The following is a 112134-nucleotide window of genomic DNA, read 5'->3' on the forward strand; positions in this document are numbered from 1 at the left end:
ACGGCTGGTTCAGCTGACCAAGACGGAACTGTGGACGGTGATGAATGCAAGTTGCGCGCCGACGGACAGACGCGGGGAGCTCCGCACCGGTGGCGATCATGGCTAGATGGAGTGGATGCGTGATTTCTTCATGCGGCGAGCGACGGACCATCTCGACCGGGCAGGCCCATCTGGCAAGCCGAACCGGTTCGGCCATGCGAAGCGTGACGTGACATGCGCATCTGCATCGTTCAATCCTGCTACATTCCGTGGAAGGGCTTCTTCGATCTGATCGGCCAGTGCGACGAATACGTCGTGTTCGACAGTGCGCAATTCACCAAGCGGCACTGGCACAACCGCAATCGCATCAAGACCGCCAACGGGCTCACCTGGCTCACCATCCCGGTCGTCACCAAGGGACGTTTCGACCAGCCGATCGAAGACGTCGAGATCGAAAAACCATGGGCGGAGAAGCACTGGCGCGCGATCGAGCTCGCCTACCGCCCCGCCCCGTTCTTCGACCAGTTTGCGCCGACGGTGCGGTCCTGGTACGAGCGCGCCGACGGCGAGACCCGGCTCACCGGCGTCAACGAGCTGTTCCTGCGCGAACTCGCCGGATTGCTCGGCCTCGGCACCCGCATCGTCAGGGACAGCGCCTATCCCGCCGAGGGGGCCAAGACCACCCGGCTGCTCAACATCGCCAGGGCAGCCGGCGCCGACCGCTACCTCAGCGGCCCCGCCGCACGGGTCTATCTCGATGAAGCTCAGCTGGCGGCCGCGGGAATCGCCACCGAGTGGATGAGCTACCAGGGCTACAGGCAATATCCCCAGTTGCATGGCGAGTTCGAACATGCCGTCAGCGTGCTCGATCTTCTCTTCAATACCGGCCCGGAAGCAGCGCGCTTCCTCAAGCGCGAGGTCGCCGATTGAGAGCGCCGCCGGCCCTGCAACCTTCCCCGCAACGCGATGAACCCGGGCGCGAGCGCCCGGGGTTCTGCCCATTGCGGGACGAGTCAATCGCTATTGCTGAGCGGCCGTGCTGAACGCACCGGTCGCCGCGTTGCCGACCAAGCGGTTGGTTCCGAAGCTCGTCGGCGTGGCGGCAAACGCGGTGGTCGTGTTGTAATTGATGTCGGAATCCGAGACGCGGATACCGCCACCGTTCAGACCCGTCGCATTGCTGTTGATCGCGCTGCTGTTGACGGAAATCTGTGCGCCGGGATCGGCCGTGACTCCGGTGCTGTTGCTGGAGAAGTCCGAGCGCTTGACTGTGACATTGTTGCCGGTTGCAGCGGCGAGCCCGAAGGCGTTGTTGTAGGAACGCACGCCGTCGAGGGTCGCGTTGTTGGTCGTCGCTCCGGCCACGGAGATTCCAGACCCCGCATTGTGCGTAAGCATGGTGTCCTTGACCAGCAATTTGCCGCCCGCGTTGGTGCGCTGGTCGAGGATGCCCTGCTGGCTGAACTGGGTGATGACGCAGTCCTCAATCGACACCGATCCGGCTTGCAATATCTTCACGCCCACGAGGCCCGCAGAGGCGCCGGCCGGACCGAAGCCCTGAATCTGAAGATTCCGGAGAGTTACCCTGTCACCCACGCCGGCGTTGATGATGACGCCGTTGGAGCCGGCCGCCAGGATCGAGCCGAAGGCGTCATGGCAGTTGATGGTGATCGCCTTGGTGATGGTCACGACGCCGAAACCACCGGGATCGATGCAGTTGATCTCCCCCTGTGCGGCAGTCTTCGAGATCGCGCCGGCGAACGTCTTGCAGGGCGCGGTTCGGCTGCATGGGTTGGCGTCATCGCCGACACCGGAGACCCAGGTACGGGTCGCCTGAGCGTGAGCCGGAACGGAAGCGAGAAGTGGAAGGAACAGGCCAGCGGCCAGCGTAAGCAAGGCTAAACGGCGCATAATGGATTTCTCCTCCTGAAATTGAACGCGGTATTCATCCGTCCCAAAACCCGCTCCCGGCGTCGTAAGGCCCGTACTGCAAGACCGAACAATAGGCATTGCGGCCGGTAACTGAACTCTAAGTTTCGGGAGTCAACTGGACCAAGGCACTCGCGGGAAGACGAACCCAGCCCAGCTAAGCAGTAAGTCCGGCGAGTGCCGGAATGGTTCAATGAGATCGGACATCGCGACGGGCCGCCGCAACGTTAGATTGCGGACGCGGTCCAACCCAGGAATACACCCTCCGCGTGCGACAGTTTCGTAACGGCATGATGACTGCGAGCGGCCCTCCGGCACCCTGCTCCGAGTGCGCGCGGCCGGCTGCGATGCCTCAACCGCATGCACCCAGGCAAGCCGCCAACGCCTTGCTCGCGGGTGCCGATCTCAATAAAATCAGAGCTCTAGTTCCGATTTGGGGCTGTGAGCCGGCCCAGTTCACCCAGGACATCATGGTCAAAGTCTCCATCGTGACGACGCTTTATCGATCCGCCCCCACGATCGAGGCGTTCTATCGCCGAATGATGCAGGCGGCCGACGCGATCTTCGGCGACGTCGAGATGGTGATCGTCAATGACGGATCGCCCGACAACAGCCTCGACATCGCCCTCGACCTGCATCGCCAGGATCCGCGGGTGGTGGTGATCGATCTCGCGCGCAATTTCGGGCACTACAAGGCCATGATGACCGGCCTCGCCCAGGCCCGTGGCGAGCTGATTTTCCTGATCGACAGCGACCTTGAGGAAAACCCGGAGGACATCGCCCTGTTCTACCAGCGGTTTCAGCGCGGTGACAGCGATGTCGTCTACGGCGTGCAGGAGACCAAGCATGGCGGCCGGCTGGCGCGCGCCGGCCGGAGCCTGTTCTTCTTTCTGATGGATGCGCTCGGCGACCGGCCGCTGCCGCGGAACCTGGTGACCGCCCGGCTGATGACGGCCGACTATGTCAAGGCGCTGGTCCGGCACCGCGACCGGGAGTTTGTCATCTCCGACCTCTGGCAAACCACCGGCTTCCGGCAGAACCAGATCCAGATCGAGAAGCTGTCACGCTCGCCGTCGACCTATTCGGTCTGGAAGCGGATCGATATCGCCGTGAAGCACCTGACGACGTCCTCGACGCGTCTGCTCTATTTGATCTTCTATCTCGGCCTGTTCATTTTCGTTGCCTCGATCGGGTTGATCATCTTTTACCTCGTGCGCTATGCGACATCGGGCATCGGCGTCGGCGGCTATACCTCGCAGATCATCTCGATCTGGTTCCTCGGGGGCTTGATCACGCTCATTCTGGGCGTGCTGGGAATCTACATGGCCAACATCCTCGCCGAGACCAAGCGGCGGCCTTACAGCGTGATCCGCCGCATCCATCGCAGCGCCGCACCGCCGGTGCGCGAGCCGGCGGGGATCGGCGCCGCCCTCCACGCCAGCGCGGATCGTCACCGTGACTGAGCCGACTCACGCACAGCTGCTGTCCGAAGTTGCGCAATATTATTCCGCCAAGCTCGAGGAGCATGGCGCCACGCCGCGCGGCGTCGACTGGAACGGGCCGGAATCGCATCAGCTCCGGCATCGCCAGTTCCTGCGGCTGATCGCCGATGCGCCTGATGCGTCCGTGCTCGATCTCGGCTGCGGCTTTGGCGACTTCCTGGGCTTCCTGCGCAGCAGCGGCTTCCGGGGTCATTTCACCGGCTATGACGTCGCTCCCGCCATGATCGATAAGGCGCGCGAGCTTCACGGCGGGACCGGCGCGCGCTGGTGCGTCGGAGCAGTGCCCGAGGGCATGTTCGATTTCGCGATCGCGAGCGGCATCTTCAATGTCAGGGGAGATACGCCAGACGCGGCCTGGGCCGACTACATCGATCAAACGCTGGATATTCTCGCGCAATCCAGCCGCCATGGCTTCGGGTTCAACATCCTCAGCCTGTCGAGCGATCCGGACAAGCGGCGGCCGCATCTCTATTACGCCGATCCGGTGCGTATGCTCGGCCATTGCCTGTCGCGCTACGGCCGGTCGGTCGCGCTGCTGCAGGACTATGGCCTGTATGAGTTCACGGTGCTGGTCCGGCATGGGCCGGCCGCACCGCCGCCAAGGCCGCAACCGTGACGCAGACGCGCTGTCCGATCTGCGCCGGCGAGGCTGCCGGCCTTGCGTGGCCGCATCCCGGTCAATCGATGCTGAGCGATGGACGGATCGTTCAGCGACCGCTGGCGAAACTGTCATGCCTCGGCTGCGGAGCAGGCTTTCACGCATCCGGCATCTCCGGTGCCGAGGTTCGAACCATCTACGACGATGACTATGCGCTGGCGCGGTCGTCGCCGAAGTCCGATGCGCAACGCGCGCGCGCCTACTGCAACTGGATCCGCGCCGAAGCTGCGGCGCCGCTGAACATATTGGAGGTCGGCTGCGGTTCGGGCGCACTGCTCCGCGAGCTGCTGCAAGTCTGGCCCGGGGCGTGCGGCTTCGGTCTCGATCCTGCATTGCCGGCAGCCGGGCCATCCGACGGCAGGCTTCGCCTCGCGCGCGGCTTCGTGGCGGACATTCCCGAGCATGCCGGGCCATTCGACCTCGTAATCGCGGTCAATGTGATCGAGCACACCGAAGCGCCCCAGACCTTCCTCAAAGCGCTCCGGTCGCGCCTGGCACCGAACGGGCGAATCGTTATCGTCTGCCCCGAGGCGCGTTCGCCCAATCTCGAGCTGCTGTTCTTCGACCATCTCTACAGCCTGACGCAAGCGGCCCTGCTCGCCGCGAGCGCATCGGCTTCACTTGCCGCGAGCAGACACGTCTCGGCACCGCGCGAGATCGGCGACTTCCAGATGGTGGTCCTCGAGGCGAACGCCTCGAGGCCGACCGCCTCGCCTGCAAGCCCGCCGCAGGAGCTTCTTGCCGAGCGGAACGATTATCTCGGCCGCTGGGCGCGCCTCGATCAGATCCTGCTCGAGCGGAGCGCATCTGCCGCGCGCCTGGTGGCATTTGGTGGCGGCCAGACGGCCGCCCTGCTCCGGGCCTATGCGCCGAGAACCTGGTCACGTGTCGACGCGATCACCGTCGACGACCCAAGCGAGGCTTGGACGCTGGGCCCGGCGGTTGTACCCTATCGAGATGTCTTGCAGCAGTCCGGCTGCGGCGTGCTGGTTGCAACATCGCCCCACGTGCAGGCCGTGCTTGCCGAACGGCTGAGCCGCGACGGTTTGCAGCCGATCACATGGAATGACTTGATCCCCCATTGAGCCCCGAGCGCGATGCAGCACAATCCACCCCGACGTTACGGCGTCAGCCAGCAGACAACTTCCGAAACCGATGTCGAGCGGACCTGCGAACAGATCCGCCAGCTCGGCTATGGCGTGATCGACGGCGGTTACGACGCCGCATGGCTGAGCTCGCTGTCGGAGGCATTCGACCGCGCGCAGGACCGTCACGCTCGCGAACATGGCGGCGTCGAGGCGCTGAAGGCGATCGACGAGCACAATACGATCCGCCTGCCGCTGGCCTATGAGCGCCTGTTCCTCGAGCTCGCCACCAACAGCAAGATCCAGGAGATCTGCCGCAGCCTGATCGCCGGCTATGCGATTCTCAATCAGCAGAACGGCATCATCAATCCGCCGAACGGGATGCGCTACAATCAAGGCGCCTGGCATCGCGACCTGCCCTATCAGCATTTCGTGTCGTCGCGCCCGCTCGCCATCAACGCACTGTTCTGCCTCGACGCGTTCACGATCGAGAACGGCGCAACCATGGTGCTGCCGGCATCGCATCGCATGGAAGCGTTTCCGTCGGACCATTTCGTCGGCACACAGGCGCTGAACGTCACGGCGCCCGCGGGCTCGTTCATCGTGCTCGATTGCATGGTGTTCCACAGCGGCGGCGTCAACGTCTCGCCGAAGGCCCGGCGCGCGGTCAACCACGTCTATTCGATCCCGCTGCTGCGCCAGCAGATCAATCTGCCGTCAGCGCTCGGGAATGACTTCGCCGCCAGTCCTGAGGTCAGGCGGCTGCTGGGCTACGACGTTCCGCAGCCGAGGTCCGTCACCGAATATCTCGCCGGCCGCGCGGCAAAACCCTGACCAAGCGCTAAAGCGCGGTGAGGTTCGGTTGAATCGTCATCGCGCTTTAGCTCTTTGTTTGAGCATGATCTTTTCGGAAACTGCTTCGCACTTTTCCGGATCATGCTCTAGAACTTAAGCTCGCCGTCCCAGACCGCAAAGCCGATACCGGTTTGCCCGTAGCCGTTGCCGTTATAGGCGAGCCACAGCCGCTCGCGATGCCAGAACAGCGCCGGGTAGCAGGTCATCTCGCTCTCCCAGCTCTGGCCCGACGGGCCAATCCCCATCGCCGCATCGAGCCGCCGCCAGTTGACGCCGTCATCGCTCACGGCGGCGCCGATCCGGTAGTGCGGGCCACGGCAGGCAAAGCACATCAGAAATTTGCCGCCGGCGGAGACCACCGTCGGGCGCGCCAGCGCGTATTCGTCAGCCGCTGCAAATCCGACGACCGGTTCGGCCGACCGCGTCCAGCGAACGCCATCCTGCGACCGCGCATACTTGATCGCGTGCCGCAAGTCCGTGCCGCTCACGGAGGGGACAAGGTTGGAGCCGTACCACATCCGCCAGTCCTGCGGGCCCAGCCGCAGCACCCAGGGATAGGAGAGCGTGTAGGGGTCTTCCGGCGAGCGGTCGACGATCGGGCCGGGTGAGTACCGCCCGAATGGCGCGTCGAGTGTCTGCGACTGCGCCAGGCCGATCGCGTTGCGCCACGCCGAGCGGACGCCGAGATTCCAGCCCATGTAATAGAGCGAATGTCCTCCATCCGACGCGACCACGCAGCCGATCCCGATTCCGCTGTCGTCGAACGAGCCGTCCGGTCCGGGCGCGATAACCGGCTGTGATGACACGCCTTGGACCCGCGGCGTCTCGGAGAGTTCGACGTCCGTCCACCCGACATGCGAGCGCGCCTCGGCATCGCGGGCGCTGTAGAAGGTCCGGAACAGGTCGCCACCGAGGTGAACCGGCGTCGGCAATGCCGCGTGACTGCGCGCCCACGGCTGATCCCCGGTCGGAGAGAACACCAATCCGAGACGGCGCCAGGCCATTCAGCGCCTCACAGCTTTCGCAGCCGCGTGCTCGGGACCGGGGAGCGTTCGGTGCCGCGCGGCGCCAGCACGGAGAAGTCGGGCTGGTCCTCGAGCACCAGCGCGCCGGCCCCCAGTACGCACTTCTGGCCGATCGTCACGTGATCACGGATCGTGACGTTGACGCCGACAAAACTTCCCTGCCCGATCCGCACGCCCCCGGACACCACGACATGCGAGGCCAGGAACACGTCGTCCTCGATCACCGAGTGGTGGCCGATATGGTTGCCGCTCCACAGCGTGACGTTGGCGCCGACCTGCGCGAACGGCTGGATGGTGTTGTCCTCGAGGATGAAGCAGTTCTCTCCCGGCGTGAAACCGGGAAACACGGTGGCGCGGCTGCTCAGATAGGTTGCGAGCCGGTATCCCTTGGCGCGCGCGGCGGCGACCTTCTCGGCGCGAATGGCATTGATCTTCGCGTAGCTCACCGCGACGAACATGCCGAACTGATCGGGTCCGTATCTCGCGACGACATCCTCGAACGCGACGACCGGCCGGCCGCGGAATTCGCTCTGCTTCAGAAAGGCGCCGTCAACGGTGAAGCCTGCGACCTCGTAGCGGGAGTCATGGGTGAAATAGAAATCGGCCAACTCGGCAATCTCGCCGGTCCCGAAAACGATGATCTTCTGCTTCTGCAATGGGTTTCGAGCTCCCCCGCTGTCGATTCCATATATCGATTTGGGGGTGTGTCCGCAACAAACGGCCGGGCGCCGCGCCGCCAGCAGCACCGGTCTCGCCGCCGACGGGATCGCCGCCCGGCAGGCGGGCCCGCCGCCGGCATAGCCGCGGCGAAAGTCGGATCAGCGCGATCGCCCTGCTGCAGCAAGGCACCCGTCAAACGATGTGCCAGCCTGCCGCGTTCCCGCTTCCGAGCGCGGCAACCGTGTGAGCCGTGCCGGGCTGGCCGTCGTCCCAGACGATCGCCGTGCCGCTGCTGTCATACCAGAGGATGTCGGAGCGGCCGGTTCCGTTGAAATCACCGATGGCTGCAATCTGTTGCGAACTCGGAACCGCGCCGGCACTGGAAATGAAGTGAGCCTTGCTGATCTGCCCGTCATCCCAAAGCGACACGGCACCGTTGTTGTTCTGCCAGAGGATATCGCTCTTGCCGTTGCCATCGAAATTGCCGGTGCCGACAAAATGCCAGCCGCTCGAGAGCGTTCCGGGCGGGGCGATGATATGAGCGCCGCTGACCTGGCCATTGTCCCAGATCGAAGCCTTGCCGTTGTCATTGACCCACAGGATATCGTCGTGATTGTTGCCGTCGAAGTCGCCGGTGCCGGCGAAATGCCAGCCGCCAGCGATCGTGCCGGCCGGGGCGATGATATGGGCGCCGGCGAGCTGGCCGTTGTCCCAGATCGAAACCTTGCCGTTGTCATTGACCCACAGGATGTCGCTTCGGCCATTGCCGTCGAAGTCGCCGGTGCCCGCGAAGTGCCAGTCGCTCGAGATGGTGCCGGCAGGGGCAATGATGTGGGCAGCGCTGACCTGGCTATCGTCCCAGATCGAGACCTTGCCGTTGTCATTGACCCACAGGATATCGCTTCGGCCGTTGTCGTTGAAGTCCCCGAGCCCGGCGAAGTGCCAGCCGTTCGCGATCGTGCCGGCAGGAGCGATCCAGTGCGCGCCAGAGAGCTGCCCGTCGTTCCAGACCGACACGACACCGCTGTCGTTGACCCAGAGCAGATCGTCATGCCCGTTGCCGTCAAAGTCGCTTTCGGAGTGGCCGATCGCAACGATCTGACGCGTCAGCCCGATCAGATCGCGGTCGGTGATCGCGACATTGCCCGACAGATCGATGGCGAAATCCGCACTGGCGTCGCCATTGACGTCACCCTGGAGTGTCGTCACGCCGAGTGCGCTATTGTAGCTGTAACCGACTTCGTGGCCGTTGCCGTCCAATGATGACGAGCCGATGAAGTGGAAGGTGCCGAGACCGCTGAGATCGATATAGTCCACACCCGACGCGAAGTCGGTGATTAGATCGTGCGTTGCGCCCACCGGGGTCACTTCCCCGGTTGCAAACACGAAAGTATCCGCACCGCCATTGCCGGTCATGACATCGGTGCCGGAGCCGGCGAACAGCCGGTCGGCGCCGGCACCGCCAATCATGGTATCGTGGCCAGCACCGCCCACGAGGGTGCTGCCATAGTCGCTTGCGATCAGCGTGTCGTTGCCGCTCCCGGCAATCGCCCTCTCGATGACGGTGTTGGTCGCGATCCCGACGTTGTTGACCAGTCCGCCCACGGACGAGAAGGCGCCCGGGTGCAGATCGATCGTCTGCGCATCGGAATATCCCGAAACGTCGAGCGTGTCGCTGCCGCCGCTGTCGTAGATGGTCAGCCCGGGCCCGTCGGGAAAGTTGGTGAAGTCGTAGACCCCGCCCAAGGCGCTGTTGAAGCCGTAAACGGTGTTGCCGGTTCGCGTCGTCGTTGCCGCGCCGTAGATCAGGCCTACAGCGTAGATGTCGGCCATCTGCGGCGTGAGGACATAGCGATACGAACTTCCGGAATAGTTGTCTTCCGCGAAGTACGACATGATCGAATATTGCCAGGTATCGTTGGCGTAGATCGCATCAGTCGAATAGTCGCCGTCGCCGTTGTACGGCCCCTGATGGCCGAGGCCCAGCGCATGACCGATCTCGTGGATGTAGGTCTGGTAGGCGTAGCTGTCGATACCGGACTGGCCATCGTAGGTGCCGCCATCGGTCGTGACCCAGTCGGTGCTGATGTGAACCGTCGCCGAGATCATATTGCCCGCGCCGTTCCAGCTGGCATCGGTCATGGCCGTCATCGTGCCGGTATGCACGAACGTGATGTTGGCGGCGCCGCTGGTCCGGGTGAAGCTGACGTTGGCAACATCGTGCCAGGCCGCGAACGCCGCAAGTGCGAGTGCCTGCTCGTCGGCATTCAGGCCATCGATGTTGAAGGAGATGGTATTGGAGGCCCAATGGTGGGCGAGCTCGCCATTGTAGGACCAGAAGCCGTTGATCAGATAGTCGGCAAGCTGCGCGGTCGTTGCCACCGGCTTCGTGGAGTTGGCGCTGGCGGTGGTCTGCGTAAGCGCCGTCCCCGCGGCAAGCGGATATGGATCGCCCGGGTCAACAAAAATCGACGGCCCCTCCGCTACGCCGGCGGATGGGGACGATGGTGCCGCCAACGCCGTGTCGTCCCAAGGACCGAAAGCGATCGTTTCGGGGTCATCGGAGAACCCATAGCCTTTTCGCATCAAATCAACCGTATCTGGAGATGATTTCCTGAAAGAATCGCCTTCGAACGGGCACAACCTAACATGGCCGAACGACAGATCTTTGGCCGCGATCCTGCGCGAGCGTTCGTTGGCAAACAATTAAGGCGCCTGCAAGATGCCGGTTTCGGTCTGGGCAGACCCGGTCCAGGCAGGGGTCGACCCTTCGGCGGATCTGCGTATCGTACAGGGGGTGCCACGTTCCGATTCCGGAACCGGCGTCCGGGCAACCCATCGTGTCCCAATTCCCTCGGTTGGAATGGCCCGCCAAATTGTCTAAGCCACACCGGCCAGAGTCCGGAGCGGCCCCAACAAGAGGTGTTCGAATGCCCTTTCCCCGCGCGTCCCAAGCCCTGTCCCGTTTCACCGTGCTGGATCTGACCCGCGTCCGTTCGGGACCGACCTGCGTACGGCAGCTGGCCGACTGGGGCGCCAACGTCATCAAGATCGACGCGCTGCTCGAGGACGGCGGCGGCGAGCAGCCCGGCGGTCCCCGCGGCGGCTCCGACTTCCAGAACCTGCACCGCAACAAGCGCGCCATGACGCTGAACCTGAAGGACCCGAAGGGGCTCGAGGTGTTCAAGCGGCTGGCCGAGCAGGCCGACGTCATCGTCGAGAACTTCCGGCCGGACGTGAAGGGCAAGCTCGGCATCGACTATGAGAGCGTCCGCAAGATCAATCCGCGGATCGTCTATGGCAGCATCTCCGGCTTCGGACAGGACGGCCCCTATCACAAGCGCCCCGGGTTCGATCAGATCGCCCAGGGCATGGGCGGGCTGATGTCGGTGACCGGCGCGCCCGGCCAGGGGCCGATGCGGGTCGGCATTCCCGTGGCCGATCTCACCGCCGGCCTGTTCTGCGCGCTCGGCATCCTCACCGCGCTGTTGGAGCGCGACGTCTCCGGGGAAGGCCAGTGGGTGCAGACCTCGCTGCTGCAGGCCCAGATCTTCATGCTGGACTTCCAGGCCGCGCGCTGGCTGATGGAAAAGGAAGTCGCCAAACAGGCAGGCAACAATCACCCAACCTCGATTCCGACCGGCGTATTCAAGACCTCCGACGGCTACATCAACATCGCCACCACCGGTGGACGGATCTGGGAGCGCTGCGCGCAGGCAATCGGCGCACCCGAGCTGATCACCGACCCTGATTACGCGACCGCGCCGGCACGTTCGAAGAACCGCGACGCGCTGAATGCGAAGATCAACGCACTGACCGAGAAGAAATCGACCGAGACCTGGGTGCAGGAGCTCAATGCCGCCGGCGTGCCGTGCGGGCCGATCTATTCGATCGACCAGATGTTCGAGGATGCGCAAGTCAAGCATCTCGGCATGGCGCAGCACGTGCCCAACGACGAGAACCGGCACATCCAGCTGGTCGGGCAGCCGGTGACGCTGTCGCGCACCCCGAGCAAGATGGCGGCCCGTCCGCCGGAGTTCGGCGAGCAGACCGACGAGGTGCTGGCCGAGTTCGGCTTCGGCAAGGACGAGATCGCCGAGCTCCGCGAGCGCAAGGTGGTCTAAGGCATGATCCGGAAAAGTGCGAAGCGGTTTTCCGAAAAGATCATGCTCAAACAAGGAGCTAAAGCGCGATGAGGATTCAGCCAAATCTCATCATGCTTTAGAACCTCACGCCTTTGCCGGCTTCAGCATGCGTGTGAAGCCGGTCAGCGCCTTGTCGATGACGGGCCAGAACAGCAGCACGATCGCCACCGTCGTGATGGTTCCGACGAGGCCGTTCGACCAGAACACCTTCATGTCGCCACCCGATCCGATCATCGACAGGCGGAACGCGTCCTCGGCGCGGTTGCCGAGCACGAGGGCAAGCGTGAACGGCGCCAGCGGAATGCCGACCTTCTTGAAGACGTAGCCGACGACGCCGAAGCCCAGCATCAGCCAGATGTCGAACATCGCATTCTGGATCGCATAGGCACCGATCGCGCAGGACACCACGATCATCGGCGCCACGGCCGCGAACGGCACGCGCAGGATCGAGGCGAAGATCGGAACCGTCGTGAGCACCAGCACGAGGCCGACGACATTGCCGAGATACATCGAGGCGATCAGGCCCCAGACGAAATCCTTGTGCTCGACGAACAGCAGCGGGCCCGGGTTGAGGCCCCACACCATCAGGCCGCCGAGCAGGATCGCCGCGGTTCCGGAGCCGGGAATGCCGAGCGCGAGCATCGGCAGCAGCGCCGATGTACCGGACGCATGCGCCGCAGTTTCCGGCGCGAACACGCCCTCGATGCGGCCCTTGCCAAAACTCTCCTGATCCTTGGAGAAGCGCTTCGCCAGATTGTAGCCCATGAAGGAGGCGGCGATCGCGCCGCCCGGCGTGATGCCGAGCCAGCAGCCGATCACCGACGAGCGCAGCAGCGTCACCCAGTATTTCGGCAGGTCCTTCCACACCGAGAGCACGACGCGCAGGCTGATGCCGGCGGCGTGGCCGCGCAGCGCCAGGCGCTCCTCCATCGTGAGCAGGATCTCGCTGATGCCGAACAAGCCGATCACGGCGACCAGGAAGTTGATGCCGCGCAGCAACTCCGCGGAGCCGAACGTCATGCGCAATTGCCCCGACACCGTGTCCATGCCGACGCCGGCGAGCAATAGGCCGAGCGCCATCGAGATCACCGTCTTGTGCTTGGCTTCGCGGCCGAGACCGACGAAGGAGCAGAAGGTCAGCAGATAGACCGCGAAGAATTCCGGCGGCCCGAACTTCAGCGCGAACGACGAAATCATCGGCGCCAGGAAGGTGATCAGCAGCACGGCGACCAGTGAACCGATGAAGGACGAGGTGAACGCGGCGGTGAGCGCTTCCGCCGCCCGGCCCTGCTGCGCCATTGGATAGCCGTCGAACGTGGTCGCGACCGACCAGGCTTCGCCGGGGATGTTGAACAGGATCGAGGTGATGGCGCCGCCGAACAGCGCCCCCCAGTAGATGCAGGACAGCATCACGATGGCCGAGGTCGGATCCATGGTGAAGGTCAAGGGCAGCAGGATCGCGACCCCGTTCGGGCCGCCAAGTCCGGGCAGCACGCCGACGAAGATGCCGAGCACCAGCCCGACCATCATCAGCAGCAGTGTCTTGCCGGTGAGCAGGACGGCAAAGCCGTGCAGCAGCAGACCGAAGGCTTCCATGGCGCGAGGTCCTTCCGATCGGCTAGCGGCCGAGAGCCGCTTCGAGCGGCCCCTTCGGCATGATGACGTCGAACACGATGTCGAAGGTCACGAACATCACGGCGGTGAAGACGAAGGCGGTGAGGACCGACTTCCACAGTGCGATCTTGCCGACCAGGCGCATGAAACCCGCGATCAAAAGGAAGCTCGCGACATAGAGCCCGAGATATTGCGTGGCCAGGCAGAACAGCAGGGTCGGCACGAACACCGCCAGCACCCGGCGAAGCTGGGCGCGGGTGACGAAGGTTTCGGCCGCCACGCGGCGCGAAACGAAAGCGGCGCCGAGGCCGTACAGGCTGGCGCCGCCGAGGATGACCGAGAGATAGAACGGGAAATAGCCGGGCTGCGGTCCCGTCGAGTCCCACGAGGCGCCGGTGCGCCAATTGTCCCAGCCGAGCGTCACGGCAAGCACGAGCAGCAGCAGCGAGACGACGACATCGACGGTGCGGTTGCTGACCACGGAAGGCGAGTTGTCTTCGGGCGCAGTCGGATCGTCGACGACGATCTCAATATCGGTATTGGACATCGGTGAGATGGTCTGGGTTGCGAGGGCAACGATTGGGATAGCGCGCGGGCGCAATCGCCGTCAATGCAACCCTTCAGCCGGCCTTGGCGCGTTGGGGAAACGTGCTCGCAAGTGCAGCACGGTTCGCCGCGAGAACCCCGCGCTCGGTGATCAATCCCGTCACCAGCCGCGCAGGCGTCACGTCGAAGCCGAAATTGGCTACCGGCGTGCCTTCCGGAACGACGCGCACGGTCTCGATCCGTCCGTCCGCGGTCCGCCCTGTGAGGTGCGTCACCTCACTGGCGGCGCGCTGCTCAATGGGAATCTGTCTGATACCGTCATCGATACTAAAGTCGATGGTCGGCGACGGCAGCGCAACATAGAACGGCACGCCGTTGTCGTGTGCCGCGAGCGCCTTCAGATAGGTGCCGATCTTGTTGCAAACGTCGCCATTGGCGGCGACGCGGTCGGTGCCGACGATCGCGAGGTCGACCATGCGGTGTTGCATCAGGTGGCCGCCGGTGTTGTCTGATATCACCGTGTGCGGGACGCCGTGATGGCCGAGTTCCCACGCGGTCAGCGAGGCGCCCTGATTGCGCGGACGGGTCTCGTCGACCCAGACGTGGACAGCAATGCCGCGGTCATGCGCCTGGTAGATCGGCGAGGTCGCGGTGCCCCAATCCACGGTTGCAAGCCAGCCGGCATTGCAATGGGTGAGAACGTTGACCGGTTCGCCCGGCTTCTTGGCCGCGGCGATCTTTTCGATCAGGCCGAGCCCGTGACGGCCGATGTCGCGGTTGATCGCGACATCCTCGTCGGCGATCTCGCGGGCACGGGCATAGGCCGCCTCCGCCCGCGCCGAGGCGGCGAGGGGCGCGAGCACACGCAGCATCTCGTCGACAGCCCATTTCAGGTTGATCGCGGTCGGCCGGGTCGCGAGCAGCATTTTTGCCGCGCGATCCAGCGCAGCGTCGGAGGCCTCGGTGCGCATCGCGAGCGCCATGCCGTAGGCCGCGGTGGCGCCGATCAAGGGCGCACCGCGCACCAGCATCGAGCGGATCGCCTCGCCGGCCTCGTCCGCCGTCGTGATCCTTGCGACGATGAACTCATGCGGCAGCCGCCGCTGATCGATCGCGCCGACCGACCAGCCGTCGGGTTCGAGCCAGATGCTGCGGAAATGTCGTCCGTCGACCTTCATGCCCTACGCCCTTCGCGTCACGCGTGCGCTTCTCACGACCTGAGCACCCGTCCGGCGACGGCGTCGAGCTTGGCGAGCAATTGCGGATCGCGCGCCGAGGGCGCCGTGATCAGCGCAGTATCCAGCGCACGATCCGAGCCGATCGGACAGCGTTCGTGCTCGCGCGGAAAGTCCCGCGCCAGACGCGCCACCAGCGCCTTTGCCTTCTCGGCATTCAAGTTCAGCACGCGGATGATGTCCTGCACCGTCACCGCGTCGTGGCCTGGATGCCAGCAATCGTAATCGGTGACCATCGCGACGCTGGCGTAGCAGATTTCGGCCTCGCGGGCGAGCTTGGCTTCCGGCATGTTGGTCATGCCGATCACCGAATAGCCCTGCGCCTTGTAGGTCAGGCTCTCCGCCAGCGAGGAGAATTGCGGGCCTTCCATGCACAGATAGGTGCCGCCGCGCGCAAAGGCGATGGCCTCGGCTTCCGCCGCGGCCGCAAGGTGCGCCGCGAGCAGCGGCGACACCGGATGCGCCATCGAGACATGCGCCACGCAGCCCCTGCCGAAGAACGAGTTCTCGCGCCTGTAGGTGCGATCGACGAACTGGTCGACCAGCACGAAGGTGCCCGGCGCCAGTTCCTCCCTGAACGAGCCGCAGGCGGATAGCGCGACGAGATCGGTGACCCCCGCCCGCTTCAGCACGTCGATATTGGCGCGATAATTGATGTCGGAGGGCGACAGCACATGCCCCACGCCATGCCGCGGCAGGAACACGATCGGCAGCCCCGCGATCTCGCCGCGCCGCAGTGGCGCCGACGGCTCGCCCCACGGGCTTGCGATCGCCTCCTCGCGGACATCCTGAAGGCCCGGCAAGTCGTAGACGCCGGATCCGCCGATGATCCCGAGAACGGCTTTGGTCATGATCGCTCCTCACGCTGCGGCGCAATAATCACCGAGCATTGGAGAGTTGCAAGGCAATTCCGGGCTGGGGATGTCACAAGGGGGTTGCCGGCAGCGGCACGCGGCCCAGGGCCACGTACCGCGGTTGCGGCAGGATCGCTACTTCGCGACGAAGCCCGCCTCATTCATCAACGTGGTGTTCTGCTTGTCGTCCTCCTCGAGGAATTCGATCATGTCCTTGCCGGTGAGGAAGATCGGCTTCAGCGCCTGCTTTTCCATGTAATCCTTGTACTCGGGCGTCTGCGTCACCTTCTGAAACAGATCGGCATAGAATGCCTGCTGCTCCTGCGTGACCTTGCCCGGCAGGAACATCGCACGCAGCATCAGGTACTGCACGTCGAGCCCCTCTTCCTTGCAGGTCGGGATATCGTTCCAGGACTGCGTCTCGGTGACCTTGGTCTTGTAGGAGATGCGCTCCTTGTCGAACACGCAGAGCGCGCGGACCTGGCCGGCGCGCCAGACCTCGAGGTTCTCGCTGGGGTTGTTGACGTTGGCTTCGGTGTGGCCGCCGACCAGCTGGGTCGCAGCCTCGCCGCCGGACTTGTACGGCAGATAGGAAAATTTCGCGCCGGTCTTCTGCTCCATGAAGACGGTCAGCACGTGATCCTCGCGCTTGGAGCCGGTGCCGCCCATCTTGAACGGGCTGCTGGCCGCCTTCGCGGCGGCGATGAAGTCCTTGACGGTCTTGGGACCGTTCGCGTTGTCCCACAGCACGAACTGATCGAGCGCGATCACCGAGACCGGCGTCAGGTCGCGCCAGTTGAACGGAATCTTGGCCGACAGCGGCAGCATGTAGATCAGCGAATAGGCGATCAGCACCTTGTTGGGATCGCCTTCGCTGGACTTCATGTACATCAGCGCTTCAGCGCCCGACGCGCCGCCCTTCAGCGAGACGATCATCGGCTGCTTCATCAGATTGTTCTTCTGGATCGCGGCCTGCATCATGCGCGCCATCTGGTCGGAGGCGCCGCCCGCGCCCGCAGCGACCACGATCTCGACCGGCTTGCTGGGCTCCCAGGCGGCGAAGGCCGGCGCGCTCATCAGCATGGCTGCGACGGCAGCCGTTGCTTTCACAATCTGTCCCACGTGTTTCTTCCCTATCTATCTGTTCGGCTTGGCAAAACGTCGCCAATCGCCGGCCGCCACATTGTGCGGATTATGGCATCGAGTTCAAGGCGCGAACTGGCGCATCGTCTATGACTTTGGACTGAGGATAGACGCCGTTTCGGCGACAAAAAAAGCGCGGACTCGCCGGGAGTCCGCGCCATTTTGCCGGATTGAATTGACCGCCGGCTACACGATCAGGATGTCGTTCGGATTGAGAACAACACCGGCCTGCACGCTTGCCACCGCAATCGCCGACGCCTGCGTTCCGTCGGCGCTGAAATACAGCGTCTGGTTGGCGGTATCGAAGTGGAATTCAGCCCCCGAGCCGGAGAACTGGTCGTCGCCCGAAGTCTCGAAGATCGACGACACGTCCATCCCCGCGCTCAGCGCACCGCCGTAGCCGCTCGCGGAGATCGCGATACGGTCGTGCGCGGTGATGTTGTTGAAGTCGGTGATGACGCCAAGCCCGTCGGACGACTGCAGGAACGCGAAGACGTCGTTGCCGCTGCCGCCGGTCATGGAATGGCTGCCGGCGTTGCCGATCAGCACGTCATCGCCCGCCCCGCCGTCGAGCGCTTCGCTGCCGTTGGTGGCGATCACGACGTCGTCGCCACCGGTGCCGGTGAGCACCGTTGCCGTGGCGGCATGATTGACGACGGTCGCCGTCGCATTGCTGGTCGCAACCCCGTCGGATGCCGTATAGGTGAAGGTGCCGCCTGCGGTGGCGTCGTCAAGGAACAGCACGTCGGAGCCGCCAAAGGCCGCGCTTCCTCCCGTGCCCGAGCTGACGCCGCTGACGACGAGATGATCGGCCGCATCGGGATCGGTGTCGTTCAGCGCCAGCGCCCAGGACGGGATGTCGACCGTTCCATTGGCATCGACGTCGGTGACGATGGTGTCGACGACTGCGGTCGGCGCGTCATTGGTGCCGACCAGGGTGACGGCAACTTCCTGCACGACCGCGCCGCCATGGTCGTCCGCGACCGTGACCAGATAGCTCTGCGTCAAGGCCTGGCCCTGGGCCAGGAACTGGATATCGGAATTATCGACCGTGAAGTGCCAGCCGACCGAACCCGTGCCGGACGTCTCGGTCACCGGATCGAGCGTGAAGGTCCCGACATATCCTCGGTCCAGCGGCACGAAGCTGGCCGTGTGGGTATCGCCGGTCTCGACGTCGGCGAACGCGATTGCACCGGACGTCGATTCGGCCGGCGGACTGGTCGCGGCGGTGACGCTGACGGCATCGAGGACCATGCCGTTGCCGTCGCCGGCATAGGTGAAATGCAGCGATGTGCTCGACGCCGTCGCATCGCCCGTGACCTCGAAGGCATAGTGATTGAGGCCGACCGGAACGTCGCTGAGCGACAGCAGCGTGATGCCGTCCCACGTGACAGAGAACGGCGTGCTGGTGGCCTCCGGATCGCCGAGAAGATCAAAGCTGAGGAAATAGGTCTGGCCCGGCGTGGTCGCGACGTTCTGCGCCAGGGATTCGAAGCTGCTGGTCGGCGACAGCTGAACCGAATAGTGGCCGAAGCTGCCGCCAAATTCGAGCTGCTGAACCCCGATCAGCGAGCTGGTGGTGCTCCAGCCGGCCAGAGTGCCGGTCTCGAAATCACCGTTGACGAGCACGGGCGGGCCAGCATCCTCGGTCACCGCACCATTGAGGCTTCCGCCGGTGACGGTCGGATTGTCGTTGGCACCGGCGATGTTGAAGGTCAGCGTCGTCGTGGTCTGATGGCCCTGGCCGTCGTCGACCGTGAAGTTGAACTGGTCGGTGACGTTATCGCCATTCCGCAGAGCATCGACGGCCGCGTTCGCGACATAGGTGTAGCTGCCATCGGCATTGAGAACGAGGCTGCCGTAGGTGCCGGCCACGTCTGCCCCGACGTTCGCGGCGCTTCCGTTGACTTCCGTGATCGTCCGCAGCGCGCTCAGATCGACGGAATGCTCGAGATCGGCGACCGTTCCCGCGGCGAGAACATTGCCGGCGTCGACGCCGGCGCTATCGAAGACATCCGCCGAAGCCGCGGTCACCACGACCGGATCCGACGCGCCGTCGATGGTGATCGTGACGGTCTGCGTCGAGCTCGTCGCGCCGTCCATGACCGTGACGTCATAGGTCACCGTCAGCGTTTCGCCTGCGCTCAGGAAGTCCAGATCGCGATCCGGGATGCTGAAGGTCCAGTCGATGCCGCCGGATCCGGTGCTCGTCGAATCGTGCAGCGCCGTTGCAAGGGCGGTCTGCAGGTCGGCGTAGGTCTCCGCCGGCAGGAAGTCCGGATTGGCGGACCAGACCGCGGTGTTCAGTGCGACGCTGATCGAATGGGTGTCCGACAGGTCGACGTCGGTGAAGTTCAACGTCCCGGTCGGCACCGGGCTCGTAGTGTCGGGTGTGCTCGAATCGGTCACGCCGGCCTGTTCGGTGAGCGATGCGGACCCTGCCCCGCTGGTGATCGTCACGGCATCGTTGGCACCGGTGATGACGACCGAGACGGTCTGGGTCGAACTGGTCGAGCCGTCGCTGACCCTGACATCGTAGTTGACGGTGAGCGTTTCGGCGGCGGCAAGGAAGTCGAGATCGTGATCGGCGATCGCGAAATCCCAGTCGATGCTGCCGCTGCCGGTCCCGGTGGAATCGTGTAGCGTAGTCGTCAGCGCCGCCGCGAGGTCGGCCTGCGTTGCAGCGGGGACCGTGGCACCTGACGTGGAAGCCAGGGTCACCGCGACGGTGTGCGTGTCGCTGGTGTCCGTATCGGTGAACGCCAGCGTGCCGGCCGGCAAGGTCGGCGTCGTGTCGATCGCGGCCGAGCCGGTGGTATCTGCCAGTTCCGACACCGTGGAGGATTCCGGCCCGCTGGTGATGACTACCGGATGATTGGTGCCGAGGATTGTAATGGTAACGTCCTGGGTATCGGTCGCGCCGGACGGATCCTGGATCGTCACGTGATAGACTAGCGTCAGCGTTTCGCCGCCGCCGAGGAAACTGGCCTCGGCATTTGGCAGCGCAAAATTCCACGAGACGTCGCCGAGCAGATGGCCGGTCGAATCAGGCGTGAGCGATGTCATGAACGCCGCGAGCAAGGCGGCATTGTCGAGCGGAATCGCGCCGCCACCGGAGCGGGTCGCCGAGACCGTGGTCGAGACGGTGTGGGTGTCGAACAGGTCGATATCGCCGAATAGGAGATCGCCGCAGGCAGTGAGATCGCCGGCGGGACTGACGTCCTGGTCTTCGACGAGATGTGCCGCTTCCGGCGGCGACAGGAAGATCGGCTTGTCGTTGGTGCCGACCACGGTCACCGTGACCGTCTGCGTCGAAATCCCGCCGGCGTGATCGTCGAGCTGGACGGTATAGATGATGTCGAGATGCTCGCCGGCCGCGAGGTAGTCGAAGGCAAGGTCCGGCGCCGAGAACGTCGTGTTGATCGTGCCGTCGCTCGAGCCGGAATTCTTGATGACGTTGTCGACATCGTAGAACGACATCAGCTCGGCGGTGCCGAGCGATCCGGGCGGCAGGCCCGAGGTGTCGCCGGTGGCGCTGGCGGCGATGACGGTCGCGGTGTGGCCCGCATTGGTGAGGTCCTCGTCGGTGAAGTTCAGCGCGACGTGAACCGTGTCGGGCGAGAGCGAAAGGGTCTGGTCCATCTGCTCGTTGACGGTCGCAACCGTCGTCATGTTGATGATCGGCTTGTCGCCGGTGCCCGTCACGGTGACCTTGACCGTCTGGATCGCGGTGGCGCCGTGGTTGTCCGACACCCGGATGTCGTAGGTCAGGACCAGCGTCTGGTTCTTGGACAGGAAATCGAAATCCTCATCTGGATCGCTGAACGTCCATTTCAGTGAGCCCGATCCATTGGAATCGCTGGTGATCTGGGATGTCATCGCGGTCTGGAAATGCGCCAGCGACGTAGCAGGGATGATCGTTTCACTCGAAAGCACGGCGGAATGAAGCGTGGCCGTGGTCGTATGGGTATCGGTGCGGTCGGAATCCCGGAAGCTCATCGTACCGGTCAATTGGTGCAGCACGATCGAGTCGGTGGTGTTGGCGAATTCCGCGAAGCTGCCCGACGCGGACGACGACGTAAAAACCGGATTATGATTGGTCATGAAAAAACCCCTGCATGCGTTGCGACATGCGCCGCAGCATTGCGCCGCGGCGAAACGAGGATCAGCTCTGGAGTGCTCGCTAGCCGCGTTCGGCGGTCAGAAAATGATGCTTGGCAAAAAGTGCCGGCGCGGCTGCGTCGTTGAAAAGTAGCGGTGTCGCTTCTCAGTTTGATGACGTGTGGTTGCAGCCGCAGTCACAACGAGACCGAAAGAATTTCGACGAATTGTCAGTGAAGATGAATGAACTGCGATCGACAACCACAACGATCATATGTCTGAGGTTGTGGAATCGTCAACATGAACGCGATTCACGTTGAACCTTCAGCGCGACGCCTGAACTAAGACTAGGGTTATCACGCCAATTGCATGCTCGGGAACTCACTGCGTCCCTGCACACAAGGCGCGCATGGTCCATGGAACCGCGCTACTGGCGCGGATTCGATGCGCGAAAAATGCTGCAAGAACCGGGTGTTCCCCGGTCAGGCGCCGACGAGCCTATTTGCCCTTCCAATTGGGCGCACGCTTGTTCAGGAAGGCGTCCATGCCTTCGCGGAAATCCTCGCTCATATAGGCGCGCAGGATCAGGTCCTCGCCCTCGTCGCGCGACAGCGTGCGGCGGATGCGGCGCACTGCTTCCTTGGTCACCTCGAGTGTGATCGGTGCGTGACCGGCGACAAGCTTCGCGGTCTCGTCGGCGCGGCGCTGCAGCGTCGCGACGTCCGGCACCACTTCGTTCAGGAGCCCGAGGGCCAGCGCTTCCGGCGCTTCAACGAGGCGGGCCTTGAAGATCAGGTCCTTGGTTCGTGCCGGACCGATCAGCGACACCAGCCGCGAGATGTTCGACATCGAAAGGCAGTTGCCGAGAGTCCGCGCGATCGGAAAGCCGATCCGCGCCGCCTCGGTGCCGATGCGGATGTCGCAGCACGCGGCGATCCCGGCGCCGCCGCCGGTGCAGGCGCCGGCGATCGCTGCGATCACGGGCACCCGGCACTGTTCGAGCGTGCCGAGCACGCGGTCGATCCGCGCTTCATAGTCGAGCGCGTCCTGCGCGGTCTTGAAGGCGCGGAACTGGGAGATGTCGGTGCCGGAGGCGAACGCCTTGTCGCCGGCGCCGGTCATGATCAGCGCCTTGATCGAATGGTCCTGGTTGATGCTCTCGCAGATCGACGCCATCTGCTCGTACATCGCGAAGGTCAGCGCGTTGCGGGCCTGTGGCCGGTTGAACGTGATGCGCGCGATCCCGTCCTCGACGGAATAGATCAGGTCTTCGGTCGATGTCGCGGGCGCGTTCATGTCTCGCTCTTTCTGTTGTTGGGGATCGGCGTCAGGCGACGGCGGCCTTGGGCGCATCGGCGGCACGGCCCTTCAGGACCTCCATCGCCGCCAGCACGCCGCCGCCGCGATGCGGCACCTTGGCCAGATCAAGACCCATCTCGACGCCCGACAGCGTGCCCATCAGCATCAAATCGTTGAAGTGGCCGATGTGCCCGATGCGGAACACCTTGCCCTTGACCTTGTTGAGGCCGGTGCCGAGCGACATGTCGAAATTCTCCAGCACGATCTTGCGGAAATGATCGGCATCGTGTCCGTCAGGCACCCGCACCGCGGTCAGCGCCGGCGAATGCGCGCCCTGCTCCTGGCACTGCGTCTCGAGACCCCACACCTTGATCGCGGCGCGCGTCGCCTCGCTGTGGCGCTTGTGGCGGGCGAACACGTTGTCGAGGCCCTCCTCCTCCAGCATCTTCACGGCCTCCTTCAGGCCGAACAACAGGTTGGTCGCGGGCGTGTAGGGCCAGGTGCCGGCCTTGTTGATGTTGATGACGTCCTGCCAGTCCCAGTAGGAGCGCATCGCCGGATTGGCCTTGGCCACCGCCAGCGCCTTCTCCGAGACCGCATTGAAGCCGAGGCCCGGCGGCAGCATCAACCCCTTCTGGGAGCCGGCGATCGAGACGTCGATGCCCCAGGCGTCATGCTCGTATTCGAGCGAGCCGAGGCCCGAGATGGTGTCGACCATCAGCAGCGCCGGGTGCTTGACGCTGTCCAGGATCTTGCGGACGTCGAGCGGATAGGTCACGCAGGCGGTCGAGGTCTCGTTGTGGACCATGCAGACCGCCTTGATCTTGTGCGCCTTGTCGGCTGATAGCCGGGCCTCGATCTGCTCGAGATCGGCGCCATGGCGCCAGTCTCCCGGGATGAAGTCGACGTCGAGCTTGAACTTGTCGGCGATGCCGCGCCACAGCACGGCGAACTGCCCGGTCTCGCACATCAGGACCTTGTCGCCCGGCTGCAGCGTGTTGACGATGGCGGCCTCCCAGGCGCCGGTCCCGGACGACGGATAGATGATCACGGGCTGCTTGGTGCGGAACACGCGCTGCATCGCGGCAAGCACGGCAAATCCAATCTCCGCGAACTCGGGACCGCGATGATCCATGGTCGGCATGTCCATCGCCCGCAGCACACGGTCCGGCACGTTGGTCGGTCCCGGAATCTGCAGAAAATGCCTTCCAGAGTGCACGGTCATGGGCGTCCTTCCCGGTCTTGCCTTAAGCTCTTGCCTTGAGTGTTGCCTTGGCTCTCGTCTCGGCTTCACGAGCCGCTCGCATATCACTATTTCAACGGCTTGTCCCCCGCCGGGCGGGGGTCGTCAATGCGCAGAAAGCAGGGCTTCGCCTTGCCAAGCCGAGGACCGGCAGGCAAGAGAGGCCGGACAATGATTGGACCGATCGGATGGCGGCAGTGAGGGCCGAGAAATCGCAAGCTTCGGCTGCGGACCGCGCCCTTGCCGGCCGGCTCGGCCGGGAGATTACCGGGGACGTTTTCTTCGACGCCTTCAACCGCGGCCGCTATGCGACCGACGCCTCGTTCTACCAGATCGTCCCGGCGGGCGTGGTCGTTCCCCGCACCATGGATGAAGCGCTGCGGACGCTGGCGATCGCCCGCGACGACGGCCGCATCGTCACCCCGCGGGGCGGCGGCACCTCGCAATGCGGCCAGACCGTCAATCACGGCATCGTGGTCGACTTCTCGAGGCACCTGAACCGAATCATCTCGCTCGACGTCGAAGGCCGCTCCTGCGTGGTCGAGCCGGGCATCGTGCTCGACGATCTCAACCGCCAGCTCAGGAAGCACGGGCTGTGGTTTCCGGTCGACGTCTCGACCGCCTCGCGCGCCACCATCGGCGGCATGGCCGGCAACAATTCCTGCGGCGGCCGCTCGCTGCGCTACGGCACCATGCGCGACAACACGCTGTCGATGGACGCGGCGCTCGCCGACGGCACGCTGCTGCATTTCGGCGAGGTGCCGCGCGACCTCACGCGGGTCAACTCTCCCGAGAGCGGGCTAAGGCTGTTTCGCGACGTGCTCGATCTCGGCGAGCGCGAGGCCGCGGAGATCGCGGAGCGATTTCCCGAGGTGCAGCGCCGGGTCGGCGGCTATAACCTCGACGCGCTGGTGCCGCGCAATGCGCCGAACAATCTGGCGCACCTCCTGGTCGGCTCGGAGGGGACGCTGGCCTTCACCACGCAGGTCGAACTCAAGCTGTGGCCGGTGATCCGCAACAAGGCGCTCGGCGTCTGCCATTTCGGCAGTTTCTACGAAGCGATGGATGCAGCCCAGCATCTGGTCAAGCTGCGGCCCATTGCAGTGGAACTGGTGGACCGCACCATGATCGCGCTCGGCCGCGAGGTCGCAATGTTCCGGCCGATCATTTCCGCCGCCGTGCGCGGCGATCCCGACGCCATCCTGGTGGTCGAGTTCGCCGAAGAGGAGCAGGCCGACAATCTCGCCCGGCTGAAGCAGCTCGGCGAGCTGATGGCCGATCTCGGCTTCGGCTGGGACAAGCCGCAGCGCAAGTGGGGCGGCGTGGTCGAGATCGTGGAGCCGGCGCTGCAGACCGGCATCGCCGATTTCCGCGCCGCCGGGCTCAACGTCATGATGTCGATGAAGCAGGAGGGCAAGCCGGTCTCCTTCGTCGAGGATTGCGCGGTGCCGCTGCCGCACCTCGCCGACTACACCGAGCGGCTCAACGCCATCTTTGCCAAGCACGGCACCCGCGGCACGATGTATGCGCATGCCTCGGAAGGCTGCCTGCATGTGCGCCCGGTGCTCAATCTGAAGCTGGAGAAGGACGTCAAGGCAATGCGCGCCATTGCCGAGGAAACCTTCGAGATGGTGCGCGAGTACAAGGGCTCGCATTCCGGCGAGCACGGCGACGGCCTGGTGCGCTCGGAATTCCACGAGGCAATGTTCGGCACGCGCATCGTCGCCGACTTCCGCGAGGTCAAGCAGCGCTTCGATCCCGGCAACACGCTCAACCCCGGCAAGATCGTCGATCCGCCCAAAATGGACGACCGTGCACTGTTCCGCTATGCACCAGATTATCGCGCCGGCGAATTGAAGACCGTGCTCGACTGGTCGGCCTATCCCGGCGCCGGCGGCGGCTTCCAGGGCGCGGTCGAGATGTGCAACAACAACGGCGCCTGCCGCAAGCTCGAGGGCGGCGTGATGTGCCCGTCCTATCGCGCCACCCGCAACGAGAAGGACGTCACCCGCGGCCGCGCCAACACGCTGCGGCTCGCGATCTCCGGCCAGCTCGGCCCGGACGCGCTGGCGTCCGACGAAATGGCGGAGACGCTGAAACTCTGCGTGTCCTGCAAGGCGTGCCGGCATGAATGCCCGACCGGCGTCGACATGGCCAAGATGAAGATCGAGGTGATGGCGGCCCGCGCCGCCAAGCATGGCCTGTCGCTGCGCGACCGCCTGGTCGGCTACCTGCCCCGCTACGTCGATCTGGCATCGCGCTTCGCGCCCCTTGCCAACCTGCGAAACCATAGCTCGCTGTTGCGCGCGCTGTTCGAAAAGTTCGCCGGCATCAGCGCCCGGCGCGCGCTGCCGGCGTTTCGCCGCGATACGTTCCGACCCGACGCTGAGGCGTTCGGCCCGGCGGACGGCCGCGAAATCGTGCTGTTCGCCGATACCTTCAATCGCGGCTATGAGCGCGAGAATCTCGATGCCGCGCTCGACGTGCTGGTTGCCGGCGGTTATCGCGTGCATGTACCCAAGCCGCCGGATTATGCGCGGCCGCTCTGCTGCGGGCGGACGTTCCTGTCGGCCGGACTGGTCGACGAGGCGCGCGCCGAGCTCGACCGGCTGGTGGCGGCCTATGCGCCGTTCGCCGCCCGTGGCGTCCCGATCGTCGGGCTGGAGCCGAGCTGCCTTCTGACGCTGCGGGACGAGCTGCTGTCGCTGCGAAGCGACGAGACTGCGAAGACCATCGCCGCGCACGCCCTGCTGTTCGAGGAGTTTTTGGTGCGCGAGGCCGAGGCCGGCCGCCTCAGCCTGCCGCTCGGGGCCGTCGGGGCAAAGGCGCTCGTCCACGGTCATTGCCACCAGAAGTCGTTCGGCGCATTCAAGCCGGTCGAGAAGGTGCTGCGCCTGGTGCCCGGCCTCGAGGTGACAACCATCGAGTCGAGCTGCTGCGGCATGGCCGGGGCGTTCGGCTACGGCGCAGACACCTATCAGGCCTCGATCGAGATGGCCGAGCTGTCGCTGCTGCCGGCGGTGCGCAGCGCGGACCGGGACACGCTGATCGTGGCTGATGGCACCTCGTGCCGGCACCAGATCACGGACGGCAGCGGGCGCACCCCGCTGCACGTCGCCGCCGTCTTGGCGATGAGCATCAAGTGTGCGAAGTCCAGTACCGACAATTCATCCCCTACGAAGGAAGAGGCTCATGGCTGAACTCACCCTCGACATCGCCCGCAAGATTCTGGATGCCGCGCTGGCAAAAGGGGTCGAGAAGAAGTTCAAGCCGCTGGTCATCACCATCCTCGACGCCCGCGGCGCGGTGAAGGTGACGGCGGCGCAGGATGGCACCAGCCTGATGCGGGCCGAGATCGCTCATGGCAAGGCCTATGGCGCGTTGGCGCTGGGCATGGGATCGCGTGCGCTGTTCCAGCGGGCGCAGGAGCAGGCCTATTTCATCGACGCCGTGAACACGCTGGCGCAGGGCCGCATGGTTCCGGTGCCCGGCGGCGTCCTGATCCTCGACGGCAGCACCCTGCTCGGCGCCATCGGCGTCAGCGGCGATACCTCCGACAATGACGAGATCTGCGCCCTGGCCGGCATCGAGGCCGCCGGCCTGAAGGCTAACCCTGGCTAGCGCTAGCGGTAAATGGGCGCCGGCGCGGTATTCGGAATAATGGAAGAATACTGCTGAGTTGCCCGACGTGTCAAGCGTCGGGCCGAACGCCATGTCGGGCGCCGGCAGCCGCCGGCTCCTTTGCATGGGGTTGTTTTTCGAGATTTTGTGTGTGCGCCGCCGCGGCGGCGGGCCAGCGCTCTCAGCGCCCCGTCCATGACGGCTTGCGCTTCTCGCCGAATGCCTTGAGGCCCTCCTTGGCGTCCTCGGTCATCGCGAGCAGTGCGATCTGGCTTTCGGTGTAGGCGATGCTCTCGTCGAACGACATCGAGGCGATGGCGCGCATGGCATATTTGCCGCGGCGGATCGCGGTCGGCGACTTGTCGACGATGCGGCCGATCAGCCAGTCGACCTTGGCGTCGAGCTCGGCGGCGGGCACGACGTAGTTCAAAAGGCCCGCGGCCTGCGCACTCGCAGCATCGAACGGCTCGCCGGTCAGCGCCCACTCATTGATGAGGCGGGGCGGCGCAATCGATTGCAACAGGCTCAGCACCTGCATCGGGAATACCCCGACCTTCACCTCGGGCAGGCCGAAGATCACGTGATCGGCCGCGACCGCCATGTCGGTCATGCACAATAGTCCCATGCCGCCGGCCATGCAGACGCCGCCGACGCGCGCGATCGCCGGCTTGGTCGCGTTCTGCGACAGCCGCAGCAGATCGGCGTAGTCGACATTGGGGCGCGAGAAATCCATCGAGAACGCCGCGCCGCTGTTCTGCAGATCGGCACCGGCGCAGAACGCCTTGTCGCCCGCGCCGGTCAGCACGATGACGCGCACGTCCTTGTCGTCATGCGCGTCGCGATAGCCCTTGGCGATGCCGGCGATCACGCCGGCGTTGAGCGCGTTGCGCTTGTCCGGCCGGTTGATGGTGATCCAAAACGCCTGCCCGCGCTTTTCGAGAATGACGCTGTTATCGGTCATGGTTGCCGCCTGTGCGCTGTTGTCCGCCCACATTTGCGGCACGACCGGCAGCGACTGCAAGCAGGATTTACGCGGCGGCCGAGGCCTTTTTGACCCAGACCTTGTTGTCGTGGAACGCGGCGCCGCCGACCGGCGCCACCACGTCCGCGCCGGTCAGCATGTTGATGCCGCGGCCGCCGATATGGGATTTGTTGGGGTGGATGGATTCGGCGATCAGCACGCCGCGGCGAACGCCGTCGAACAGTTTTGCGGTCAGCGTGGTTTCACCGCGCATGTTGCCGAGCGTCACCGCTTCGCCGTCTGCGATCGAGAGCGCCGCCGCATCCTCGGGATGGATCATCACGGTCGGCGCGCCCTCGCGGGCCTGCGATCCCGGCGTCTCGTTGAAACTGGTGTTGAGATAGCTGCGCGAGGGCGAGGTCGCGAGCCGGAACGGATGCTGCGCGTCGGCCTCCTCGATGATGGTCCAATGATCCGGCAGCGACGGCATCTGATCCCAGGGGCCGAGGCCGGGATTGCCCCACGGCGGGTTGGCCCAGTCGGCCTTGAAATGGAATTTCTTGTCGGCATGCGCGAAACCGTCGAGGTAATGTGAGGCGCGGAAATCCGGCTGGATGTCGCGCCAGATATCGGCCTCGAGATCCTCGATGCTGCCATGGCCGCTCTTCTGCAAGGTCACGTCGATCAACTCGCGCGGCGACATCTCGAAGCCGGGATGCACCGCGTTGAGCCGGCGTCCGAGCCCCTGAAGCACCTGATGGTTGGAGCGGCATTCGCCGGGCGGATCGATCAGCTTGGGCCCGACCGAAATGTGCTGGTGGCCGCCGCCGTAATAGAGGTCGTCGTGCTCCATGAACATGGTCGCGGGCAGCACGATGTCGGCCATTCCTGCGGTCTCGGTCATGAACTGCTCGTGCACCGCGACGAACAGGTCTTCGCGGGCAAAGCCCTGACGCACCAGCGCCTGCTCCGGTGCCACCGTCATCGGGTTGGTGTTCTGGATCAGCATCGCCTTGACCGGCGGGCCGCCTTTCAGCGACTCGGCATCACCGGTCAGGATGCGCCCGATCCTGGATTGGTCAAGCCAGCGCGTCGAGGGGTCGATCGCATCGTGGCCCTCGATCACGGATTCATTGAAGCGCCAGATCGCGGCGTTGTTGAAGAACGCGCCGCCGCCTTCATGTTGCCAGGCGCCGGTCACCGCCGGGATGCACAGCGCCGCATGCATCTGCGCCGCACCGTTGCGGCTGCGGGTGAAGCCGTAACCGAGGCGGAAGAACGAACGCTTGGTCTCGCCGACCAGTCGCGCAAACGCCTCGATTTCCGCGACCGGTACGCCCGAGATCGCCGATGCCCATTCCGGTGTGCGGGTCTTCAGATGGGCTTCGAGCTCATCGGGACAGTCGGTGTACTTGTCCATGTAGGCGCGGTCCGCATAGCCGTCGCGGAACAGCACGTGCATCACGCCGCAGGCAAAGGCGCCATCGGTGCCGGGACGCAGGATGATCTTGACGTCGGCCTGCTTCATCGTGTCGTTGTTGTAGACGTCGACGGCGGCGATTTTGGCGCCGCGCTCCTTGCGGGCGCGCATCGCATGCGTCATCACGTTGACTTGGGTGTTCACCGGGTTGGTGCCCCAGATCACGACCAGATCGGACACGCCCATCTCGCGCGGATCGACCCCGGCGATCTTGCCGGTGCCGATGGCAAAGCCGACGCGGGCGATGTTGGCACAGATCGTCGAATAGAAGCGCGAGTATTTCTTGACATGCGACAGGCGGTTGATGCCGTCGCGCATCACGAGGCCCATGGTGCCGGCATAGTAATAGGGCCAGACCGATTGCGCGCCGAAATCCCGCTCGGCGGCATCGAACCGCGCCGCGATCTCATCCAGCGCCTCGTCCCAGGAGATCCTCGCGAACTGTCCCGAACCCTTGGGCCCGGTCCGGCGCATCGGATACAGCAGCCGTTCCGGATGGTGAATCCGTTCCGCATAGCGCGCGACCTTGGCGCAGACGACGCCGGCCGTATAGGTCTGCTGCTTGGAGCCCCTGACGCGGCCGATCGAGCGGCCATCGATGACTTCGATGTCGAGTGCACACGCCGACGGGCAGTCGTGCGGACAGGTGGAATGGCGGATGTCGACCTTGGCGTGCTGGTTCATGACGGATTGGTAACATCAAACGGGCGGTCCGCCGAGGGGGTTTATGGACCCGGTTCGTGCGAAAACCAGACATAAGCCATGCGCTGGCGCCGCAGATCGATCGCGCCGTTGGCGCCACCGTCCAATCAAACCCGGAAGATGCGCGTGTAGCGCGACTTGATCTGCTCGCCTTCCCGCTCCACCGCCGCGGCGTCGTCCTTCATCGTCTTGATGTCCTTCAACGGCTTGCGCCCAGCCTTGTCCTGGGCCTGCGCGTGCACCGAACGCAGGCCGCCGAAATCGATGTTGAGCTGCTGTCCCTCGCGTCCGAGCGCGAACGACTGGAACAGCCTGGCGGCGTTCGGGTGCGGGCAATCCTTGAAGATGCCGTTCGGGCCGACGATGATGGGCGAACCTTCGCTGGCATAGACCGGCTCGACCGGGCGGCCGGCCTCCTTCATCTGGAAGATGTTGTACTCGTTGCCGTCAGCCATCACCGCGCGCTCGCCGAGATCGAGCTTCTTCGGCGGATCGGTCGAGGACTGCACCTGCATGATGTTCTGCTTCGCCAGCTTCTCGAAATAGCCCCAGCCGAGGTCGCGCTGCATCTGATAGGTCGCGGTCATGATGGTGCCGCTGTAGCCGGGATGCGCCTTGACGATCTTACCTTTCCATTTGGGATCGAGCAGATCGGCAAAGCTCTTCGGCGCCTCCTCGGCCTTCACCAGGCCGGTGTTGTAGGCAATGATCGAGAGCCAGACGCGGAAGCTCGCGAACTGGCCGTCGGCATCGCGATGCTCGTCCGGATAGTATTTGGCGACATCCTCGGGAACGTAGGGCGCCAGGATGCCGTCCCGCTTCCAGACGATGAAATGCGCGGCGTCCGACGAGTTGACGACGTCGACCGCGTGGATGTTGCTGGAATATTCCTGGCCGATCCGCTGGAACACGCGCTCTGCGCCGGTGCGTTCGACACGCACGGGGATTCCCGGATATTTCGCCTCGAAAGCTCGCGCCAGCTTCTCCGCCACCGGCAGATCGGTCGAGGTGTAGTAGACGACCTGCCCCTCTTTCTTCGCAGCCTCGATCAGCGTCGGCGTGACCGGCTCGGCCGCAGGCGCGGCGGCCATGACACGGGTGGACAGCGCGGCCCCTGCCAGCGCTGCGCCGGTGCCCTTCAGCATGTCGCGGCGCGACAGCCCAGGATGTCTCCTCATGTATTTCCTCGCTCGCGATGGCGAAGTTGGATACACCGCGCTCCCGTTCTAATTCCGATGCAAGACACGGAGTCTGTCGTCGACGGCGGCTGCAGGTTGCCGCGAGACTTCTTGCCAAGAAACAAGACTATAGTCGGGGGAGACAATCAATGGGACTCGAGGCGTGTCCTGGCGCTTGCCGCAGTTCTGCCGATCGGCGCGATCACGGGCGCGCGTGCCGAGGACTACGGCACGCCCCAGCAGGCGGGCTTCGTGTCCGACGGACGTGAAGGAGTTAGCGCGCCAATTGCGTCAGCCCGGTCGGCGGTCCGTCGACCGCGGTCCAGCCGCCATCGACGAACAGCGTGCTGCCGCTGACATAGCTTGCCGCATCCGAGGCCAAATAAGCGACCGCCGTCGCCACCTCGTCGGCGCTGCTCCAGCGATTGAACACGGTGTGTCCAGCATAGAGATCGTAGATGTCCCGCCGCTGCTTGAACGGACCAGTCAGCGCCGTCTCTGCGATGCTCGGGGCGATCGCGTTGACCCGGACGCCGGACCGTCCGACCTCGGATGCAAAGCCCTTCACCAAGAGCCCGATCGCCGCCTTGGTCGAGCCATAGACCGCAAGGCCCGGCTCGATCGTCAGGGCGCGCACCGAAGAACAGGCGATCAGGCTGCCGCCCCGCTGCTCGACCATGATGCGGCCGAAAGCCTGGAAGAACCACACCGTGCCCTTGATGTTGAGATTGATGACGCGGTCGAGATCCTCCTCGGTATAGTCGAGAATGGTCTTGCGGATATTGAGCCCGGGCGTCGTGACGGCGATGTCGACACGCTGAAGCTCTGCGAGCGCCTTTGCGGCCAATGCCTCGACATCCGCGCGGTCGGCCGCGTCGCATTGGGCAGCAGTCGCCGATCCGCCGCTCTGCCGGATCGCCGCGGCGGTCGCCTCAGCGCCGTCCTGCGTACGGTCGGCGCACAGCACGCGTGCGCCAAGCGCGGCCAGCGCTTCGGCCGAGGACTTGCCGATGCCCGAAGCGGCGCCCAGCACCACGGCGGTCTTGCCACTCAGATCAAACAGCTTGCGATAGTCGGTCACGCGAAATCTCCATTCAGCGGCGGACGGAATCTAATTCTTCCCGATTGCCCAGGAGGCCAATTTCATATACTAATATATCAATTACGGGAGCGGAAATGCCCGCGCGCGCGGCGAAGAAATCCGAGTTTCGCGCCCCGGCCGGCCACAGGCGCGTCGGCCGGCCGCGCACGGCGACAGCCGCCGCCCGGATTTATGCCGAGCTGCGCACTGAGCTGGTATCGCTGCAGCGAAAGCCTGGCGATCCGATTCTGGAAGCCGAGATCGCGCTTTCCTACGGAGTCAGCCGCACGCCGGTACGCGAAGCGATCCTGAGATTGTCGGATGAAGGCCTGATCGAGATCTTTCCGCAATCGGGCATCTTCGTCTCGCGCATCCCGCTCGCCGCACTTCCGGAGGCGATCATTATCCGCAGGTCCCTGGAGGAAACCACGACGCGCATGGCGACCGAGCGCGCGAGCGCCAGCCAGATACTCGGGCTGTATTCCATCCTGCAGCGCCAGCGCGAGGCCGATGCGGCCGGAGACCGCGACGCGTTCCATCAGGCCGACGAGGCCTTTCATGCCGCCATCGCCGATATCGCCGGGCATCCGGGCATCTGGAAGCTGATCCTGCAGGTGAAAATTCACGTCGACCGCTTCCGGCAGCTCACGTTGCCGCAGCGCGGACGGATGGCCGAGGTCATCGCCGAGCATGAGGCCATCATGTCCGCGATCGAGGCCCGCGATCCCGCCGCGGCCGGAGCTGCGATGACGAAGCATCTCGAGCGCCTGCTGGCAGACATCTCCGCCACCCGGCACAACAATCCGGAGTTCTTCGACCAGCCAAACTAGCCGACATAACGGCGGACCAAACGCCGATCGGACATCAGGGAAGGAAACGACATGAACGACGCACGTCGATCGCAGCAGCGCCCCGTGGGGATCAGCCGTCGCGACCTCATGGGGATCGGCGCCGGTCTCTGCGCGAGCGCTGCGACCGCAACGCTGGCCAACGCGCAATCAAAGGCGGTCTTCAAGGCATCCGACGTGCAGCCTCCCGGCTATCCCACCGTGGTCGCGACCGAAAATCTCGGCAAGAAGCTTTCTGCCGCGACCAATGGCCGTCTGTCGGTGCAGATGTTCCCGTCGATGCAACTCGGCGGCGAGAAGGAGACCATCGAGCAGACCCAGATCGGCGCAATCCAGATGCTGCGGGTCAGCGCGGGATCGATCGGTCCGATCGTCGACGACATCAACGTCGTCAACATGCCCTTCCTGTTCAAGAACATGGCGCATGCCGAACGGATGATGGACGGTCCGATCGGGCAGGAGTTGCTGGACAAGATCACGGCCAATACCAACGCCGGGCTGGTCGCGCTGTGCTGGATGAATTCCGGCGCGCGCAGCCTCTACAACACCAAGCGGTCGATCAAGGCGATCGCCGATATCAAGGGCCTCAAGTTCCGGGTGATCGGCAACCCGATCTTCGTCGACACGATGAACGCGCTCGGCGGCAATGGCGTCGCGATGGGCTACGATCAGGTGTTCAGCGCGCTGCAGACCGGCGTGATCGACGGCGCCGAGAACAATCCGCCGAGCTACGTCTTCAGCAATCACTACACGGCAGCGAAGCATTTCACCCTCACCGAGCACCTGGTCGTTCCCGAGGTTCTGGTGTTCTCGAAGCGCACGTGGTCCGCACTCCCGGCCGACGATCAGGCGCTGATCAAGACATTTGCACGCGAGGCGCAATTGGAGGAACGCGTGCTCTGGAACAAGTATGAGCAGGAGGCGATGGCGAAGGCCAAGGCCGCCGGCTGCGAGATCGTCGAGATCGCTGACAAGGCGCCGTTCCAGGACGCGGTGAAGCCGGTGTGGAACAAATACGGTCCGAAATACCAGAGCATGATCGCGCGCATTCAATCGGTCTGATCCGACCCAAGGGGACATCGAGATGGCCGGATCGTATCGCCGCGCGATGGACTATCTGTACCTTGCCTGCGTCGTCACGGGCTGCGTGGCGCTGATCCTGATCTCGGCCGTGATCCCCTGGGCAGTATTCACGCGCTACGTCCTGAACAGCGCAGCGTCATGGCCCGAGCCGCTCGCGGTGCTCCTGACCATTGTCGTGACGTTCATCGGCGCGGCGGCCGCGTATCGGCTCAACCTTCATATGAACGTCGGCTACTTCGTCGGCAAGCTGCCGGGCCGGCTGCGGTCCCTCGCCGACCTGGCCGTCCAGTTGCTGATGGGTGTGATCGCCCTGTTCATGATGATCTGGGGCTGGCGGCTCGTCGAAGTGACCTGGCACAACACGATCGCCGACTTTCCCTTCCTCTCGGTCGGCGTCACCTATCTTCCGATCCCGATCGGCGGCCTCTGCCTGCTGCTGTTCATCATTGAGCGGATTTTCCTCGGCGCCCCGCCTGACCCGATCGCGCACCATCACGATTTGCCCATCGACTGATTGCGGGAGGTCCCGATGGATATCTTCATTCTTCTCGCGACGATGCTGATTTGCTTCCTGATCGGAATGCCGATTGCCTATTCGCTGGCGATGGCCGCGATCGTCGGCGCACTCTCGATCGGCATCCCGCTCGAGGCGGTGATGCTGAAGATCTCCGACGGCGTCAGCAAGGTCGCGATGCTGACGATACCGTTCTTCGTACTGGCCGGCGCGATCATGGCGGAAGGCGGCATGGCGAGACGCCTGGTGGCGTTCGCCGACGTGCTGGTCGGCCTCACCCGCCTCCGCGGCGGGCTCTCGATCGTCAACGTGCTTGCAACCACGTTCCTGAGCGGCATTTCGGGTTCGGCCGTCGCCGACACCTCCGCCATCGGCTCGGTGATGATCCCGCAGATGGAGAAGAACGGCTATCCGCGGGTGTTCGCGACCAACCTGACGATCACCTCGTCGGTTCAGGCGCTGCTGGTGCCGCCGAGCCACAACGCGGTCCTCTATTCACTCGCCACCGGCGGAACGATCTCGATCAGCGCGCTGTTCATGGCCGGCGTGTTCCCCGGGCTGCTGCTCGGCTTCTCGCTGATCGTCCTGTGCCTTGCCATTGCCTATCGCGAGAAACATCCGCATGGCCAAGCCGTGCCGGCCAAGGATGCGGTCCGGATCGCGATCGATGCGGCGTGGGGACTGATCACGCTCGTCATCATCCTCGGCGGCATTCTGTGCGGCATCTTCACTGCGATCGAGGCCGGCGCCGTCGCCTGCATCTGGGCTTTCTTCGTGACCATGTTCATCTATCGCGACTATCGCTGGCGCGACCTGCCCGTGCTGTTGCACCGCACGCTGCGGACCGTCGCAATGGTGATGACGCTGATCGCGTGCGCCTCCAGCGTCGGCTACATCATGGCGCTGACGCAGATGCCGGCCAAGATGACGAGCTTCTTCCTGTCGATCTCAGACAACAAGTACGTCATCCTGTTTCTGATCAACGTTCTGCTGCTGGTGCTCGGCACGCTTGTCGACATGGCGCCGTCGATCCTGATCGCAACGCCGATCCTGTTGCCGGTGATGAAGAATTTCGGCGTCGATCCAGTTCATTTCGGCATGATCATGCTGCTCAATCTCGGCATCGGCCTGTGCCATCCGCCGGTCGGCGCGATTCTCTTTGTCGGATGTGCGGTCGGCAAGGTCACGATCGAGCAGGTCATGCGCAAGATCTGGCCGTTCTACGCCGTGATGTTCTTTGTCCTGATGTGCGTGACCTATCTGCCGGAAATCTCGCTGTGGCTGCCGCGACAGCTTCAGCTCCTGCACTGAACGACACGCGCATCTTGCGGAAGCGCGACAAACACGTCAGCATTGCCGTCAGAAGCGCGCCTGCGCCAGCTCCGTCAAGAAAGGGCACCCGTGGTGAGGATCGTCGACCTGAGCCGAGAGCTCTATCACCGCACCCCGAGCTATCCCGGCTATCCGTCCATCATGCACGGGATGTGGAAGAACCACCAAGAGGCTCTCGCGGAATCCAGGAATGTCTACGGACTGTCCTCGATGACTCGGCTACAAGGACTTCACCTTCGACACGCTCCAGGGATTTCTCGCGCGTGCTCGCACCGCGCCATCCATCGTCGAGCTGCTCACAATGAAATCGATCGAGAGCCTGAAGGTGCCGAAGATCGCCGAGCAGCTGCGCAACAACGGCTTCGAAGTGCTGGCGGACGGGCCCGACGCCATGCGCAAATGCATCGCCGATGAAGCGCCGAAGTGGCGCGAGATCATCGCGAAAGCCGGGATCAAGCCAATCTGATCAGGTCAGGATTGCGCAGCACGCACAGCGTGTCGCTTGCGACCACTTCGCCGCATCCCTAGGCTGCCCGCGCACAAGACCAACAACAGGGAGGCGATCGTCATGACGACAAGGCGGGATTTCCTGAAAACGGGAGCAGCGGCGGCGGCCGGCATCGTGTTCTGCGGCTGCGGGTTGGTCCACAACGCGCATGCGCAGCAGCCGCGTCAGAAATTGCCGGTCACGGTGAACGGCCAGCGCGTCAAGACCATCGACATCCATTCGCATTGCCACTTCCGCGAGGCAGGTGCCCTGCTCGGCACTGACGCCGCCAAGGTCCAGTTGCCGCCGGTCAATGGCGCAGCCGAGGCGTTCGTCGAGATCGACAAGCGTCTCGCCGCAATGGACGCGCAAGCTGTCGATATGGAGGTGCTGTCGATCAATCCGTTCTGGTATGACCGGGATCGCGATCTCGCCGGGCAGATCGTGAAGATCCAGAACGAGAAGCTCGCCGAGCTGTGCGCGTCCAAACCCGACCGCTTCGCGGCCTTCGCGTCGCTGACGCTGCAGGCGCCGGAGCTTGCCGTCCAGGAACTGGAAACCGCAGTGAAGAAGCAAGGGCTGAAGGGCGCGGCGATCGGCGGTGTCGTCAATGGTGTCGAGTTCTCCGACCCGAAGTTCCATCCAGTCTGGGTCAAGGCCGAAGAACTCGGCGTCCCGCTGTTCATCCATCCGCAGGGCGTGCCCGAGCTGAACAAGCGGCTTACGGGCAATGGCTGGCTCGGCAACACGATCGGCAACCCGCTCGAGACCACGATCGCGCTCTCCCACCTGATCTTCGAGGGCACGCTTGACCGCTTCCCGGGTCTGAAGGTCATCGCCGCGCATGGCGGCGGCTATCTCGGCTCATATGCCGATCGCTCGGACCATGCCTGCCTGGTCGGCCCGAAGGGATGCAATGCGGAAACCAAGCTCAAGAAGGCGCCGACTGAATATCTCAAGCAGATCTATTTCGACTCGCTGATCTTCACGCCTGAGGCGATCCGGCACCTCGCGGCCCAGGTCGGCGCCAGCCAGATCGTGCTGGGGAGCGACTATCCGTATCCCTGGCAACTGGCGCCGGTCGATCACATCTTCGCATGCGCATCGCTGAGCGACGACGACAAGGCCAACATCCTCGGCCGGACGGCGGCACGGCTGCTCGGCTTTGCGGCGTAGCAAGATCGGTGACGGGCGACTGGCACGGCGGAACGCGCTGTCGTCGCGCAATGGAGCGCGACGATCTCGGAGTTGGCCTTCAGCGTCCCGATTTCGTTGCGCGCTGGGCTATTTGCGCCGGCGGCGCAACATCAGGCACAGGATCGGTCCCAACGAACTCCGCTTGTGCGGCATCGGAAATCCACTTGACCGCGGCTGGACGACTGACAAGCACCGCAATCACCGCGACGATGACGAGCACAGGCAGAGCGATAAGCTTGATGCTAAAGCTCTGATAATTGTGCTGCTGGTCCTGCTGTCGCTGATCGAAAGAGCCGTGCATGGATTCCTCCATATTGCAGGTGTGCTCCCCGACGCGCTGCTTACCGCAGCGCGCGCAAGGCAGATGTGAATGATTTCACAGGCCTGTCCGGTTCACCGTTTCGTGAGATAGCTCGGCGGCCAACTGGCAACGCGGCTATTCGCCGACATTCGCTCCGGCATCGACCAAGGCCTGAAGCGTCTCCGGCTTCAGCACAACGATCGCGCCGTGTTCGAGTCTGACCCAGCCGCGCGCCGCCCAGGCGCGGAGCTGCTTGTTGATGCTCTCGCGCGTCATCCCGACCATCTCGCTGATCTCCTGCTGGGTGATCGAGATGGTGCGCCCCTGCGGCTCGGACTTGTGCTTGTCGCTCAGCCGAAGCAGCGCGCTGGCCAAGCGGCCGGGCAGATCCTGCAGGATGACCTGTTCGACCTGGTCGCTGGTTCGGCGGAGCCGGGTGCAAAGCAGTTCGATGAATTTCATCGCCAGCGCCGGCTGGCTCCGAACGAACGGGATGAACTCGCGCCGGTCGATGACGAACAGCTCGCAATTGCTGTTGGCGATGGCGTCTGCGGTGCGCGACAGGCCGTCGAGCAGCGCGATCTCGCCGAAGATCTCGCCCGCCTCGATCAGGTTCAGAATCGCATTGCGGCCTTCCGGCGACGAAATGCTGATCTTCACCGTGCCGGAGATGACGGCGATCAGACTGGTGCCGGGGTCGCCCTTGGAGAAGATCGTCGTTCCACGCTTCAGCGTCACATGCTTGGCGTAGCGGCAGAGCTGGTCGAAGGCATCAGGTTCCAGGTCAGCGAAGTAAGGATGCTTGCGCAGCACCGACAGCTTGCTGCTGGAAAACGGCGGCGTGCCGGCAGTTCTTTCTATGGACGGCGCACCGGTCATCGTGATCCAAACGGATTGTGTTGCATAAGAGCCGCCCACCACTCCGGGGGGACGCCGACAAGGCCAACGATCATTGAAAACACACGCAAGTATAGCCTTGCCGGTGGCCCACAGCAACAAAGGCCGCTATCCGCGGCGGCCGGGGAACCTAAAATGCAATTTTTAATAAGAAAGGCTGAGTAGCAAAACTATCGATTGCAGCGGTCTTGCATCTGAACCCGATGATACGCCAGGCAATTCCGTCCGGCGAAACCGTCTTTTGCCCGGTGGCTTGCACAGCCGGCCCGGGGCACCCCTAGCGGCCGAAGAGATGGGCCGAACCGCGACTACTCGATTTTTACCCGCCGGGTTGGCAATTCGCTTACCAAGAACGAGGCGGTCAACGCTTGTTCACGCCGAGAATCAAGACGCGGCAACCCGCCGTTCATGAACCGCGGCCTATCCCTCCTCAAAAGAGGGAGAGCAAAAACAATGCCGCAGATCTGGATGACCTATCACGAAATCGCCGACATGCTCGGCTGCGACCCACATATGGCGCGCAACACGAGCATCGAGCGCGCACTCGACAGAAAAAAGAGTCGTGACGGATTGACCCGCGTCAAGCTCGATTCCGATTTGACCGCGCGGTTCGTTGCAGGACTGCGGAGTGCGGACGAGGCGCTGGATCAGGCGGTTCGGGCCCTGCTCGTGACGCATCAGGCAATGGCGCGCGCCGATCGCGCGGGCTTCGCGCCCCCTTCAACCCAGCTTGATCGCGGAATCGCCGTCGCGGGGTGATCGGCCTGCCGATCTCACAGCAGTTTGCCGTCGGGCCCAAAGAACGGATGCGGCCCGTCGAACTGACCGATCGGCACCTGGTGCGTCACCAGCTGACCAAAGCGCTGCCCCGGAAACCAGGCGTGGAGGTGAAACGCAGGCGGTTCTACCCTGAACGACGGCTCGCGCAGCCGCGCCAGATCGAGATCGACGGCATGGTTCGGCGCAGGGCAGATCGTCACGGGAATTCCGGCGCAAGTGGTCAGCATGGCGCGATGGACGTGCCCGCACGCGATCAGCTGAGTGCGGGGATGGCTGCGGACGATCCGCGCCAGCTCGTCGGCATTGAAAAGGTCCTGCTGGTCCATGTGCGAGATACCGCCCTTGAACGGCGGATGGTGGAGAAAGATCAGCGCCGGCCGATCCATCGCCGTGGCCAACGTCGCATCCAGCCATTGCAGCGTCGAAGTTTCGAGCATGCCGTGCGGCTTGCCGGGCACGCTTGAATCGAGCAGCAGCAGGTCGAGGCCGCCGACCTCGATTTTCTGATCGAGCGGGCCGGTCGCATGAGCGAACGCCGCTGGAAACGCGGCGCGCATCAATTCACGCGAGTCGTGATTGCCGGGGATTCCGGCAAACGGCAGCCGGAGCGGTGCCAGCAGCCGCTTCAGATGATCGTATTCCTCGGCGGTCGCCGTATCGACGAGATCACCCGAGATGACCACGAAATCCGGCGCAGGCTCGAACGCGTTCAGTGCCGCGACACACCTATCCAGCGCCTTCGCAGTATCAACACGGCCATAGGCCAGCGCGCCCGGCAGCTTGATGTGCAGATCGGATATCTGGGCGATGAGGACCGGTTTCGATGACATCGATGTTCTCAATCTTCGGATGGCAGGATACGAAGTGCTTCCGGCGGGACCGTAAGTCCAATCCGATCGCCGGCCTTGGCTTGAATTGTATTGGCAGCATCCACATTCAGCGGCTTGGCCGATGCGCCGCTCACGACCAGCCGCTGCCGGTCACCGATGAAGCTGACGGTGTCGATGACACCGGCAAGCGATCCGGCGCCGGGCTCGACCACGCGGATGCTTTCCGGGCGGATCATGACGGTCGCATTCGCCGCGGTCGTTTCGCCGCCGACCGGCAGTCGTCCACCCGGCAGGATCAACTCGCCTTTCTCCATGGGAGCTTCGACGATGTTGGCCGCGCCGACAAATTCCGCCACGAAGCGATTTCGTGGCGCGAAGTAAATCTCGCGCGGGGTGCCGATCTGCGCGATCCCGCCCTTGCGCATCACCACGATACGGTCGCCCAATTCCATCGCCTCGGCCTGGTCATGCGTCACATAGATCGTCGTGATCCCGAGCGCGCGCAGCAGCCGGTTGAGCTCGCTCCGCAAGCGGTCACGCAGCGCCGCGTCGAGCGCGGTCAGGGGTTCGTCGAGCAGCAGGATGCCCGGCCGGATCGCCACCGCACGAGCCAGGGCGACGCGCTGGCGCTGGCCGCCGGAGAGCTGATCGATGCGGCGATTCTCCAAACCGGTGATATTGGTCAGGGCCACCAGTTCCGCGACGCGCGCGGCGCGCTCATCCCGGGCAACACCGCGGATCTTCAAGCCGTAACCGATGTTGTCCGCCACGGTCATGTTGGGAAACAGCGCGTAGGACTGAAACACCATCCCGATATTGCGCCGCTCGATCGGAACAGACGTCACATCCTTGCCGTCGAACAGCACCTTGCCGCCCGGATCCGGCAGCTCGAGGCCGGCAATGATGCGCAGCATCGTGGTCTTGCCGCAGCCGGACGGGCCGAGCAGCACCAGCGTCTCGCCGCGCGCGATGTCGAGGGTTGCAGGATCAAGGGCACGCGTGCCGTCGGCAAAGGTCTTGCCGCAGCCGTCAATCCGCACCGATACGCCATGGCTGTCGGTGCTCATCGCTTATGCCCCCTGTCGGCCAGCAATTGCATCGCGACCAGAAGGGGAATGATCATCACGAAGAAGATCAAGGTATAGGCCGACGCCACCTCGAGCCGCATCGAGGCGTAGCTGTCCGCAAGCCCGACCGGCAAGGTCTTCGTCAGCGGTGTATGCAGCATCCAGGTCAGGTTGAACTCGCCGAGCGACAACGTGACCACCATCAGCGCTCCCGCCAGAATTCCCGGCACTGCATTGGGCACGATCACCTCGCGGAAGCGCCGCCACGGCGACGCGCCCAGCGAGGCGGCTCCTTCATCAAGCGTCCTGATATCCACCGTGGCGAACACCGCCATGACCGACCGCACCATGAATGGCATCGTAAAGATGACATGCCCGACCAGGATGAACAGCCAGGAGCGGCGGAAATCGCCGAAGTCGCCATAGGCGAGCAGCAGCGCGAGCGCAATCGCAAGTCCCGGAATCGCCAGCGGCAGCGTGATGATCTCCTCGACGATCCGCGCAAGCGGGCCTCCGCGTACATGCAGCGCGTAAGCCGCGGGAACGCCGACGACGAGCGTGACCGCAAGCGTGGCAAACGCAATCACGAAGGAGAGCAGGATCGTGCCGGCATAGAGCTGCCAGACCTGCAGGACCCATTGCAGGGTGATGCCGGACTGGATGCCGCGGAAATAGTTGACGGTGACGCCGGCCGAAATGGAGAGCCCCGCGGGCACCACCAGAAATGCCGCAACGAGCATCGTGAAGATGAACTGGCCGGTGAAGATCAGGCGGTCGCGCATGCTTCACCCGGCCGCTGCGACCGCGCTGCCGCTGAACGATCGGGCCAGCGCCAGGATGAGCCAGGTGATCAGGCCGAGCCCGACCGAGAGTGCTGCGGAGGTCGCGAAATTGGCGGCCAGCGTGAACTCCGTGTAGATCAGCATCGGCAGCACGTCGATGTTGGTTGCCAGCGTGAACGCGGTGCCGAAGGCTCCCATCGCCGTCGCGAAGGCGATTGCGCCGGAAGCGACAAAGGCCGGCGCCAGCGCCGGCAGCACGACGTCGCGCTGGACGGCCCAAGGGCCGGCACCGAGCGAGCGCGCGGCTTCCTCCAGGCTGACATCGAGCTTCTGCACAGCCGCCATGATGGTGAGGATCACGCGCGGGATCGAGAAATAGAGGTAGCCGAGAAAAAGGCCATAGATCGAATAGGCGAACACGAGCTTTTCACCGAGCAGACGGTTCGACAGATCGCCGATTAGGCCTTGCCGTCCGGCCAGCAGAATGATCATGAAGCCGACCACCACGCCGGGAAAAGCCAGCGGAAAAGTCAGCATCGCAATCAGGACCGATCGCCCGGGAAAGCGGTGCCGCTGTAGAAACATTCCGGCAATCGTCGCCACGATCAGCGTGACGATCGTGGTCGCCGCGGCCAGCAGCACCGTGTTGATCAGGGTTGCGCGATAGCGGGGTTCCGTGAGGATGGCGAGATATCCAGCGAGTCCGTGCGGGCCTTCCGCGCCGGCGACGACCAGCCGGCCCATCGGCAGCAGGAAGAACGCCGTCGTCACAACCACGAGGGGCAGCAGACAGAACCAGACGAAGGATTTTTGCGACATCGAGAGAATAGTGCCCCGGCGAGGGGCACCATATTGCCTCAGCGGACCTCGGCGAGATAGCGGTCGACGAAGGCTTTTTGCACGTTTTCCATCTCGCCCCAGTCGACGCTCTTGGCGCGGGCATAGTCGCTGTCGGGCAGAAACTTGTTCTTGACCGCAACCGGCAGTTCGATCGGGCGGGCCGGACGCAGATAGGCATTGGTCCAGATCGCCTGCCCCTTATCGGACAGCAGATAGTCCATCACCTTCTTGGCCTTCTCCTTGTCCGGCGCGTTCTTCACGAGGCCGACGACATAGGGAAACACCACCGATCCCTCACAGGGAATGACAAACTCGAAATTGCCCTTCTCCGAATACTTCGCGCGATAGGCGTTGAAGTCATAGTCGAGCAGGATCGGCATTTCGCCGGAGACGACGCGGGCATACGAGGTCTGCTTCGGGACGATCGGGTCGTTCTTGCGCAGGTCCTTGAAGAAGCTGATCGCGGGATCGAAATTGCTGGGAGAGCCGCCCAGCGCCAGATTGACCGCAACGGCGCCGACATAGCCGACCGCCGCCGACGACGGGTCGAGATAGCCGACCATGCCCTTGTAGTCGGGCTTCAGCAGGTCCTTCCAGCAGGCCGGCACCGGCTTGCCGCCCAGCGCGTCCTTGTTCACGAACAGCCCGAGCGTGCCGGAATGGATCGTGGTCCAATAGCCGTCCGGATCCTTCAGCCCGGCAGGCACCTGGTCCCAATGGGCGGGCTTGTAGGGTTCAAGCGCATCCTGCGCCTTGGCCTTCATGCCGAAGGTCACACCGAAATAGCCGATATCGCCGACCGGATTGCTCTTCTCGGCCAGGATCTGCGCCAGCGCCTGCCCGGAATTCTTGTTGTCGTGCGGGATGTCGTAGTTGAGGTCCGCCTTGATCGCCTTCAGCATCGAGGCCCAGTCCGCCCATTCCGGTGGACAGTTGTAGCAGATCACGTCCGCCGCCTTGGCAGGCTGCCAGGGCGCGATCAGCGTCAGCGCCAGCAAGGCAAGGACAAGGCGGACGGTCTTCATGGCAGGCTCCGGTTTGGCAGAGATGCAATTATGAATTTCAACATCAACCGGGCGATCAAGTATAGGTCACGTATGAAGGTTTTGCGACGCGCTTGCTGCCCTGCAGCAAACGGGAAACGCCGACACCTGGGACGGGAATGCTCGCGACAAGCCACCGGTTTGCGTTAGGCTGCCGTCAAAGCAGGAAGCGCTCATGTATCAGCCCACCGGCGTCACCACCTCGCCCGACCTTCCGATTCCCGATCTGATGAAGGCCTGGGTCCTTGGCGACCCCGACCAGCTTTTCCTGCACGAGAAGCCGACGCCGGTCCCATCGCGCGCCGAAGTGCTGGTCCGCATCGATGCGGTCGCGATCTGCGCGACTGACCTCGAGATCATCCATGCGGGATCGCCGGCGAGCATCCAGGGCGGCCTGCCCTTCAACAAGAACTTCACGCCGGGCCACGAATATATGGGCACGGTTGCCGCGCTCGGGCCCGATGTCGACGAATTTGCGATCGGCGAACGGGTCAGCGTCGAGATTCACGCCGGCTGCGGCCAGTGCAAACGCTGCCGCCAGGGCATGTACACGTCCTGCCTGAACTACGGAAAGCCGGAAAAGGGTCATCGCGCCAACGGCTTCACGACCGATGGCGGATTTGCCGAATACGCGGTCAATCACATCAACACGCTGGCGCGCGTACCCGACACCATGAGCGACGCGGAAGCGACGCTCGTGGTGACAGCGGGAACGTCGATGTACGGCTTGACGGAATTGGGGGGATTGGTTGCCGGCGAGAGCGTCGTTGTGATCGGGCCTGGCCCGATCGGACTGCTCGCAGTCGCCGTGGCAAAGGCGCTTGGGGCAAGCCCGGTCATCCTGACCGGCACGCGAAACAAGCGGCTGGCGATCGGCCGGGAACTGGGCGCCGATCGCGTCGTCAACATCAATGATGAAGACGCGGTTGTCGTCGTGAAGCAACTGACCGGCGGGATCGGCGCGGATTATGTCGTCGAATGCGCCGGGACCGAGGCCACGCTCAACCAGGCCATTCACATGACCAACCGCGGCGGCAAGATCTGCCTTGCCGCCTTCCCGCACGAGGCTGCAACGCTGGATATCGCGCATCTCGTACGAAACAACATCTACGCCTACGGCATCCGCGGCGAAGGCCGCAGCGCGACCCATCGTGCAATGGAGTTGATGGCCGCGAAGCGATTCGACGCGACACGGATTCACACCCACACGTTTCCGCTCGCCGACCTGCCGACCGCGCTCAGATACGCGCGGGACCGTGTCGATGACGCGATCAAGGTCGTCGTCACGAATCGGAACGCTGAGACGATCGCAAGCGCGGCCGAGTAAAAGGACGCTCGGGGAAGCGACTTACGTCATACCGAGCAGTAACGTTCCTTGATTTCGCTGTCGGCGAGAAGCGCCGACGCCGATGCCTGGTGCACCACCGATCCCTGATCCAGCACATAGGCACGATCAGCGATGTCGAGCGCGAGCTCGACGTTCTGCTCGACCAACAGCACCGTCGTGCCCTGCGCCTTCATGCTGCGGAACAGCGCGAACATCTCGTCAACCAGCACAGGCATGATTCCCTCCGACGGCTCGTCGAGCATGATCAGGTCGGGCTTTGCGATCATCGCCCGCGCGATCGCCAGCATTTGCTGTTCGCCCCCGGACATAGTGACGGCTTCCTGGTCCATGCGCTCGGCCAGCCGCGGAAAGATACCAGCGATCTCACCGATCAACTCGGATTCGCGCTTCTTCTCCGGCGATGCGACAAGACCGAGGCGCAAGTTCTCCCGCACGGACAGGCCCTGCACGATCCGCCGCTCTTCCGGCACGTAGGCGAGTCCCAGCGCAAAACGCGCATGAGCCGGCTGCTGAAGCAGTTCCTGTCCCTTGAAGATCACCGAGCCGCGCGTTCGATCCATCAGACCCATGATCGATTTCAGCGTGGTGGTCTTGCCTGCGCCATTGCGTCCGATCAGGCAGACGATCTCGCCCCTGCCGACCTCCAGGCTGATATCCTGCAGCGCGTGGCTTGCTCCATACCAGGCATTGAGCTGGTTGATGCGCAGCATCCAGTCAATGCTCCCGCTGGCCGAGATAGACGCGCTTGACCGCCTCGTTCTGCCGGACCTCCTGCGGCGTGCCCTCGGCAAGCAGCTCGCCGTGATGCAGCACGAGGATGCGATTGCTGATCCCCAGCACCAGCTTCATCTTGTGCTCGACGAGGATGACCGTGCGCTCCAGCGCGAGCTTCACGATCAGGTCCATCATGGTCCGGGTTTCCTCCGGACTCATGCCTGCCGTCGGCTCATCCAGCAGCAGCAAGCGGGGCTGGCTGGCAAGCGCCATACCGATCTCCAGCGCCCGCTGCTCGCCGTGCGCCAGCGTCTTGGCTGCACGCTCCCGGGATTCCCATAGCCCGACCAGGGCAAGCAGCTCGTCGGCGCGCTCCACCAGCTCACTGAGCCGGGCGCGCGGCCGCCAGATATCATACCGCGACACCAACGCCTGCAAGCCGACCCTGATATTCTCGCGCGTGGTGAGCTGCGGGAACACGCTGGTGATCTGAAACGACTTTGCAATCCCCATATGCGCAAAGCGATGCTGCGGCAGACCCGTGACATCCCGGCCCTCGAACTCGACGCGGCCATTCGAGGGCGGAAAGGCGCCGCAGAGCAGATTGAAGTAGGTGCTCTTGCCGGCCCCGTTCGGGCCGATGATCGACGTGATCTTGCCCTTGCAGAACTCGGCGGAGATATTGTTCAGCGCGACAAATTTTCCGAACGTCTTGCCGACCCCCTTGGTGCGCAGGATGATCTCGCTCGATTGCGCCGCTCCAGCCGTCATCGGCGGCCTCGTGCGATCAGCGTGCCCCAAATGCCCGCCGGGAAGAACAGCACGCAGGCGATGAAGATGGCGCCCACGATAAGCTGCCAATGCACCGTCCACACCGAGACGACGTTCTCCAGAACGAGGAAAACCGCCGCGCCGATCATCGGTCCGAAGAACGTCCCCATGCCGCCAAGCAGCGCAATCATCACCACGAGACCCGAGGTCTCGTAATGCAATATCTCGATCGGAACGATCGACAGATGCAGCGCTTGCAGCGCGCCGGCAAGGCCGCAGAAGCCGCCCGACAGGACGAAGGTCAGCAGACGCGTCAAGGTGACGTCATAGCCCGATGCGCGCGCACGCATCTCGTTCTCCCGCACCGCTTCGATGACGGCCCCGAATGGCGAGGCGAGGATGCGGGACATCGCGAAGAATGCGGCGATCACGAATGCTGCGATGACGTAATAGCGGATCATCGGATTGATGAAATCAAGCCGCAGGCCGAACAGGTCGATGGTGCGGACGTTGATGCCGCGCAGGCCGTTCTCACCTCCGGTCCAATCCACCGCCTGATAGAACAAATAATAGACGCATTGCGAGAGCGCCATCGTGACCATGGCGAAGTAGATGCCGCGGGTCCGGATCGCGAGCACACCGATCAACAGCGCCATCACCAGCCCGCCGAGAACGCCGGCTGCGATTGCGGCGTACCACGGCCAGCCGAAATGCACGATCGCGATGCCGCAAAGATAGGCCCCGGTTCCGAGCAGTGCGGCATGACCAAACGACAGCAGGCCGAGATAGCCGAACACCAAATTGAAGCCGAGAGCATAGAGCCCGTAGATCAGGATATTCACCGCCAGGGCGGTGAACGGCATCACCAGCGGAAAAATCAGGATCACCACGGCTGCGAGACTGGCGCGATGCCGCGTCGCAAAATCGTACCAGCTGAAGGTCGCCGCGCGGGACTTCTCGAGGGACTCGGTAACTTCGGTCATGCCCGGCTCAACTCAGCAATCCGGCGCGACCGAAGAAGCCCTGCGGACGGACGATCAGCACGACCGCCATCAAGGCGAAGATAGATACCTTGGCCATTTCAGGCGCGAACAGCGACGTCATGCCGACGACCACGCCGACCAGAAGACCCGCCAGCACCGCACCGCCGATCGATCCCATGCCGCCCACCACCGTCACCACGAAGGCTTCCGCAAGGATGGTGCCGCCCATCTCGGGAATGACACCTTGCAGCGGGGCGGCCAACAGGCCGGCGAATCCCGCAATCGCAGTTCCGATCCCGAACACGATCAGCCAGACCCGCGAGACGTCGACGCCAAGGACGCGGACGATCTGCGGATCGCGCGCACCCGCGCGGATGATGAGCCCGAAACTGGTCTTCTCCAGGAACAGCCAGAGCGCCAGCAGCACGGCGGCCGTCGCGCCGATCACAAACAGGCGGTAGAGCGGGAAATACCCGACGCCGATATTCACGGCGCCCTGCAGAATCTCGGGCGTATCGAACGGATAGCCGGTTTTGCCGAAGGCAATGCGCACACATTCGACCATCACATAGCTGAGACCAAAGGTCAGCAGCAGCGGATAGTCGATGCCGCGGCCATAGAGCGGTCGGATCAGCACGCGTTCGACGGCAAGTCCGAACAGCCCGATCAGGAGCGGCACGGCGACCAGACAGAGCCAGAAATTGCCGCCAAGCGAGATCAGGTAGAGACCGACATAGGCGCCGACCATGTAGAACGCCCCATGGGCGAAGTTGACGACGGTCAGCATCCCGAAGATCAGCGAAAGTCCGATCGCAAACAGCACATAGATCGCGCCGAGCGCCAGCCCGGCGAACAATTGCAGCGCGATCAAGTCAAAGCTCAGGCCCGCCATTCATCCTCCCAAAGTGGCACGCGCCGGCCCGCGGCGCGCGCCATCTCGCTCAATCAACTCTTGTGGCCGAGTGCTTCGCAGGTCCGCAGGTTCTTCTCGTCGGAATCGTCGCTCGCAAGAACCTCGAACACGTCGGAGTCGTTCTTCATGTCCTTCGACTTGGATCTGATCACAAGGATGGACTGCACCGACTGATGATCGCATTTGCGGTAATATTGCGGGCCCTTGTAATAGTCGTACTTCAGGGCCTCCATAGCGGAGACGACCTTGTCGGTCTCGACGCTGCCCGCGGCCTTGACCGCTTGAAGAACCGTCCGAACGCCGCCATAGCCGAGCGCGCCGTAGTCGGTCGGCAGCTTGCCGTCATACATCTTGCGGAACGCATCGTTGAATGCCTTGGTCGAGGCGAACTTGTCCTCGATGCCCCAATAGAACGAGCACCCGCCGACGACGCCCTCGAACGCCTGGGCGCCCGCCGCGACGCGACTGGCGTGCGAAAGCAGCGGCGCGATGATCTGGATCGACTTCTTGACGCCGAAGTCGGTTGCCTGCTTCAGCACGATTTGCTGATCCCGGCCGAAATTGCTGATGCAAAGGATGTCGGGCTTCAACGCCTGAAGGCGCGGCAGCAGAGTCGAGAAATCACTCGTTCCCAGCGGATGGCGGATATCGCCGAGGTTCTCGATATTGAACTGCTTGCCGACCTCGAGGAAGCCGCGGACCATTTCGTGACCATAGGCATAATCCGCAGTCAGGAATGCGACCTTCTTGCCGAACTTCGAGAAGGCATAACGGCCGACCGCGCCCGACGTCATATGCGGATTGAGAGCCTCGTGGAACGTGTACTTGCTGAAGTCGGCAGCTTCGTTGATGGCATCGGACTGGCTGATCGAATTGAAGATGATGCCGCGCTCCTTGGTGACGTTGTTGATCGCGAGCTGGACCGCCGCTGAGAGGCTGCCGACCACGAAATTGACCTTCTCCTTTTCGACCAGCTCTAGTGTCCGCGTCGCAGCCTCGCCGGGGTTCAGCTTGTCGTCGCGCACGACCAGCTCGGCCTTGCGACCATTGAGGCCGCCGGAGTCGTTGAACTGGGCGACAGCGAGTTGTCCGGCACGCACTTGGTCCTGCGCCTCCGCGCCATAGGGACCTGTCAGGGGAACAGGGAAGCCGATCTTGATCGGGGCTTCCTGCGCCTGAAGCAGATTGATGCGGAAGGGCGAGGCGGCGAGAACGGCGCCGGCACTCGCGGCCGTCAGGAGCCGGCGGCGCGACATCCACCCGGCCTTGGTCACCTTCGTCATGACTATTCCTCCCCAAGAATTGTCTGTCTGGCTTATCGTGATCGTTGTTGCCCGGAACGTCCCCGCTTCAAATCCGCCCCAGAGCCGTCAGGATAACCTGAGGCGTGAGCGGAATCTCGGTAATTATCACGCCGAACGGCCGAAGCGCATCATTGACCGCATTGGCGACCGCAGCCGCCGCGCCGGCCGTCCCGGCCTCCCCTGCTCCCTTCGCCCCCAATTCCGATTCCAGCGTCGGCGACACCACGTGACCGATCTCGATGTCGGGCATTTCCCCCGACATCGGCACGAGGTAATCAGCCATATTGGCGTTGGTCAGCTGCCCGCGCTCGTCGTAGATGCACTTCTCGAACAGTGCGGCGCCCAACCCCTGCACGACGCCGCCCCGGATCTGCTCGTCGACCAATTGCGGATTGATGATGGTGCCGCAGTCTTCGACGACCCAATGCTTGAGCAGCTTAATGAACCCGGTCTCGGTATCGATCTCGAGCCAGGACGCCTGAACGCCATTGGTGAAGGCAAAGGGATACTGGCGCGGAACAAAGTGCCGGGTCGCCATCAATTCCGGCCGAATGCCGGGCGGCAATGTATCCGGCCGGAAATAGACGATCCGCGCCAGCTCGCTCAGCTCGATCCGTGGCGTGCCATCGATGGCGTCGACGACGCTGTTACCGGCGATATCGAGCCCCGCCGGCGTCGATTGCAGGATGGCCGCGGCCACATCCAGGATATTCGCGCGCAGAACCTTGGCGGCTTGCAGCGCGGCTTCGCCGCCAATGCCGGCGCCGCGGGAAGCCCAGGTGCCTCCCCCGTAAGGTGTGTTGTCCGTATCTCCAAGGATGACGCGCACCCGATCCATCGAAACGCCGAGCACGCTGCCAACGATCTGGGCAGTCAGCGACTCCGATCCTTGCCCCTGCTCCGTGATGCTGGTCTGGCAGATCACCGAGCCTTGCGCGTCGAGCCGCACCGCGACGCCGTCTTGCGACGAAATCTTCGCGCCACCGACGCCGTAGAAGGCCGCGCTCGGATTGGTTATCTCGATGAAGCTGGCGATGCCGATTCCCCGGTGAACCTTCGTGCCCCGCAAAGCGGCCTGCTCAGCGCGCAAGCCTTCGTAGTCCATCATCTGAAGCAGCTTCGTCAATGAGGCATGATGCGACAGCCGCTCGAACTTCATGCCGGAGGGCGAGGTACAAGGGTAGGCATCGTCGGCGATCAAGTTGCGCCGACGGATTTCGACCGGGTCCATGCCAATCTTCGCGGCAGCCAGGTCGACCAGTCCTTCGGTCACCGAACAGGCGATTGGATGCCCGACCGCCCGGTACTGGCACATCACATTCTTGTTCTGGAACACGACCCGGGCGCGAGCCCGATAGTTCTGGGTGAGATATGGCCCGCCGACCAGATTGACCACCTGATTTGCCTCGACGGCGCTGGTCCGCGGATACATCGAATAGGGGCCGATCCCGGTCAAATCGTCGATCTCGAAGGCGGTAATCGTGCCGTCCTGCTTGACACCAATCCGGCCCTTGCAGCGATGATCGCGGGCATGAATATCGGTGTTGAAGCTTTCGACGCGGTCGGCAACGAATTTGATCGGCCGGCGTAGCAGCTTCGATAGCGCGTAGGTCGCCATCTCATCCGCATAAATGTGGACCTTGATGCCGAAAGACCCACCCACATCCTTGCAGACCACACGCACCTGGGTTTCTTTGAGCCCCAGATGCAAGGCCGCGATGTTCTGCACCATGTGAGGTGCCTGCGTTCCCTGATAGATCGTGAGCCGTGCCTCCGCCGCGTTCCAGTCGGCAACCACCGCCCGCGGTTCGAGTGTTACGCCGGTGTGGCGTCCGAAGAGGAACTCGGCTTCAACCACGGCATCGGACCCGGACAGCGCGAGATCAACATCGCCGGCATGGAGAGCCCGCTCAAAGGCAAGATTATCGCCAAGCGAAGCATGAATGATCGGCGTCGACGGATCGAGCGCGGTACGCATATCGGTGACCGCGTCAAGTTGTTCGTAATCGACAGCAATTTGCTCGGCGGCATCTTCGGCCGCCGCTCTGCTGGTCGCCACAACAGCTGCAACGGCCTCCCCCTGCCAACAAACCCGGCCAACTGCGATTGCCCGCTGTGGCGCCGACTTCAAACCCTTCATGTGTGAAAGCACGCCGACCCAAGGCGTTATGACAGTCTCGAGCTCACGACCGGAGACCACCGCAACGACGCCGGGCATCCGCCTCGCGGCGTCGGCATCGATCGACACGATCCGGGCATGCGCATGTGGCGACCGCAGAAACACAACATGCGCCATCCGCGGCAATTCGAGGTCGCTGACATACTGTCCGCGGCCTTGCAGCAGCCTGTCGAGGTTCGGCCGCGGCACCGTCTTGCCGATATAGGAATTCGGGCGATCAAGCACCGACAGCGCATCCATCGCCGAACCGGTCATGCGGAGCGCCCCGCGCGTGCTTTGGCCGTTGCCTCGACGGCGTCCACGATCGCCTGATAGCCAGTGCAACGACAGTAGTTGCCCGATAGATGTTGGCGGATTGCCGCGCGGTCCGGGACTGGCGATTGCTTCAGCAGATCCTGCGCCGTAATCAGCATTCCCGGCGTGCAATAGCCGCACTGCAACGCGTTGCGCTGGCGGAATGCCGCCTGCAGGTCAGCAACCTCGCCGCTGTCGGATAGTCCTTCGATCGTCTCGATCGACGCGCCGTGCGCCTGCACCGCCAGCATCAGGCATGAGCGAACAATCTCGCCATCGACACGGATTGTGCAGGCACCGCAGACCCCATGCTCGCAACCAACGTGAGTTCCCGTCAGCTTCAGATTCTCGCGAAGGAAATCGGCCAGGCTGAGCCGCGGCAACACGACTGCATCCATGGGCTCGCCGTTGATCAGAAGTGAAACCGGCATCGGTGCAATCACTGGGCCGCTCCCGTCTCCAGGTCGGGGCGCGCAAGCAGCGCTGCCACACAACGCCGCAGCAGGACCTGTGCAAGATGTCGGCGCATGGCCGGAGAGGCCTGCTGATCTCCTTGCGGATCAAGCTCGTCAACCAGCGTCGCCGCGGCATCTGCAAGCACGGTCGGAGTAACGGATACGTTGGTCAGTTTGGAGGCGGCCGCAGCAAGCAGCGGCCGATCGCCGACAGCGAAAAAGCCAAGCCGCAGGTCGGAAAACCTGCCGTCGTCGATAGTGGCGCGAGCGGCAAGACCGGCGATCGCGTAGTCACCATGCCGCCGGGCGTATTCCTGAAAGAAGAACGCCGAGCCTTTGCCTCGGGCCGGCATCTCGACCGCCACGAGCAACTCCTGCGGCAACAACGCCGTCTCATAGATTCCCTTGAAAAATTCGGTCGCCGCGATCCGCCTTTCGCCGCTTGGCGCCCGAACGACAATGGTTGCATCCAGTACGGCTATGCAGGCTGGCAGCTCCGACGCAGGGTCGGCATGCGCCAGGCTTCCGCCGAGTGTTCCGCGATTGCGAATGGCCGGGTGGGCAATGTGAGCGGCGGCCTCCCGCAACAGAGGCGCGTGCAGCGCAACCTCGGCAGACCTGAGCAGGTCCACATGACGGGTCAGTGCGCCGATAACCAGCGTGCCTCCCTTCACCGCGACGCCCTGCAACTCGGCGAGGCCGCCGATATCGACCAGAAGATCTGGCGATAGCAGCCGCAGGTTCATGGCCGGCATCAGGCTTTGTCCGCCCGAGAGCACCTTTGCCTTGTCGCCATGTGCAGCCAGCAGCTCCAGTGCGTTCACGACGCTGGTCGCGCGGGCATACGCGAAAGCCGCAGCCTTCATGTGGGCGTGGCCTCCCGGGCCGATTTTTCGCTTTCCGGGATTAGAGGGGCCATCCTTAGAAAGGTCAAGCTTGTTTATCGACCGATTATTTGTCAGGTCGGGCTTGTCTTCGCGACGCGAAGGCCGCAGGTTTCCTCCCAATCAAGAAGACCCGCCGCAGGGAGCAGCAGATCATGAAGCTCGGGTTCTTTACGATGCCGATCCATCCTCTCGACAAGGATTGGCGGCAATCGCTCCGGGAGGATCGTGAAGCCTTTCTGCTCGCGGACGAGCTCGGATTCACGGAGGCCTATGTCGGCGAGCACGTGACCGACCGGGCTGAGAACATCACATCGAGCATCGCATTCATTGCCTGGCTGGCAGCCGCCACCAAGCAAATCAAGCTTGGAACCGGCACGATCAACATGCCGAACACGCATCCGGCTGCGGTCGCCGCATCCGTCGCAATGCTTGATCACATGCTCGACGGCCGCTTCATTCTCGGCATCAGTCCGGGCGGATTGCTTTCCGACGCCGAGGTCTTCGGCAATCTCGACGCCGACCGCAATGCGATGTTTCTCGAAGCCATCAATCAGGTTCTTGATATCTGGGCCGGCAGACCACCTTATGATTTGCAGGGCGAATACTGGAACGTCTCGGTGAGCAGGACGCTGATCGAGGACATTGGCCAGGGATTTATTGCCCGGCCCTTGCAGACCCCTCACCCGCCGATCGTGGTGACGGCTGTTGCTCCCTTCTCGAAGGGCGTCACAGAGGCGGCTGCGCGCGGGTGGAATCCGATCTCGGCGAACTTTCTGATGCCCGCCTGGGTGAAGAGCCATTGGCCCAAATATGCCGAGGGCTGCAGCCGCGTGAACCGTGTGGCTGACGCCGCGAACTGGCGCGTCGCAAAGAGCGTGTTCGTTGCAAAGGACGCAGCGACGGCGAAGGCCTATGCCATGGCCCCCGACGGTCCTTACGTCTACTACTATCACCAGCTGTTCACGAAGCTGAAGCGGAGCGGCCGGCTCGAGCTGTTCAAAACGCGGCGCGACCAACCGGACTCCGAAGTCACACTGGAGTCGATCTGCGACCGCCTCATCATCCACGGCACGCCCGAGAGCGTCGCGGATCAGCTGCTCGCGTTCCAGGAGGAGGTCGGCGCCTTCGGTACCCTGCTTTACGCCGGCAAGGACTGGAAAGATCGTGAACTCGGCCGTCAATCGATGATCCTGATGGCCGAGAAGGTCTTGCCACGGATCAATTCCGGTGCAGCCGGAGCTGCGACGTAGTCGAGGAGATCAGAGCGTGGCATTCACCGATCGTATCCCTTACCAGGCGCAGGTCGACCGACCGAAACTCACATTGCCGGCGGGCAAGAAACTCGCCGTATGGGTCATCCTCAATGTCGAGGAGTGGCGCATTGAGAATGCGATGCCGCGGACGGTGCTGAGCCCGCCGATGGGCCAGCCCCTGTTGCCCGACGTGCCGAACTGGTCGTGGCACGAATACGGCATGCGAGCCGGGTTCTGGCGGCAGTTCAAGGCGTTCACCGATCGAAACATCCCCGTGACGCTCGCCCTGAACGCCAATGTCTGCAACAGCTATCCGCGCGTGGCGTCGGCGGCGCACGAGGCTGGCTTCGAATTCATGGGACACGGGTTCATCCAGGGACCCATGCACAAGCTCGAAGACCAGGCGGATGCGATCAAGCGTTCGGTCGAGACCATCGCGGGCTTCACCGGGAAGCCGCCGCGATCGTGGGAGAGCCCAGGATTGACCGAGACCGAGGAAACACTCGATCTGTTACGCCTCAATGGGATTGAGTACGTGGCCGATTGGGTGATTGACGATCTCCCGCAAGAGATTGCGACGCCGCATGGCCCCGTGACAACGATCCCGTATTCCGTCGAGACCAACGACATCGTCATTCATGCTCTGCAGCATCTTCCGTCCGATCAGTTCCTGCAGCGCTGCACTGACCAGTTCGACCGCCTCTATCTGGAGGGCGCCGAGAACGCGCGGGTCATGGCCATCTCGGTGCACCCCTACATCACCGGAGTGCCGCATCGCATCAAATATCTGGAGGCCCTGCTCGACTATGTCATCAGCCACGACGGCGTGGCGCTGATGACAGCAAGCGAGATTGGAGATTGGTATCGGGCCGAGATGGCGAAATAGCGCGATTCAACCAGCGACCTTGACCGGCGCCCGCCGACGGTCGGCTGCGCTTTCCGCTATCCTTTCGAATCCCGCGAGGAAGATGTCCAAGGCGTCACTGATCATCTGCGCCTTGTCCTCAAGAACAGGTGCGTCATAGATGTACTTCCGTACGCCGTAATAGAAGATGCCGCCGTGGAACACCCAAGCCAGCTCCAGTTCGGCGGCACTCGGCTTGCTTTGCACCGCAAGCCCGGCATCGTGACGGCATTCTCTGATAATGCGGGTCAGGATCTTGTCCTTGACCATGCCAACGTACCAGCGATTGATATCGAGGCCCTTCAGGCCCGAGTAGAGATAAATCCGCAGCCATTTCCGGGTGAAGATGGCATCTGTATAGGCTTGGTAGAAGTCCTGCAATCGCACGCGAAGTGGGCGAGAACGATCGGCAAGAAGCTTATCCCAACCAGCCTCGAGCGGACCGAGATATACCTTCCGGTAGACCTCCTTGATGAGATCGTCCTTGCTCGGAAAGTAGCGGTAAAGCAACGGCTGAGTTACGCCGAGTTTTCGCGCCAACGCACGGGTTCCGCCGCCGAATCCTTCTTCCGCGAAGAGCTCGGTCGCCCGCGTGACAAATTCGCTGCGACGATCGTCAGCCGACAATCGCTTCTGCTTCGCGCGTGCTCGCTTCGCCGGTATCTTTCGGCTCATGGGGTCTTGCCATCGATGTCGGACAGAAACCGGCCAAAGCCGCCCCGCGCGAACAGCAGAGGCTCGTTTCGAGTATAGGCGTATGCTTCCACCGCCCCCAGAAAGATGACGTGATCTCCACCGTAGTAGCGATTGGCAGCCCGACACTGAAAACTGGCGATCACGTCGGCAAGCACGGGGGCGTTTCCAAGACCGCGCGTCCAGCTCACACCCGCGAACTTGTCGCCAGACGATCGGGCAAATTGCGACGCGAGCGCCTGTTGCGCTGTACCGAGAACATTGACTGCAAAATGGCTGGCATTCTGAAAGATGGGAAGCCCTTGCGAAAACATCCCCAGGCTCCACAGCACCAGCGGCGGATTCAGCGATACCGAGGCGAAGGAGTTGCACGTGATACCGTATGGTTTTCCGTCAGCCGACATCGCCGTTACGATCGTTACGCCGGTGGCGAATGTACCGAGCGCGTTGCGGAAGTCGCGCGGATCGATTGCCGAATTGTCGCTCGCCAGCTCATTGGCTGGATCAGCCGGATGTTTGTGTGAGTCAGACATCCGGTTGGCCTCAAAGCGTCAAATTGTCAGACGGCAACCCGAGCACGACCCGCCCATAGTTGGTTCCCGCAGCGTCGGAATTGAATGCGAAATGTGAGTTCACCGCATGCGCATCGCGGAATTGGCGCTGCAGGGTCCCGGAGGTGAACAGGCTGCGAGCTCCACTCGCCGCAAACAGAAGGGACACCGCGTCGGTACACAGGTTGACAGAGAATGCGCCATCACGCCGCAATTTCGTCTTGGCTGCGATGTCCGGAATCTTCCCGCGCCGGACGTCCGCAAGGACCTCGATGCAGCTGGTGCGCATGACGAGGCGTGCGGCATCGACCTTTGCCGATGCCTCCGCGATCTTGATCTGCGTGCTTTGCAGGTCGCCGATCTTGGCCCTGTTATACGTCGAAGCACGATCCCGCGCGATCTCGACATAGTCGTCGAGACATGCTTGGGCATTCCCCAGCCCAACTCCCGACAATACGTATGGGAACAGGGAGAATACCGGAAGCGCGTAGAGCGCATTCGGATTGAGAACGCTGCCCGGCGTTGCGCCGCCCGCGAGGTCCCTGACCGCAACAGTCATATGCTCAGGGACAAACGCATCCGTCACCTCAACATCGTTAGATCCCGTTCCACGCAACCCGGTCGCATTCCAGGTATCCTTGACCCGGTAGTCTCGCTTGTTCAACAGGAACAACCTGTATTCGACACCATCGGCCTCATCATCGGACTCCACGACGCTGGCAAGCATGTTCCACTCGCATGCCTCCACGCCGGACGAAAACGGCCAATGCCCGTTCAGGATATACCCGCCATCGACCTTGTTAGCGCGACCGGCGGGAAACACAAAGGAGGATGCGATCAACGCGTCCGGATCCTGGGCCCACACTGCATCCTGCGCCTCGGGCGCGAACATCGCCAGCATCCAGTGATGGCTCGCCAAATTGGCAAAATTCCAAGACACTGATGCGTCTGCCAGCGCCAGGACATCGGCGCAATCGACCAACGCGACGTAGTCGAGTTCGCTCCCGCCGACACGTGCAGGCTGCAGGATCCGAAACAGGCCGCCGTCATGAAGATCTCGCTCGGTCTCCGGCGGCAATCGCCGCAATTCCTCGGTCCGGGCGGCTCGTTCACGCAGTACGGGAACGAGGGCTTTGGCCCGGGCGACTATCGCCGAGTAGCTGTCCGAACCGGGCCCTCTCGACATAGCTGCCTCACGCCTGCGGCCAACATCAACCATCGACGAACCTTCGGTTCGATCCCACGGCATCGGGATACGATCAAACCCATGAGCCAGTTTATCGAGTGATCACCAGAGATCAAGGCATGTGAGGCCGGCTCCTCGGTGTGACATGGATGCTCGACCGGCAGAATGAAGAGCCCTGAAACAGAAAAGCGCCCGGCGGCCGCTCGGCCACCGGGCGCTCCACATAAGGTCCACTCCGCAAGATCTATGTAAGCTCCCTTCGCCAATACAGCGTATGCGGCCATGCCCAGGGCGAAGCTGGCTCGAAGAGCCTGTACCCCAACCGGATAAAGTTGTTCGCCGAGATCCGATTATCCGTCGTGTCCGAAACGACCGTGCTCCAACCAACTCGTCGGGCTCGCACCTCCACCGCGCGGGTGAGCCGCATCTGCAGGCCATGGCCGCAATGCTGCGCAACAACACCAACGCGGCAGAGATATCCGGCATTGGCGACGTGGGTTGACGGAACAACGCCGGCGAACGCGACCGGTTCTGCTCTATGGAATGCGATCCACCAGTGCCCCTGCTCGAAATCAGGAGGACGAGCGCCGTCACGGAAAGTCAATTGATGCAACTCGTCAAGCGTATCTGCATACTCATCGTCTCCAGCGTCAACCTCGCGTATTCGATACATGCCCGGGCCTCAAAGCTTCAATCGTGCAGCAAGCGGTTCTTTTGACACCGGCTACCTCCCGAGCGTGGCCTTGATGCCAAGCCAAATGGCTCCGATCAAACCTGTCGCTATGACGGTAATCGCCGCCTTGAACGTGTAGTTCTGCGCTTGCTCGACGCTTTTTCTCCATCTCCGCAAGTGTTGAAAATCTGCGCGCAGCTCATTCCGATCGACCTCCTCAATTCCGAACGAGGTCAGGATCGTCGCGACAGTCTTGACCACGACAGCGTCGATGTCGCTTCGGCGGACGCGCTCCTGCTCGACCAGCGTCTCCATGACGATTGTTCTAACGTCGGCTTCATTCATCGCAGATTTGATGAGGCCAACAAAAAAGGCTCCACCATCCTCCCAAGTCTTGAAGGGCCCCCTGCCTTTTGGAACATGCGTTGAGACCTGGTTAAGCGGATCGCCTTGCCCGAGCTGAGTGTTCCAGTTCTGGGACGCCTCCCGCTCGTGTGCGACAGCGATAAAGGGCCACGGAACGCCGGTCTTTGCGGATACGGCCTGATACCGGATCTTGGCTGAAGGGGCGATCCGCGCGATTTGGCGACCGCGATCTCTTATGAGACCGGGGGTACGTTCAATCACAACCTCTGGGGCGGCAGTGGCGGAAACTATTTCGGATTGATTCAGTTCGGGCCGAACGAGCGGGCCAGGTATGGAGTGCGGGAAGGTCAATCCATCTCGGAGCAGATGCGGGCTGTCGAACGGTTTCTGCGAGATCGAGGCCTCAAAGCAGGCATGGGGTTGCTCGACGTCTACTCGACCATCAATGCGGGTAGTCCGGGTCACTATGACAGGAGCGATGCCAGCAACGGCGGCGCTCCTGGCACGGTCGCGGACAAGGTCAATACGCAGATGGATGGCCACATGGCAAAGGCCGACAATCTGCTGAAGCAATATGAGGCGGCGCGACCGCGGTACTCGGAACCACTTCCCTTTCCGCAGCAGGCGAATCCAGCGTTTCCCGCGCAGCCGGGCACACTCCCAATGCCTTCGTCGACACGAAGGAGGACAGGCGATCTTCCATTGCCGATCTCCGGATCGAATACGGGGATCGCAAGCCAAGACGATCCTGCTCAGCAACTGCCACTGGGATTGGTGAGCGGAATGCCGATGCAATACTTGCCCATCTCGATCTTCGGTGCACGCCGGTAGGTAGACCTGTCATTCGTCCCGCCTGCCCGGTCGTCAGAGACGTGTGCCGCGATGTGCACGTGACAAATCACATGATTGAAAGGAAAACACCGCAAGGGGTGGAACATCTTCGTCGACCCAGACGCAGCAATCGCAGACCGCGGCGTGGACGGCCGCGCAGCCAATGTTGCAGGACATCCTCAGCCAGCTTGGCACCAGCTTGAACAATACCGCGCTGACCGCCGCCGAGACCGGCGCACTGAACACGCTGCAGAGCAACGCCGCGCAGGGCAATCCCTATGCGGGGCAGATCGGCGGATATGCGAACACGCTGTTCAGCGGTGGCGGTGCCAATGCGCAGGCCGGCAACGTGCAGGATAACCTTGCCACGGTGCAACGGCGGCTCACGCCCTATGCCAACGGCAGCATGATCGGCAACAATCCGGCGCTAGCCGCGCAGCTGGCGCAGATCCAGAGCGATGTCGGCAACAGCATCAATTCGCAGTTCGCGGCCGCCGGCCGCGATCTCAGCGGCGCCAATCAGATGGCCTATGGGCGCGGAGTTGCTGCGGCTCAGGCTCCGGTCATCGCTGCGCAATACAACCAGGACGTCGCCAATCAGTTCAACCCCGCGAACGCGCTTTACAACGCAGGCAATACCACTGCGAACACGCTGAGCGGCATGCAGCAGAATTACGTCGCCAATCAGGGGCAGGGCCTAGCCGCCGCGCAAGCGGCGCTCGATGCTCAAAACTATGGTGCCAATGCCACGCTTGCGGCGGAGGCGCAGCGGCGCGGCATTCCGACCCAGGCGTTGGGCTTACTGACTCAGATCGGCGTGCCGATCGCGCAGCTCGGCCAGCAGACCAGCGGTACGGCGAACACCACCCAGCAGATGTCGGGCGCACAGCAGTTCGGCGCGCTCGCCGGCGGGATCGGCAGCCTCTTCAAATTCATGCCATCCGACATGCGGCTCAAGGAGGATATCGCCGCGGTCGGCGTGCTGTTCGACGGAACGCCAATTTACGGCTATCGCTATAAGGGCGCGCCTGCGTACCACATCGGCCTGATGGCGCAGGACGTGGAGCGAACCGCTCCTCACGCGGTCATCGAGATCAACGGCTATAAGGCGGTCGATTACCGCGCGGCGACCGAGGCCTCCCGCAAGATTGGCGAGGCTTGTTGATGGCGCGGTTCGACGACTACCTGAGCTTTGATCCAAGTCTTTTCGAGCCCGGTGGGGGATTGTATGGCCGGCTGGCCTCGATGCTGGCTGAGCAAGGCTTCTATCAGCCGGTGCAGGGATCGCCGTTCCGGCTGTCTCCGCAGGGGTAGGCCCAGCCCGGTCTGGAAGTAATCTCGGTACCCCTGCGCAGGGCGCGGCGATCGGACCCGGTGCACCACAACCGACATCGAGCTGGCCGCGCGACGATGGGCAAACGCTCAATGTGCGGATCGGCGACTATTGGATGCCGCAGTTCGGCCGTGCGGAGGCGCCATCGCCAGTTCTCGAGCCGACTTTCGGCGATCGATTGAATGCCGGCTTTCAGAGCTGGGCTCACACGCCACTGGGCAATCCATTCGCGGCGATCGCCAATGGCGTTGCCGGATTCAACTCGGGTCAGACGTCGAGCGCTCGGAAAGACGCGCCCGCGGCCGCGATGCACGAGGATCAGAGCATGCCGCGGCCAGGGATTGCGCCCTTGTGGCGCCCCGCCACTACACCCCGGAGGAGAGGTTATTACAATGGCAGATGAACCCAGCGGCGACTTGACCGGAGCCGCCTACGATCTCGCCACAGCCGGCTATGCGCATCGCGATTTTCTCGCGCGCGCAGGCTCGATGACGGAAGCATCCTGCGGAGAGCGCTGAACCAAATCATGACCAATCCAGTGTTGGCTGCGATCTCTCGCGCGCGCCTGCGCGCAGCGCCAATGTTTGTGCGCTGGTGCGAGCTGAACGGCGTCTCGCCGCGCCCAGCAGCACCGGCCGTGGTCGCCCGGTTCGTTGCCGACTGCGCACGCCTCGGCATCGAGCGCCTGTGGCCTGCGGTGCAGGAGATTTCGAAGCTCCATGCGGCCGCGAGTCTCGCTGATCCCACGGCTGGAGGCCCGGTTGCGGCGGCGATAGCGGACATCGCGGGCATCGAACCACCGCGATCCTGGCCGGCCACCGCAAGCAATGCTTCAGGTCGCTCCCATACGATCTGCAGATATTTATCGCGGCCCACGAAGCCAGGCGGGAAAAGGCTACGGCGCGCGCAAAATCAGGCGGCCGCGGCGGAGAAGAAGCTAGAGACATTGACACTGCCGGAAAGGGCGACAGATGAAAGCAACTCGTATACCACCACTTGAAAGCCGGATCGCAGAGCTCCGCGCGGAGATCGAAACCATCATTGATGCACGTGCGCAGGTCGTCGCGGTCGAGAGCCCCGGTGTACCAATCGGTGTGATCCGCAACCTCCTGACGGCGCGGGCGCCTGCGTGTCCCTGCACCCAATATCTCCAGCTCGGCCGTGCCGAATAGCGTCGAGGGCCGAGCCGTTATGACCTCGCGGCGTAGCCGCTCCGTCATTCATCAAGGGAAATCATCATGACTCTCTACAAGTGGTCGCAAACGAAGGTAGCAATGCGACCGTCGACAGCACAGTCAATTGGCGGGAAGGGCAAGCTCCATCCTCGATCAACGACTCCGCGCGAGCCATGATGGCGGCGGTAGCCAAATGGCGCGACGACATCACCGGCATTCTTATTGCCGGCGGCACGAGCACGGCCTACTCCATCGTGTCCAACCAACGCATTGCCGCGAACACGGACGGTTTCACCGTCCAGTTCACCCCCGCGGCCAATAGCGGTGGGGCGGTCACGCTCTCGGTCGACGGCCAGGCTCCGAAACCCCTCCGCTTCCGTATCGCAACCGACCTTCCCCCCGGCGTGCTGATTTCAGGAAGCCTGTACCAGGCCACTTTTCGCGCAGCGAGCCAGGAGTGGCTGCTTCATTCTTTTGATGCGAGCATTTATGCAATTCCGATAGGGGCGGCATCGACTTTTGGGGCTCGTCTCCGCCAAGTAGCGCGTTCGCTTTTCCTGCGGGACAGGCTATTTCGCGAACGACTTATGCAACTTTGTTCGCACTGATGGGCACTACGCATGGTGCGGGGGACGGCTCTACAACATTCAATCTGCCAGACAGGAGAGGGCGTGTTTCTGCGCAACTTGATAATACTGGGATAGTCCTAACCTCCGCCAGAATTTCACCGGATGGGAATACGCTAGGTGCCAAGGGTGGTACTCAAAGCCACGTCTTGCAGATGACGGAAATTCCGTCGCATACCCACGACAATACTCTTGCTGATGGGGGGCATTTTCACGATAGCTTTAAGGAAAACCAAGCGCGCGTGTTTGGCGGTGCACAAGCGGGCAGTCCGGCGTTTCTCACATTCCAACTTAACAATGGCGACGACGGTGCGGCGAACACGGGCACTAGAACGTCCAACATCACACTCAACAACGCCGCAGCGGGAGGTGGTGCATCACACAACAATCTGCAGCCAACGATCGCCTGTAACTACATCATCCGCATTATCTAGCCGTGCGTATGACCAAGTTGGCGCGAATTTCATCTAGAATGCGCTGTGTTCATGCAAGACGTAGGTCTGGGTGAACGCCATCAACTGTTTCAAAGCCAGGAATACCAGCAATATCGATCGGGCTGAAGCGGTGGCGTTCCGCAGCGCTTCGAATTTCCTGGTCGACGGCATCGAAGCCGGCTTGACCAAGGCAAGCTACCGTTGTTTCCGTCTTAGGCGGCTATCCAGAATTAGCGAATAAGCTGCCGCGAAATGTGGGCAATCGTAGTCGTTGACGCCGACAGAAGTTGCAATGGGCGAAGGATCTCACTTTATCCGTTGGACGACTGGGATGATGTCGGCCGCACGACTTCCGCCGAGCCCTCCATTGATGATGGGAGTGCCACAAACCTCCGCCGGGAATTTCGCGTCTGAGTAAATAATAATCAGCCACCTTCGACAGACCCTCTCTTTGGAGCCAATATGACCGACCTCGTTGCCCTCAAAGCCGCGAATGCGCGTCGCTGGCCGAGAGCCAAGCTGACGCAGAGCTTTGCCTCAGTCGCGAAGCGGCTCGTCGATACCTAGGTTTCGGCTTGCGTTCGTGATGGCTTGAGCGAGCTCGTATTTGCGCGGATCCATTGCCGGCTGCTTCGGCTGATAATCATTCTGCGCTTGCTGCAGTGCCTGCAACCGACCGATCAAGCCCATGGGCTCAGCCTGGTAGGAAGAGGGAGTATAGGTTGGCTCGTCCGCAAAAGCAGGACCACGGTCGATGCCACCCTTGTCGCTCCCCTGCTCCATCAGCATGCGAAATGAGCGGAGCAACCCAAGAGGCCCATCGTCTGCATGGACCTCGGGGCTGAAGCGGTCGCGAGTATTCATGCGGGAGTGCTCCGTTAAATGCGACGGATTGATAGAACCAGGTTTGGCTACAGATTCGTCTGCTGCGGGTAGCGGGGCGCCGGTTACCCGGCGATTCCGTCAATGACCTTCCGCCGGTCCGGTGGTCAGAAAGTCTTGGCCCGCGACATGCTGGCCAGCATGAGGCAAGAGACGGCTAGAAGCACCTGAAATAATGCTTCGACACGTGAACGCCCGTAACGGTCTCGCCAAGACTCTTCTCCGAAAAGCTCAGCTGGCCAATGGCCCCGAAGTCATCCGCCGTCTGAAATTCGAACGACCTCTTGCCCCGCTGGCCGAATGCAATCTGGGGTTCAATCTCGCGCAGCAATCGGCCTTGAGAGGTCCCAAGCACGTCCGTTGCCGCAATCCTCAGCCACCGCTGGCCATCACGCAGGTCTGCTGGAGAGGCCCGTTTCAGCACATCGCAGGTCGCTTGGTCCTCGACCCAAAATCCGCGGAACTCAGGTGGAAATTCAACCTCACGAGCGTAGCTCAGCGAGCCACCTATCATGACGAATACAGATATCAGGAGAATCCGTATTGACGGTATCACGCCACTAGCGATCCACGTCGGGACCCTCTTGAGACACCACATGTCGCATCGATCAGCATTTCTGGTAGGTGCTGACGCCACGAGCTTGGATGATGCGCTCAATCAACTTGCCGTCACGAGTCAACGCCAGTTCACTCATAAGACCATTCTCGCCAAACGTCTGGATGGCGATTGACAGCTGCGTCGACGGCACGCTCATGCTGTCGATCGGTAGCTCGCGGAAGAAGCGCCCCTGTGTCGAGCCGAGCACGTCGGTTGCCGTTATCTTGAGCCAGCGGTGACCTTGGTTCAGCGATGCGGGTCCCTTGCTCTTCAGCATATTGCAGGTCGACTTATCGCCAGCCCAGAAGCCGCGCATTTCGTTGGGTATCTCATCGGTCGCAGCTCCTGCAGGCACGCACGACAGCAAGAAAAGACAAAGCAGGAGAATTCGCATTGATGGAGCTCGTCAAAAGGAGTGGAGTGCATCGATCAAGAAACCCACGCGACCGCGACCATCAACATCGCTGATAGATACCGATCTCGCGGCGGCCTGCACCGAGCAAAGTTTCATGAAGCTGGCCGTCCGCAGAAAGCGAGAGTAGGACGATCGCCCCTCTCGCATCCAAGATCTGTATCTCGGCCGAAATGTCGGCAGTCGCCCCGGCTCCAACCTGGCCGGAGACTTCCCTCAGGAATCGGCCCTGGGTCGACCCTAAGACATCCTTCGTGGAAACCTTCAGCCACCGATGATCCCCGCGAACATCGGCACTGGTCTGTGTCCTCCAGTAATCGCAGGTCTCTTTCGCCTCGCCCCAGAGTCCGCGCAGCTGTGTTGGGAACTCGTCGCTTGCGGCGAATGAAGGCCAGGACATCAACAGGAGCGTCCACGTCAGAAGAATTCGCATGCAGTCCAACCTGCGCATACAACCATAGGCTTTACATGTTCAGACTGGAACAAAATACGAACCTGGTCAACCCTATTGATGTCACAGCAGGTGTTCAATTCGTCCCGGGAGCCGATGAATTCAGCTCCTTATCCATAATGACATGCTTTTCCCTGTAACCGTCGAGCACACGCAGCCAGCCCTTGCGACCATAGATCCGGACCCGCTCGCAGCCTTCGGCCCTTGCATAAGTCTCGATCCCATCAAGCAGCGGCAGCCACCGCTTCATGCCGGTACCGCCGCACGCAGTGATGATGCAGACTTTGCCGATCTCCGTGTTGATGAGGACAGTGGCGGCTGCTGCTTCAACGGTATATCCGTTCCAGGCAAGCCATAGGAGGCTACGCCCAGAAAGAATATCGATCCCAATATCCCCAAAGGCGCTTAGCCCGGTTCGGCGGCAGGCCATCTGCAGAATTGAGGCTGCATGGGGCCAGAATTCATGAGCTCTCCCAGGATCGACACACATGAGCGCAAGCTCTGAGCAAGAAGACAGCCGTTCGCTGTTGATTCCATGTCGAGAGCTAGTTCTAGCGTTTCCCACGCTTTTTCTTTTGTAAGTGCGCGTTATTGGAATTGCGTCTCTCTTCGTAGGTCCGCCCGTGGTCGAGCTTTTCGCCTCCGCATACCTCTCTTACGCGGATCTTGGCGCAATCGTCCTCAGAAAAAAGCGCATACCGACCTTTCGGCCAGCCATAGAGGAATCGGTTCCTCGCAGCGACGCCGCTATTGTACGCTTCCTTGCACTCCTTGCGAGCGTCTGCCCACTCCTTGGCACAAACCTCATCGTTCACTCCGCCCGCGCCGGAAGCATCTGGGACCGGTTCAGAAGGCGGCGTTTCGTCCGGCGCCAACGGCGGAGATTCGATCTTCGGCACCTTCTTCGCTGCCGCCGTTGTGTCAATCCGCTCGAGACGCCGGATATTCGGATCTGGCTGGTCGAAGAACGGCTGTTCTTCATAATATTGTCCGCGTTTGGATTCGGCCGGACTATAGTCGGGCGAGATCGACGAAGTCTTGCTGTCACCGCCCGCGTTTGATCTCCGCCATTGCTCGTACTTCGAAATCAGCGCGAGCAATCCTCCCACTGGTCCCCGCAAATGATATGGCGGCGGCGCCTGAGGGGGCTCAGGTGGCGGCCCAATGGGTCGCGTGGTCATCTCCTGCAGATCGGGTGGCAGAACTGTCGAACCACCGCTGTCACGATCCGGTTCTGCCTCGAAAGCTGCTCCTGGCACCGACCGCCGCATGATTTCAGGCAGGAGCTGGAAAATAGTTCCAAAGTTGCTCCAATGATCAAGCATCGGCCGAATTGCCCGAATTGCTTCGGACTGCTTGTCGGGAGGGAGGGGTAGTGGCAGCGGAATCCCAGTTCCCTGGCCACCGAATCTAACTCTCGGATATGGAGGAGCCATTAATCGTTCCTTTGCTAAAGAAGACCCGTCGATCATCCCGACGCGGCGAAGCGCCACCGGACCATTGGGCGGTTTGAAAGCAGAGTTCTGTCGACTTGCGTTGTGAGGGCGGACCAGCGCACCAGGGAGGCGCGTTGCGGATGTCAGCCAAGCACCGCATACAAAAACGTCCGGTCAGCAGTGGCGGAGTTGCCATGCGTGATCGTGAACGATCCATTCACCACCGCGCTCACAAAGAGCGTGCCGCTGCTGAGCTCGGCTGCGGCGCTTGGGGATGTTGCCGTGAGAATCGGCGTTGAGCCCAACGCACAGTTCGGTGCCGATACGGTCGTGGTCGATGCCCCCGGCACAAGCGTAACCGCGCCAACGGCATTCGATCGGCCGGCGGCAAGATTCTGGATGGCGAGCACGATCTTCTTCAGATCGGTCTCGGTGATGCCGGGAACGTAGGCCGTCATAGCGCGCTGCTCGCGATCACGTCCGGCACGACGCCGGCACAGAATGTCCATTGCGTCGCGGCAGGAATCCTCACCTTGAAGCGTGCATAGCGGGTGTCGCGCATCAGGTCGCAGCGTCCGGTCCTGGTGTTGACCGGCACCTCGGCGCCCGCGACCGTCGTCACGGAAGGCGTGTCGCGCGTCGAGACTGAACCATAGAGCATCGCCGCATCCGAGATCGGGCGAAAGCCGCGGATCGTGATCCGGTTGTCATCGGTGCCCTGCTCCGCACTTTCCAGTGTTGCTTCCAGATTTTCGCCGCGGAAGAAGCCCAGCACGTGCGCATTGTTGAACTGTGCGATCTCGGGCTGCACGGCCGTCGCATAGGCATCGAGGCTCAATGTCATCGCATCGATCGACGACGAAATCGCGTCGAGGTTTTCCAGGGTGACACCGGTTTGCGAGATGCCCAGAAGATACTCCCCGCTCATCGCGACGGGGAAGAAGCGGTCAGCAGGAAGTCATAGCCGAGCAGGCCTGCGCGAGCTTGCCGTTGGAGACGACCGAGCGAAGATGATCGCGCACCTTGCCGACGATGTTGATGGCAAGGAAGAGTTTTTCGCGCGCCGCAACGTCATCGATCGTGGTCGCACGCCAGGCCGAGACATAGCCCTGCTCGAGCGTGCCGAACGCTTCAGTCAGCAGTTCGTCCTCGAGCAGCACCTCGGCACGAACGCCCTTGGCCTTCGCCCCTTCGAGAGTATCTTCATCGATCATTGCACCAGTCCTTTGTCTACGGCCAGCCATCATCTGATGCGTGGCGGCCGCGGCAACCGTCACTCGCATCGAAATTGTAGAGCTCGCGGTCGCCGACCATCTCGAGCTTGCCGCCAGTGCCGAGCCCGACATTGATGGTCATTCGTTGTCTTCCAGTTGCGCGGGTCGACAATCACCCAGGCATTGCGCAGCCGCACCGTCTCCCGTCGCCGTGTTTGCGGCGTTGATGCCGCCAACTTCCCAACTAGATGGCAGGTCGCGCAGTCGTTAGCAATTCATCACCGACCGAGAGTTCGGGATCTGCACGAACAACCCCAAAGCGGGGAATGTCCTTCTTCGCAAAGGTCAATCGCACCCGCTCGTCCTCGCGGGTGCCGGAAGGTGGCATGAACTCGCAACGCAGCGGGAACGATCCGGCCGGCAGCGACAGTGGAATGATCTGCGCAATGCTTCCAACTTCGATCGCCCCATCAGCTGGAACTTCGAAGGGAACGTCAATCACGCGTAACGCACCCGGATGAACGGGCCCGGCATGGTTCACGACCTCAACCTCGACCTTGTGCCAGCCAGATTCGGTCATCGTGCGGAACGCCACGCAGCCGGGCCACCAAGTGAAGCCCTGCGAGAAATGCTGAGCAGTCCACTCGTTGAATGGATTCTCCAGCGAGCTCGAGAACACCACGAGCTGTCCATGAGAAACTTCAAAATCGATCCTGGTCGCCATCTTCAATCCCCAGTAATGATCTTGATGCGGGCGCCATCTGGGCAAACCATAGCATAAGCGACCGATAAAGGCTCCGGCCGACGTGTTATGACTCGTATCGATCGGTCGAACACTAGCCCGAGCACCGCCTTCTCTGAACATCGCTGGAGGGTATCTGCGCCTGCGCTTGCAACGCCAGCACCGTTGGGTCGGGCGGCGCCGGCGGTGGATTGAGCAACTGCCCGGTCTGCGGATTGACGGCCGCCGGATCGTTGAAGAAGCGATCCGGGTTCTTGTGCCCATGATCCGAGTCAGCTCGACCGCTGTGTTGTAGAGCTCTCGGTCACCGACCATGTTGAGTTTGCCGCCGCCGAGCAGCTCCTTCTGGACATTGGCGAGCGCCATCACCCGCGCGAATTTCTGGGCCTTGTCGCCGGCGCCGAGCCCGACATTATAGTCATGTCGTCACGGGTCTTTCAGTTGCGCGAATCGACCATGACCCAGGCATTGCGCAGCCGCACCGCCTCCTGTTGCTGGCCATGCTTGCGGCGTTGGCGCCGCTGACCGCTCAACTATATGGCAGGTCGCGCAGTCGTCAGCAATTCATCACCGACCGAAAGTTCTGGATCTGCACGAACAACCGCAAACCGAGGAGTGTCCTCTTTCGCAAAGGTTAGTCGCACCCGCTCGTCTTCATCGGTGCTGGAAGGTGGCATGAACTCGCAACGCAGCAGGAACGATCCGGCCGGCAGCGACAGTGGGACAGTATCTGAAATGCTTCCGACTTCGATAGCGCCGTCAGCTGGAACCTCGAAGGGCACCTCGATGACGCGTACTGCATCCTGGCGAACGGGACTGGCGTGGTTCACCACATGAATCTCCACCGAATGTCGACCAGAGACAACCATAGAACTGAACGAAACGCTGCCAGGACGCCAAGTGAAGCCCTGCGAGACATGTTGGTCGGTCCAGTCATTGTATGGGTGCTTCAACGCACTGTTGAACACCGAGAGTTGACCGTAGGAGAGTTCAAAATTGACGGTTACCGCCATCGTCAATCTCCAATATTGATCTTGATTCGCGCTCCGTTTGGCAATCCACGGCATGAATTGCCGACTGTAGCACGTCCCGATCGGTTGTGTTTCAGATTGATCGGCCGAACGTCGGCATCAGCACTGCCTTCCATGAACATTGCGGGAGGATACTCGTCTAACCCTTGCCAGCAACCTTATCCAGTTTGCCTGTTGCCGCCCGTCTGCCGGGCCGATAAATCGTCAGGACACTTGGGTGACCTGCATTGATGGCGTCGGCTGCGAGATAGCCAATGCGTTGCGTAGGTGTGTAGGTCGTCGCCTTCAACTCGCCGGTCGGTTGGTAATACGATGCCAATCGAAAGCTGGTGTGTCGGGAGGCAGTGGCGGTGCGGCCGTTGGATTTCGTGTGGCGATCGGCTCCGGCACGCTGTCGCCCGCGGAGTCTGGTTCCCAGGATTCACCAGGAGAGACAGCTGGTGTGTCAACTACGGGCACGCCGCGAGTGGGTTGCGCAGCGCCAGTCGCAACGTCTTGAGGTTGACCTTGAGCCTGGCCATCCGGGCCGAACGGATCATGGTCAACGGGAATGAAGGAAAAGTCCGAGAACTCCGGCTGATGGTCCACCGGCACCAGGGAAAAATCAGACATGATGAACGACCATCAGGTATTTGCCGGGCCGCTTCGGATCCTCGACATAATGGTGGCCGTCCCTCGCCTTGCGCGCGCCCGGGACAGCGGCACGTTCTGATTTCTTTGCTTGCGTCGCTGCCTTCAGATTCGCGTCCAGCACCCTGAGCTGTGCATCGAGCTCGGCCTTGATCTTCGCCAGCTCGATCTCTGACTCGGTCTTTAGCTTCTGACGGACTGCATCGGCCTGAGCTTTCTGCTGTTCGATCTGCGCCTGTGCCTGCAACGCCAGCACCGTTGGGTCGGGCGGCGGCGCGGGCGGCGCCGGCGGCGGATTGAGCAACTGCCCCGTCTGCGGATTGACGGCCGCCGGATCGTTGAAGAAGCGGTCCGGGTTCCTGTGGCCCATGATCCGCGTCAGCTCGATGGCGGTGTTGTAGAGTTCGCGGTCGCCGACCATGTTGAGCTTGCCGCCGCCGATCAGCTCCTTCTGCAAATTGGCAAGCGCCATCACCTGGGCGAATTGCTGCGCCTTGCCGCCGGTGCCGAGGCCGACATTGATGGTCATGTCGTCGCGTGTCTTCCAGTTCCGCGGGTCGACAGTCACCCATGCATTGCGCAGCCGCACCGTCTCCTGCTGCTGTCCATGCTTGCGGATCGTGCCGTGCAGCAGCGCGAAGATGTCGCGTACGCCCTCGGCCATGATCCGCGCGATCAGCTTGATGCGCATCTGCGACGCCGAGAATACCTGCGCCACAGCCGTCGCCGACTGGTTCTGCAGCGCATTGGCATCGATGCCCTGCGACTGCCGGCTGAGCCCGGTGCGGCTCTCGAGCTCGGTGTCGATGTACTGCATCATCGGATAGATCGACGAGGTGATGTCGGGCACCACCTGCCAGTTCAGCCCGCCCGCGGTCTTGGTACGCACCACGCCGCCCGGCCGCGATACCAGAAGATCGTCCAGCGTGTTGGGGCCTGCGTTGCTCTCGGCCACCTCGACACGCGGGTTGTTGTGCAGATAGAGATTGTCGAGCGCGCCGCGCTTCAGCGCCGTCTTTTCCCGCTGAAGTGGCATCACGAGATCGGCGATTGAGCGGCCGAAGAAACGGTGCGTCATCGGCACCGGCGTCGTTGCCGCGAACGGCATGGCATCGAACGGCGCGATGCAGTCGCGGCCGTCCTTGCGCAGGATCTCGCCCTGATCGCCGCCGGTGATCACCTGGTACAAGGACGGCCGACCATTGCCCTCATAATCCATCCGCACATAGTGCTCGGTGATGCGCACCAGCCGTGCCGCCGTGTTGGTGCCGCCGGCACCGCTGCCAAAATGCTCGTCGGCGGTATCGCGCGCCAGCGCCTCGATATTGCTGTGGCCGGTATAGTCGTTCAGCGACCTGATCTGCGCGGCGTCGAAGCCTTCCGCGACCAGTTGCGCCTCCGTCTTCGTGACGACTTCATGGAAGCAGTAGTTGCTGTCTCGGATGTTGCGCGCGCCGCGCTCGATGCCGAATTCCTCCGGCCGAGGCGGCAACGGATCGGAATATCGCGGATCGAATTCTTCCATCCACGATTTTCGTCCTAGCTCGCGCCTCCGCTCGTGCTCTTGCCTCCGCTCCGTTTCCCGCTGTCGCTCTCGCTCCAATGGATTTTCATCAACCTTTGAAAGAATACGGTTCGGTGTTAGGGTCCACTCTGGAAATATTTCTTTCATTTCAGCTTCTTCGGTTAGAGACTTCCGCGATATGCCGCAGTCACTGAGCAGTGTTCCAGTTGCACGATAATTGCTCGCCTTTTGGGACAGCGCCGGAGCAGATCTCTCGCCAATCCCAACGTGCAAGCAGGCCCTGCTGCCATCTGTATTCCTTATTCGGTTGACCGACTGCCTGCGCAGTTTGCTTGATAGGCTTTCCAGGATTTGAATGTCTGATAGGCGGCCCAGAGAAATCCGATCAGCACGAAACAGCCAAGAGCAGGATTTCCCGACGCGAAGAATCCGAGCGAACCGGACAAGGCAGCCGCGCACCCGGCGTACAAGACCTTCATGTACTCCGTCTGCAGGGGCAGCGACGTCGACGGCGCGAGGGCATAAGTGTGAACCGCATATCTCGACATGAGGTCGTCCTGGAACTGTGGAGGCAATGAATCGACGAGCTCGCGGCGAAGGACTTCGCTTCTGACGGCCGACCATATTGCAGCAATCGCGGTGATAGCAAAGAAGACGACGGACATGGCATTTCCCCGACCGATGGCACTCCGCAGTATGCACAGAACTCCGCGCGCTTCGCCATGCTGCATGTAGACGTCTGCCCGACACCTGCAAGACAGTCAGGTCATCGCCTTCGTCCGGACATCATCCGCCGGATCACGTGCTGTATGCTCGACGATCTTCATCGCGCCGTTCGACTCCATTACCGCCTGTGCCAGGAGGGCGAATTGATCATCGGTGAGATCGTAGTAGGTCTCGCGGCTCTCCTCTTCCCGCTCTTCCCACCACACCTTGACGATGCCGACCTTCGACAGTAGCGCATCCTTGACGAATGAATAGAGCGTCATGAAGCCGGGATTCTGCTGCATGAAGACATGGTTGACATAGTCGGTCTCCTGCTGCGCGGCCGCCTCGTCCTCTGGGCCGACCGGCTCGAAGCGGACGACTTCGTCGGAGCCGGCAAAGATGTCCATCAACGAGGGCATCAGCCCTTCGATGGTGTCGGCGACATCGGTCGAGACCGCGCGCGACCGCCCGTCCTGCGCCGGCATGTCCTTGCGCATGTCGCCGAGATAATAGTCCATCGCATCCGCCCGCTCCTCGGCGAGCCGGGCCGCGGACAGCGCCGCGAGGGCATCGGCCTTTTCGGAGGCGAGCATTGCCTTGAGATCGGACGTGGACATTTTTGGCATTGGTGAAAACCTTGATTTGGGAAGCGCAGAGGTTCGAGATCGCCAATCGACAGCCATAACCGGCGCAGCAATCGCGTGATGGGGAACATCCGGCTTATGAAAGCGCGGTGGTGCAGGAAATCTGGAATTAAGCGTAAATCGAGGGAGAACGATCACTTGTCACCCGGCCGCCTAAGCAGCCGACGCAATTTACGGCTAGCGCGTCGTTCGCTTCCAGACGGCTCGTCCCGGATTCCAGCCCGACCGCTATGAGCGAGCCTGCTTCGACGCATACTTGCGCATCTTGCAGATACGCTTCATACCCACCCGTGGTCCCGATAACGGATCACCCGATTGAAACTCCCCGCCCTGCCCGGCGCCTCGTAGCAGATCGCCATCAGGCCGAGTGCGTCTGCCGCGTGGCTTGACCAGTCGTGCTCCGGGCCGAGGCCGACATTGCGCACCTCGTCCTTGCGCTCGTGGTAGAAGCCGATCGCGTCGCGGCCGGCTTCGGTCGTCGCCTCGTTCCACCAGATCTGCGGCCCGAGCCGGCGCAGCGCCTCGATCCGCATCATCGCTGCGCCGCGGCCCTGGTTCTTCACCGGCGGCTCGACGGTGAAGCCTGCATCGCGCAGATGATCCTCGTAGCGTTTGCCCGTGATGTTGTTCATCGCCATCCCGTCGTGCGGCAGATACAGGATCGCGTTCTGATAGCCGCGCGAGCGTAGCCAGTTGACGTGATAAGCCAATACCTGTCCGACGCTCTCATAGTAGTCCAGGACCTTGATCTGGCTGCCGGCCCACTGCACGACCCAGATCGTGAAGGCATCTGCGGTCGCACCGGCGCCGCCGATGTCGATGAAGGCGCGCAGCGGCAACAATGGATCGGCGGCAATCTTGCCGATGCGCCCGCTGCTCCGGGCCTGCGACAACATCTCGGCAAAGTAAGCGCCCTCGAATGCCTGCACGTAGTCCCCTTCCCAAATGTGCTGGTAACGGGCCGGATAAAGCGAAAGGTCGGTTCGCCGCTCCTCTTCGAGGACCGCCGGAAACCAAGGATTGTCGCGCCAGCTCGCGTTGACGACAATCGCACCTGGCGGCTTGCGCACCCGCAGGAAATCATCGACCGCGTCGGACTTCCTTCGCGGATTCCAGCTAGCCCACAATTCGGAGCCCGGCGCGCGGATCGTCGGCCGCAGCAGAGCGAGGCTGTGCGCGCTCAGCGATTGCGCTTCATCGATCCAGGCGACCTTGAAACCCTCCAGACTCTTGATCGAGTCGGCCGTGTGGTCGCGCATGCCGCGGAAGATGACAACCCCATCACCCGGCGTCCCGATCCTGTCCGAATAAAGCTTGAAACCGGCACCGATACCGAGCGAGGCGATCTTGCTCTCGACCAGCCGCTTCGAGGACTGCGCCAGCGTTCGCTGCGCCTCGCGGATGCAAACAGCCAATGTGCCACGCTCGGCCTGGCACATCTCGACCAGCAGTTCGCCGAAGAAGTGCGACTTGCCCGATCCTCGGCCCCCGAACGCTCCCTTGTAGCGTGCCGGCTTTAGCAGCGGCTCGAATACTTTTGCAGTTGGAATCTTCAGGATCGACAAGGTTACACCTGACGTGGCCGCGCGTCCGGCCCCAGCAAGGCTAGTCCGAGAGGGCCTCTGCAGCGCTCTGGTAGAGCGGTCGTACAAGACGGGGCACACAAAGCCGCGAGCGTCGGGCTCTCGTTGAAGGTCTTGGGCGAAGCAATCCGGTCGTACCGATGGACCGGACGGGCTGCGGCCGCGACCGCTCAAAGGTCTTCACCCGCGAGGTCCTCCGGCTCGACGATGACGCGCTCGATGCGGTGCACAGTTTCGAGTGCTCCTTCGCCCCTCTCCATCGCCTGCGGCGCCTTGCCCCAGCCGCGGTCGAGGATGGCGTTGGCCGCAGACACCCGCGCAGCCGGGGTTGCACTTGTGGATCGCATCACGCCCACGAGCGCGTTGATCGCCGTCCTGGTGTGGCTGCGCGCAAGCGACCTTATCTGGGTGATCGATTTGGCCACCTACTTCTCCTCCCAATCGGAGGGGAGGTACTCGCTCGGCGCCGTATCGGGGCGATCGATGTCGCGATCGGGCACGGTCGTGCGAAATACGATGGTGGGAAAATCCGTCTGCTCGCGATCCCGGCGCGGCCTTGGAATGAACTGGATGATGTCTGCGCTCACGCGAACTGCTCCCACACTGCAATGGCAATCAGGCCCGCAAGCGCGAGCGATATCAGACAGGCGGTCATGCGAACCTCGTTTGATCGGCCGGCAGCGCCGCGCCGGCGATAAAATAAATGTGCGGCAGATCGCGCAATCGGCTGCGATCTTTGGGGCGCGAACCTTATCCCTGACGAGCGGGGCCGCGGGCGGCGCCGGCTTTCACCGCGCCGCAGGACCGGCGCGTTCGCGCGCGCCGGCCAATTGGTGATTGTTACAAGAGGTTCGGACGGCGGCGCGCTGACGACGCTCAGCGACGGGGGAGGATGTGGCGTCGTGACGTAGCGGCCGCCGTCCGATCGGTGAAACGGCAAGCAAAAAGCCCGCCGCGGACCTCTCCGCGCGGGCTTCTGACAATTTCGGAATGATGGAATTATGCCGGTGAGTTGCCCGACGTGTCAAATGTTTTTAGATCGAGGAGATCGACAAGATGCGACACGTCGGACGACGCCAGCGTTGTCGCGGCCAACTCGTATCCGGCCGATGCGAACAATTGCTCAAATCATCGCCAAGGTAGTATCCTGCACCTGATATGTCACCGATGTCCCCGTCGAGTTGGGACTTTCTCGGCCTTTCAGTGCAATGTGAGCCACAAAGAGTGCGAAGCTGAGAGCGTCGGCCATGGCATCTGGGCTTACGAGCGCGAGCGATATCAGGCAGGCGGTCATGCGAACCTCGTTTGATCGGCCGGCAGCGCCGCGCCGGCGATAGAATAAATGTGCGGCAGATCGCGCAATCGGCTGCGATCTTTGGGGCGCGAACCTTATCCGTGATGAGCGGGCCGCGGGCGGCGCCGGCTTTCACCGCGCCGCAGGACCGGCGCGTTCGCGCGCGCCGGCCAATTGGTGATTGTTACAAGGTTCGGACGGCGGCGCGCTGACGACGCTCAAGCGACGGGGGAGGATGTGGCGTCGTGACGTAGCGGCCGCCGTCCGATCGGTGAAACGGCAAGCAAAAAGCCCGCCGCGGACCTCTCCGCGCGGGCTTCTGACAATTTCGGAATGATGGAATTATGCCGGTGAGTTGCCCGACGTGTCAACCGTTTTTCCGAAACCTGACGAAAACGGTAAAATTGGAGGGTTCGGCTTCGACAGCCGGAAACCGCCTTCGGCGAAACTCGTGTCAACTCCCATCATCGCAACAGGAATTTTCGCCGGCCGCCGTATGGGCACCGCCATGTGCCAGTATGGCGGCCTGTTCTGCGAAAGTCCGACCCTGGTGCTGGTCGGCGCAGGCCTGGCTGCGGCATGGGGTACGTTCGTCAGCGTGCGTTGACTGCGTTCTCGGGATGTGCTCGCAACCGCAGCTATCGTGCGCCGACGCTATGGCCGACACTATGGCGGTGAATTCGGGTTCGCCGGATGAATTGGCTTGGGTCCCGCTGGATCCGGTTCAAGCGGCGCCCTGGGTTCGGTGGGCGTGACCGTTGCGCCGGCGGCGCGCGCGGCCTCGCCGGTCGTCGAGTAATTGGCCGTGGCGGCCGGCTGCAGCGTTGGCTTGTTCCAGGGGCCGTGATCGACGATCAGCATGCCCAGCACGCCGAGGGTCGCGACCACCGCGGCCACCACGAGTGGCGTGCCGCCGTGCCGTTTTCTCTCATTGACCGCGTGAGCATTCGTCATGCCGTGACCTTCCTCCGCAAATGTCGTTGCTGGAATAAGCCTCGGCTGCCGCGGAAGTTTCCGGTTCCCTGGGCTCGAAAACGGGCTGTGCGCCCGGAACCAATTCGCGGTTACGGTATTTTCCGAATGTGGCTATTTCCGCGAAGACGGCGTCCATCGCGGATGGCGAGGTTGTTAGAGCTATCGTCCCTCAGTGAATTTGCGGCACGGCAGATGAGCTTCGAAACGCCCGAATCCCCGCTACAACCGACGCTCGGCGAGCGCGCGATCGACGCCGCGACCGACGTCTCGCGGACGATTACTGAGGTGTCGGACGGCCTCCGCGCTGCGGCCGATCGGCTGAGCAGTGCCATCGCAGCTTCGCGCCGCCCCGGCGGAGCGCTCGCGACGGTGAGCGCCGTGACCCGCGAGGCGCCGCTCGCCAGCCTGTTCGTCGCTTTCCTGCTCGGCGTTGCGTTCGCTCGCCGGCGCTAGGGAAGCCGCTCCAGGCTTAGCTCCTAGAATTTGGCTCCTAGAATTTGCCCTTCGCCGCGTCCTTGGTAGCGGACATGACATTGCCCGTGATCTGCCGCATATGCTCGCCGGCATTGGTGAACTGGCTGCGCAGGAATTCCGACTGGATCTGCATCGCCTCCTGCAGATCGGTCGCGTGCACGAGCTTCCGCGCGTGCTCGAACGCCGCCTTCATGTTCTGCTCGGTGAACGACAGGGCCTGCTTGGAAATCTCCGTTCCGGCGCCCGGCATCGTTGCCATGGATTTGCTGGCAGCATCGAAGAACAGGCTGAAGGCCTTCTCGGCCTGGTCGATGGTCTTCTCCGTGAGGTCGCGGAGTTCGGCAGGAACCTTAAGCTTCGGCTCAATCATGATCGCCCCCTGAATTAGACGTGCGGCGAGGCTAGCATAGATCGCGAACGCGCCAGCGTCACGCGATCGATCATCATCGCGGGACCAGGTTCCGGGGCGGCGGCCAAGGAATATTGACCTAGTTGACCGACGGTCCCTGGCGCCGCCTGGCCTTCTCGCTGGCGCGAACCTCCGAGGGAGATGCGCCGTAGCGGCGGCGGAAGCAACGGTTGAAATAAGGATGGTCGGTGAAGCCGACCTCGAAAGCCACGCTGCTGATCGGCAGCGCATCATTTCGCCCGTCGGCAAGCATGGCATGGGCTCTCGCCAGTCGCCGGCCGGTGACGTATTCGGTCAGGGTCGTGCCCTCGGCCTCGAACAGACGCTGGATGTAACGGACCTGCAAGCGGTGACGCACGGAGAGTGCACCCACCGATACGTCCTCCTTGCCGATCGCCCGCTCGATATCGGCCTTGATCTCACGCAGCCGTGCCGCCCGGCCGCCGCCGAGCCCGGCAGCCACGGCCGCATCGGACGACGCGCCAAGCGTCAGTGCGAGTAGATCGTAGATGTGTCTCACGACACTCGGCTGCAGCTCGGGCTCGGCCAGTTCATCGGCTTTCTCGAGCAAGCTCAAATATCGCGTCAGGAGTCGTAATTGGGGAGTTTCCGCCGGAATCGACAGGCCGAACTTCCGGTCGAGTCCGGGCACCATGGCAGCGACCATGGAAAATGGCACCGACAATGTCAGCGACCCGCACCCCTTGGAAAGGCGCTTGAAGACTGGCTCCGCGGCAGTCCCGATGAACGCCTCGCCCGGCCGTATTTCGCACTCGCGACCCAGTTGGACGGCCGAAAACCCGCCCGCCGTTCCCACCGTGAACAGCAGATTGTCGCCCTCGATCTGGGACGGCCTGCGCTCATAGGATGCCTGGAAACGGTCGGCCCGCATGATGATGAGGCCGGGCAGCTTGCGAAACGTGACATCCGCGAGCATGTCGTCCGGGTCGATCGGCTCGATCACCTGCTTGCACAGCGTGCGTTCGTAGATGTCGCACCAGGCGTCAAACCGGTCCTTCAGCGGATACTGTGCCGTCGAGAACCGGATAACGGACAGATCGGACCCTGTCCCGGCCGAATATCCCGGCATTGCGCCACTAACCACGTCTCCGTCCCCTAACCTGCCTGAACGGTTAGTCCGGCCAGGCTCGCCTTGGTTCAAAGACCAGACGGCTTCGATTGTCGTTTCCAGACAGGCGATCGGTCGCACCGGTCCAAGGCCGACGGCCCCCCGGCACGACAGACACGTCGAATGCGCATCGCGGCCGCCAGGGATGGTCCCTCGGGCCGCACGCGCAGCATCGATGGAGCGTGCCATGGCGATCTATACCCACTATGAAGCGACCCCTCCGATACCCGTCAATGCATTCACGCCCAAGACCTGGGTCGCCGCTATGGGGTCCGCCTATAGCGCGACCGCCAGCACGATCACCATCGTCAACAACGACGGTACCCGTACGATAGCGCATGGTTCGTTCGTCGTGCTCAACGACGACCTTCTTGGCGGGGTCGTTACCTCGCTCGATCGCATCAGCGGCGACGGCAGCACTCTGTACGAGAAGATCACCAGCACGGCGATCGATGCACTTCAATTCGTCGGAGCGACGCCGGCGGGGAAACTCGGCCTCGCCCTTGCCGGGGCCGACACGATGACCGGCTACTCGGGAGCCGACCTGCTGAATGGTTATGGCGGCTCCGACCAAATGGCGGGCGGCAAGGGCGACGACCTCTATATTGTCGAATCCGGCAATGAGGCCGTCACGGAGCTTGCGAGCCAAGGCTTTGACTCGGTCCAGACGACTCTTGCGAACTACACGCTGGGCGCAAATGTCGAGAACCTCTGGTTCACTGACACCGGATCGCACAATGGGTTCGGTAATGAACTTGGCAATAGCATCGCAGGCAATAGCGGCCACGACGTCCTGTATGGAATGGGCGGCGATGACATCCTCAGCGGCGGCGGTGGCGGCAACGACTCGTTGATTGGTGGCACCGGCAACGACCGTTACATCCTGGGCGCCGGTGATACCGTGATCGAGCAGGCGAACGAAGGCATCGACGCGATCGACACCTATCTTCTAAACTACACGCTTCCGGACAATTTCGAGAATCTCTGGATGCAAACCCCGGCCTCTGGCTTTGCAAAAGGCAACTCTGCCGACAACGTCATCTCCATCAACGGCGGAAGCGGCATCACGATTTACGGGTATGATGGCGCCGACGTGCTGACGAGCAGTGGCGGCAGCGACACCTTGATCGGCGGATCGGGCAATGACAGGCTCTTCGCATTTAGCGAACACGATATCCTGACCGGCGGCGCCGATAGCGACACCTTCATCATCGATGTCGGCAATCACGTCATCACCGACTTTGCCCCGGGTCCCGGCTCGCACGACCGCATCGACCTCGTTGGCTTCAGGCCGGGCGCGATCAATTTCGGTCAGAACATATTTCGCAATCTGTCCGACGTGCTGGTGCACGCCACGCAGGATGGTACGGATGTCGTTATCGATCTCGGAAAGGGCAACTCGCTCACCCTTGAGAACATCCAGAAGTCCACGCTGACTGTCGACGATTTCGTCTGGTCGCAGACATCAAAGGACCTGAATGACGACTACAGAAGCGATATCTCGTGGGTCAACGATAATGGCAAGGTTTCGGTCTGGGACAGCGCCGATATCGCGCGAGCGCACGTGATCGCTCCTGCCGGCACGATCTCGAACGGGTGGCATTTCGCCGGTACCGGCAACTTCGCCGGCAACGGCAACAGCGACATGCTTTGGGTCAACGACGATGGCAGGGCTTCGATCTGGACCGATGGCCTGGTCAACGCCGCGCATATCATCGCCCCAGCCGGCACCATTTCGGGCGGGTGGCATTTCGCCGGCACCGGCGATTTCGACCACAACGGCCGCAGCGACATCCTCTGGGTCAACGATGACGGCAAGGCGTCGATCTGGGATAATGGACAGATCGGCAAGGCCCACATCATTGCACCGGCCGGCACGATCTCGAACGGGTGGCACTTCGCCGGCAACGGCGACTTCGACGGCAACGGCCAGAGCGACATCCTGTGGGTCAACGATAACGGCAAGGCCTCGATCTGGGACAACGGTGAGATCGGCAAGGCCCACATCATCGCCCCGGCCGGCACCATTTCGAACGGATGGAAATTCGCCGACACCGGCGACTTCGACGGCAACGGCCAGAGCGACATCCTGTGGATCAACCAGGACGGCAAGGCATCGATCTGGGACAATGGCCAGGTCGGCGTTGCCCACATCATCGCGCCGGCCGGCACGATTTCGAACGGATGGAATTTCGCCGACACCGGCGACTACGACGGCAACGGCACCAGCGACATCCTCTGGCACAACGACAATGGTGCAATGTCGATCTGGAACGACGGCGATATCGACAATGCGCACATAATCGTCAGCGCAGGCGCCGTCTCGCAGGACTGGCACATCGTCTGACCTCTGATTCAAATCGGACCGTCGCCGCTCGTCTCGCGAGCGACGGCGGCGCCGGTCAATCCAGGACGATCAGGCAGACTCGTTCAGCGCGGAACTCTCCGGACTCTGCGACCGCTGCCGTGCATGAAGTGCGGCGCCAAGATGCGGCTGGCCCTGATCGAGCCGCGCGATCAGGTTCATGACGTGCTGACCTACCACTGCGCGCCCTGCAATTCCGGTGAAAGCTTTTTGAAGGCACGCTGGACCTCAGGAAAGGCGTGAAGGGGCCTTTCGAAGATCCGCTCCAACACGCGCAGCGATTTCCGGCTTAGCCGCTCAGCACGGCCGTTCCCAAGGCCGTCAACGCTGGCCCGTCATCGTGCATTTCGATCAGCTCGAGTTCGGCAAGGACGTGCAGATCCTCATCGCTGACCGGCGACAGTTTGAGCCGGCCGGCCTGGATATCCCGCAGCGCCCAACGCAAACCGATCGCTCGCTCCAGAGAAAATTCCGCGAATGGATGATTTGCCATACGCATCGACTAATACGCCATTTCGCTGAGACTTTGTCGCTGCCGCGGCGTCATTATGGACTTCCCAGCATGCCTCCGCCACGCGAATCAAGGCCCGTGAGGGTCTCGATCGCGCCTGCGGGCTGGCCTTACAGCGGCTCAGTAGCGATAGGGCTCGATATCCAGAAGCGGGTATGCGCTGAATACGCTCGGCAGATTGGTCGGCATCGCCGGATGCAGATAGGACTTGTCCAGCTCGGCGAAGCTGGTGACCCCGAGCAGCCCGAGGCAGCGGACCACCTCGTCCTCCAGCAGTTCAAGCATGCGCACGATGCCGGCCTCGCCCGCGGCGGCGAGCGCCCAGCATTGCAGCCGCCCGATGCCAACGAGATCGGCGCCCGAGATGATCGCCTTTACGATGTCGGTGCCGCGGCAGAACGCGCCGTCGACCATGATTTTGGCGCGGCCCGCGACCGCCTCGACGATCTCGGGCAGGACATGCATCGAACCCCGGCCGTGGTCGAGCTGCCGCCCGCCATGATTGGACACGTAAATCCAGTCGACGCCGTGATCGACCGCGATCCTTGCGTCTTCTGCGGTCGCGATCCCCTTGATGACGAGCGGAATCTTGAACTTGTCCTTGATCAATTTCACGGTCCGCCATTCCAGACCTTTCTGGAAATCGCCGCCGGTGGCACGGATGCGGCTTTCGCGGACATAGCGCTTGGCTATGTCGCGCTCGCGCCGGCTGTAGTGGGCGGTATCCACAGTGAGACAGAACGCGGCGTAGCCGTTGGCGACGGTACGGCTGACGACGTCCTCGACGAATGCATCATCGCCGCGCACATAGAGCTGATAGATGCGCAGCGCGTCGGGCGCTGCCTTCGCGGTGTTCTCCAGTCCGGGCTCCGATACCGAGCTCAGCATGTGCGCCGCGCCGAACGTTCCCACACCGCGGGCAACGGCCGCGCCCGCATCGGGATCGAAGATCTCGAGCGCCCCGACCGGGGCGATCATCACGGGAAGCCGCAGCTTGCGTCCGAACAGCTCGGTCGAGGGATCGACATCGACGACGTTGCGCAGGACACGCGGCCGGAACGCGATCTCGTCGAGCGCCATTCTGTTGCGGCGCATCGTGGTCTCGGTTTCCGAGGCGCCGACGATGTAATCCCAGGCATTCTGGTTCAGCCTGGCGCGGGCCTTCCGCACGAATTCATGCAGGTTCTGGTATTCCTCGCCGCTGGCGCCGAGCTCGACATTGCGCGCCGGCCGAATGGGGGTCCCGTCATTCATGGTGTTTCTGCTCCCGATTTGGCCGGCACATTAGCCGTAGAAACCGGAAAAGCTACCGCCTTGATCGACGAATCCAGCCGGCGAAGGTCAGCTATTCGCGTGCGAGATGGATCGTTCTTGGCGCGAACACCCCCGCCGCCGCAGGAGGACATCGTCAGGCAAGCTAGCCACCCGAAAAGCGGTTTCGGTATTCGGTCGGCGACACGCCGAGGTGACGCAGGAAGGCGCGGCGCATCCGTTCGTCATCGCCGAACCCGGCGCGTTTGGCCACCTCGACCACCCCGCCGATCTGCCGGCTCTCGAGCAGCAGGCGTGCGGTCTCGACGCGCAGCGCCTCCACCCCGCTCGCCGGCGTCATGCCGGTGCGGCTGACATAGGTCCGCGCGAATGTGCGCGGCGTCATGCCGGCCTTTTCGGCAAGCGTCTCGACCTTCAGATCATCGGTGATGTTCTCGATGATCCACGCGTGCAGCGCGCTGAAACGCCCCTCGACATCGGATGCCTGTGCCGCAAGAACGGTCGAAAACTGACTCTGACCGCCCGGGCGCTTCAGGAACACGACGAGCCTGCGTGCGACATCGAGCGCGGTGGTATGGCCGAAATCCTCCTCGACCATGGCAAGCGCCAGATCGATGCCGGCGCTGACGCCGGCCGATGACCAAACCCGGCCATCCTTGACGAAGATCGCGTTGGGCTCGACGCGGATACTGGGAAAGCTGTCCTGCAGGCGGGGGCAATAGCGCCAGTGCGTAACAGCACGCTTGCCATCCAGTATCCCGGTCCAGGCCAGCGCGAATGCGCCGAGGCACACGGAGGCGATGCGGCGCGCTTTCGGCAGCGCCTGTCCGATCCAATCCATCAGCCTGGCGTCGCCCCGGATCTTCCAGATGCCCGGCCCGCCCGGGATCACCAGCGTGTCGACCTCGTCGGGGCGGACACTGTCAATCGAGGCGGTGTCGACCTGCATGCCGACATCGGTCGGTACCAGCCCGCCGGAAGCCGAGAGATACGACAACGAATAGCCAGGCCCGGGCAGTTCGATCGCCTCCAGTTCGGCGAACACCTGCGCGGGCCCCGAAATGTCGAGCAAGGTCACGCCCGGAAAGGCGACCATCGCGATCAGCCGCTTGGCTGTCTTGTTGGCCGGCTCAAAACGGGACGGTTTGGCAGTTTTCGAGGGCATATTGTCCTTTAAGCCATTCGAGGCTCCCCTGTATAGCTCGCGGTGGAATACTGGAGTTCTGCCATGTCGCGAAATCTGGGCAGCCGATACCGAGCGATCAAATCGCCCTGGGCGGATTACGCGATTTATAGCTTTCCCGACGCATCCCGGATTGAAGCAGGCGACCGTCAGCCGCTGATGGACGCAATGAACGGTATCATCGCCGTCAATTGGCGCGCTAGCGAGCCGCACTGGACCGAGACGTCCTCCCCGTTCGACCGCAAGTACAGCCTCATCCTGGTCTATGACGGCTCCGGGCTTGTGGCGTTCTCGGTATACCGCGTCCTGCAGATGTCGGCGGGGCTCGGAATCTACCGCAGCGGAACCGAGGTCCTGCCCGCGCACCAGGGCCGCGGGCTCTACGGCTTCTTTACATCCGAGGTCTTGAAATCTTCCGGTGCCGCCGAGCGGACCGAAGGTGAGGTGCTCTACGGCTGGCGGACCCGCAACCCGATCGTTTGGGCCGCCAACGCCAAGATCTGCGAAAAGGTAACGCCGTCGCTGCTCGACGACGCGCAGGATCCTGCATTGCAGGCCGCCTGCGTCGAGATGTGCATGTCGCTCTATCCGGGCAAGGCGCTCGAAGTGCCCGACATGATCATGCGTGGCGCGTACGGCCACATCAAGCACCATCGGCAGGCCTACCATGGCGTAGCGTCACTGGTCGATGCCGCGATGTTGCGCAAGATCCCCGATACAGCGGACGCCCTGTTCTCCGTCGGTTACGCGAGGGTCTGATGGCGATGCTCGACCAACAAGCCGTCTACGCGCCGACCTCGCGCCTGACGGATCGCGCCTATCTGGCCTGGGCTGCGGTCGCCATCGCCTATGCCATCGCGTTCCTGCAGCGCGTGTCGCCGCAGTCGATCACCGCAAGCTTCATGCACGACTTCAACACCGACGCGGCCGGTGTTGCGATGCTCGCCTCCAGCTATTTCTGGGGCTACACCCTGATGCAGATCCCGGCCGGCCTGCTGGTCGACCGCTACGGCGTCAAGCGCGTCGTGCTGGTCAGCATGGTCGCCTCCTCGCTCGGCAGCGCCGCGTTCGCGCTGGCGCCGAACCTGCTCGACGTCTTTGCCACCCGCCTGATCGTCGCCTGCGGCGATGCGCTGGTCTTCACCGCACTGCTAAAATTGGTCGCGCAAAGCTTTGCCGACGAGCGGTTCGGCCTGATGTCGGGAATCTCGCAGGTCTCCGGCTATGTCGGCGGCGTCATCGCGACGACGCCGCTCGCCGCGGCGGTCTCGGGCTTTGGCTGGCGATCCTGTTTCCTGTTCATCGCTTGCATCGGGCTAGCCAACCTCGCTTTTGCCAAGGTTGCGCTGAAGCCTGATCCGGTCTCGCACACCAACAAGACGTTGAAGGGCGTCGTCATCGCGGCGCGGCAGGCGCTCGGCCATCTCGCCAACTGGGGCTGCGCAATGACCTTTGCGTCGCACTTCGCCGTTGTGACCACACTGTCGGGCGTCTGGGGTATCCCGATGGTGGCGCATTTCTTCCATATCTCGCCGACGGCGGCAGGCACGCCTCTGCTCGCCTTCATGATCGGCAATGCGCTCGGCTCGATCTTCCTCGGTCATGCCGCCGATCGCGCTGCCGCGGCGCTCGATCGGGCGCTGATCGGCATTTGCGTGCTGCGCATGGTCCTGATCGCGATGCTGGTGCCGGCGATCGCGCATGCGTTCGGCCTCCTCTACGTCACCGTCATCTTCACGGCATTGGGGCTCGTCGCCGGCGGCACCGTTCCGCTGGTGCTGAAATGCGTCAAGAAGCTCTACACCTCCGACCTGATCGGCGTCGGCGCCTCCATCAACACCACCGCTGCCGGAGTCTTCGCCGGCGCCGCACAGCCGGTCATCGGCTTCGCGATGCTAGCCGCCAGCCAGGTCTCGGGAACCGATGCCGTACACAACGCAGCCGCGATCGATGACGCCGGCTACGTCGCCTTGATCGTCATTCTGCTCCTGATGTCGCTGCCCGGCATTGCCGGGCCGCTGCTGATGCGGAGCAAGTTGATAGCCCGTTGAATCTCATTACGCGTGAAGGGGACGTTATGGAGCGCTTGTTCTTAAGAAGAGGCGAGGTTGCCGCAAAGTTTCCGGTGAGCAGCTGGCAAAGCGTCATGTTTTCCGAATTCGAAGCGCAGATGAGCAGCGCAGCAAGGCCGTTCCCCTGCGTATTTGGGGTGACTGGGCACCGCCAGGACCAGTTGCGCTACCTGTTTCTCGATCCTTACGACGTCGACGTGCTCGGCGAGCAACTCGCGCAATATGTCGCGGAGTCGCGCTCGTTCGGTCCCAACACCTCGCTGATCGTATTCACGCGGCCCCGCCCGGTGCAGACGCTCGACGCCTATTACCGCAAGATGTGGTTGACGCTCGATCAGCTGGCGCGCCTTGACAAGCGGCCGTGGCCCGCCGAGATCCCGGAACAGATTGACCACCCGATGTGGGAATTCTCGTTCGCGGGCGAGCCAATCTTCGTGGTGTGCACGACGCCCGCCCATGTGATGCGCCAGAGCCGCCGCTCGAGCGCTTTCATGCTCACTTTCCAGCCGCGCTGGGTGTTCGAGAAGATCCTCGGGACGGACAAGGCGGCAAACGCCGCGTTTGCCGAGGTGCGCAAGCGCCTGATCCCCTATGACAGCGCGAGCCCCTCGCCGATGCTCGGCCGCTACGGCGCCGCCGACGGACGCGAGTACCAGCAATATTTCCTCTACGACGACAATAACGCGAGCACAGGCTGCCCTTTCGCCAAGCTCGCGCAGAACAAGACGCCACCCATCGAGGACAAGGAGCAGGCCGCATGACCCAGATCATCGCCGGCGCGAAGACCGAGTTTGCCATCGATCAGGAGATCCTGAACCTGCTGCCCGCGCAGGGCTCCGTGGAGCTGCAGCACGATGCTGCCGGCAAGGTGCATCACTTCCACACGCATCCGGTCGATGAGATCCTGATGATCATCAGCGGGCGACTGAATTTCATGTGGGATGACGAACAACGCATCGTCGGTGCCGGCGACACGATCCTGCTGCCTGCCGGCACCCGCCATCAATCCGAGGCGCTCGAAGGCGGCGCGATCTATGTGATCGCGACGCAGCCGCCAGCCAAGCCGCTCGGTTACTGACTTTCAGTGCATAACACGAAGCCCTCAGGACAATGAGGGATCAACCGGCGGCTCGACCGCCAAACGTTCGACCAGCTCGATGACCTCGGACCGCTGGTCGGGCGCAAGCCGAAGGAAAGCCTTCAGCAGTCGCAGGCTTTCCACTGTTTCGCTCGATGGAGCTCCGAGCCTGTTCTGCAGCTCTGCAACATAAGCGGGTTTTTTCATCTCGCACCCTAAGTGAGGATCACGAATGGCATATCCAGGCAAACGTGAAGGCTTGGCCCAGAAGGTCGAGAACGCGGCGCAGGAAGCCGAACGCCTCGGTCTGACGACGGCGACCCTGATACTGCGGATGGCACGGCTCGAAATTGATCGGGCAGAACCTGAAGAAGTTGAAGCTATGCCAAGGAACAACCTGCGCAGCAAGCCGAACTGAGGTCCGGCAACGGAGCGGTCTCGGCCCCGCCACCGCTGGCAGAAACTCCGTCCGCGGTGGCATGCGAGACGTTGCGGCGAGATGGCAGCGAGCGGTTCTCCGCTCGCTGGCCGTCGAGTTGCGAGGAAATGACGGGCGCCCGGGCTTCGCGCTAACCGGCCTCGATCGCCCTGCCGAATGCTCCCGCCTCGGCCAAAGCCGCAATACGCCGGTCGTCATAGCCGAGTGTCTTGTGCAAGACGTCCTTGGTGTGCTGCGCGAGCAAGGGAGCGGCAACGGGATCGACAGTCGGGGTCAGGCCCATATTGATCGGCGGCTCGATGTTCGGAACCGAGCCTGCGGTTGGATGCGGGATCCGGCTGAGGCGATCCCGGTCGCGCACCTCCGGTGCATTGAATCCCTGCTCGACGGTGCGCAGATAGCCGACCGGAATGTTGGCCTTCTTCATCTTTGCCATCCAGTGCTCGAGCGTGTCGGTTGCGAACACGCTGGCGATGATGGCGCGCAGCTTCTCCCGGTTTGCCGTCCGCGACTTGCGGTGGGCGAACTCTGGATCGGTGATGAGGTCGGGGCGCTCCAACACCTCGGTGACGAGCCGGCGATACAGGCGATCATTGGCGCAGGCCATGTAGAACGGCCCGTCCGACGCCCGATAGACGCCGACGGTCGGCGAACCGTTCGGCGAGTTGCCGAAGCGGCCGGGATTGTTGCCGGTGATCAGATAGGCCATGCCGTAGAATCCAGTCATCGACACCGCAGTGTCGATCAAGGCGACCTCGACCTGCTGGCCGCGGCCGAGCCGATCGCGCGCGATCAGCGCCAGCAGAATGGCGTTGCAGGCCGACATGCCCGTTGCCATGTCGACGATCGGCGGCCCGGTGCGCACCGGCTCGCCGTCCGGAAAGCCGTTCAGCGACATGAAGCCGCTCTCGGCCTGTGTGATCGGATCAAAGCCCGGACGCAGCGCAAACTCGCCCTTGCGGCCGTAGGCCGAGATCGAGCAATAGATCAGCCGCGGATTGGTCGGCGCTACCGATGCGTAGTCGAGGCCGAACTTCTTCATCACGCCGCCGGAGAAGTTCTCGACGACAACGTCGGCCTTAGCGATCAATTCGCGCGCCACCTCGAGCGCAGCCGGATTGTTGAAATCAAGCGCAATGCCGCGCTTGTTGCGGTTGAGGCTGAGATACGCGGCGCTCTCGCCGCCAATCTCGGCATGCTCGTAGTGGCGGGTATCGTCGCCGCCGTCCGGGTTCTCGATCTTGATGACCTCGGCCCCGAAATCTGCCAGCGTCTGGGTACAGGCCGGACCGGCGACGACACGGGTGAAATCGACAACCAGCAGGCCATCGAGCGCCGTCGGGATCCCCTCTCCGCGCGGCGCGCGCTCCGGCAAATCTGGTCTGGTCATGATCGGACGTTTCCTCGACTTATTTTATCAGGCGAAATTCGACACCTCGCCAAAGGCGGCGTAATCGCCTTTTAGCGGATGCCCCCTGCCAAAACCAATTGCCAGATTTTGCAGGGCGGGACCTTCGCCTGACATGGCTGGCGCGGACCGGTGGCGACACCGGCCCGCCATCGCCGAAGCGTCGCCGAGCACTCGATCAAACACGGAGCTATGATCGCCAACGGGTGGCGTGGCGACGGCGTCGCCACGCCGTTTGCAATGAAAGCCCGTCGGACTTATTCGGCAAGCATCTCGCCGGAGCCGCCGAACTCGGCCGGGAAATCCTTCAGCTTCGGCAGACCGTCGCGAATCGGCAGCACCGCTTCAGCGTAGTTGACGTGAACGCCGGGCGCGAAAGCGAGCGTTGGAATCGTTGCCGAGAACACGTCGACGAGCCCGAGCGTCGGATGGTTGGTCATCAGATGACCGCCGCATTTGCCGCAATATTTGCGCTGGCTCATCGGCGTCTTCTCGAATGTCGCGATATGCTCGGCGCCCTTGGTGACCTCCACCGCCTCAGGCTTCCAGAGGCTGAACGCATTCACCGGACCGCCGGACCAGGAACGGCATGAGCGACAGTGGCAATACCCCATGGCCTCCGGCTCGCCGGTGACCTGCAGCTCGACGGCGCCGCAAAAGCAGTTTCCTGTGTGCTTCATGGTCGATTCTCCCTGTGTGATTTTGATTGACTTCCTTTTGCGCGGCACCGGGATCGACGCCCGCTGACGGTGCTCGCGAAGATCGCGACCAGGCGAACGATCGTTGGCACGGGCGAAAGGTTACATGACGGCCTGCGCCGCTGTCGACCGTCTTCGACACAAAGCGGCCCGACCCGCCTTCTTCACAGAAGAAAAATGATTCGCTCCGTTGCACGTGCCCGTCGGCGCGGCGGTCATCGCGCGGCGACGGGCACACAAACTCGTGACTTCAGCTTGAGCAGCGGTGTTGGACCGGAACCCGTTGCGGCGTGACCAAGCCATACATCAGCGCAAGCCGATCGAGGCATTCCTTGAAACGCCGCGCAAAATAGTCCTGCCAGCGCTGCGTGCGCAGTCCGCGCCTCTCCCCGACCTGCTCCATGGTCATGCCGAGGATCAGAACGTCGTGCACCAGCATCGAGCCGTCCGTGCCGAGCTCATGCTCGGCACGGTTCAATCGGAGGCTTGCCTCACGTTGGCCCTCCGTGATCGGCTCGCGCAGTTGGCCCCCGTCGACATATTCGCGCGTGGTGTCCACCGCACGCGGACCACGCTCGGCTTTCTCCCAGTCGTCCTGGAAGATGCGCCCGCTCCGATACTGGGTATCGTCGATCTGGCGGTGGGCGTGCAACCGACCGAGCGGATCGCAGCGGACCGAACGCAGGGCAACAATCTTCTCGCCGCGCTCCAGCGCAAGCGGATCGTCGACCTCCACGGTTGCCACCTCGGCATTGTAGGGCAGATCCTGGGCGCGACGGTCATGCACTTTGGCTGGATCGTATGGCTTCCGGCCTCTGGCTCGCGGCATTGATGTTCTCCATGATGTCGGGTAACGGGCGCGCGGATGCCTCCGCGCGATTGCGGTTCAGGGACCGGCGGTCCCATTGTCAGGAAGTGAGCTGGTCAGTCCGCCCCGACCGCGCGAAGCCAGTCGGTGCTCAGCACCGGTTTCGCCGATGCCACGGGATCGCGGCTCAGGTGGAAATGCGGTGTGCAGTAGCTTGCGCCCGGCCGGCGCGGCTGACCGCAAAACGTCATCGTCTCGCCATCGCTATCGCCGCCATACGGGTATCGGCAGTCCCCAGACTGGAGTTCGAGCAGCGACAAGTGGCGCGGCATGACTTCCGCGCAGCGGAGCTTGGGCAACTCCAGCCTTGCCGAGGAGGGTTTCGGCCAACGGACCAGGTCGGCTCTCGGCTCGGCTCCCGCTTCGCGCGGGCCGTCGACCGGGGGGAGCTCCGGCAGATGGGGATCAGGCCGCCGGCCGGGGAGTTCCGGCAGGGACGGCTCGGGCCGGTCGAGGTATCCCAGCCCCATCCGCTGGCCCCGGCTGAGGGCCGCATAGCGCGTGTAGGCAGTGTTGAACCTTGCGTTGATGGTATCGGCAATCTCCGAGTAGGACAGACCGCGGATCCGAAGATCCCGCAGCGCCTCCGAGTGCTCGGGCAGCCAGCTCGTCGCTTCCATTCCAAATTTCCCACTTTTTTGTCATTTCGCCGGCGCCATGGTTATCTTCGGATATTCGGAAGGAAAAATCAAGCTTGAATTCCGATTATCGGAACGGATATAATGTCACCAGATTCGGGAGAGGTGAATCATGCTGGATGCGACACTGATTGAGCGGGCATTGGAGCGGACCGGGAAGTCCAAGGGCGGACTTGCCGTGGCGATGGGCGTTCGGGCCGGGGCGGTGTCCGAGATTCTCTCGGGGATCCGGCTGATCAAGGCCTCCGAGATCGACGCCATCGTCGAATATCTGGAGCTGAATCTGATACCGATTATGGGCCGGGTCGGCGCCGGCGCCTCAATCGAGCCGGAATACGAGCAGGTCCCCCCCGAGGGCCTCGGCGAGGTCGAGCTTCCGTTCCCGATCTGGGAGGAAACCATCGCCTTCGAGGTATCGGGCGATTCGATGCTGCCAAAATACGAGAATGGCGATGTTATCGTGGTGTACCGCGAGCAGCGCCACCCGTTGTCGAGCTTCTACGGAGAGGAAGCTGCGGTCCGGCTGAAGAGCGGCGAGCGCTATCTCAAGACGATCGAGCGCGGCAGCTCCACCGGCGTCGTCAATCTCAAGAGCTTCAACGCCAAGCCGATCAACGGCGTGAAGCTCGAATGGATCGGCGAGATCGCTCTCACCTTGCCGCGCGGCCAGATCGCAAGGTTGCGGGGCAAGGCTTCAAAGAGCCGCAAGACAGCGAAGGGCGGGCGCAACACCGAGAAATAGCGTCCGCAACGTTGCTCCGACCGACGCAGGTCGCCTCGGCCTCAATCCTCAATGCTGATTATCAGAATTTATCTTGACATTGATCAAGCCGTCGGAGATAATCTCCGGCGACAGTCAAGGCATAGATTTTCTGATGATGCAGTATTTCGTCGTGATGATCGATTACGGCCGCCGCGGTCGAGAGGCCATCGTCGATCCCGAAATGACACGGCGCGAGGTCGTCGCGCGGGTCGCCTCGGGAGAATACGCCAACATCAGCTTCATCCATGAGATCGAGGAGTCCGCGGTGCATGACATCACTGACGACATCCTGGCCGAAGCTGCCCTGCCCGAGCTGGCCGTGACCGCCGCGGATCTACAGGCCAATACCTTCGACCACGCCCACGACCTGCGCAAACACGAGCCGGCCTGAGCGCGCGATCGGTTCACGTGACGATTGCGAAAATGTGATCTTTCGCGTCTCGGCACCTTGGCGCGACGCTGAAACTAATTAGATAGGCTTCACGCAAAGTCTATTCGGACTGAGCGTGGGTTGCCCCTAAGCTGGCGACTCGTTTCCCGGGCCGGTCAATTTTTTGCTTTTGAATGAATCCAACAACAAACGCCGAGATCGCCGTCCGCGAAGGCGATCTCAGGATTGCGCTGCTGCTCGGCCTCGCGAACTGGTTCCTGTTTCTCGACCACATTCCCCATAATGCGGTCAGCGCACTGACATTGCGCAACTTCGGATTCAGTGGCGCGACCGACTTGTTCGTGTTCGTGGGCGGCTACGCGGCGACGCTGATCTGCGCGAGGATAACGCTGGAGCGCGGGTTCCTGGTGGCGGCAACCCGCATCTTCAAGCGCGTATGGCAGCTCTATGCTGCCTATATCGTCCTGTTCGTGATCTATATCGAGCTGATCAGCTATGTCGCAGCGCGGACCGCCGCGCCCGAGATCATCAGCGAGTTCAACATCACCGGCTTCATCGACCACCCGATCCGGACGCTGATCTACGGGCTGTTCCTGCAAGCCAAGCCGCTCAACCTGGACGTCCTGCAACTCTTCATCGTTCTGATGGCCATGCAGCCCATCATCGTGATCGGGCTACTGCGCTTGCCGAACCTGACGCTCGCGGCGTCCGTGGCGGTCTACGCGGCTGCGCACATCTTCGACTGGAACCTGGCGGCGTATCCGGATGGCCACTGGTATTTCAATCCGTTCTGCTGGCAGTTGCTGTTCGTGATGGGCGGCTGGTTCGGCCTGGTGGGCAAGCGCTATGGACGCATGATCGACGTGATGCAGGGCATCCCCGCGCTGCGTGCCGCGGCCCTCCTCTATCTGCTGTTTGCGCTGGCGATTGTGTCCAGTGGCAATGTTCCGACGCTCGCCAGGATCATACCGGCCCCGGTCATCGAGACGTTCCTGGCGGATGACAGAGAGCACATCGCGCCACACCGCATCCTGCATTTCCTTGCACTGACGTTTCTGTTCACCTGGTTGGTGCCGCGCAACTGGCCGCGTTTGCGGTCGTACGCCTTGCAGCCGATTGTCAAATGCGGTGAGGAATGGCTCGCGGTGTTCTGCGCGGGCGTGTTCCTCTCCTTTGCTGCTCACCTCATCCTGATCACCGGCCCGAATTCGCTGGCCATGCAGGTGGTCGTCAGCGTCGCGGGCATCCTGGCGATGACGGCAGTGGCCTACTACGTGTCGTGGTCGAAGCAGCAGGACTACAAGTCGGCCGTCGGCGCGCAGTCCTAATCCGCCATCAGACCTCGCTTGAGCCGAACCTCACTCTCGCGCAGCATGGCGGTATCCAGCGCACCTCGACGGGCCGCAGCGGATGCGCAGGCGAAGACGCGGTAGAACTGCGCACCGTCATAGGCGACCAGCAGCAGATCGACCCCGGCGTTCAGCGCCTCCACGACAGCCGTGCAGACATCATGCTGATAGATCGCCCCCATCACCAGATCGTCGGTCATGACGATCCCCTGATAATTCCAGGTCTTTCGGATCAGGCCGTCGATGACGGCCTTCGAATGCGAGGCAGGCCGGCCGGGATCGACGGCGCTGACCGCCACGTGTCCAACCATCAGCCGCGTATTGGTGGTCGACAACACATCACGGAACGGACGCCAGTCGGTCGCCTCCAGGTCTGCAACCGGCGTATCAAGGTCGGCGTTGAAATGATGCGTGTCGGCGCGCACCCGGCCCAGTCCTGGAAAATGCTTGACGGTCGCATTGACACCGGCCGACTCCAGCCCGCGAATATAGGCGCCCGCGATCGCGCTGACCTTGGCCGGATCGTCGGAAATCGCGCGCCGGCCGATCAGCGTATTGAAATCGAACCGGTTGCGCCTGGCTTCCGGCCGCAGATCCAGCACCGGGGCGAAATTCAGGTTGATGCCAAGCGACGTCAACTCCCGGCCGTGGATGCGCCCGTACTCTTCCGCCTTCGCCTTCTGCTCCGCCGGCGCCAGTTCCTCGAGCGCGGCCAGCGACGGCAAACGCGTCAGCGGCGGCCCCAGGTGAGAGACGATGCCGCCTTCCTGGTCCGTCGCGACAACCAGCTGCGGCAGCCCGGCAATCCGCCGCCGCTCCTGTAGTGCGGCAATCTCCGTCTTCAGCGCCTCGGCCGTCCTGCCGGCAACATTGTGCTGCGTCACATAGATGCCTGCGATCAATCTCTTCTCCGCCAGCCGCGCCGCCTCGTCGAACGATGAATAGCCGACGATAAAGTGCGGCCCAAGGGATCGCGCGAGTGACGGCTCGGTCTGGAGGACCCGATGCTTTCGCAGCTCGAACGTCGCGGTGGAGGCCAGCATGCCAAGCAGCGGCAGGCACCATGTCGCGACCAGCAGCCTGGCGGCCCAGCCGCGCCCGCGCCAAAAACCGCAGCGGATCAGCACGACCGGGACGACGATGCTGGTGACCACGAGTAGCAGATTGCCCACGCCGCGCAGCGGGACCAGATAAGGATCGTTGTTGTTGATCGCAGCGAAGGCGAGCACGAGCCCGACGATCCAGGCCAAGGCGATGCCGATGCGCTTACTGATTTTCATGACAATGATGAAGCACCGAACAGGACCGACATCGTCCGTACCAGACCGGATTCACCGGCGCGAGCCGATAAGTCGCCTCTGCACGCAATCTGCATAAGAATCCTGAGCTCCTGCTGACCGCGTTCCCACCTTCTGCACGCGCGCACTTCAAAGCTTGGCCCTGCTGCAACGTCCCTTGCCACAGAGGTCATGATGACAAGCCTTGTACGACCGGAGACCGAAGCCCCATCGATCGGCGACCGCCTTCCACCGGCCAAGGGCGCAGCCGCGCTTGCGCTCGCGGCGCTGGCGGACTGGTTGTTCTTTGGCCAGCAGCTTGGAATCTCCGTGGTGATCTTCGCGATTGCGCTGACCTGCGCAGCGCTGGCGGCCAATTTCGGGCGTCTCGATCGCGGCCGGCTGCTGCTGGCCGGACTGATCGTGGTGGCGGGACTGCTGCCCGCCGTGGAGGAGCTCAATGCCGTCTCGGTGACCTTCGCCATCCTTGCGCTCGGCATCGCGCTCGCGCTGACCACCAATCCTTTTCTCGACGGTCTCGCCGAGGGGGCCGCGTCCCTGCTCGACCTGTTCCTGACCGGTCCCTTCAGATCCTTTCGGGATGTCGTCGGCGCGTTCAATCTGCCGGCAGTCACCAGGGGTTTTGCCCTTTGGTTCGTCCCATTGCTGCTCGGCAGCCTTTTCGCTGCTCTGTTCGTGGCAGCCAATCCGCTGCTGGAGAAGTGGATCAGCCAGCTCAACCCCGGCAATCCCGCCTCCTATCTCAGCCTGAGCCGCACGCTGTTCTGGATGGCGGCGTTGGCGGCGGTCTGGCCCTTCATCCAGGTCAAGTGGCGTCGCGGCTTCCTCACGGCGGCCGACACCATCGAATCTCCCGCGACCGACAAGATTGCCCCCATCAACGCCAGGGATCTCCTCGGCGCCGGCACCATTCTCCGCTCGCTGATCCTGTTCAACCTCCTGTTTGCGATCCAGACCATCCTCGATGCGATCTATCTGTGGGGCCATGTCGCACTGCCGGCCGACATCACCTATGCAGTCTATGCCCATCGCGGCGCCTATCCGCTGATCGTCACGGCGCTGCTGGCTGCCGCTTTCGTTCTGGTCGCGATGCGACCGGGCGGTCCCGCCGAACAATCACGCGTGATCCGCCCTCTGGTTTACCTCTGGGTCGGGCAAAACGTGCTGCTGGTGATCTCCTCAATGCTCCGGCTCGATCTCTATGTCCAAACCTACCTTCTCACCTACTGGCGGGTCGCGGCTTTCGTCTGGATGCTGCTCGTCGCAGTCGGGCTGGTCCTGATCCTGGCGCGCATCGCGTTGCATCGGCCGAACCAATGGCTGATCCACGCCAACCTGCTGACATTGACGATCGTGCTGTACGTCTGCTCGCTGATCAACTTCGCCGCCATCATCGCCGACTACAATGTGAGCCATAGCCGCGAAGCCTCGGGCAGCGGTGTCAACCTGGACATGGATTACCTGCTCCGGCTCGGCCCCCAGGCCCTGCCGGCCATCGACCGGGCGATCCGGCTCCGCTACATCAATCCCGTCCTTGTCTCCCGGCGCGATTGCCTTGTAGAACAGCAGCGCCAGCAGATGGCGTCATGGCGCAGCTGGGGCTTTCGCAGCTGGCGCCTTCAGCGCGCCCTGGACGAACGCGAAGCGCCCGCCGCCGCAAACTAACAGGGCGCCGGATTCGGAGAGCCGATTGACCCACCGCATCCTCATTGTCGACGACGACCTGCATATCCGCGAGGTCATCCGCGTCGCGCTCAAGAAGGCCGGCATGAGCGTGACCGAAGCGCGCGACGGCAAGGAAGCGCTGACGAGGTTCGCCGCCGATCGGCCGGACCTGATCGTGCTCGATATCGGCATGCCGGAGTTCGACGGCCTCGATGTTTGCCGTGAAATCCGCAAATCGTCGGACGTGCCGATCCTGTTCCTCTCGGCCCGCGACGACGAGATCGACCGCGTGCTCGGGCTCGAGATCGGCGGCGACGACTATGTGACAAAACCGTTCAGCCCGCGCGAACTTGTCGCGCGGGTCAATGTCATCCTGCGGCGCCTGATGCCGCGCGCGACGGGTGCGAAGCCCGAGGCGGGCGTGCTTTCGCGGGGACATCTGTCGGTCGATCCCGAACAGCACGTCGCGACGTTCGCGGGCGCGCCGCTTCGCCTGACCGCGATCGAGTTCGGCATCCTGCGCGCTTTCCTGACACGGCCGACCGCGGTGTTCAACCGCGAGCAGATCATGAGCGCGGCCTACCAGCTCAACATCCAGGTCTCCGACCGCACCATCGACAGTCATATCCGCAACATCAGAGCCAAGCTCGCCGCCGCGAACTGCGACAATGTCATCGAGACCGTCCATGGCGTCGGCTTCAAGCTCGGCCGGTGCGAGCCGCAGGCATGACGTCGTTCCGCGCCCGCCAGAAGTGGCGCCCGTCGCTCAGCTTCGTCATCTTCACCGTGCTCGCGCTGGTCGCGGTGCTGCCGCTGATGGGACTGTTCTTCTTTCGCCTCTACGACAACCAGCTCATCCACCAGACCAGGCCGAACTGATTGCGCAGAGCCGGGTGCTCGCGGCGATTTATGCCCAGGAGGTGCAGGCGCGGCTCGGCAGAGGCATCCCGCTCGGCGCCGTGGTGTCGCCGGAGGCGCTTCCCGATTCCGGCGATCGGATGACGCCGATCCGGCCCGCGCTCGATCTCGCCGGCAACGATTTGCTGCGGCGCAGGCCTGATGCACTACCCGCGGCGAAGCCTGCGGACGCTGCCTATGTCGAGATCGGCGCGCGGCTGACGCCCATCATCCGCGAGACGCAGAAAGTGACGCTTGCGGGCTTCCGCATTCTCGATCCGCAGGGCGTGGTGATCGCCGGACGCCAGGAGGTCGGGCAGTCGCTGGCCCATATCGAAGAGGTAGCGACCGCACTGCGCGGCCAATACAGCGCCGCGCTGCGCATCCGCATGCCCGACAAACCGCCGCCGCCGATCTACTCGATCAGCCGCGGCGTTGGCGTTCACGTCTTCTCCGCGATGCCCGTCCTCGTCAACGACCATGTCGCCGGGGTGATCTATACCTCGCGGACGCCGAGCAACATCTTCGACCATCTCTATCAGGAACGCGGCAAATTCCTGCTCGCGGGGCTGGCCGTGCTGCTGGCGACGATCGCGATCGGGCTGGTGTTTTCGCGCACGGTCACCCGACCGATGCGCGAGCTGGTCGATCGCGCGGTGCGGATCGGTCGCGGCGACCGCAACGCGTTTCAGCCGCTTGAGCATTACGGCACGCGAGAGCTCGCCCAGCTCTCCGACAGCTTTCTCGACATGGCCCACCAGCTGTCGCGGCGCTCCGACTACATTGCTACCTTCTCGGCACACCTGACGCACGAACTGAAATCACCCCTGACCTCGATCAGGGGTGCGGCTGAGCTGCTGCAGGATTCACTGCAGAGCAAAACGGATGCGCTGACGCGGGAGGAGCAGAAGACCTTCATCGCGAACATCCTCGGCGACGTCGAACGGCTGGACGCGATGAGCCATCGCCTGCGTGAACTGGCCCGCGCGGAAAGCGCGCCGCAGAACGAGCAGACCCAGCTCGCTTCCGTCGTCGATGCGCTGAAGAGCCGCTTTCCGAGACAGACGATCACCGCCGCCGGCAGCCTCGATCGCTCGATCGGCATGTCCGGCGAGAAGGCGCTGATCGTGCTGGCGCACCTCGCCGACAACGCCTTCCGTCATAACGCGACTTCAGTGCAGATCGACGTCGCCAGCGAAGCATCGACCGTCAGAATGACGGTGAGCAACGACGGCGACCCGATCTCTGACGCCAATCGCGAGAAGATCTTCGACGCCTTCTTCACCACACGCCGCGACAGTGGCGGCACCGGCATGGGGCTCGCGATCGCACAGGCCGTCATGGTGACCCATGGTGGCTCGATCAGTCTCCTGCCGACCAGCCGAGGCGTCGCCTTCGAGCTGCAGTTTCCGGCCGTCTGACTTTCAGACCCGCTCGATGATGATCGCCGGCGCCATGCCGCCGGCGGCGCACATCGTCACCAGGCCGCGCTTGAGGTCGCGCCGCTCCAGTTCGTCCAGCACCGTTCCGATCAGGATCGAACCGGTGGCACCGATCGGATGGCCGAGCGCGATCGAACCGCCGTTGACGTTGACCTTGTCGCGATCGAGCTTGAGGTCACGGATGTATTTCTCGGCCACCACGGCGAACGCCTCGTTGATCTCGAACAGGTCGATGTCGTCGAGCGTGAGCCCGGCCTTGGCCAGCACCTTGCGCGTCGCCGGCACCGGCGCGTTGAGCATCAGGGTCGGCGAGTCCCCCATATTGGCGGTCGCGACCACGCGGGCGCGCGGCTTCAGCCCGTGCTTGCGGGCATAGTCCGGGGACGCCAGCAAGATTGCTGCCGAGCCGTCGACCACGCCCGACGAATTTCCCGCGTGGTGGACAAAGTTGATGTCGAGATCCGGATATTTCTCCAGAATCAGTTTCCGGTAGGTCGTGCCCTTGTCGTCGAGCGCGTAGTCGGCGATGGCGGGGAATGCCGGCTTCAGCGCGGCAAGGCCTTCCAGCGTCGTCTGCGGCCGCGGATATTCTTCGCGGTCGAGCGCCAGCGTGCCGTCCTCGCGGTGGACCGCAACCAGGCTCTTATCGAAATGCCCGCCCTTGATGGCTGCCGCCGCCCGCTTCTGGCTCTCGAGGCCGAGCGCGTCCACGTCCTCGCGGGTAATCCCTTCCATCGTCGCGATGGCATCGGCACAGACGCCCTGATGCGATTGCGGGTGGCGGGCGCGCAGGCGGAGATTGCCATTGTCCATCATGAAGGGACCCTCGCCGCGGCGGCCTTCCATCGACATCATCTCCGTGCCGCCGGCGATCATCAGGTCCTCGGCGCCCGCCATGATGGCATTGGCGGCCATGTTGACGCTGGTAATGCCGGAACCGCAGAAGCGATCGAGCGTCACGCCCGAGGCGCGCACGTCATAGCCGGCATCAAGCGCCGACATCCGGCCGAGGTCGCCGCTCTGCGGCCCGCGCTGCGAGCTGGTGCCCCAGATGATGTCGTCGACATCGGCGGTGTTGATCCCGGTCCGGTCGGCCAGCGCCCGCAGCACCGTGGCGCCAAGCTGCTGCGGATGAATGCCCGACAGCGCGCCCTTGCCGGCCTTGCCGATGCCCCGCGGGGTCCTGCATGCATCGATGATCAGCGCGTCAGCCATGATAGTTTCCTCTCGACAGTGTTGGTTTGAGGCATTTGCCGCTGATCCCGGATCATTGTCAATTCGCGGCGGGCGATTAGCGTCCCTTGTAGTTGGGCGCCCGTTTCTCGACGAACGCATTCAGCCCTTCCTGGCAGTCCTCGGTCGAGGCGACCACCACGAAGCTTTCCGCCGCATTCTCGACCGAGCGGCGGAAATCGGCGTCGACGGCGCGCATGAAGGCGTCGCGGCCGATCTTCATCACGACCGGCGACTTCGCTGCCAGCTTTCGCGCGATCTCCCGGGCGCGATCGAGCGCGGTGCCCTTCGGCACGACTTCGCTGAGCAATCCCATACGATACGCCGTGGCCGCGTCGAACGGCTCGCCGAGGAACAGCGGGCCGAACGCCTGATGCTTTCCGACCAGCCGCGGCAATTGCACGAAATGGATCGCCGGGATCAGGCCGACATCGATCTCGGGATAACCGAACGTCGAGCCGTCGCCCGCAATGATCATGTCGCAAGAGATCGCGATCGTCATGCCGCCGGCGCGCACCGCGCCGTCGATCGCGGCAATGGTCGGCTTGCCCATCCGGTACTGCACATCGTTCAGCGCGAAGTACAGGCGCTCGAGGAACCCTTTGACCTCGATCGCGGGCTTGCCCCTCACGATATCGAGGTCGAGGCCGGCGCAGAACACCTTGTGGGCACTGTGGATGATGACGGCGCGCACGGTCTCGTCGTCGCGCGCTCTTGCCAAGGCTGCGAGAAGTGCATCGATCAAGGCGATGCTCAGCGCATTGACGGGCGCGCGATCCAGCACGATTTCCGCGATCTTATCGGCTACCGAGTAATGAACGAGGTCCGTCATGATGTTCTCCCGCTATTTCCTGCCTTGCCGCACGGCACCGGACTGCAAGAGGTTATCGATCTCGGCAGCGCCAAATCCGGCCTCCACAAGCACGGCACGGCTATCCTGCCCGACATCCGGCGCCGGGCAGAGGCGATCCTCGGACAGGCTCGCGATCCCGGGTGTCCGCGGCGAATAGACCGCGCCGACGCCGGGCGTATCCTGCCGCACCGACGCCCTGGTCGCCTCGACATGCGCGTTGCGCAGCCATTCGCCGGGCGTGAGGATCCGCTCCGCGATGATATCGGCGGCGTGCAGCCGGGACAGCCAGGCCTCGGTCGGCTGGGTCAGGAACACCTCGCGCAACTGCGGGATCAGTGCATCGGCTGAATCGGCACGCCGGGCGAAGTCGGCGAAGCGCGGATCGCTGGCGAGGTCCTCGCGACCGATCGCCCCGCACAGCCGCTTGTATTGCGGCTCGTTGACCAGCGTCACCATCATCCAGCCGTCCTGCGTCTGGTAGGTGCCGGCCGGCACGTTGAGCGCACGCGGCGCGCCGCCTTCGAGGATGAATTCCGCCACCTTGTGACCGAGCAGCGCGGAGGTCGACTGGCATAGGTTGACGTCGATCCAGCGCCCGGTGCCGACCGTCGCGCGCGCGAACAGCGTCGTCGCAATGGCCTGGAACGCGTAGACGCCGGTGACGACGTCGGAGATCGTGGTGCCGACCCGGTGCGGCACGCCGTCGGTGCCGACATTGACGGACACCAGTCCGGAGAACGCCTGCGCGACGGAATCCGATCCGGGCCGTTTCGCGTACGGCCCGCTCTGCCCAAACCCGCTGACCGAGAGATAGACGAGGCCGGGATTATCGCGCGACAGGCTGTCGTAGCCGAGCCCGAGCCGCTCGGCGACGCCGGGCCGGAATCCTTCGATCAGCACATCGGCTTCCTTCGCCAGCCGCTGCGCAATCGCGATCCCATCCCTGTGCTTCATGTCGAGACATAGGCTGCGCTTGCCGCGATTATAGACCGCCGACAGCGTGGTGTGATTGCCGTATGTCGTCCCCAGATAGCGCGACCAGTCGCCTTCCGGCGGCTCGACCTTGATGACGTCGGCGCCGTAAACCCCGAGCAGCATCGCGCAATAGGGCGAGGCGATCCCCTGCCCGAAATCCAGCACCTTCAGTCCTCGATACGGCGCCTCATGGGTCGGCGTCAGCTTGCCCGCCATGTGTCCTCCCGTCGAAGACCGCGCTCAGAGCGCCAGATAGCGCTGCCGGATGTTGTCGTTGGCCTTCAAATCTTCGATGGAGGATGTGTAGACGATCTGGCCCTTGTCGATAACCGTCGCATGGCTCGCAAGGCCAAGGCAAAAATGCATGTTCTGCTCGGCGATCAAGACCGTGGCACCGGTGCCGCGGAGCTGTCGCAGCAGTTCGCCGATCCGCTGCACGATGATCGGCGCCAGCCCCTCGCTGGGCTCGTCCAGCAGCAGCAGCGCGGGGTTGCCCATCAGAGTGCGGGCGATCGCCAGCATCTGCTGCTCGCCGCCGGACAGCCGGCCGGCAATCCGCTGCCGCAGCGGCTCCAGCAACGGGAACACGTCATAAACGCGGCGGATCGACCACTCGTCCTCGCCATCAGGCCCCTTCTTCTGGCCGATGACGAGGTTGTCCTCGACGGTGTGCTCGGGAAAGATCTGCCGGTCCTCCGGCACGAAGCCGAGCCCGGCCCGCGCGATGTGATGCGGCTGCATCCCCGACACGACACGGCCACGCAAGGTCACCTTGCCGCGGCGCGCCGGCGCCAGCCCCATGATCGCCTTCATGGTCGTCGACTTTCCGGCGCCGTTGCGGCCGAGCAGCGCCATCGTCTCGCCCTGCCGAACCGACAGGCCGACGCCGAACAGGATCTGGCTGGTGCCATAGTAGACGTCGAGGTCCTCGACCTGCACCACCGGCTGCGTGCTCATGCCACCGCTCCCGCGTGATGTTCGCTGCCGAGATAGGCCTCGATCACGGCCTCGTTCCTGCGGATCGCATCGGGCGTGCCGGTCGCCAAAATCCGGCCGTAGCACAGCACGACGATCTCCGGCGCGATCTTGAACACGATGTCCATGTCGTGCTCGATGAACACCACCGTGATCTTCTGCCTCTCCCAGAGTTCGCGCACCTTGTCGATCATGCGCCAGCGCTCCTCGGTGCCCATGCCCGCGGTCGGCTCGTCCAGCAGCAAGACTTTCGGATCGAGCACCAGCGCAAGCGCGATATCGAGCAGCTTCTGGTCGCCGTGCGATAGCGTCGCCGCGGTCCTGTTGCGCTTGTTGGCAAGGCCCAGCAGCTCCATCGCATGCTCGGCGCGATCGCGCGTCTCGGCCAGCGGGAAGCGGCGATGCATCACGCCGGCGCGGCGCTGATCGGCGCAGACCGTGGCGAGCATCGTCTCCTCCACCGTCAGCGACGGAAAGATGCTGGCGACCTGGAAGGCCCGGCCGATGCCATGGCGCACAATCTCCGGCGGCATCTTGCCTGCCATGTCGACGCCGTTGAGCAGGATCTGGCCGGCATCCGGCTTCAGCGCTCCGGTGATCAGATTGAAGAACGTGCTCTTGCCGGCGCCGTTCGGGCCGATCACCGCCGTGAGCGAGCCGTCGACAAAGTCGAGCGAGACGTTGTCTGTCGCCTTGACGCCGCCAAAGGATTTTGAAAGTCCGCGGATCTCCAGCATGGCTAGCCGCCTGCCTTTTCGCGCCGTTGTGCGATCCACTCGACCACGAAATCCATAAGGCCCTTGCGCAGGCCAATGGCGAAGAACAGGATGACGATGCCGAGCACGATACCGTGATACTCGGTCAGGCGGGTCACGGTGTCGTTGAGGATCAAGAGCAGCACCGTCCCGACCATCGGCCCGAGGAACGTAGTGACGCCGCCGAGCATGTTGATGAAAATGCCCTCGCCCGAGATCGTCCAGTAGGCGAATTCCGGATAGGCGCCGGAGACGAACAGCGCCATGATCATGCCGCCGGCCGAGGCGAACAACGCGGCCAGAACGAAGATGGTCAGCTTCGCCCGCCAGACGTCGATGCCGATGAAGCTCGCCCGGGTGGCGTTGTCGCGGATCATCCGCAGCGTGTAGCCGAACGGCGACTGTGCGATCTGACGCATCAGGAGCAGCCCGATCACCAGCAGCGCGCAGCTCATGATGTAGAGATGCAAATGGTTGGACAGGTCGATCCCGAGGAATGGCGGCCGCGGAATGCCGCCGCGCAGCCCCTGGTCGCCGCCGGTCAGCGACTGCCACGACAGGATGGTCGAGTGGATCAGCATCTGGAACGCCAGCGTGACGAAGGCGAAGTAGATTTCTTTCAGCCGCACGCAGATCGCGCCGATCACGCCGGCCACCACCATGGTGATCACCAGCGTGGCGACGAAGGCGACCGGGATCGGCACGCCGGTCTTCTGCATCATCAGGCCGAAGCCATAGGCGCCGAGGCCGAAGAACATGCCGTGGCCGAACGAGATCAACCCGGTATAGCCGACCAGGAGGTTGAGCGAGGTGGCAAACAACCCATAAGCCGAGCAACGGATCACGAAGTCGAGCAGCGACTTGCTGCCGAAGATCATCGGCAGCAGCGCGAGCGCGGCGAAGGCTGCGAGGGCGATCAGGACATCGCGATAGCGCTGCGGCCTGGCATCGATGCGGGGTACTTCGAGGGGTCGTGCCTCCTGCCCCGCCTGCAATTCGGTCATGCGACCTCCTTGCCGAACAGGCCGGTCGGGCGCGACACCAGTACGATCACCATGAAGAGGTACATCAATCCTTCGGTGAACAGCGGGAAGCCGAGCGAGCCAAAGGAGCGGATCAGGCCGATCAGCAGCGCGCCGATCAGCGCGCCGAGGATCGATCCCATGCCGCCGATCACGGTGACGATGAAGGACTCGATCAGCACCGAGAAGCCCATGCCCGGGGTCAGCGACCGCACCGGCGCGGCCAGCGCACCCGCCAGTCCGGCCAGCATGCCGCCGAGCGCGAACACGCCGCCATAGATCAGCCCGGTATTGATGCCGAGCGCCGAGACCATCCCCGGATTATGCGCGGCGGCCCGGATCACTTTGCCGATCCTGGAGCGCGCCAGCCCCAGCCCGAGGATCACTGCGGCGACGAGCGCGACGCCGATCAGCAGCAGATAATACGGCGGCACCACGCCGCCGGCGATGAACAACGGCGGCACCTGGAACGCCGACGGCATGCCCATCGACTTGAATTCCGGCCCCCAGATCATGCGGACCACATCGTCGAAGATCAGCACAAAGGCGTAGCAGACCAGCAGCTGCATCAGCACGTCGGCGCCGTAGACCCGGCTCATGAAGGCTCGCTCGAAGATCAGGCCGAGCAGCGCGGTGCCGGCTGCCCCGCACAGCATCGCCAGCGCGAAGCTGCCGGTGAGCTGGTAGGCCGTCATCGCGAAATAGGCGCCGAACATATAGAAGGCGCCGTGGCTGAAATTGACGACCTTGAGCACGCCGAAGATCAAAGTCAGCCCCACGGCGACCAGGAAGAGCAGCATGCCGATGATCAGGCCGCTGGTGGTTTGCGTCACCAGGCAGGCAGGACTGGCGAGACAGCCGGCGAGCGCGTCGAGGTCCACGGGAAGTCATCCATTCCGGCGCACGATATTGCGCCCAACAAAAAGCTGGCGGCGTGAGGCAGCCGATCGCCGCCTCGCGCCGCGTGTGCAGATCAGGTGTAGCCCTTGCTCTTCTTCCACTCGGCTTCGAGCTCGAAGATGGTCGTCCAGTCGCCGGCCTTCACGTCGGGCACGTAGGGCTCCTGCGGGATCGTGGTGCCCCAGCCGATCGCGTAACCCACCAGCGTGCGGTCCTCGGCGCGCATCGTCACGGTGCCGTCGGCGCCGAACGGGCACTTGATGGTGAGCCCGGTGAGCGCTTCCGCAACCTTTTTGCCGTCGGTCGAGCCAGCCTTCTTGACGGCGGCGTCGAGGAACATCACCGCGGTGGCGTTCTGCCACGACCAGTTGGTCGGGTACTCGTTGTACTTCGCCTTGTAGGCATCGCCCCAGGCCGCATTCTCCGGCGTCGGAGGGAAGGTCTTGATGTAGCGATCGCCGGAGTGGATGCCCTTCGGCAGGTTCTTCACCACGGTGAGCGCGGTGTAGTCGGCCATGTTGACCGCGAACACCTCCATCTGGCTGAACATCGCGTAGATGTTGGCCTGGTCGATGTAGGAGGTGAGGTCGCCGCCCCACAGGCAGGAATACAGCGCCTGCGGTTTTGCCTGCAGGATCTTGGTGACCACCTCGGTGTAGTCGGGCTGGAACAGCTTTGGCCAGGACTCGCTGATGATCTCGACATCGGGCGCGAACTTCTTCAGGTACAGCACGAACTCGCCGGTGGTGTCGCGGCCATAGGCATAGTCGGGCGAGCAGGTCGCCCACTTCTTCAGGCCCTTGGCCTTCGCGATTCCCGCCGCATAGCTGGCACCGACGATCGAGTCGTGAATGCCCTGCCGCACGCAGCGGAATGCGTTCGGAATGTGTTGCTTGGGATCGGCGGTCAGCGACGAGGCTTCCGAACAGGTGTGGATGCAGAGCACGCCGAGATCGCGCGCCACCTCATGGACCGCGAACGATCCCGACGAGGCCTCGCCGTCGAACAGCATCTCGCAGCCGTCGGTGTTGACGAGCTCGCGCGCGACGCGCGCGGCCTCCTGCGGCTGGCCCTTGGAGTCGCGGATCACCATCTCGATCTGCCGGCCGGCCAGGCCGCCGGCGGCATTGACCTTCTCGACCTCGAGCAACACCGCGTTGCGCGAGGATGTGCCGAGCTGCGCGACGCGGCCCGACAGGATGGTCGGCATGCCGATCTTGATCATCTTGGCCTGCGCGCGCGCCACCCACGGCGCGGCAACACTCACGGCGCCGGCGCCCATCAGCGCCAGAGTCGCGCGCCGGCTGATGCCCGGCTTGCGGGTCTTCTTCATGTTTCCCCTCCCTGACGGGTTGGCGTTGCCAAGTCCCTCTCGGAGATCGTGTCGTCTCCGTGCCCACAATGTTTTCAGAGCAAGGGGGGTGACGTCAAGCCAAAGATGAATTACGAGTCATAATTCATCCAGGGAGAAGACGGCGCCGGAAACCGGCCCGACGGGCGGCGAATGATCAATCTTTCCAGCTTCATCGCGTTTCATGCCAGGCGGACGCCGGACCGCTGTGCGCTGAAATATCGCGGCGAAGACATCTCCTACGCGGATTTCGACCTGCGGATCCGGCAGGCCGGCGGCTGGCTCGCCGGACAGGGCATCGGTGCCGGCGATGTCGTCGCCGTCCTGATGAAGAACAGCACCGCCTTTCTCGAGCTGGTGTTCGCGACCAGCCACATCGGCGCGGTATTCCTGCCGATCAACTACCGCCTGTCGGCCGATGAGGTCGGCTACATCGTCGAAAATTCCGGCGCGCGCCTGCTGATCGCCGACGAGGAATTTGCGGCGATCGCGGCCGGCGCCGCGCCGATTGTGCTGCTGGACGAGGTTGCCCAATCGGGCGTCACCAATCTCGCGCCCGATATCGCGCGCGCCCCGATGCATGTGCGCCGGCCGCGCGACCTGATGCGGCTGATGTACACGTCCGGCACCACCGATCGCCCCAAGGGCGTGATGCTGAGCTACGAGAACATCTACTGGAAGTCGGCCGACCAGACGCTGGCGCTCGGCCTGAATGCCGACACGCGGCTGCTCGTGGTCGGCCCGCTCTATCACGTCGGCGCGCTCGACCTGCCCGGCATCGCCGTGCTCTGGCACGGCGGCATGCTGTGCATTCATCGCAGCTTCGAAGCTGAGCCGGCGCTGGCCGCGATCGAGCGCGAGAAGCTGAACGCCGCGTGGTTCGCCCCTGTCATGACCACGGCGCTTCTCACCTGCCCGAACCGCGGCCGCTGCGATGTCTCCAGCCTGCAATGGGCGATCGGCGGCGGCGAGAAGACGCCGGAGGTCCGCATCCGCGCCTTCTCGGAGTATTTTCGCAACGCCCGCTACATCGATGCCTATGGCCTGACCGAAAGCTGCGGCGGCGACACGTTCATGGAGGCTGGCCGTGAGATCGAGAAGATCGGCTCGACGGGCTGCGCCATCGCCCATATCGAGATCGAGATCCGCGACGATGCCGGCAAGCGCCTGCCCGCCGGCCAGAACGGCGAGATTTGCCTGCGTGGCCCGAAGGTGACGCAGGGCTACTGGAAGGATCCGGAGAAGACGGCCTCGGCCTTCTTCGGTGACTGGTTCCGCACCGGTGACATCGGCTATCTCGACGCCGACGGCTTCCTGTACCTCACCGACCGCAAGAAGGACATGATCGTCTCGGGCGGCGAGAACATCGCATCCTCCGAGGTCGAGCGCGTCATCTACGAGATGCCCGAGGTGCGCGAGGTCGCCGTGATCGGCCTGCCCGACGCGCGCTGGGGCGAGAAGCCGGTCGCCGTGGTGGTGCTGACCGATCACGCCAGGCTCGACCTGTCCGATCTCGCCGATCATTGCCGCACCCGCCTCGCCGGCTTCAAGGTGCCGAAGCAGCTCATCATCCGCGACAGCCTGCCGCGCAATCCATCCGGCAAAGTGCTCAAGCGCGTGCTCCGCGCCGAACTCGAGGCCAATGCATGAGGCAAGCCACATCCGCCAAGGTGACGAAGCTCAACCGTGTCGAGCGCAACGCCTGGACCAAGCAGAAGATCTTCGACGCCGCGACCAAGATTGTCGGCAAATACGGCTACGCCGAAGCCTCGGTCGCCCGCATCACCGAGGCGGCCGGTGTCGCGCAGGGCACCTTCTACAATCATTTCGAGAACCGCCAGGAACTGCTCGACCAGCTGCTGCCGAAGATCGGCCTCGACATGGTCCGCTTCATCCGCGCCCGCACCGGCACTGCGGACGCCGCGCGCCAGGAGATCGAACGCTTCGGCGCCTTCTTCGATTTCATCCGCGAGGTGCCGGAGTTCCTGCGCATCCTCAACGAGGCCGAGTTCTTTGCGCCGATCGGCTATCAAAAGCATTTTGACAACATCTCGAGCGCCTATGTGCGGATCCTGCAACGCGCGCGATCCGCAGGAGCCACCTACACCTTCAGCGACGAGGAGTTCGAGGCCATCGTGCAGGTGCTGATGGGCGCGCGCGGCTACCTTAGCCGCCGCTATTCCTATTCCGAGCACGGCGTCACCGCCGTGCCCGACTATGTCATCTCGGCCTACCGGAAGCTGGTCACGCACGGCCTGTTCTCCGGCAGCGGCAAGGAGCGAACGTCATGAGCGCCGACGGCACCATCCTCGTCACCGGCGGCAGCCGCGGCATTGGCGCGGCGACCGCGACCCTGCTCGCCGATCAAGGGCATCGAGTCGTCATCGTCGACATCGCGCCCGAACCGCTGGCCGGAACCAGCGCGATCCTCTGGCCGGCACCGTTCGATGTCGCGAGCGAAAGCGCCGTCGTGACCGGCGTCGCCGAGATCGAGCAGGCGCATGGTCCGATCACCGGCCTCGTCAACGCCGCCGGCGTGTTCGGCAAGATGCACCGGATCGAGCGGGTGCGGATGGAGCAATGGGACCGCGAGGTCAATATCGACCTGCGCGGCACCTTCCTGGTCGCGCGCAGCGTCGGCGTCGCGATGGCGCAGCGGCGGCACGGCGCGATCGTCAACGTCGCCTCGGTGGCCGGCATGACGTCGGGACCGATCCACGCCTACACCGCAGCGAAGGCCGGCGTCATCCAGATCACCCAGACGCTGGCTGCCGAATGGGGCCGCGCCGGCGTCCGCGTCAACGCGGTGTCGCCCGGCTTCACCCG

General features: G+C 63.2%; 112 protein-coding genes and 2 pseudogenes (2 of these 114 cut by a window edge). 41 read left to right on the top strand and 73 right to left on the bottom strand.

What is annotated here, in order from left to right:
• Positions 1 to 106: the 3' end of a hypothetical protein gene (locus J6500_RS08090; RefSeq protein WP_225712160.1), read on the top strand. It extends 1532 nt beyond the left edge of the window; the window shows 106 of its 1638 coding nt (coding positions 1533–1638); the start codon falls outside the window, past its left edge; its stop codon occupies positions 104 to 106.
• Between the two features lie 107 nt (positions 107 to 213).
• Positions 214 to 909 carry a WbqC family protein gene (locus J6500_RS08095; protein ID WP_225712161.1) on the top strand — a complete coding sequence of 232 codons (696 nt, stop codon included), beginning with the start codon at positions 214 to 216 and terminating at the stop codon, positions 907 to 909.
• 90 nt (positions 910 to 999) lie between these two features.
• Here J6500_RS08095 and J6500_RS08100 read toward each other — a convergent pair whose 3' ends face one another.
• Positions 1000 to 1890: a hypothetical protein gene (locus tag J6500_RS08100; RefSeq protein ID WP_225712162.1), complete on the bottom strand. Its 891-nt coding sequence runs from the start codon at positions 1888 to 1890 to the stop codon at positions 1000 to 1002.
• A 488-nt stretch (positions 1891 to 2378) separates the two neighbouring features.
• Between J6500_RS08100 and J6500_RS08105 the strand changes: the two genes are divergently transcribed.
• The 4 genes from J6500_RS08105 to J6500_RS08120 all read left to right on the top strand — a co-directional run bounded on the left by J6500_RS08105 (position 2379) and on the right by J6500_RS08120 (position 5987).
• A complete protein-coding gene (locus J6500_RS08105) occupies positions 2379 to 3371 on the top strand; it encodes a glycosyltransferase family 2 protein (RefSeq protein ID WP_225712163.1) in 993 nt (330 codons plus the stop codon).
• Entirely contained in the window at positions 3364 to 4026 is a 663-nt protein-coding gene (locus tag J6500_RS08110; RefSeq protein ID WP_225712164.1) for a class I SAM-dependent methyltransferase, read from the top strand. The genes J6500_RS08105 and J6500_RS08110 overlap by 8 nt, the downstream gene beginning before the upstream one ends.
• A 68-nt stretch (positions 4027 to 4094) precedes the next feature.
• The gene (locus J6500_RS08115; RefSeq protein WP_225712300.1) at positions 4095 to 5153 is read left to right on the top strand and encodes a class I SAM-dependent methyltransferase; all 1059 of its coding nucleotides are present in this window, start codon (positions 4095 to 4097) and stop codon (positions 5151 to 5153) included.
• Positions 5154 to 5165: 12 nt separating this feature from the next.
• Positions 5166 to 5987: a phytanoyl-CoA dioxygenase family protein gene (locus tag J6500_RS08120; RefSeq protein ID WP_225712165.1), complete on the top strand. Its 822-nt coding sequence runs from the start codon at positions 5166 to 5168 to the stop codon at positions 5985 to 5987.
• Between the two features lie 107 nt (positions 5988 to 6094).
• Here J6500_RS08120 and J6500_RS08125 read toward each other — a convergent pair whose 3' ends face one another.
• From J6500_RS08125 to J6500_RS08135, 3 genes are all read right to left on the bottom strand, one after another.
• Positions 6095 to 7012 (bottom strand): glycoside hydrolase family protein, encoded by a 918-nt coding sequence (locus J6500_RS08125; protein WP_225712166.1) that lies wholly within the window; start codon positions 7010 to 7012, stop codon positions 6095 to 6097.
• Between the two features lie 8 nt (positions 7013 to 7020).
• The gene (locus J6500_RS08130) at positions 7021 to 7689 is read right to left on the bottom strand and encodes an acetyltransferase (protein WP_225712167.1); all 669 of its coding nucleotides are present in this window, start codon (positions 7687 to 7689) and stop codon (positions 7021 to 7023) included.
• Between the two features lie 196 nt (positions 7690 to 7885).
• On the bottom strand, positions 7886 to 10399 hold the full coding sequence (locus tag J6500_RS08135) for a M10 family metallopeptidase C-terminal domain-containing protein (RefSeq protein WP_225712168.1): 2514 nt from the start codon (positions 10397 to 10399) through the stop codon (positions 7886 to 7888).
• 224 nt (positions 10400 to 10623) lie between these two features.
• Between J6500_RS08135 and J6500_RS08140 the strand changes: the two genes are divergently transcribed.
• Positions 10624 to 11817: a CaiB/BaiF CoA transferase family protein gene (locus J6500_RS08140; protein ID WP_225712169.1), complete on the top strand. Its 1194-nt coding sequence runs from the start codon at positions 10624 to 10626 to the stop codon at positions 11815 to 11817.
• A gap of 105 nt (positions 11818 to 11922) precedes the next feature.
• Here the strand turns inward: J6500_RS08140 and J6500_RS08145 are convergent, their stop codons facing one another.
• The 8 genes from J6500_RS08145 to J6500_RS08180 all read right to left on the bottom strand — a co-directional run bounded on the left by J6500_RS08145 (position 11923) and on the right by J6500_RS08180 (position 23855).
• A complete protein-coding gene (locus J6500_RS08145) occupies positions 11923 to 13434 on the bottom strand; it encodes a tripartite tricarboxylate transporter permease (RefSeq protein ID WP_225712170.1) in 1512 nt (503 codons plus the stop codon).
• Between the two features lie 22 nt (positions 13435 to 13456).
• Entirely contained in the window at positions 13457 to 13999 is a 543-nt protein-coding gene (locus tag J6500_RS08150) for a tripartite tricarboxylate transporter TctB family protein (RefSeq protein ID WP_225712171.1), read from the bottom strand.
• Positions 14000 to 14072: 73 nt separating this feature from the next.
• Positions 14073 to 15176 carry an S-methyl-5-thioribose-1-phosphate isomerase gene (mtnA, locus tag J6500_RS08155; RefSeq protein WP_225712172.1) on the bottom strand — a complete coding sequence of 368 codons (1104 nt, stop codon included), beginning with the start codon at positions 15174 to 15176 and terminating at the stop codon, positions 14073 to 14075.
• Positions 15177 to 15208: 32 nt separating this feature from the next.
• Positions 15209 to 16084, bottom strand: coding sequence for an S-methyl-5'-thioadenosine phosphorylase (locus J6500_RS08160; protein ID WP_225712173.1), 876 nt, complete (start codon positions 16082 to 16084; stop codon positions 15209 to 15211).
• 138 nt (positions 16085 to 16222) lie between these two features.
• The gene (locus J6500_RS08165) at positions 16223 to 17170 is read right to left on the bottom strand and encodes a Bug family tripartite tricarboxylate transporter substrate binding protein (protein WP_283842900.1); all 948 of its coding nucleotides are present in this window, start codon (positions 17168 to 17170) and stop codon (positions 16223 to 16225) included.
• A gap of 246 nt (positions 17171 to 17416) precedes the next feature.
• Complete coding sequence (locus tag J6500_RS08170; protein WP_225712174.1) at positions 17417 to 21334, bottom strand: beta strand repeat-containing protein; 3918 nt, start codon at positions 21332 to 21334, stop codon at positions 17417 to 17419.
• A gap of 495 nt (positions 21335 to 21829) precedes the next feature.
• Positions 21830 to 22627 carry an enoyl-CoA hydratase/isomerase family protein gene (locus tag J6500_RS08175; RefSeq protein WP_225712175.1) on the bottom strand — a complete coding sequence of 266 codons (798 nt, stop codon included), beginning with the start codon at positions 22625 to 22627 and terminating at the stop codon, positions 21830 to 21832.
• 31 nt (positions 22628 to 22658) lie between these two features.
• Positions 22659 to 23855 (bottom strand): pyridoxal-phosphate-dependent aminotransferase family protein, encoded by a 1197-nt coding sequence (locus J6500_RS08180; RefSeq protein WP_225712176.1) that lies wholly within the window; start codon positions 23853 to 23855, stop codon positions 22659 to 22661.
• 206 nt (positions 23856 to 24061) lie between these two features.
• Between J6500_RS08180 and J6500_RS08185 the strand changes: the two genes are divergently transcribed.
• Both J6500_RS08185 and J6500_RS08190 read left to right on the top strand, forming a co-directional pair.
• Entirely contained in the window at positions 24062 to 27073 is a 3012-nt protein-coding gene (locus J6500_RS08185; protein ID WP_225712177.1) for an FAD-binding and (Fe-S)-binding domain-containing protein, read from the top strand.
• A complete protein-coding gene (locus J6500_RS08190; RefSeq protein ID WP_225712178.1) occupies positions 27066 to 27494 on the top strand; it encodes a GlcG/HbpS family heme-binding protein in 429 nt (142 codons plus the stop codon). The genes J6500_RS08185 and J6500_RS08190 overlap by 8 nt, the downstream gene beginning before the upstream one ends.
• 181 nt (positions 27495 to 27675) lie before the next feature.
• Here J6500_RS08190 and J6500_RS08195 read toward each other — a convergent pair whose 3' ends face one another.
• From J6500_RS08195 to J6500_RS08210, 4 genes are all read right to left on the bottom strand, one after another.
• Positions 27676 to 28455: an enoyl-CoA hydratase/isomerase family protein gene (locus tag J6500_RS08195; RefSeq protein ID WP_225712179.1), complete on the bottom strand. Its 780-nt coding sequence runs from the start codon at positions 28453 to 28455 to the stop codon at positions 27676 to 27678.
• A gap of 67 nt (positions 28456 to 28522) precedes the next feature.
• A complete protein-coding gene (locus J6500_RS08200) occupies positions 28523 to 30619 on the bottom strand; it encodes a molybdopterin oxidoreductase family protein (protein ID WP_225712180.1) in 2097 nt (698 codons plus the stop codon).
• A 125-nt stretch (positions 30620 to 30744) separates the two neighbouring features.
• The gene (locus J6500_RS08205) at positions 30745 to 31815 is read right to left on the bottom strand and encodes an ABC transporter substrate-binding protein (protein WP_225712181.1); all 1071 of its coding nucleotides are present in this window, start codon (positions 31813 to 31815) and stop codon (positions 30745 to 30747) included.
• A 274-nt stretch (positions 31816 to 32089) separates the two neighbouring features.
• Entirely contained in the window at positions 32090 to 32896 is an 807-nt protein-coding gene (locus J6500_RS08210) for an SDR family NAD(P)-dependent oxidoreductase (RefSeq protein WP_225712182.1), read from the bottom strand.
• Positions 32897 to 32991: 95 nt separating this feature from the next.
• Between J6500_RS08210 and J6500_RS08215 the strand changes: the two genes are divergently transcribed.
• The 6 genes and pseudogenes from J6500_RS08215 to J6500_RS08240 all read left to right on the top strand — a co-directional run bounded on the left by J6500_RS08215 (position 32992) and on the right by J6500_RS08240 (position 38336).
• A complete protein-coding gene (locus J6500_RS08215) occupies positions 32992 to 33726 on the top strand; it encodes a GntR family transcriptional regulator (RefSeq protein WP_225712183.1) in 735 nt (244 codons plus the stop codon).
• 51 nt (positions 33727 to 33777) lie between these two features.
• Positions 33778 to 34806 (top strand): TRAP transporter substrate-binding protein, encoded by a 1029-nt coding sequence (locus tag J6500_RS08220; RefSeq protein ID WP_225712184.1) that lies wholly within the window; start codon positions 33778 to 33780, stop codon positions 34804 to 34806.
• Positions 34807 to 34828: 22 nt separating this feature from the next.
• The gene (locus tag J6500_RS08225) at positions 34829 to 35341 is read left to right on the top strand and encodes a TRAP transporter small permease (protein ID WP_225712185.1); all 513 of its coding nucleotides are present in this window, start codon (positions 34829 to 34831) and stop codon (positions 35339 to 35341) included.
• 15 nt (positions 35342 to 35356) lie between these two features.
• Entirely contained in the window at positions 35357 to 36652 is a 1296-nt protein-coding gene (locus tag J6500_RS08230; protein WP_225712186.1) for a TRAP transporter large permease, read from the top strand.
• Positions 36653 to 36899: 247 nt separating this feature from the next.
• Positions 36900 to 37139: pseudogene (locus tag J6500_RS08235) on the top strand (tripartite tricarboxylate transporter substrate-binding protein); the annotation flags it as partial.
• Between the two features lie 102 nt (positions 37140 to 37241).
• The gene (locus tag J6500_RS08240) at positions 37242 to 38336 is read left to right on the top strand and encodes an amidohydrolase family protein (RefSeq protein ID WP_225712187.1); all 1095 of its coding nucleotides are present in this window, start codon (positions 37242 to 37244) and stop codon (positions 38334 to 38336) included.
• A 79-nt stretch (positions 38337 to 38415) separates the two neighbouring features.
• Here the strand turns inward: J6500_RS08240 and J6500_RS08245 are convergent, their stop codons facing one another.
• Together J6500_RS08245 and J6500_RS08250 are read right to left on the bottom strand one after the other, a co-directional pair.
• Entirely contained in the window at positions 38416 to 38670 is a 255-nt protein-coding gene (locus tag J6500_RS08245) for a hypothetical protein (protein WP_225712188.1), read from the bottom strand.
• A 123-nt stretch (positions 38671 to 38793) separates the two neighbouring features.
• Entirely contained in the window at positions 38794 to 39537 is a 744-nt protein-coding gene (locus tag J6500_RS08250; RefSeq protein WP_225712302.1) for a Crp/Fnr family transcriptional regulator, read from the bottom strand.
• A 471-nt stretch (positions 39538 to 40008) separates the two neighbouring features.
• On the opposite strand from J6500_RS08250, the gene J6500_RS08255 reads away from it, so the two are divergent.
• Positions 40009 to 40314 carry a hypothetical protein gene (locus J6500_RS08255; RefSeq protein ID WP_225712189.1) on the top strand — a complete coding sequence of 102 codons (306 nt, stop codon included), beginning with the start codon at positions 40009 to 40011 and terminating at the stop codon, positions 40312 to 40314.
• Positions 40315 to 40328: 14 nt separating this feature from the next.
• Here J6500_RS08255 and J6500_RS08260 read toward each other — a convergent pair whose 3' ends face one another.
• The 5 genes from J6500_RS08260 to J6500_RS08280 are packed head-to-tail and all read right to left on the bottom strand — an operon-like array spanning position 40329 to position 44879.
• Positions 40329 to 41165 carry a phosphodiesterase gene (locus J6500_RS08260; RefSeq protein WP_225712190.1) on the bottom strand — a complete coding sequence of 279 codons (837 nt, stop codon included), beginning with the start codon at positions 41163 to 41165 and terminating at the stop codon, positions 40329 to 40331.
• A gap of 8 nt (positions 41166 to 41173) precedes the next feature.
• Entirely contained in the window at positions 41174 to 42232 is a 1059-nt protein-coding gene (locus tag J6500_RS08265) for an ABC transporter ATP-binding protein (protein WP_225712191.1), read from the bottom strand.
• Complete coding sequence (locus J6500_RS08270) at positions 42229 to 43014, bottom strand: ABC transporter permease (protein WP_225712192.1); 786 nt, start codon at positions 43012 to 43014, stop codon at positions 42229 to 42231. Before J6500_RS08270 ends, J6500_RS08265 begins: the two co-directional genes overlap by 4 nt.
• A gap of 3 nt (positions 43015 to 43017) precedes the next feature.
• Positions 43018 to 43833, bottom strand: coding sequence for an ABC transporter permease (locus J6500_RS08275; RefSeq protein WP_225712193.1), 816 nt, complete (start codon positions 43831 to 43833; stop codon positions 43018 to 43020).
• Between the two features lie 38 nt (positions 43834 to 43871).
• On the bottom strand, positions 43872 to 44879 hold the full coding sequence (locus J6500_RS08280) for an ABC transporter substrate-binding protein (RefSeq protein WP_225712194.1): 1008 nt from the start codon (positions 44877 to 44879) through the stop codon (positions 43872 to 43874).
• Positions 44880 to 45072: 193 nt separating this feature from the next.
• On the opposite strand from J6500_RS08280, the gene J6500_RS08285 reads away from it, so the two are divergent.
• Positions 45073 to 46224: a zinc-dependent alcohol dehydrogenase gene (locus J6500_RS08285; protein ID WP_225712195.1), complete on the top strand. Its 1152-nt coding sequence runs from the start codon at positions 45073 to 45075 to the stop codon at positions 46222 to 46224.
• Positions 46225 to 46250: 26 nt separating this feature from the next.
• Here the strand turns inward: J6500_RS08285 and J6500_RS08290 are convergent, their stop codons facing one another.
• From J6500_RS08290 to J6500_RS08325, 8 genes are all read right to left on the bottom strand, one after another.
• A complete protein-coding gene (locus tag J6500_RS08290) occupies positions 46251 to 46955 on the bottom strand; it encodes an ABC transporter ATP-binding protein (RefSeq protein ID WP_225712196.1) in 705 nt (234 codons plus the stop codon).
• A gap of 4 nt (positions 46956 to 46959) precedes the next feature.
• Entirely contained in the window at positions 46960 to 47730 is a 771-nt protein-coding gene (locus J6500_RS08295; RefSeq protein WP_225712197.1) for an ABC transporter ATP-binding protein, read from the bottom strand.
• Entirely contained in the window at positions 47727 to 48713 is a 987-nt protein-coding gene (locus J6500_RS08300) for a branched-chain amino acid ABC transporter permease (RefSeq protein WP_225712198.1), read from the bottom strand. Before J6500_RS08300 ends, J6500_RS08295 begins: the two co-directional genes overlap by 4 nt.
• Positions 48714 to 48720: 7 nt before the next feature.
• Entirely contained in the window at positions 48721 to 49605 is an 885-nt protein-coding gene (locus J6500_RS08305) for a branched-chain amino acid ABC transporter permease (RefSeq protein ID WP_225712199.1), read from the bottom strand.
• 53 nt (positions 49606 to 49658) lie between these two features.
• Complete coding sequence (locus J6500_RS08310; protein ID WP_225712200.1) at positions 49659 to 50909, bottom strand: ABC transporter substrate-binding protein; 1251 nt, start codon at positions 50907 to 50909, stop codon at positions 49659 to 49661.
• Between the two features lie 67 nt (positions 50910 to 50976).
• On the bottom strand, positions 50977 to 53364 hold the full coding sequence (locus J6500_RS08315) for a xanthine dehydrogenase family protein molybdopterin-binding subunit (RefSeq protein ID WP_376707769.1): 2388 nt from the start codon (positions 53362 to 53364) through the stop codon (positions 50977 to 50979).
• Positions 53361 to 53846: a (2Fe-2S)-binding protein gene (locus tag J6500_RS08320; RefSeq protein WP_312018203.1), complete on the bottom strand. Its 486-nt coding sequence runs from the start codon at positions 53844 to 53846 to the stop codon at positions 53361 to 53363. Before J6500_RS08320 ends, J6500_RS08315 begins: the two co-directional genes overlap by 4 nt.
• The gene (locus J6500_RS08325; RefSeq protein WP_225712201.1) at positions 53843 to 54724 is read right to left on the bottom strand and encodes an FAD binding domain-containing protein; all 882 of its coding nucleotides are present in this window, start codon (positions 54722 to 54724) and stop codon (positions 53843 to 53845) included. Before J6500_RS08325 ends, J6500_RS08320 begins: the two co-directional genes overlap by 4 nt.
• A 194-nt stretch (positions 54725 to 54918) precedes the next feature.
• Between J6500_RS08325 and J6500_RS08330 the strand changes: the two genes are divergently transcribed.
• On the top strand, positions 54919 to 55995 hold the full coding sequence (locus tag J6500_RS08330) for an LLM class flavin-dependent oxidoreductase (RefSeq protein WP_249781415.1): 1077 nt from the start codon (positions 54919 to 54921) through the stop codon (positions 55993 to 55995).
• A 16-nt stretch (positions 55996 to 56011) separates the two neighbouring features.
• Complete coding sequence (locus J6500_RS08335; RefSeq protein ID WP_225712203.1) at positions 56012 to 56884, top strand: polysaccharide deacetylase family protein; 873 nt, start codon at positions 56012 to 56014, stop codon at positions 56882 to 56884.
• A 6-nt stretch (positions 56885 to 56890) separates the two neighbouring features.
• Here the strand turns inward: J6500_RS08335 and J6500_RS08340 are convergent, their stop codons facing one another.
• From J6500_RS08340 to J6500_RS08360, 5 genes are all read right to left on the bottom strand, one after another.
• The gene (locus tag J6500_RS08340; RefSeq protein ID WP_225712204.1) at positions 56891 to 57577 is read right to left on the bottom strand and encodes a TetR/AcrR family transcriptional regulator; all 687 of its coding nucleotides are present in this window, start codon (positions 57575 to 57577) and stop codon (positions 56891 to 56893) included.
• On the bottom strand, positions 57574 to 58128 hold the full coding sequence (locus J6500_RS08345; RefSeq protein ID WP_225712205.1) for a flavin reductase family protein: 555 nt from the start codon (positions 58126 to 58128) through the stop codon (positions 57574 to 57576). Before J6500_RS08345 ends, J6500_RS08340 begins: the two co-directional genes overlap by 4 nt.
• 10 nt (positions 58129 to 58138) lie before the next feature.
• A complete protein-coding gene (locus tag J6500_RS08350) occupies positions 58139 to 59332 on the bottom strand; it encodes an acyl-CoA dehydrogenase family protein (RefSeq protein ID WP_225712305.1) in 1194 nt (397 codons plus the stop codon).
• Between the two features lie 244 nt (positions 59333 to 59576).
• Positions 59577 to 60005, bottom strand: a complete 429-nt coding sequence (locus tag J6500_RS08355; protein ID WP_225712206.1) for a GNAT family N-acetyltransferase — start codon at positions 60003 to 60005, stop codon at positions 59577 to 59579.
• Positions 60006 to 60056: 51 nt separating this feature from the next.
• A complete protein-coding gene (locus J6500_RS08360) occupies positions 60057 to 60320 on the bottom strand; it encodes a hypothetical protein (RefSeq protein ID WP_225712207.1) in 264 nt (87 codons plus the stop codon).
• Positions 60321 to 60587: 267 nt separating this feature from the next.
• On the opposite strand from J6500_RS08360, the gene J6500_RS08365 reads away from it, so the two are divergent.
• From J6500_RS08365 to J6500_RS32165, 5 genes are all read left to right on the top strand, one after another.
• Positions 60588 to 61202 (top strand): hypothetical protein, encoded by a 615-nt coding sequence (locus J6500_RS08365; RefSeq protein ID WP_225712208.1) that lies wholly within the window; start codon positions 60588 to 60590, stop codon positions 61200 to 61202.
• A 163-nt stretch (positions 61203 to 61365) separates the two neighbouring features.
• Positions 61366 to 62367 (top strand): tail fiber domain-containing protein, encoded by a 1002-nt coding sequence (locus tag J6500_RS08370; protein WP_225712209.1) that lies wholly within the window; start codon positions 61366 to 61368, stop codon positions 62365 to 62367.
• Positions 62367 to 62516, top strand: a complete 150-nt coding sequence (locus tag J6500_RS08375) for a hypothetical protein (RefSeq protein ID WP_225712210.1) — start codon at positions 62367 to 62369, stop codon at positions 62514 to 62516. The genes J6500_RS08370 and J6500_RS08375 overlap by 1 nt, the downstream gene beginning before the upstream one ends.
• Before the next feature lie 1271 nt (positions 62517 to 63787).
• Positions 63788 to 64318, top strand: a complete 531-nt coding sequence (locus tag J6500_RS08380) for a hypothetical protein (RefSeq protein ID WP_225712211.1) — start codon at positions 63788 to 63790, stop codon at positions 64316 to 64318.
• On the top strand, positions 64282 to 64770 hold the full coding sequence (locus tag J6500_RS32165) for a phage tail protein (protein ID WP_376707772.1): 489 nt from the start codon (positions 64282 to 64284) through the stop codon (positions 64768 to 64770). Before J6500_RS08380 ends, J6500_RS32165 begins: the two co-directional genes overlap by 37 nt.
• Before the next feature lie 537 nt (positions 64771 to 65307).
• Here the strand turns inward: J6500_RS32165 and J6500_RS08390 are convergent.
• From J6500_RS08390 to J6500_RS08470, 17 genes are all read right to left on the bottom strand, one after another.
• Positions 65308 to 65634 (bottom strand): hypothetical protein, encoded by a 327-nt coding sequence (locus J6500_RS08390; protein ID WP_225712212.1) that lies wholly within the window; start codon positions 65632 to 65634, stop codon positions 65308 to 65310.
• Between the two features lie 626 nt (positions 65635 to 66260).
• The gene (locus tag J6500_RS08395; protein ID WP_225712213.1) at positions 66261 to 66644 is read right to left on the bottom strand and encodes a hypothetical protein; all 384 of its coding nucleotides are present in this window, start codon (positions 66642 to 66644) and stop codon (positions 66261 to 66263) included.
• A 61-nt stretch (positions 66645 to 66705) separates the two neighbouring features.
• A complete protein-coding gene (locus J6500_RS08400; RefSeq protein ID WP_225712214.1) occupies positions 66706 to 67095 on the bottom strand; it encodes a hypothetical protein in 390 nt (129 codons plus the stop codon).
• Between the two features lie 94 nt (positions 67096 to 67189).
• On the bottom strand, positions 67190 to 67603 hold the full coding sequence (locus J6500_RS08405; RefSeq protein ID WP_225712215.1) for a hypothetical protein: 414 nt from the start codon (positions 67601 to 67603) through the stop codon (positions 67190 to 67192).
• A 61-nt stretch (positions 67604 to 67664) separates the two neighbouring features.
• Positions 67665 to 68213: a hypothetical protein gene (locus J6500_RS08410; RefSeq protein WP_225712216.1), complete on the bottom strand. Its 549-nt coding sequence runs from the start codon at positions 68211 to 68213 to the stop codon at positions 67665 to 67667.
• Between the two features lie 479 nt (positions 68214 to 68692).
• The gene (locus tag J6500_RS08415; protein WP_225712217.1) at positions 68693 to 69007 is read right to left on the bottom strand and encodes a hypothetical protein; all 315 of its coding nucleotides are present in this window, start codon (positions 69005 to 69007) and stop codon (positions 68693 to 68695) included.
• A complete protein-coding gene (locus tag J6500_RS08420) occupies positions 69004 to 69393 on the bottom strand; it encodes a hypothetical protein (protein WP_225712218.1) in 390 nt (129 codons plus the stop codon). The genes J6500_RS08415 and J6500_RS08420 overlap by 4 nt, the downstream gene beginning before the upstream one ends.
• Positions 69394 to 69496: 103 nt before the next feature.
• Positions 69497 to 69763: a hypothetical protein gene (locus J6500_RS08425; RefSeq protein ID WP_225712219.1), complete on the bottom strand. Its 267-nt coding sequence runs from the start codon at positions 69761 to 69763 to the stop codon at positions 69497 to 69499.
• Positions 69764 to 69779: 16 nt separating this feature from the next.
• Positions 69780 to 69905 (bottom strand): hypothetical protein, encoded by a 126-nt coding sequence (locus J6500_RS31960; RefSeq protein WP_283842898.1) that lies wholly within the window; start codon positions 69903 to 69905, stop codon positions 69780 to 69782.
• Between the two features lie 102 nt (positions 69906 to 70007).
• Positions 70008 to 70487 (bottom strand): competence protein ComJ, encoded by a 480-nt coding sequence (gene comJ / locus J6500_RS08430; protein ID WP_225712220.1) that lies wholly within the window; start codon positions 70485 to 70487, stop codon positions 70008 to 70010.
• A gap of 551 nt (positions 70488 to 71038) precedes the next feature.
• Positions 71039 to 71518, bottom strand: a complete 480-nt coding sequence (gene comJ, locus J6500_RS08435; RefSeq protein ID WP_225712221.1) for a competence protein ComJ — start codon at positions 71516 to 71518, stop codon at positions 71039 to 71041.
• A gap of 622 nt (positions 71519 to 72140) precedes the next feature.
• Positions 72141 to 73691, bottom strand: coding sequence for a portal protein (locus J6500_RS08445; protein ID WP_225712223.1), 1551 nt, complete (start codon positions 73689 to 73691; stop codon positions 72141 to 72143).
• A 299-nt stretch (positions 73692 to 73990) separates the two neighbouring features.
• Complete coding sequence (locus tag J6500_RS08450) at positions 73991 to 74356, bottom strand: hypothetical protein (RefSeq protein WP_225712224.1); 366 nt, start codon at positions 74354 to 74356, stop codon at positions 73991 to 73993.
• 96 nt (positions 74357 to 74452) lie between these two features.
• On the bottom strand, positions 74453 to 75016 hold the full coding sequence (locus tag J6500_RS08455) for a portal protein (protein WP_225712225.1): 564 nt from the start codon (positions 75014 to 75016) through the stop codon (positions 74453 to 74455).
• Positions 75017 to 75321: 305 nt separating this feature from the next.
• A complete protein-coding gene (locus J6500_RS08460) occupies positions 75322 to 76608 on the bottom strand; it encodes a PBSX family phage terminase large subunit (protein ID WP_225712307.1) in 1287 nt (428 codons plus the stop codon).
• 188 nt (positions 76609 to 76796) lie between these two features.
• Positions 76797 to 77051: a hypothetical protein gene (locus J6500_RS08465; protein ID WP_225712226.1), complete on the bottom strand. Its 255-nt coding sequence runs from the start codon at positions 77049 to 77051 to the stop codon at positions 76797 to 76799.
• Positions 77052 to 77213, bottom strand: coding sequence for a hypothetical protein (locus tag J6500_RS08470; protein WP_225712227.1), 162 nt, complete (start codon positions 77211 to 77213; stop codon positions 77052 to 77054). It abuts the gene before it with no gap.
• A gap of 1158 nt (positions 77214 to 78371) precedes the next feature.
• On the opposite strand from J6500_RS08470, the gene J6500_RS08475 reads away from it, so the two are divergent.
• On the top strand, positions 78372 to 78527 hold the full coding sequence (locus tag J6500_RS08475; protein ID WP_225712228.1) for a hypothetical protein: 156 nt from the start codon (positions 78372 to 78374) through the stop codon (positions 78525 to 78527).
• A 59-nt stretch (positions 78528 to 78586) separates the two neighbouring features.
• Here J6500_RS08475 and J6500_RS08480 read toward each other — a convergent pair whose 3' ends face one another.
• The gene (locus J6500_RS08480; RefSeq protein WP_225712229.1) at positions 78587 to 78874 is read right to left on the bottom strand and encodes a hypothetical protein; all 288 of its coding nucleotides are present in this window, start codon (positions 78872 to 78874) and stop codon (positions 78587 to 78589) included.
• A gap of 213 nt (positions 78875 to 79087) precedes the next feature.
• Here J6500_RS08480 and J6500_RS08485 point away from each other — a divergent pair, with 213 nt between their 5' ends.
• A complete protein-coding gene (locus J6500_RS08485; RefSeq protein WP_225712230.1) occupies positions 79088 to 79348 on the top strand; it encodes a hypothetical protein in 261 nt (86 codons plus the stop codon).
• Positions 79349 to 79385: 37 nt separating this feature from the next.
• Here the strand turns inward: J6500_RS08485 and J6500_RS08490 are convergent, their stop codons facing one another.
• Complete coding sequence (locus J6500_RS08490) at positions 79386 to 79739, bottom strand: phasin (RefSeq protein WP_225712231.1); 354 nt, start codon at positions 79737 to 79739, stop codon at positions 79386 to 79388.
• A 118-nt stretch (positions 79740 to 79857) separates the two neighbouring features.
• A complete protein-coding gene (locus J6500_RS08495; protein WP_312018205.1) occupies positions 79858 to 80742 on the bottom strand; it encodes an AraC family transcriptional regulator in 885 nt (294 codons plus the stop codon).
• Between the two features lie 25 nt (positions 80743 to 80767).
• On the opposite strand from J6500_RS08495, the gene J6500_RS08500 reads away from it, so the two are divergent.
• Positions 80768 to 83254, top strand: coding sequence for a calcium-binding protein (locus tag J6500_RS08500; protein WP_225712233.1), 2487 nt, complete (start codon positions 80768 to 80770; stop codon positions 83252 to 83254).
• Between the two features lie 307 nt (positions 83255 to 83561).
• Here the strand turns inward: J6500_RS08500 and J6500_RS08505 are convergent, their stop codons facing one another.
• The 3 genes from J6500_RS08505 to J6500_RS08515 form a co-directional block, all read right to left on the bottom strand.
• Positions 83562 to 83771 carry a hypothetical protein gene (locus J6500_RS08505; protein WP_312018206.1) on the bottom strand — a complete coding sequence of 70 codons (210 nt, stop codon included), beginning with the start codon at positions 83769 to 83771 and terminating at the stop codon, positions 83562 to 83564.
• 132 nt (positions 83772 to 83903) lie between these two features.
• Positions 83904 to 85037, bottom strand: coding sequence for an alpha-hydroxy acid oxidase (locus J6500_RS08510; RefSeq protein ID WP_225712234.1), 1134 nt, complete (start codon positions 85035 to 85037; stop codon positions 83904 to 83906).
• Positions 85038 to 85200: 163 nt separating this feature from the next.
• Entirely contained in the window at positions 85201 to 86220 is a 1020-nt protein-coding gene (locus J6500_RS08515; protein WP_225712235.1) for a GlxA family transcriptional regulator, read from the bottom strand.
• Positions 86221 to 86283: 63 nt separating this feature from the next.
• Here J6500_RS08515 and J6500_RS08520 point away from each other — a divergent pair, with 63 nt between their 5' ends.
• From J6500_RS08520 to J6500_RS08535, 4 genes are all read left to right on the top strand, one after another.
• Positions 86284 to 86997: a hypothetical protein gene (locus J6500_RS08520; protein WP_225712236.1), complete on the top strand. Its 714-nt coding sequence runs from the start codon at positions 86284 to 86286 to the stop codon at positions 86995 to 86997.
• Positions 86997 to 88289 carry an MFS transporter gene (locus J6500_RS08525; protein WP_225712237.1) on the top strand — a complete coding sequence of 431 codons (1293 nt, stop codon included), beginning with the start codon at positions 86997 to 86999 and terminating at the stop codon, positions 88287 to 88289. The genes J6500_RS08520 and J6500_RS08525 overlap by 1 nt, the downstream gene beginning before the upstream one ends.
• Before the next feature lie 119 nt (positions 88290 to 88408).
• Entirely contained in the window at positions 88409 to 89071 is a 663-nt protein-coding gene (locus tag J6500_RS08530) for a YqcI/YcgG family protein (protein WP_225712238.1), read from the top strand.
• Complete coding sequence (locus J6500_RS08535) at positions 89068 to 89388, top strand: cupin domain-containing protein (RefSeq protein ID WP_225712239.1); 321 nt, start codon at positions 89068 to 89070, stop codon at positions 89386 to 89388. Before J6500_RS08530 ends, J6500_RS08535 begins: the two co-directional genes overlap by 4 nt.
• 24 nt (positions 89389 to 89412) lie before the next feature.
• Here the strand turns inward: J6500_RS08535 and J6500_RS08540 are convergent, their stop codons facing one another.
• Positions 89413 to 89595, bottom strand: a complete 183-nt coding sequence (locus J6500_RS08540) for a hypothetical protein (RefSeq protein ID WP_225712240.1) — start codon at positions 89593 to 89595, stop codon at positions 89413 to 89415.
• 25 nt (positions 89596 to 89620) lie between these two features.
• On the opposite strand from J6500_RS08540, the gene J6500_RS08545 reads away from it, so the two are divergent.
• Entirely contained in the window at positions 89621 to 89806 is a 186-nt protein-coding gene (locus J6500_RS08545; RefSeq protein WP_225712241.1) for a hypothetical protein, read from the top strand.
• A gap of 151 nt (positions 89807 to 89957) precedes the next feature.
• Here J6500_RS08545 and J6500_RS08550 read toward each other — a convergent pair whose 3' ends face one another.
• The 4 genes from J6500_RS08550 to J6500_RS08565 all read right to left on the bottom strand — a co-directional run bounded on the left by J6500_RS08550 (position 89958) and on the right by J6500_RS08565 (position 93421).
• Complete coding sequence (locus J6500_RS08550; protein WP_225712309.1) at positions 89958 to 91220, bottom strand: CaiB/BaiF CoA transferase family protein; 1263 nt, start codon at positions 91218 to 91220, stop codon at positions 89958 to 89960.
• A 272-nt stretch (positions 91221 to 91492) separates the two neighbouring features.
• The gene (locus J6500_RS08555; RefSeq protein ID WP_225712242.1) at positions 91493 to 91915 is read right to left on the bottom strand and encodes a GFA family protein; all 423 of its coding nucleotides are present in this window, start codon (positions 91913 to 91915) and stop codon (positions 91493 to 91495) included.
• A 268-nt stretch (positions 91916 to 92183) separates the two neighbouring features.
• Positions 92184 to 92762: a DUF6456 domain-containing protein gene (locus J6500_RS08560; RefSeq protein WP_225712243.1), complete on the bottom strand. Its 579-nt coding sequence runs from the start codon at positions 92760 to 92762 to the stop codon at positions 92184 to 92186.
• Positions 92763 to 92857: 95 nt separating this feature from the next.
• Entirely contained in the window at positions 92858 to 93421 is a 564-nt protein-coding gene (locus J6500_RS08565; RefSeq protein ID WP_225712244.1) for a GcrA family cell cycle regulator, read from the bottom strand.
• Between the two features lie 130 nt (positions 93422 to 93551).
• On the opposite strand from J6500_RS08565, the gene J6500_RS08570 reads away from it, so the two are divergent.
• From J6500_RS08570 to J6500_RS08580, 3 genes are all read left to right on the top strand, one after another.
• A complete protein-coding gene (locus J6500_RS08570; protein ID WP_225712245.1) occupies positions 93552 to 94181 on the top strand; it encodes a S24 family peptidase in 630 nt (209 codons plus the stop codon).
• A 136-nt stretch (positions 94182 to 94317) separates the two neighbouring features.
• Positions 94318 to 94593 (top strand): hypothetical protein, encoded by a 276-nt coding sequence (locus J6500_RS08575; protein ID WP_225712310.1) that lies wholly within the window; start codon positions 94318 to 94320, stop codon positions 94591 to 94593.
• A gap of 173 nt (positions 94594 to 94766) precedes the next feature.
• The gene (locus tag J6500_RS08580) at positions 94767 to 95921 is read left to right on the top strand and encodes an OpgC domain-containing protein (protein ID WP_225712246.1); all 1155 of its coding nucleotides are present in this window, start codon (positions 94767 to 94769) and stop codon (positions 95919 to 95921) included.
• On the opposite strand, the gene J6500_RS08585 is transcribed toward J6500_RS08580, so the two are convergent.
• Positions 95918 to 97222, bottom strand: coding sequence for a glycoside hydrolase family 3 N-terminal domain-containing protein (locus J6500_RS08585; protein ID WP_225712247.1), 1305 nt, complete (start codon positions 97220 to 97222; stop codon positions 95918 to 95920). The genes J6500_RS08580 and J6500_RS08585 overlap by 4 nt on opposite strands.
• A 327-nt stretch (positions 97223 to 97549) precedes the next feature.
• On the opposite strand from J6500_RS08585, the gene J6500_RS08590 reads away from it, so the two are divergent.
• The 3 genes and pseudogenes from J6500_RS08590 (at position 97550) to J6500_RS08600 (ending at position 101223) form a co-directional block, all read left to right on the top strand.
• Complete coding sequence (locus J6500_RS08590) at positions 97550 to 98905, top strand: DUF4153 domain-containing protein (protein WP_312018207.1); 1356 nt, start codon at positions 97550 to 97552, stop codon at positions 98903 to 98905.
• Positions 98906 to 98930: 25 nt separating this feature from the next.
• Entirely contained in the window at positions 98931 to 99635 is a 705-nt protein-coding gene (locus J6500_RS08595; protein ID WP_225712249.1) for a response regulator transcription factor, read from the top strand.
• Positions 99632 to 101223: pseudogene (locus J6500_RS08600) on the top strand (ATP-binding protein). Before J6500_RS08595 ends, J6500_RS08600 begins: the two are co-directional and overlap by 4 nt.
• A 3-nt stretch (positions 101224 to 101226) precedes the next feature.
• Here the strand turns inward: J6500_RS08600 and J6500_RS08605 are convergent.
• From J6500_RS08605 to J6500_RS08640, 8 genes are all read right to left on the bottom strand, one after another.
• Positions 101227 to 102459, bottom strand: coding sequence for an acetyl-CoA C-acetyltransferase (locus J6500_RS08605; protein WP_225712250.1), 1233 nt, complete (start codon positions 102457 to 102459; stop codon positions 101227 to 101229).
• A 76-nt stretch (positions 102460 to 102535) separates the two neighbouring features.
• Entirely contained in the window at positions 102536 to 103309 is a 774-nt protein-coding gene (locus J6500_RS08610) for an enoyl-CoA hydratase/isomerase family protein (RefSeq protein ID WP_225712251.1), read from the bottom strand.
• A gap of 12 nt (positions 103310 to 103321) precedes the next feature.
• A complete protein-coding gene (locus J6500_RS08615) occupies positions 103322 to 104521 on the bottom strand; it encodes a CaiB/BaiF CoA transferase family protein (RefSeq protein ID WP_225712252.1) in 1200 nt (399 codons plus the stop codon).
• 24 nt (positions 104522 to 104545) lie between these two features.
• Positions 104546 to 105262: an ABC transporter ATP-binding protein gene (locus J6500_RS08620; protein ID WP_225712253.1), complete on the bottom strand. Its 717-nt coding sequence runs from the start codon at positions 105260 to 105262 to the stop codon at positions 104546 to 104548.
• Positions 105259 to 106017 carry an ABC transporter ATP-binding protein gene (locus J6500_RS08625; protein WP_225712254.1) on the bottom strand — a complete coding sequence of 253 codons (759 nt, stop codon included), beginning with the start codon at positions 106015 to 106017 and terminating at the stop codon, positions 105259 to 105261. Before J6500_RS08625 ends, J6500_RS08620 begins: the two co-directional genes overlap by 4 nt.
• Before the next feature lie 2 nt (positions 106018 to 106019).
• Positions 106020 to 107039, bottom strand: a complete 1020-nt coding sequence (locus J6500_RS08630; RefSeq protein WP_225712255.1) for a branched-chain amino acid ABC transporter permease — start codon at positions 107037 to 107039, stop codon at positions 106020 to 106022.
• Positions 107036 to 107938, bottom strand: a complete 903-nt coding sequence (locus J6500_RS08635; protein WP_225712256.1) for a branched-chain amino acid ABC transporter permease — start codon at positions 107936 to 107938, stop codon at positions 107036 to 107038. Before J6500_RS08635 ends, J6500_RS08630 begins: the two co-directional genes overlap by 4 nt.
• A 92-nt stretch (positions 107939 to 108030) precedes the next feature.
• A complete protein-coding gene (locus J6500_RS08640; protein WP_225712257.1) occupies positions 108031 to 109290 on the bottom strand; it encodes an ABC transporter substrate-binding protein in 1260 nt (419 codons plus the stop codon).
• 171 nt (positions 109291 to 109461) lie between these two features.
• On the opposite strand from J6500_RS08640, the gene J6500_RS08645 reads away from it, so the two are divergent.
• The 3 genes in view from J6500_RS08645 to J6500_RS08655 are tightly spaced (each overlapping or abutting the next) and all read left to right on the top strand, a layout consistent with a single transcriptional unit that may run on beyond the window.
• Positions 109462 to 110958, top strand: coding sequence for an AMP-binding protein (locus tag J6500_RS08645; RefSeq protein ID WP_225712258.1), 1497 nt, complete (start codon positions 109462 to 109464; stop codon positions 110956 to 110958).
• On the top strand, positions 110955 to 111599 hold the full coding sequence (locus J6500_RS08650; protein WP_225712259.1) for a TetR/AcrR family transcriptional regulator: 645 nt from the start codon (positions 110955 to 110957) through the stop codon (positions 111597 to 111599). Before J6500_RS08645 ends, J6500_RS08650 begins: the two co-directional genes overlap by 4 nt.
• Positions 111596 to 112134 carry the 5' portion of an SDR family NAD(P)-dependent oxidoreductase gene (locus tag J6500_RS08655; RefSeq protein WP_225712260.1) on the top strand. The gene runs 235 nt beyond the window's last position, so 539 of the gene's 774 nt are visible here — the first part of the coding sequence; it begins with the start codon at positions 111596 to 111598; its stop codon lies beyond the right edge, outside the window. Before J6500_RS08650 ends, J6500_RS08655 begins: the two co-directional genes overlap by 4 nt.

Origin of the sequence: Bradyrhizobium semiaridum (assembly GCF_020329505.1) — a bacterium.
In the GTDB taxonomy this organism is placed as follows: Bacteria; Pseudomonadota; Alphaproteobacteria; order Rhizobiales; family Xanthobacteraceae; genus Bradyrhizobium; species Bradyrhizobium semiaridum.

What these genes read in the sequence shown, in the direction of transcription:
- J6500_RS08095 (WP_225712161.1), top strand. Translation starts at nt 214, where the DNA reads ATGCGCATCTGCATCGTTCAATCCTGCTACATTCCGTGGAAGGGCTTC.
- J6500_RS08100 (WP_225712162.1), bottom strand. Translation starts at nt 1,890, where the DNA reads ATGCGCCGTTTAGCCTTGCTTACGCTGGCCGCTGGCCTGTTCCTTCCA.
- J6500_RS08105 (WP_225712163.1), top strand. Translation starts at nt 2,379, where the DNA reads ATGGTCAAAGTCTCCATCGTGACGACGCTTTATCGATCCGCCCCCACG.
- J6500_RS08115 (WP_225712300.1), top strand. Translation starts at nt 4,095, where the DNA reads ATGCTGAGCGATGGACGGATCGTTCAGCGACCGCTGGCGAAACTGTCA.
- J6500_RS08120 (WP_225712165.1), top strand. Translation starts at nt 5,166, where the DNA reads ATGCAGCACAATCCACCCCGACGTTACGGCGTCAGCCAGCAGACAACT.
- J6500_RS08125 (WP_225712166.1), bottom strand. Translation starts at nt 7,012, where the DNA reads ATGGCCTGGCGCCGTCTCGGATTGGTGTTCTCTCCGACCGGGGATCAG.
- J6500_RS08140 (WP_225712169.1), top strand. Translation starts at nt 10,624, where the DNA reads ATGCCCTTTCCCCGCGCGTCCCAAGCCCTGTCCCGTTTCACCGTGCTG.
- J6500_RS08145 (WP_225712170.1), bottom strand. Translation starts at nt 13,434, where the DNA reads ATGGAAGCCTTCGGTCTGCTGCTGCACGGCTTTGCCGTCCTGCTCACC.
- J6500_RS08150 (WP_225712171.1), bottom strand. Translation starts at nt 13,999, where the DNA reads ATGTCCAATACCGATATTGAGATCGTCGTCGACGATCCGACTGCGCCC.
- mtnA (WP_225712172.1), bottom strand. Translation starts at nt 15,176, where the DNA reads ATGAAGGTCGACGGACGACATTTCCGCAGCATCTGGCTCGAACCCGAC.
- J6500_RS08160 (WP_225712173.1), bottom strand. Translation starts at nt 16,084, where the DNA reads ATGACCAAAGCCGTTCTCGGGATCATCGGCGGATCCGGCGTCTACGAC.
- J6500_RS08165 (WP_283842900.1), bottom strand. Translation starts at nt 17,170, where the DNA reads ATGCTGATGAGCGCGCCGGCCTTCGCCGCCTGGGAGCCCAGCAAGCCG.
- J6500_RS08170 (WP_225712174.1), bottom strand. Translation starts at nt 21,334, where the DNA reads ATGACCAATCATAATCCGGTTTTTACGTCGTCGTCCGCGTCGGGCAGC.
- J6500_RS08175 (WP_225712175.1), bottom strand. Translation starts at nt 22,627, where the DNA reads ATGAACGCGCCCGCGACATCGACCGAAGACCTGATCTATTCCGTCGAG.
- J6500_RS08180 (WP_225712176.1), bottom strand. Translation starts at nt 23,855, where the DNA reads ATGACCGTGCACTCTGGAAGGCATTTTCTGCAGATTCCGGGACCGACC.
- J6500_RS08185 (WP_225712177.1), top strand. Translation starts at nt 24,062, where the DNA reads ATGGCGGCAGTGAGGGCCGAGAAATCGCAAGCTTCGGCTGCGGACCGC.
- J6500_RS08190 (WP_225712178.1), top strand. Translation starts at nt 27,066, where the DNA reads ATGGCTGAACTCACCCTCGACATCGCCCGCAAGATTCTGGATGCCGCG.
- J6500_RS08195 (WP_225712179.1), bottom strand. Translation starts at nt 28,455, where the DNA reads ATGACCGATAACAGCGTCATTCTCGAAAAGCGCGGGCAGGCGTTTTGG.
- J6500_RS08200 (WP_225712180.1), bottom strand. Translation starts at nt 30,619, where the DNA reads ATGAACCAGCACGCCAAGGTCGACATCCGCCATTCCACCTGTCCGCAC.
- J6500_RS08205 (WP_225712181.1), bottom strand. Translation starts at nt 31,815, where the DNA reads ATGAGGAGACATCCTGGGCTGTCGCGCCGCGACATGCTGAAGGGCACC.
- J6500_RS08215 (WP_225712183.1), top strand. Translation starts at nt 32,992, where the DNA reads ATGCCCGCGCGCGCGGCGAAGAAATCCGAGTTTCGCGCCCCGGCCGGC.
- J6500_RS08220 (WP_225712184.1), top strand. Translation starts at nt 33,778, where the DNA reads ATGAACGACGCACGTCGATCGCAGCAGCGCCCCGTGGGGATCAGCCGT.
- J6500_RS08225 (WP_225712185.1), top strand. Translation starts at nt 34,829, where the DNA reads ATGGCCGGATCGTATCGCCGCGCGATGGACTATCTGTACCTTGCCTGC.
- J6500_RS08230 (WP_225712186.1), top strand. Translation starts at nt 35,357, where the DNA reads ATGGATATCTTCATTCTTCTCGCGACGATGCTGATTTGCTTCCTGATC.
- J6500_RS08240 (WP_225712187.1), top strand. Translation starts at nt 37,242, where the DNA reads ATGACGACAAGGCGGGATTTCCTGAAAACGGGAGCAGCGGCGGCGGCC.
- J6500_RS08245 (WP_225712188.1), bottom strand. Translation starts at nt 38,670, where the DNA reads ATGGAGGAATCCATGCACGGCTCTTTCGATCAGCGACAGCAGGACCAG.
- J6500_RS08250 (WP_225712302.1), bottom strand. Translation starts at nt 39,537, where the DNA reads ATGACCGGTGCGCCGTCCATAGAAAGAACTGCCGGCACGCCGCCGTTT.
- J6500_RS08255 (WP_225712189.1), top strand. Translation starts at nt 40,009, where the DNA reads ATGCCGCAGATCTGGATGACCTATCACGAAATCGCCGACATGCTCGGC.
- J6500_RS08260 (WP_225712190.1), bottom strand. Translation starts at nt 41,165, where the DNA reads ATGTCATCGAAACCGGTCCTCATCGCCCAGATATCCGATCTGCACATC.
- J6500_RS08265 (WP_225712191.1), bottom strand. Translation starts at nt 42,232, where the DNA reads ATGAGCACCGACAGCCATGGCGTATCGGTGCGGATTGACGGCTGCGGC.
- J6500_RS08270 (WP_225712192.1), bottom strand. Translation starts at nt 43,014, where the DNA reads ATGCGCGACCGCCTGATCTTCACCGGCCAGTTCATCTTCACGATGCTC.
- J6500_RS08275 (WP_225712193.1), bottom strand. Translation starts at nt 43,833, where the DNA reads ATGTCGCAAAAATCCTTCGTCTGGTTCTGTCTGCTGCCCCTCGTGGTT.
- J6500_RS08280 (WP_225712194.1), bottom strand. Translation starts at nt 44,879, where the DNA reads ATGAAGACCGTCCGCCTTGTCCTTGCCTTGCTGGCGCTGACGCTGATC.
- J6500_RS08285 (WP_225712195.1), top strand. Translation starts at nt 45,073, where the DNA reads ATGTATCAGCCCACCGGCGTCACCACCTCGCCCGACCTTCCGATTCCC.
- J6500_RS08290 (WP_225712196.1), bottom strand. Translation starts at nt 46,955, where the DNA reads ATGCTGCGCATCAACCAGCTCAATGCCTGGTATGGAGCAAGCCACGCG.
- J6500_RS08295 (WP_225712197.1), bottom strand. Translation starts at nt 47,730, where the DNA reads ATGACGGCTGGAGCGGCGCAATCGAGCGAGATCATCCTGCGCACCAAG.
- J6500_RS08300 (WP_225712198.1), bottom strand. Translation starts at nt 48,713, where the DNA reads ATGACCGAAGTTACCGAGTCCCTCGAGAAGTCCCGCGCGGCGACCTTC.
- J6500_RS08305 (WP_225712199.1), bottom strand. Translation starts at nt 49,605, where the DNA reads ATGGCGGGCCTGAGCTTTGACTTGATCGCGCTGCAATTGTTCGCCGGG.
- J6500_RS08310 (WP_225712200.1), bottom strand. Translation starts at nt 50,909, where the DNA reads ATGACGAAGGTGACCAAGGCCGGGTGGATGTCGCGCCGCCGGCTCCTG.
- J6500_RS08315 (WP_376707769.1), bottom strand. Translation starts at nt 53,364, where the DNA reads ATGACCGGTTCGGCGATGGATGCGCTGTCGGTGCTTGATCGCCCGAAT.
- J6500_RS08325 (WP_225712201.1), bottom strand. Translation starts at nt 54,724, where the DNA reads ATGAAGGCTGCGGCTTTCGCGTATGCCCGCGCGACCAGCGTCGTGAAC.
- J6500_RS08330 (WP_249781415.1), top strand. Translation starts at nt 54,919, where the DNA reads ATGCCGATCCATCCTCTCGACAAGGATTGGCGGCAATCGCTCCGGGAG.
- J6500_RS08340 (WP_225712204.1), bottom strand. Translation starts at nt 57,577, where the DNA reads ATGAGCCGAAAGATACCGGCGAAGCGAGCACGCGCGAAGCAGAAGCGA.
- J6500_RS08345 (WP_225712205.1), bottom strand. Translation starts at nt 58,128, where the DNA reads ATGTCTGACTCACACAAACATCCGGCTGATCCAGCCAATGAGCTGGCG.
- J6500_RS08350 (WP_225712305.1), bottom strand. Translation starts at nt 59,332, where the DNA reads ATGTCGAGAGGGCCCGGTTCGGACAGCTACTCGGCGATAGTCGCCCGG.
- J6500_RS08355 (WP_225712206.1), bottom strand. Translation starts at nt 60,005, where the DNA reads ATGTATCGAATACGCGAGGTTGACGCTGGAGACGATGAGTATGCAGAT.
- J6500_RS08360 (WP_225712207.1), bottom strand. Translation starts at nt 60,320, where the DNA reads ATGGAGACGCTGGTCGAGCAGGAGCGCGTCCGCCGAAGCGACATCGAC.
- J6500_RS08370 (WP_225712209.1), top strand. Translation starts at nt 61,366, where the DNA reads ATGTTGCAGGACATCCTCAGCCAGCTTGGCACCAGCTTGAACAATACC.
- J6500_RS08375 (WP_225712210.1), top strand. Translation starts at nt 62,367, where the DNA reads ATGGCGCGGTTCGACGACTACCTGAGCTTTGATCCAAGTCTTTTCGAG.
- J6500_RS08390 (WP_225712212.1), bottom strand. Translation starts at nt 65,634, where the DNA reads ATGAATACTCGCGACCGCTTCAGCCCCGAGGTCCATGCAGACGATGGG.
- J6500_RS08395 (WP_225712213.1), bottom strand. Translation starts at nt 66,644, where the DNA reads ATGCGAATTCTCCTGCTTTGTCTTTTCTTGCTGTCGTGCGTGCCTGCA.
- J6500_RS08400 (WP_225712214.1), bottom strand. Translation starts at nt 67,095, where the DNA reads ATGCGAATTCTTCTGACGTGGACGCTCCTGTTGATGTCCTGGCCTTCA.
- J6500_RS08405 (WP_225712215.1), bottom strand. Translation starts at nt 67,603, where the DNA reads ATGTGTGTCGATCCTGGGAGAGCTCATGAATTCTGGCCCCATGCAGCC.
- J6500_RS08415 (WP_225712217.1), bottom strand. Translation starts at nt 69,007, where the DNA reads ATGACGGCCTACGTTCCCGGCATCACCGAGACCGATCTGAAGAAGATC.
- J6500_RS08420 (WP_225712218.1), bottom strand. Translation starts at nt 69,393, where the DNA reads ATGACATTGAGCCTCGATGCCTATGCGACGGCCGTGCAGCCCGAGATC.
- J6500_RS08425 (WP_225712219.1), bottom strand. Translation starts at nt 69,763, where the DNA reads ATGATCGATGAAGATACTCTCGAAGGGGCGAAGGCCAAGGGCGTTCGT.
- J6500_RS31960 (WP_283842898.1), bottom strand. Translation starts at nt 69,905, where the DNA reads ATGACCATCAATGTCGGGCTCGGCACTGGCGGCAAGCTCGAGATGGTC.
- comJ (WP_225712220.1), bottom strand. Translation starts at nt 70,487, where the DNA reads ATGGCGACCAGGATCGATTTTGAAGTTTCTCATGGACAGCTCGTGGTG.
- comJ (WP_225712221.1), bottom strand. Translation starts at nt 71,518, where the DNA reads ATGGCGGTAACCGTCAATTTTGAACTCTCCTACGGTCAACTCTCGGTG.
- J6500_RS08445 (WP_225712223.1), bottom strand. Translation starts at nt 73,691, where the DNA reads ATGGAAGAATTCGATCCGCGATATTCCGATCCGTTGCCGCCTCGGCCG.
- J6500_RS08450 (WP_225712224.1), bottom strand. Translation starts at nt 74,356, where the DNA reads ATGTCCGTCGTCTTCTTTGCTATCACCGCGATTGCTGCAATATGGTCG.
- J6500_RS08455 (WP_225712225.1), bottom strand. Translation starts at nt 75,016, where the DNA reads ATGTCCACGTCCGATCTCAAGGCAATGCTCGCCTCCGAAAAGGCCGAT.
- J6500_RS08480 (WP_225712229.1), bottom strand. Translation starts at nt 78,874, where the DNA reads ATGACGAATGCTCACGCGGTCAATGAGAGAAAACGGCACGGCGGCACG.
- J6500_RS08485 (WP_225712230.1), top strand. Translation starts at nt 79,088, where the DNA reads ATGAGCTTCGAAACGCCCGAATCCCCGCTACAACCGACGCTCGGCGAG.
- J6500_RS08490 (WP_225712231.1), bottom strand. Translation starts at nt 79,739, where the DNA reads ATGATTGAGCCGAAGCTTAAGGTTCCTGCCGAACTCCGCGACCTCACG.
- J6500_RS08500 (WP_225712233.1), top strand. Translation starts at nt 80,768, where the DNA reads ATGTCGCACCAGGCGTCAAACCGGTCCTTCAGCGGATACTGTGCCGTC.
- J6500_RS08505 (WP_312018206.1), bottom strand. Translation starts at nt 83,771, where the DNA reads ATGCGTATGGCAAATCATCCATTCGCGGAATTTTCTCTGGAGCGAGCG.
- J6500_RS08510 (WP_225712234.1), bottom strand. Translation starts at nt 85,037, where the DNA reads ATGAATGACGGGACCCCCATTCGGCCGGCGCGCAATGTCGAGCTCGGC.
- J6500_RS08515 (WP_225712235.1), bottom strand. Translation starts at nt 86,220, where the DNA reads ATGCCCTCGAAAACTGCCAAACCGTCCCGTTTTGAGCCGGCCAACAAG.
- J6500_RS08520 (WP_225712236.1), top strand. Translation starts at nt 86,284, where the DNA reads ATGTCGCGAAATCTGGGCAGCCGATACCGAGCGATCAAATCGCCCTGG.
- J6500_RS08525 (WP_225712237.1), top strand. Translation starts at nt 86,997, where the DNA reads ATGGCGATGCTCGACCAACAAGCCGTCTACGCGCCGACCTCGCGCCTG.
- J6500_RS08530 (WP_225712238.1), top strand. Translation starts at nt 88,409, where the DNA reads ATGAGCAGCGCAGCAAGGCCGTTCCCCTGCGTATTTGGGGTGACTGGG.
- J6500_RS08535 (WP_225712239.1), top strand. Translation starts at nt 89,068, where the DNA reads ATGACCCAGATCATCGCCGGCGCGAAGACCGAGTTTGCCATCGATCAG.
- J6500_RS08540 (WP_225712240.1), bottom strand. Translation starts at nt 89,595, where the DNA reads ATGAAAAAACCCGCTTATGTTGCAGAGCTGCAGAACAGGCTCGGAGCT.
- J6500_RS08545 (WP_225712241.1), top strand. Translation starts at nt 89,621, where the DNA reads ATGGCATATCCAGGCAAACGTGAAGGCTTGGCCCAGAAGGTCGAGAAC.
- J6500_RS08555 (WP_225712242.1), bottom strand. Translation starts at nt 91,915, where the DNA reads ATGAAGCACACAGGAAACTGCTTTTGCGGCGCCGTCGAGCTGCAGGTC.
- J6500_RS08560 (WP_225712243.1), bottom strand. Translation starts at nt 92,762, where the DNA reads ATGCCGCGAGCCAGAGGCCGGAAGCCATACGATCCAGCCAAAGTGCAT.
- J6500_RS08565 (WP_225712244.1), bottom strand. Translation starts at nt 93,421, where the DNA reads ATGGAAGCGACGAGCTGGCTGCCCGAGCACTCGGAGGCGCTGCGGGAT.
- J6500_RS08570 (WP_225712245.1), top strand. Translation starts at nt 93,552, where the DNA reads ATGCTGGATGCGACACTGATTGAGCGGGCATTGGAGCGGACCGGGAAG.
- J6500_RS08575 (WP_225712310.1), top strand. Translation starts at nt 94,318, where the DNA reads ATGCAGTATTTCGTCGTGATGATCGATTACGGCCGCCGCGGTCGAGAG.
- J6500_RS08580 (WP_225712246.1), top strand. Translation starts at nt 94,767, where the DNA reads ATGAATCCAACAACAAACGCCGAGATCGCCGTCCGCGAAGGCGATCTC.
- J6500_RS08585 (WP_225712247.1), bottom strand. Translation starts at nt 97,222, where the DNA reads ATGAAAATCAGTAAGCGCATCGGCATCGCCTTGGCCTGGATCGTCGGG.
- J6500_RS08605 (WP_225712250.1), bottom strand. Translation starts at nt 102,459, where the DNA reads ATGGCTGACGCGCTGATCATCGATGCATGCAGGACCCCGCGGGGCATC.
- J6500_RS08610 (WP_225712251.1), bottom strand. Translation starts at nt 103,309, where the DNA reads ATGACGGACCTCGTTCATTACTCGGTAGCCGATAAGATCGCGGAAATC.
- J6500_RS08615 (WP_225712252.1), bottom strand. Translation starts at nt 104,521, where the DNA reads ATGGCGGGCAAGCTGACGCCGACCCATGAGGCGCCGTATCGAGGACTG.
- J6500_RS08620 (WP_225712253.1), bottom strand. Translation starts at nt 105,262, where the DNA reads ATGAGCACGCAGCCGGTGGTGCAGGTCGAGGACCTCGACGTCTACTAT.
- J6500_RS08625 (WP_225712254.1), bottom strand. Translation starts at nt 106,017, where the DNA reads ATGCTGGAGATCCGCGGACTTTCAAAATCCTTTGGCGGCGTCAAGGCG.
- J6500_RS08630 (WP_225712255.1), bottom strand. Translation starts at nt 107,039, where the DNA reads ATGACCGAATTGCAGGCGGGGCAGGAGGCACGACCCCTCGAAGTACCC.
- J6500_RS08640 (WP_225712257.1), bottom strand. Translation starts at nt 109,290, where the DNA reads ATGAAGAAGACCCGCAAGCCGGGCATCAGCCGGCGCGCGACTCTGGCG.
- J6500_RS08645 (WP_225712258.1), top strand. Translation starts at nt 109,462, where the DNA reads ATGATCAATCTTTCCAGCTTCATCGCGTTTCATGCCAGGCGGACGCCG.
- J6500_RS08650 (WP_225712259.1), top strand. Translation starts at nt 110,955, where the DNA reads ATGAGGCAAGCCACATCCGCCAAGGTGACGAAGCTCAACCGTGTCGAG.